This is a genomic window from Kribbella jejuensis (assembly GCF_006715085.1).
Classification (GTDB): domain Bacteria; phylum Actinomycetota; class Actinomycetes; order Propionibacteriales; family Kribbellaceae; genus Kribbella; species Kribbella jejuensis.
The window spans coordinates 732455-845917 of sequence record NZ_VFMM01000002.1; the positions used below are offsets into that span (position 1 = coordinate 732455).

Genomic DNA, 113463 nt, shown 5'->3' on the forward strand with positions numbered 1-113463 from the left:
CAGGACACGGTCGAGCGCTTCCTCGAGGAGACCGACAGCGCCTACGTGAACCTGTGCCTCGACACGGGGCACATCAGCTACTGCGGCGGCGACAACCTCGAGCTGATCCGGAAGTACCCGGACCGGATCGGTTACGTACACCTCAAGCAGGTCGATCCGAAGGTGCTCGGGGAGGTCGAGGCGGAGGGTCTGAGCGTCGACGAGGCTGTCCGGCGGGGCGTGTTCTGCGAGCCGCCGTACGGCGTACCCGAGCTGCCGCCGGTGCTGGAAGCGCTTGCCGGGTTGGATGCCGACGTGTTCGCGATCGTCGAGCAGGACATGTATCCGTGCGCTCCCGACGTACCGCTGCCGATCGCGGAGCGCACGCTCACGTATCTGAAGTCACAGCAGCTGATCACCGGCGGGGGTGGCGAATCGGATTAACGGCCACGGGAGCGTCGGCATATGTGACACTCTCGGGTCCCAAGCAACTCAGCGGAACACCCGAAAGGCTGGTAGCAAGTCATGGTTCGGTGGCAGAAGAAGGCGGTGGCCGCGGTCGCGGCTGTCGCACTTGCCGCGGCTCTGGCCGCGTGCAGCTCCTCCGGCGGCAAGCAGAAGGAGCAGAGCTCCAGCGGCAGCGGCGGTAACGTCGCCGACACGCCGCGGATGAAGGTTGCCCTGATCACCCATTCAGGGCCCGGCGACACCTTCTGGGACATCGTCCGGCGCGGCGCCGAGGCGGCCGCGAAGAAGGACAACATCGAGCTGCAGTACTCCGCCGACCCGGACGGCGCTGCCCAGGCGAACCTGGTGCAGACCGCGATCGACTCGAAGGTCGACGGTATCGCGGTCACGCTGAACAAGCCCGACGCGGTGATCCCGAACGTCAAGAAGGCGATCGCGGCCGGTATCCCGGTGACGATCCTGAACGGTGGCCTCGACCGGTGGAAGACCACCGGCGCCCTCGGGTACTTCGGCCAGGACGAGCGGATCGCCGGCCAGGCGACCGGTGAGAAGCTCAAGCAGCTCGGCGCGAAGAAGGTCATCTGCGTCATCCACGAGCAGGGCAACGTCAGTCTGGAGGCCCGCTGCCAGGGCATCAAGGACAAGTTCGGCAACGTCGAGAACGTCAACGTCAACGGCACCGACCAGCCCGGGACCCAGGCGACCTTGACCTCGAAGCTGCAGGCCGACAAGACCGCCGACTACGTCGTCGCGCTGAACGCCGGCATCGCGCTGACCGCGGTCCAGGCGGTCAAGGACGCGGGGTCGTCGGCGAAGGTCGCGAGTTTCGACATGAGCAAGGAAATGGTCAAGGCGGTCCAGGACGGCACGGTGCAGTTCGCCGTCGACCAGCAGCCGTACCTGCAGGGCTACCTGGCGATCGACGCGATCTGGCTGTACAAGACGAACGGCGACACCATCGGCGGTGGCGACGCGACACTGACCGGCCCGGCGTTCATCGACAAGTCGAACATCGCGGCGGTCCAGAAGTACGCCGAAGCCGGGACGCGCTGAGGTAGCGCCATGGCATCGACCATCACCTCACCCGCATCGGCGGACGACCGCGTCTCCGCTCGGTCCCTCGGCGCCCGGCTGCTCAGCCGGCCCGAGATCGGGTCGCTGGTCGGCGCGGCCGTGATCCTGGTGTTCTTCCTGATCGCGGCGCCGCCGTTCCGCAATATCGACAACACGGGCACGATCCTGTACCAGGCCGCGCTGATCGGGGTGATGGCGGTGCCGGTCTCGCTGCTGATGATCGGCGGCGAGTTCGACCTCTCGGCCGGCGTCGCGGTGACGACGTCCGGCCTGACCGCGGGCATCTTCTCGTACCAGTTCAGCATGAACGTCTGGGTCGGCGTTCTGGTCGCGCTGGTCTTCTCACTCGCGATCGGTGCCTTCAACGGCTGGTTGCTGATGCGGACCGGACTGCCCAGTTTCCTGGTGACGCTGGGTACGTTCTTCATCCTGCAGGGCCTGAACATCGCGGTCACCCGGATCACCTCCGGCGCCGTCGCGTCGAACTCGATCAGCGACATGGACGGGTTCGGCGCGGCGAAGGCGATCTTCGCGTCGGAGTTCAAACTCGGCGGTATCACGGTCAAGATCATCATCGTCTGGTGGATCGTGTTCGTGGCGATCGCCGCGTGGGTGCTGCTGAAGACCCAGATCGGCAACTGGATCTTCGCGGCCGGCGGTGACGCGGCGGCCGCGCGGGCGGTCGGCGTACCGGTGAAGAAGGTGAAGATCGGGCTGTTCATGGCGGTCGGGTTCTTCGCCTGGTTCACCGGCATGCAGTTGCTGTTCAACTCCAACGGCGTCGTGCAATCCGGTGAGGGCGTCGGCAAGGAGTTCCTGTACATCATCGCCGCGGTCGTCGGCGGCTGTCTGCTCACCGGCGGCTACGGTTCGGTCGTCGGTGCGGCGGTCGGTGCGCTGATCTTCGGCATGGTCCAGCTCGGCGTGGTGTACGCCGGCTGGAATCCGGACTGGTTCAAGGCGTTCCTGGGCGCCATGTTGCTGCTGGCAACCATCGTGAACCTGGTCGTGAAGAAGCGGGCGGAGGCACGATGACCACCACGGAGTCGTTCGCGGACGAGGCGGCTGCCAGCCCCAACTCGCCCATTGTGCTGCTCGAGGACGTCGGCAAGAGCTACGGCAACATCAACGCGCTGCGCGGGGTGTCGCTGGCCGTCCGGCAGGGCGAGATCACCTGCGTGCTGGGGGACAACGGCGCGGGCAAGTCGACGCTGATCAAGATCATCGCCGGCCTGCACGACTACACCTCCGGCCGGATGTCGGTGAACGGCGAGGAACGGCACTTCTCCTCGCCGCGCGAGTCGCTCGACAGCGGGATCGCGACCGTCTACCAGGACCTCGCGCTGGCGCCGCTGATGTCGGTCTGGCGGAACTTCTTCCTCGGCAACGAGATCACCAGGGGACCGTTCCGGCAGCTCGACGCGGCGAAGATGAAGCGGATCGCCGAGGAGGAGCTGACCAAGATGGGGATCTCGATCCCCGACCTCGAGCAGCCCGTCGGGAAGCTGTCCGGCGGCCAGCGGCAGTGCGTCGCGATCGCGCGCGCGATCCACTTCGGCGCCAAGGTGCTGATCCTGGACGAGCCCACCGCGGCGCTCGGGGTGAACCAGTCCGGTGTGGTGCTGAAGTACATCGTGAAGGCGCGGGACGCCGGGATCGGGGTCATCTTCATCACCCACAACCCGCACCACGCGTACCTCGTCGGCAACCACTTCGTCGTGCTGAAGCTCGGCCGGGTGGCGCTGGACACGCACCGGTCGCAGATCACGCTGGAGCAGTTGACCACCGAGATGGCGGGCGGTTCCGAGCTGGAGGCCTTGAGCCACGAGCTCCGGGAGATCGATCCTGGAAGGGTCGTGGACCAACCACAGGGGAGGGACGATGAGTGACCTGCGCGTCGGCGTCGTCGGCGTCGGGGTGATGGGCGCGGACCATGCCGAGCGTGTCGCGCGGAAGACGTCGGGCGCACGGCTGGTCGCGGTGTCCGACGCCGATCGCGGCCGGGCCGAGGCGCTCGCCGCTCGGTTGTCGGAGGGCCTGGGCGGCGAGTCCGAGAGCACGGCGCGGCACTCGGGCGGCACGGCGTACGTCGACAGCGTCCGGGTGGTCGAGGACCCGATGGAGCTGATCGCGGCCGATGATGTCGACGCGGTGATCCTGGCGTCACCGGGGTTCGCGCATGCGGATCAGCTGTTCGCCTGCCTCGAGCACGGGAAGCCCGTGCTGTGCGAGAAGCCACTGACGATGGACGCGGCGTCGGCTCTCCGTGTCGTCGAGGCCGAACACAAGCTCGGGCGGCAGCTGATCCAAGTCGGGTTCATGCGCCGCTTCGATCCGGAGTACGCCGCTCTGAAGCAGCTGCTCGATTCGGGCGAGCTCGGGCGGACACTGCTGCTGCACAACGTGCACCGGAACAAGTCGGTCGCATCGTCGTTCCGGAGCGAGATGATCGTCCGGGACTCGATGGTGCACGAGGTCGACGTCGCCCGCTGGCTGTTCGGCGAGGAGATCACCCGGATCACCGTGTACACGCCGAAGCCGACGAGCCTGGTGGCGGAGGGCGCGTTCGATCCGCAGCTGGCGGTGTTCGAGCTGGCGAGCGGAGCGATGGCCGACGTGGAGGTTTTCGTCAACTTCCAGGTCGGGTACGAGGTCCGCTGTGAGGCCGTTGCCGAACGAGGCAGTGCGACGGTCGGACTCGGGTCCGGTGTGTTCACCCGCGCGGGCGAACACTGGGGCGGCGCGATGCCGGCCGATTTCCGGATCCGGTTCGAGCAGGCGTACGACCTCGAAGTACAGCGTTGGGTCGACGCGACCAGACGCGGCGAGATCGACGGGCCGAGCGCCTGGGACGGGTACGCCGCGGCGGCCGTCTGTGAGGCCGGGCTCGAGTCGCTGAGCAGCGGCACGCCGGTCGACGTCGCACTGGCCGACCGCAGCAAGGTCCTCGGATAAGACACCCTGGTAGTGAGGAAACATCGTGAGTACTGACATCAAGCGCATCACCCACCTCGTCGGCGGCAGCTCGTGGACCGGGGTCGCCGAGCGGACCAGCAACGTCTACAACCCGGCGACCGGCCAGGTGACGGGCGAGCTGGACCTCGCGTCGGCGGCGACCGTCGACGAGGTCGTCAAGGTCGCTCACGACGCGTCGAAGGCCTGGGCACAGACGTCGCTCACCAAGCGCGCGCAGATCCTGTTCGCGTACCGCGAGCTGGTCAGCCGGAACAAGGACCGGATCGCGGCGCTGATCACCGCCGAACACGGCAAGGTGCTGTCCGACGCGGTCGGCGAGGTGACCCGCGGGCTCGAGGTGATCGAGTTCGCGTGCGGCATCCCGCACCTGCTCAAAGGCGGGTACAGCGAGGGCGTCTCGACCAAGGTCGATGTGTACTCGATCCGCCAGCCGCTCGGGGTCTGCGCGGTCATCTCGCCGTTCAACTTCCCGGCGATGGTGCCGATGTGGTTCGTCCCGATCGCGGTTGCCTGTGGCAACAGTGTGGTGATCAAGCCGTCCGAGAAGGATCCGTCCGCGGCGAACGCGATGGCCGAGCTGTGGAAGGAGGCCGGCCTGCCGGACGGTGTGGTGAACGTCGTGCACGGCGACAAGGAGGCGGTCGATCGGCTGCTCGAGCACCCGGACGTGAAGTCGATCTCGTTCGTCGGGTCGACGCCGATCGCCAAGTACGTCTACGAGAACGGTACGAAGAACGGCAAGCGCGTGCAGGCGCTCGGCGGCGCTAAGAACCACATGATCGTGCTGCCGGACGCGGATCTGGATCTCGCCGCCGACGCGGCGGTGAACGCCGGGTTCGGATCGGCCGGCGAGCGCTGCATGGCGATCTCCGCGCTGGTCGCGGTCGAGCCGATCGCGGACGAGCTGATCGGCAAGATCAAGGAGCGGATGGCGACCCTCAAGACCGGCGACGGGACGCGTGGGTGCGACATGGGTCCGCTCGTCACGGGTGCGCACCGGGACAAGGTCGCCGGGTACGTCGCGGCCGGGGTCGAGGCCGGCGCGGAGCTGGTGGTCGACGGACGTGAGGGTAACTTCGACGGCGCGGACGACGGGTTCTGGCTGGGTCCGACGCTGTTCGACAAGGTCACGCCGGAGATGTCGATCTACACCGACGAGATCTTCGGCCCGGTGCTGTCCGTGGTGCGGACGACGTCGTACGACGCGGCGCTCGACCTGGTGAACTCGAACCCGTACGGGAACGGGACGGCGATCTTCACCAACGACGGCGGCGCGGCCCGGCGGTTCCAGAACGAGGTTGAGGTCGGGATGGTCGGTATCAACGTCCCGATTCCGGTGCCGATGGCGTACTACTCGTTCGGCGGTTGGAAGAACTCCCTGTTCGGCGACACGCACGCGCACGGAACCGAAGGCGTCCACTTCTTCACCCGAGGCAAGGTCGTCACTTCCCGCTGGCTGGACCCGTCCCACGGCGGAATCAACCTGGGCTTCCCGACCCACGACTGAACCGCGCATTTTGGGTGTAGCGTCGAACGTGACCCCCGGGGCATGAGGAGTACCGCGGTGCATGCAGGGCCACCGGCCCGTCCGAAGTCCGCGATCAGCAAGCCCAGGAGTGCGTCATGGCCAAGAACAAGGGCGGACGCGAAGTCCGCAAACCCAAGCAACCCAAACAGCCCAAAGCCAGCCCGAGCGACAGCGCAATCATCCCGCCGACCAAACAGACGCGGAAGTAGCGCCCGCCGGACCACGAGTCCCGGCGAGACAGCTCGGAACACGATCGCTGTGGCCAACCAGTTTCCCGGGCGGCCGACGCCGTCCGGGACAGCGGCCGTTGACCGGCGACGGGAGGTTGGGTACCGTCGTCGGCGCGTGTGAGGGCGCGTCGAGACTCGCCGGAAGGCTTGAAGCCACCTCAACTCCTGAACCGAGCGCAGTTGATGACGCTCTCTTGAGACCCGTGCGAGTCCGGGTGCGAGAGGACGCGTTGTGAAACTGCTGCCGGATCGGCCCAGCATCGAGTACCTGCGCAAGGAAGCCAAGGATCTTCTGGCCGTACTGCGTGATTCCCGGCCGGACACGTCGCTCGCAGAAGCGCAGCGGGCACTGGCCGCGGAGTACGGCGTACGGGACTGGCCCGCGTTGAAGGCGGAAGTCGAGCGTCGGGTGGCGGATTCGCTCGCAGCACCTGCTGGGTTGGCTGAGGAGCTGGCGGAGGTGTTCGGGCTCGGGAAGGTGGCGGCGCCCGCCAAACCGGTCGTGTTCACGGCGATGGGGCGTTGCTGGGACATCTCCACGGATCGCGGACGGTGGCTCGCGGTCACGGTCTACCACTGGATCACCAACGAACAGGCCGAAATCGGTGCCCGGCTACGCGACGCGGCGACGAGCGCGGGCGTGGCGGCGCCGACACCTGCGCGAAGCCCGCACGGGAGGTTGGTGGAGAACGTTCGCGGTGATAACTGGCGTGTCCACGAATGGCTCGAGGTCGGGCCGTCGCCAGTGCTGCCGGTGTCGGCGGCGTTGGCGCAACGAGTGGGCGCGACGCTCGGGACGCTGCATGCGTTGGCGATGCCGAGCGATGCACCGATTCACGGCTACCTGGTCGATCGCCGCGCCGACACTGAGTGGGACCAACTGCTCGGTCGTGCGCGTGCTGCCGGGAAGCCGTGGGCCGAGCGGCTGGATGCACTGCTGCCGACATTCCGGGAGTTGGGTGCGATCGAGCTCGATGTGTCGCGGGAGCTGATGCTGTGCAATCGCAATCTGATCCCGACGCATGTCCGGCTGGGGCGTGACGGCGGGTTGATCGTGATGGAGTGGGACTTCGCCGGTTCGCTCACGCCTGAGCTCGAGGTGGGGTCCGCGCTGACCCAGTGGGTGTCGCGGCCGGAGCTGAATCTCAAGGGGGTGGAGGCTTTCCGAGACGGGTATCGGGAGGTTCGGGAGTGGCCGTCGCTCGGAATCGGGTCGTTCGCGGTGGCGATCAGCGGGTGGCTCAACTGGGCGTACAACGCGATCTGTGAGGCGATCGATCCGGGGGATGCGGACCGGGCGATCTTCGCGGAGCGGGAAGCGGTCGGCGTCCTCGATCGGCCGATGACTTGTCGGGGCCTTGAGCAACTACTGGTCGTTTGAGAGAGCGGCGGCCAGGGCTTTGGCTGCTGGGTCGGAGAGGTGGCCGTGGAGGAGCTCGATGCGGTGTACCAGGTGGGGGCTGGTGAGGGGGATCGCGGCGAGCTCCTGGGGGACTGCTGAGCGGGGGAGGACGGCGAGGCCGTGGCCGGCTGCAATCAGGGTGTGCAGCGTGCGGAGGTCGGTGCCGGTGTAGGTGAAGGCCGGGCGGATCGCGTCGGAGCCGGCGGCGGCGCGGAGGGCGGGCAGTGGGGCGGCGAGGGCAGGCGCGTCGATCCACCGCGCGTCAACCAGGTCCCCCAGGGACAGCCCACTCCGGGGGTCCGGCAGGGTGTTGGGCGGATGGGGGGTTGTCGGGCGGGCTAGGGGGTGGTGTTTGGGGAGGGCTACTACGAGGGCTTCGTGGGTGAGGGGGGTGGTGCGGAGGTGGATGGTGTCTGAGAGGCGGAGGGGGTCGCTGGGGGCGGCGATGCCGTCGGTGGTGGCGAGGGTGAAGGTGCCGGCGGCCACGCCTGCGACGACCTGGGCTCGGCTGCAGATGGTGAGCGAGATCTCCGTTCCCGGATAGGTACGGCGTAGTTCGGCCAGTAGGCCGACCAGGGAAGGTGCTGCCAGCGGGGAGGCTGCGAGGGCGAGCGTGGTGGGTGCGGCGGTGACGGTTCGGCGTACGTCGGCTCGGGCGGCGTCCAGGCGGAGCAGGAGCGGGCCGGCGTGTTCGAGGAGGCGTTCGCCGGCTGGGGTCGGGGTCACGGGACGGCGGTGGAGGAGTGGCGTGCCCAGGTCGGTTTCGAGGGCGGCGATATGGTGCGAGACAGCCGACTGGGTGTAGCCGAGTTGCGTGGCGGCGGCCGAGAACGAGCCGCACTCGGCGACCGCGACGAAGGTCCGCAGCAGATGGGGATCCACGAGTATCAGTATCTCTGATCGACCATGCAGACATCATCGTTGGCGCTGATGCGCAGCTCACGCTCAGGATGGACCCATGAACGCTTACTCCGGACGCCTCGCCTTGGTCGGTGACCGCTCGCCGCATGTTCGCTCCCATGCCCGGATCCCCGGTCTGCTCCGGGAGCTCAAGGAACGCGACCACCTCGACCTCGACGTCTATTGGGTACCGACCGGCGAGTCGGTCGAAGGCTTCGACGGGGTGTGGCTGCTCCCGGGCAGCCCGTACAACAGCGAAGCCGGAGCGATCCAAGCCGTCCGCACGGCCCGCGAGCAGGGCATCCCGTTCCTCGGTACCTGTGCCGGTTTCCAGCACGCGATGCTCGAGTTCGCGCGCAACGTCTGCGGTGCGACCGGCGTACAGCACGGTGAAACCACGCCGGACGCCGACGACCTGCTGATCGTCCCGCTGCAGTGTTCGCTCGCAGGTCACGAAGGCGCCGTACAGGTGACGCCGAACACCAAGGCAGCGCAGTTGCTCGGCGTCGAGCGGTCGATGGAGCGCTACCACTGCTCGTACGGTCTGGACAGCAGCAGGCTCGACCTGTTGCGGGAGCACGGCATGGTGTTCAGCGGGTACGACGACGAGGGCGAACCGAGGATTGCGGAGCTACCCGGTCACCCGTTCTTCCTGGCGACGCTGTTCCAGCCGGAGCTGGCCGGTGACGGCACGCGTCCACACCCGTTCGTGCAGGCGTTCGCGCATGCCGTTGCCGGCCGCAACGATCAGATCGTGGACGACGGCCGCGGCGCCATCCCGGCGGCGCCGTAGCACTCGTCGATGAGCTCCATCGTGGCCAGTGCGTCGTCGGCGTCGGTGAGCAGCGGGGCACCGTTGCGGATCGCGCCGGCGAACGCCTCCAGTTGGTACGTGTACGACGTACGCGTGCCGAGGTGCTCGACCCAGGTGTCTTCCTTCGTCGTCACGATCACGCGGTCGTCGTTCTGCGGCAGCACGTAGAACGGCGCGAACGCCTCGCCACGGCTGCCGACGACCTTGAGGCTGAACTCGACGTTCTCGGCAGCCATGCTGGTGCGCACGGTCCCCGTCGCACCACTTGGGAACTCCAGGTCGGCGTTGAGCCACTCGTCGACACCAGGCATGCGCTTGCGTTCACCTGCTCGCGCACTGAGCAGCTTGGGTGCACCACCGGCGTACTGCCCGAACATGCGCTGCGCATGGAGCGCGTAGCAACCCACATCCATCACCGCGCCACCAGCCAGCGGCAGCGACCAGCGCGGGTCGTCGTCAGCCGGCGGAGGCATCACCATGGTCGCCTCGACGTGCTGCAGGTCCCCCAGCTCGCCCTTGGCGACCAGTTCCTGCAGCCGCCGCATCACCGGGTGGTACGCGTAGTGGAAGGCCTCCATGAACACCAGCCCGGATGCGTGGACGGCCTCCCGCACTTGCAAAGCCTCGGCGGCGTTGCTGGCCGACGGCTTCTCCGTGAGTACGTGTTTGCCGGCCGCCAGCGCTCGCAGGTTCCACGGGCCGTGCAGCCCGTTGGCCAGCGGGTTGTAGATCGCTTCGATCTCGGGATCGTCGATCAGTGCCTGGTACGACGGATGGACCCGTTCGACCCCGTGCTCGGCGGCGAAGGCCTCGGCCCGGTCGGTGTCGCGCGCGGCCACCGCGACCAGCCGGGCGCCGGTCAGCTTGGCCGGCTCGACGATGGCCCGGCCGGCGATCCGGGCGGCACCGAGGATGCCGATCCGCAACGGTTCCATGCCTTCTCCTTCGAGGGTCGGCCGCACGGGTGAACCCCGCGGGGGCGTGTTCCGCCGGTAAGAGTAGCTCGCGGATCCGGCGGGGAACGCGCCATCCTGCCTGACGGGCGGCGCCGCCGGACACCGGTTGCCCGTGATCCGGACGCGATTCATCGAACGTTCACCGGTACGGCAGGTCTGATCAAATCCCGACGGCGGCTCGACGGATTCCGGTCCAGCCTTCAGGATGAGCCCATGAGTACCGTCCAGGTCCAGGTCGATCGGAACAGCCGTACGCCGTTGCACGTGCAGTTGGCGCAGCAGCTGGAGGCGGCCATCCAGGGCGGCGAACTGCCCGTCGGGTCCCGGCTGAGCAACGAGGTGGACCTGGCCGAGGCGTACGGGCTCAGCCGGCCGACCGTGCGGCAAGCGATCGCCAGACTGGTCGACCAGGGCCTGCTGGTGAGAAAGCGTGGCGTCGGCACCCAGGTGGTCGGGAGTTCTGGACAGGTACGTCGTTCGCTGGAGCTGACCAGCCTGTACGACGACCTCGCGGCAGCCCACCGCAAGCCCGAGACCGAAGTACTGCGCTTCGGTATCTCTCCTGCGACCGCAGAGGTTGCTACTGCACTGCAGCGCGAACAGGGCGACCGGGTGCTCAGGCTGGAACGCCTCCGGCGAGCTGACGGCGAGCCACTGGCCTTCATGCGCAATTGGCTGCCACCCGAGATACTGGAGACCGACCCCGCGACGCTGGCCGAGCGTGGGCTCTACCAACTGCTCCGCGCAGAAGGGGTCCGGCTGAAGGTCGCACACCAGACCATCTCCGCGACACCGGCAACCGTGGAGCAGGCGCGCCTCCTGGCGGAAGAGCCAGGCTCTCCGCTGCTGGCGACCACCCGGATCACGTACGACGACCACGGGCAGCCCGTTGAGTACGGGTCGCACCTGTACCGCGCGAGCCGGTACTCGTTCGAGCACACACTGGTCCACCGCTGAGCCTGCCGGATTGCAACAAGCTGCAGAATTCTGGACCTGGCCGTTAGCGGATCGATACGGTGAGTGAGCCATCCGCGTGTCACGGTTGTCCACAGGCACGGCGAACACGAGTGGCGCCCGGTGCGCGCGAGTTGAAAGGATGTCGCGCACGGTGACCGAGCGTGGGTCGCCACTGGGGACCTACACGGGGAGATCGATGACTGCGGACAGGCTCGACGCGCACCGTTCGAGTTGGAACGGCGCCATCGAGCTGATCGACGCCCAGGTCCGGGACGTGGTCCGGCGGGAGGGGATCGATCCGCTGCGCGATCCCGGTGCGGTCAACGCGATCGTCGCCACCGTCGTCCGGGAGTACGACGAGCGCAGCCTGACCGGCGTGGTGCCGCCGATCGCAGACCTGGAGGCGGTCAGCCGGGAGGTGCACGACCGGGTCGCGGGCTTCGGGCCGCTGCAGCGCTACCTGGACGATCCGACCGTCGAGGAGATCTGGATCAACGAGCCGAGCCGGGTGTTCATCGCCCGCGAGGGCCGGCACGAGTTGACCACGACCGTGCTGACCGAGGAGGAGGTCAGCGATCTGGTCGAGCGGATGCTGAAGACCACCGGCCGCCGGATCGACGTGTCGCAGCCGTTCACCGACGCGCGCCTGCCGGACGGCAGCCGGGTGCACATCGTCCTCGGCGGCATCACCCAGCGGTACGCCGCGATCAACATCCGCAAGTTCACCGTCCGGGCGACCCGGCTGAGTGACATGGTCCAGCTCGGTTCGCTGACGCCGCACGCGGCCGCCGTGCTCGAGGCATCCGTTGCCGTCGGCCTCAATGTGCTGGTCTCCGGTGGCACCCAGGCCGGCAAGACCACGATGCTCAACGCGCTGGCCGGTTCGATCCCGGGCAGTGAGCGGGTGATCAGCTGCGAGGAGGTCTTCGAGATCAAGCTGCCGATCCCCGACTGGGTGTCGATGCAGACCCGGCAGGCGGGGCTCGAGGGTACCGGTGAGGTGCGGCTGCGGGACCTGGTGAAGGAGTCGCTGCGGATGCGGCCGTCCCGGGTGATCGTCGGCGAGGTCCGCGGCGAGGAGTGCCTCGATCTCCTGCTCGCGCTGAACAGCGGCCTGCCCGGGATGTGCACGATCCATGCGAACTCTGCGCGCGAGGCGCTGACCAAGATGTGCACGCTGCCGCTTCTTGCGGGGGAGAACATCGGCTCGCGGTTCGTGCTGCCGACGGTGGCCGGTTGCGTCGACCTCGTCGTCCACCTCGGCGTTGCCGCGGACGGGCGCCGGCGGGTGCGGGAGATCGTCGCGGTCACCGGGCGCGTGGAGGAGCAGGCGATCGAGACGGAGACGCTGTTCTCGACGCACGACGGGTATCTGCGTCGCGCCGAGGGGCAGTTGCCGCATCCGGAGCGGTTCCAGCAGGCCGGGTACAACGTGGCCGGGCTGCTGACCGAGCTGCCGCGAGGGGCGCGCTGATGGGGCTGCTGATCGGGCTGTTCTTCGGGGTCGGGCTGCTGCTGATCATCGCGTCGTTCGTGGCCCCGGCCGAGGTCGTGCCCGGTTCGGACGGGCGGGTGCGCGGCAAGGCCCGGGACCTGCTCGCGAGCGCAGGTATCGAGGGGCTGACGCCGGGCGCGTTCATGGGCGCTTGCGTGATCCTGGCGCTGGTCTCGTTCCTGTTGATGTTCGCGGTGTCGAAAACGTTGCCGGTGGCATTGGTTTTCGCGGTGATGGCCGGCTGGGTGCCGATCGCGATCGTCCGGTCGCGGGCGCGGAAGCGGCTGGCCGAGTTCCGCGAGCTGTGGCCGGACGTGGTGGACAACATCGCGTCCGCGGTGCGGGCAGGCCTGTCGTTGTCGGAGGCGCTGGCTCAGGTGGGCGAGCGCGGACCGTTGCCGTTGCGCGATCCGTTCCGGCGGTTCGGTGCGGACTACGCGTCGACCGGCCGGTTCGCGGAGTCGCTCGACCGGTTGAAGGCGCGGCTCGCCGACCCGGTCGGTGACCGCGTGGTGGAGGCGTTGCGGATCGCGCGAGAAGTCGGTGGTGGTGACCTCGGACGGCTGCTGCGGTCGCTGTCGTCGTTCCTGCGCGACGACGCGCGGACCAGGTCCGAGCTCGAGTCCCGGCAATCGTGGTCGGTGAACGGGGCTCGGGTCGCGGTGGCGGCGCCGTGGCTGGTGCTGCTGTTGCTGTCGTTCCAGGGCGACGTCATCCAGCGGTACAACTCGCCCGTCGGCGCGGCGATCATCGCGGCCGGCGCGGTCGTCTGCGTGATCGCGTACCGGGTAATGCTGCGGATCGGCCGGCTGCCCGAGCCCGAGCGGGTGCTGCGATGAGCCCGATGCTGCTCGGTGGTTTCCTCGGCGCGGTGCTCGGCGCGGGGCTGTTGCTCGTCGTCGTCCGGTTGCCGTTCCTGCGCAAGCCGAGTGTCGACGAGCGGATCTCGCCGTACCTGCGTGATCTCGGGGCGCCGGACGTATTCGTCGGCGTGGTCGACTCGCGGTCGCCGTTCTACGCGATCCTGCGGTTGTTCGGCCCGTCGCTGCGGTCGGCGGCGCAGCGGCTGGAGCGGATCCTCGGTGGCGCGAACACGATCCGCCGAAGACTCCAGCGGGCCGGGCTGGACCGCACGGTCGAGGAGTTCCGGATCGAGCAGTTGCTCTGGGGTGCGATCGCGTTCGGCGCCGGGCTCGTGATCTCGATCATCGCGGTCGCGGTCGGTCTCGGGGATCCGGTTGCGCTGCTGGTGTTCTGCCTCGTGCTCGGCATCACCGCGGTGCTCGGGCGAGACACGTATCTGTCGACCCAGGTACGGCGACGCGAACGGCGATTGCTGGCGGAGCTGCCGACCGTTGCCGAACTGCTCGCGTTGTCGGTGGCTGCCGGTGAAGGTCCGGCCGCGGCCCTCGACCGGGTCGCGCGGACCTCCCGCGGCGAGCTGGCGAACGAACTGAAACGTGTCCTGGCGGAGACCAGGGCAGGAGAAACCCTGGTCCGCGCGCTCGACGCGCTCGCGGACCGGACCGGGTTGCTGGCGCTGTCGCGCTTCGCGGACGGGCTGGCGGTGGCGCTGGAGCGCGGCACCCCGCTGGCCGACGTACTGCGGGCGCAGGCCGGTGACATCCGGGAAGCCGGGCGCCGCGAGCTGATCGAGTCCGGTGCCCGCCGTGAGGTCGCCATGATGGTCCCGGTGATCTTCCTGGTCCTTCCGGTGACCATCGCGTTCGCCTTCTACCCGGGCGCTGTCGGAATCCGGCTGATCGCCGGATGAACTGAGGAGAGGTCATGTCCCTGTATTTGACGAGGCTGTTCGTGACGTTGCTGCTGAAGCCACGTCCGGCGCGGACCGAGCGCGGCGACGTACCCGGCTGGGTGCTGATCACCGTGATGACGGCCGGCCTGGTCGTCGCGATCTGGAAGCTAGCCGGCGACCAGCTCGCCAAGATGCTCAGCGACGCTCTGTCGTCGGTCACCAATAAATAATGCGGAAAGCCCGCGGTGAGCGGGGAGCGGCTGTTGTCGACTTCGTGCTGGTGTCGACGATCCTGGTGCCGTTGTTCCTCGGCATCCTCCAGGTCGGCCTGTTCTTGTACGTGCGCAACACCGTGACCGCCGCCGCCTCCGAGGGTGCGCACTACGCGGCCGTGCTGAACCGGGCACCGGCCGACGGTGCGGACCGGACCCGGCAATTGATCGGCGGTGTGGTCGCGGACAACCTGATCGACTCGGTGTCCGCGGACACGACCGATATCGACGGGCAGCCCGGCGTCGTGGTGTCGGTGCACGCGCACATGCCGCCGCTCGGGCTGTGGGGACCGGGGATCTCGTTCGCCGTCGAAGGTCACGCGGTGAAGGAGACCGGCGAGTGATGCCGCGGCGGGCGGCCCGGTGGGCCACGGCGTGGGTACGGCGACGGCGGGACGAGCGCGGCAGCGCCGTCGTGGAGTTCTCGTGGCTCGCGATCCTGTTGATGGTGCCGCTGGTGTACATGATGCTCGGCGTCTTCGACGTACAGCGGGCGTCGTACGGCGCGACGGCCGCGACGCGGGCCGCCGGGCGGGCGTTCGTGATCGTCCCGGACGGGGTGTCCGAGGACGAGGCGCGGGCGCGCGCGTTCTCGGCGGCGCGGCTTGCGATGAAGGACCAGGGTATGGAGCTCAATGACGACGAGCTTTCGATCACCTGCAATCCGGCCTGTCTGCAGCCGGGTTCGACCGTCACGGTCACGTTGGAGACGAAGGTGCGCTTGCCGTTGATCCCGGACGCGCTCGGCGGCGAACCGCCCGCGATCCGGATCAGCGCCTCACACACCGAAGCCTTCGGCGACTACCGCGAAGCCAGGGGCAACGGATGAGACGCCGGAAGCGTGGCGAGGACGGTCAGATGACTGTGCTGATCATCGGCTTCACCGTCGTGATCCTGATGATGGTCGTCGTGGTGACCGACATTTCCAAGGCGTTCCTGGTCCGCCGTGATCTGGACGCCACTGCGGACGGGGCCGTGCTCGCCGCCGCGAACGGTCTGGCCGCGGTCTATGCGCAGCCCGGTGCCGGCGGCAACGCGGCGATCGACCCGGACCAGGCTCGCCGGCTGACCGCGGACTACCTCGATGAGGTTGCCGCCAGCAACAGATTCGACAACCTGGACTGGTCGGTCGACGTCGAGGGTACGACGGTGACCGTCCGCCTCACGTCCACCACCGAGCTCCCGTTCCGCCCACCGGGCTTCCCCACCTCCGCCGACGTGGCCTCCGAGTCCGCCGCAATCGTCCCGATCCGCTGACCACCTCAAACAGCCCGCGCCGCGGCGCCAACCCGCTGACCAGCTCACGAGCGGCTCGCGCGATGGCGTCAGCCCGCTCACCGGACAGTCAGTCGAAGAGGCCCGGGTTGTCGGTGAGCCAGGTGGTGAAAGAGCGGGCGGTGTGGCCGGTGAGGAGTTCGACGCCGGGTTCGATGGGGGCGGGCGCGCCGACGCGGGATGCCCAGTAGGCGAGCAGGGTTTCGCGTTGGCCTTCGTCGCGCATGCGCATCTCGGCGCGGGCCTCGTCCGGGGTGAGGTCGACGGCCTCGATCGGTACGCCGGTCACCGCCGTGACCATCTCGATCTGGTGCCGGCGGGTCATCGACTCCGGACCGGTCATTGGGTATCCGCGGCCGTCATGGCCGCTGCCCGGACCGTCGAGCAGGACGCGGACCGCGGCCTCGGCGATGTCGCGCTCGTGGATCGGCGCCTCCTCGGCGTCGAGGTACGGCAGCCGGATCTGGCCGGTCGCGCGAACCTGATGCGCCCAGTACTTCGCGTTGCTCATGAACGCGCCGGGCTGCAAGAGGGTCGTCGCGTACGAACCCCTGGTGATCACCCGTTCGGTCTTCGCGTGTGGGTCCTCGGGGCCGTCGAGGGCGGACAGCGACGAGAGCAGGACGACCTGCTTCACGCCGGCCGCCTCGGCCGCGGCCACGAAGGCGGGTGCCGTCGACGCGTCGGAGTACAGGAAGACCTGGCTGATGCCCTGCAGGGCGGGTGCCGGGTCGGCGGCGTCATACGCGACGGCCGACGGGACGGCGGATGGCTCGCGGCTGGCGACGCGGACGTCCTGTCCGGCGTCGATCAGCGCGGCGGTGACGGCGCGGGCGATCGCGCCGCGACCGCCGGTGACGAGAATCGTCATTGGAGATGCTCCAAAGATGTATTGACTACAAGAATGGTGTCAGTAAAGCAGATCCAGTAGAGTCAGCGCAATGGAGCTAGGGCGGCGGGAGCGCAAGAAGCAGCAGACGCGGCAGGCCATCTCGGATGTGGCCACCGGTCTGTTCCTCGAGCGCGGGTTCGACGCAGTCACCGTCGCGGACGTGGCACGGGCCGCGGACGTCGCCGTACAGACCGTGTTCAACCACTTCCCGGCGAAGGAGGATCTGTTCTTCGACGAGGTGGGATGGTGGACGGGGCCGGCCCGCGCGATCCGCGAGGCGCCGGCGGATGCGGACCCGGTTGACGTGCTCGAAACGCAGTACCTGCAGGAGATTCGGGAGCGCTTGGCGGTCGGGCATCTGGCCACTTGGAAGCAGTTCGTGCGCACGATCGAGGGCAGTCCCGCGCTGCTCGCCCGCCGTCGGCTGACCGCCGAGGAGCTCGAGCGATCGCTGACCGAGGCGCTCGACGAGAGGTCGCCGGATCACCTGCGGAACCGCCTGACCGCGGCCCTGTACGCCGCCGCCCAGAAGGTGCTCGAGGAGAGGTTGATGACGCTGCTGCCCGACGACGCGTCACCCGAGGAGCTCGACGAGGCACAGCGCGAGCTGGAAGCCGCGGTCACCCAAGTCTTCGCCGTTCTTCGTCGCGGTCTTGGCTGAGCTAAGCTGCTTGGCTGTGGCTGGACTGGATTTTGACGCGGAGCTCAAGCAGCTCGACGCGACGTTGACCTCGATCGAGAAGGTGATGGATCTCCCTGCCCTGCGCAAGGAGATCGCGGAGCTCGGTGAGGCCGTCGCCGCGCCTGACCTGTGGGACGACCAGGCGAACGCGCAGAAGGTGACGTCGCGGCTGTCCAGCCTGCAGGCCGACGTCGAGCGGGTCAGCGGTCTGCGCGGCCGGCTCGACGACCTCGAAGCGCTGATCGAGCTGGGCCGCGAGGAGAACGACGCGGACAGCCTGGCCGAGGCGGAGAAGGAGATCGGCTCGGTCGCCAAGGCGATCCAGTCGCTCGAGGTCCGCACCCTGCTGTCCGGCGAGTACGACGAACGTGAGGCCCTCGTCACGATCCGCTCGGGTGCGGGCGGTGTGGATGCGGCCGACTTCGCCGAGATGCTGCAGCGGATGTACCTGCGCTGGGCCGAGCGGCACGGCTATCCCACCGAGGTCTACGACACGTCGTACGCCGAAGAGGCGGGAATCAAGTCGACCACCTTCGGGGTCAAGGCGCCGTACGCGTACGGGACGCTGAGTGTGGAGTCGGGCACCCACCGGCTGGTGCGGATCTCCCCGTTCGACAACCAGGGCCGCCGGCAGACGTCGTTCGCCGCGGTCGAGGTGGTTCCGGTGCTCGAGCAGACCGACGAGATCGACGTACCGGAAGAAGAGCTGCGGATCGACGTGTACCGCTCGTCCGGGCCGGGTGGGCAGAGCGTCAACACCACCGACTCCGCAGTACGGATCACGCACATCCCGACCGGCACCGTGGTCTCCTGCCAGAACGAGAAGTCCCAGCTGCAGAACAAGGCCAGCGCGATGGTCATTCTGAAGGCAAAGCTGCTCGCGCTGAAGAAGGCCGAGGAGCGCGCGCAGTTGGACGCGCTGCGTGGTGACGTGGCCGGTTCGTGGGGCGACCAGATGCGGTCGTACGTCCTGCACCCGTACCAGATGGTGAAGGACCTGCGCACGCAGTACGAGTCCGGGAACACCTCCGGGGTGTTCGACGGCGAGATCGACGACTTCATCGAGGCCGGCATCCGCTGGCGCCGGACCGGCCAGACGGTTGCCGACCAGAACTGACCCCCGCAGCAGGCTCAGCGCCGACTGCGGTAACTGCGTCGGCCTCTGCTGTGTCGTCCTGACGTTCGCGAAATCCGCCGACTTCGCGATCGACAAGCCGGCGGGTGAACCGTGCCCGAACCTGAGCGACGATCACCGCTGCACGATCCACAGTCAGCTGCGCAGCAAGGGCTTCCAAGGCTGCACGGTGTACGACTGCTTCGGCGCCGGGCAGGAGTTGACGAAACGCGGGCCGGAGATGTTCGCCGCGCTTCCGATCCTGCGCCAGCTGCACGAGCTGCTCTGGTACCTGACGGAAGCCCTTGAATACAACGCGAACGCGCAACCGGCGATCGACCGCGTCGAACGTGTCTGCCGTACGCCGAACCTCGCCGACGTCGACGTGGCCGCCGAACGCGCGGCCGTCAACGAGGTACTCCTGGAAACGAGCCGGTCGGTCCGCGGCCACCAACCGAAGAAGAAGGACCGCCGCGGCGCCGACCTGATCGGAGCCCGCCTCCACAAGGCGGACCTCTCCAAGGCCGACCTCCGCGGCGCCTACCTGATCGCCGCCGACCTCCGCGAAGCCAATCTCCGCCAGGCCGATCTGATCGGCGCCGACCTGCGCGACGCCGACCTCTGCGGCGCCGACCTGACGGGTGCCCTGTTCCTCACCCAGTCCCAGGTCAACGCCGCACGAGGCGACCGAACAACCAGACTTCCGAAGGTTCTTACGCGCCCTTCCCACTGGACCGCAACTGGTGCGTGACCGGCGCCATCAGCACCGAGATGGCGGTGATCGCGAGCGCTACGGTTGCGAGTGCGCCGCCCTGGCCCCAGTTGGAGCCGGCGATGGACAGGTACGCCGTACCGACCGTTGCTGCTCCTAGCGCCAGGCAGGTCTGCTGGCTAGTGAGCAGGATGCCGCTGCCGAGTCCTGCCTGCGCCGGCGGAACCTGGCTGAGGACCACGCCGATCAGCGGAACCATGACGAGACCGGAGCCGAAGCCCGCGACCAGCATCGGAACGGCGAGGCGCAACGGATCCACGTGCGGCCACAGGGTCAGCGCCACCACGGCGAGCAGCGCGTAGCCGACGGCCTGGATGAGCCAGCCGCGCAGGATGAGCCCTGCGCCGTAGCGGACCTGCAGGCGCGGCCCGTAGATCGAGGTGATCAGGAAGCCGACGGCCAGCGGGAGCAGGCTCAGACCGCCTTCCAGCGGCGACATGTGCGCCTCGCCCTGCGTCGCGAACGCGAAGACGAACATGAAGCCACCGAACGTCGTGAAGAACGCGACCGCCAGCAGCAGGCCGATCCGCATCGCACGCAGCCGCAGTACCGTCGGCGGGATCAGCGGAGCATGGCCGGAGCGCTCTGACCGGTGCTGGTGCAGACCGAGCACCGCGACAGCAGGAACGCTGGCGGCGAGGCAGATCCAGGTCCAGAGCGGCCAGCCGAGCGGACGGCCTTCGGTGAGCGGCAGGAGCAGCAGTACCAACGTCAGCGCGAGCAGGGCGGCCCCGATCAGGTCCACACGCTGTGCCCGGTCCGCCTTGGTCTCCGGTAGCACCCGGAACGCGGCGGCGATGGCCAGCAGACCGACCGGTACGTTGACCAGGAACACGGCCCGCCACCCGAGGTTGAAGACGTTCGCCTCGATCAGCACGCCGCCGAGGATCTGCCCGAGGGCGGCCGCGGCACCGCCCGCGACGCCGAACATCGCCATCGCCCGGGCCCGGTGCTCACCGGCGAGCAGCGCGGAGATCGACGCCAGGACCTGCGGCGTCATGGCTGCGGCCGCAGCGCCCTGGACGACCCGGGCGGCGAGCAGTACGCCGATCGTCGGCGCGATCGCGCAGATCAGGGACATCACGGTGAAGCCGGTCAGGCCGACCAGGAACAGCCGCTTGCGGCCGAACCCGTCGCCGAGGCGGCCGCCGACGACGAGCAGCGTGGCGTTCGCGATGCCGTAGCTGCCGACGACCAACTGCAGCTCGCCGGAGCCGGCGTGCAGGTCCGAACCGATCGCGGGCAGCGCGACGTTGATGATGAAGAAGGAGAGCATCGGCAGGAAGGCGCCGAAGAGCAAGGTGGTCAGCGCCACCGGGCCGAGCGGGGATGCGGCGGCCCGCGATCGGGTCGCCGCCGGGCCGGTGACGGCTTGGAGCTGATCTGTCATGCCCTCAGCTTGCGGGCGGTCGCATCCGGGTACTAAGAGTCTGTTTATCCTGGTATTCACACCACCTGGAACCAGTCTCCACCTCCGGTCATGATGGTGCCATGAACACTCTCCCAGCCACCACCGACAGAACTGCTGCCGACAAGAGGCAGCAGCGGCACGAGCTCGGGGTGTTCTTGCGCAGTCGCCGGGAACGCATCCGGCCGGACGAGGTCGGGTTCGCCCCGGGCGGCCGGCGTCGTACGCCGGGACTGCGCCGCGAGGAGGTCGCGCTGCTCGCCGGTGTGGGCGTCACCTGGTACACGTGGCTGGAGCAGGGCCGCGACATCAACGTCTCGGCGCAGGTGCTCGAAGCGGTCGCGGACACACTGCGCCTCGACCGGCAGGAGCGCAACCACCTCTTCACGCTCGCCGGGCTGCAGGTCGGCCCCGCCCGGGGCGAATGCGCGGTGCTGCCGCCGTCGGTTCAGAAGACGCTCGACGCGGTCACGCCGTACCCGGCGATCGTGCTGAACGCCCGGTACGACATCCTCGCGTTCAACGAGGCGTACTGCCGGGTGGTGCTCGACCTGCGCGAGATCCCGGTCGAGGAGCGGAACATGCTCTGGGTGACGTTCGTGTCGCGCGAGTGGCGCTGCAACTTCCTCGAGTCCGAGTCGATGAAGCTGCACATGGTCGCCGGATTCCGGGCGGCGATGGCCGACCACGTAGGAGAGGCGGCCTGGCAGGACCTGCTCGAGCGGTTGCTCGCCAGGTCACCGCTGTTCGCGGAGCTCTGGGAGCGGTACGAGGTGGCCGCTCCGAGTACGCGGATCAAGCTGCTCGAGAACGCGACCGCCGGCGTACTGCGGATCGAGCCGGTCAACCTGTGGCTGTCCCAACTCGGCCAACTCCGCGCGACCGTCTACACGGCGGCCGACGACGAGACCGAGGCGAAGCTGCGGGCGCTCGCTGGTGGAACGCTCAGCGCGGTTATGTGACGGTCAGTGGTTCACGCGGTGTCGCGGTTCGGCCAGGCGGCCTTCAGGGTGGCGAGCGTGACGGTGATCGCGGGGCGGCGGGACGTGGTCGTGCGCCAGACGGCGTAGAGGCGTCGGGTCGGGGCGGGTTGCAGCGGTACGACGACCACGCCCTCGGGTACCGGGCCGCGGCCGAGGCGGGGGAGCAGGCCGATGCCGAGGCCGCGGGCCAGCATCGCGAGCTGGGTCTGGTACTCCGCGACCGAGTATGCGACGTCGGGTTCGACGCCCGCGCGGCGCATGGTCCGGATCAGCCATTCGTGGCAGATCGACCCGACCGGCTGGCAGATCCACCGTTCGCCGACGAGATCCTCCGCGCGCACGAACTCCTTGCCTGCCAGGCGATGTGAGGCAGGCACTAGTACGTCGGCCGGGTCGACGCCGAGCTTGACCCGCGACAGTCCCTCCGGAAGGCCGAGTGGGGTGTTGTGCCAATCGTGGACGATCGCGATGTCGATCTCGCCCCGATTCACCGCGGCCACGGCTTCGAACGGATCCGTCTCCAGGACCCGGACGTCGAGATCAGCGTGGTCGTCGACCAGTCGCGCCAGCGCCGACGGCAGCAGTCCGCGCGCCGCGGTCGGGAACGCGGCGATGCTCAGCGTCCCGATCGCCTGTCCGCGCTGCTCCTCCAGGGTCAGTTCGGCGTCCTCGACCAACTCCAGGATCCGCCCCGCGGTCGTCGCCAACTGCCGGGCCGCGTCGGTCAGCACGATCCCACGACCCTGCCGCTCGACCAGCGTGGTCCGCGTCTCGCGCTCGAGTTTGGCCAGCTGCTGCGACACCGCGGAGGGCGTGTACCCGAGCACCTCGGCCGCGCGGTTGACCGATCCGTACTGCGCGACGGCATGCAGGGCGCGCAACCGGCCGAGATCGATCATGTAGCGCTCCTACATCGATAGCGGTAGCAACCAGTGCTGGTTCTTAAGTGTACTCCCGCCGACACTGGACCGTATGAAGCCTCGTGACCTCGCCCTCGCCCTTGCCGTCGTCGTTGTCTGGGGCATCAACTTCGTCGTCATCGAGGTCGGTCTGGAGGGCGTACCGCCGCTGCTGCTGTCCGCGCTGCGATTCTTCTTCGCCGCCGTACCGGCGATCTTCGTACTCGGCAAGCCGCGCGTTCCGTGGCGGTACGTCGTCGGCGTCGGGCTCGCGCTCGGCGTGGCGAAATTCGGCCTGCTGTTCATCGCGATGAACCACGGCGTACCGGCTGGCCTGGCGTCGCTCGTACTGCAGAGCCAGGTGATCTTCACGGTCCTGTTCGCGATCGCAGTACTGCGGGAACGCCCGCGGCCGGCGCAGCTCGCCGGCATCGTGATCGCCTGTCTCGGGATCGCGCTGATCGTCCTGGACCAGCAACTGTCGGCGCCGCTCGGGGCGCTCGCGCTGGTGATCGTCGCCGCCGGGTTCTGGGGCGTGTCGAACACGATCACCCGGTACGCCAAGCCGCCGGACACGCTGCGCTTCATGGTGTGGGTCAGCGCCGTGGCCGTCGTACCGCTCCTGCTGCTCTCGCTCCTCACCGAGGGACCGCGCGCCGACGCCGACGCGCTGCGCGACATTCGGTGGAGCGGGGTCGGAGCGATCGCCTACCTCGCTTTTGCGGCCACGCTGTTCGGGTTCGGTGTCTGGGGTTACCTGTTGCGGCAGTACGACGCCAGCACCGTCGCGCCGTTCTCGCTGCTGGTGCCGGTCGTCGGGATGTCGGCGGCCTGGGTACTGCGCGGCGAGGCGGTCGGGCCGCAGCAGGGGATCGCCGCGGTGCTCGTGATCGGCGGGATGGCGTGCACGATCGTCCGCCGCCGGACCCGGCGCACCGCGGCCGAGTCCGGCGAACTGGTCGACTCAGCTGCCTGATGCGGCGCTCGACATGGTGTTTGAGACGGCCATCGGCGGCATCTGCCAGCCGCGGGCGAGGGATGACGGGTAGGCCGGGGCGCCGCCGGCGAAGTATTCGGTGAACTTCATGATCAGCGGGTCCCAGCGCAGCGGGTCGATGTAGCGGTCGTTGCTCATCAGCAGGTCCTCGCGGACCTGGACCCGCTCGACCCGCATCTCCAGCGAGCACAGGTGCGAGTCGGGTCCACCGATCTCGTGGATCGCCTGGATCGTGCCCTCCAGGTTGATCGGGCTCTCGGCAACACCGTCCGGACCGTTCGACGAAGGCTCGCGGGTCAGCCCGCCGGCCGCGAACTTGTCGGGCTCGTAGCGGTACCCGCGAGCCCGCTTGGCGTCGGACATCTCCTCCGAGCCGGTGAGCAGCGCGATCCGGTCGAGCGCGGCGACCATGTCCGGATCGACCAGGTTCAGCACGATCTCCGGCCGTTCGATGAGGTTCTTCACGGTCTGGGCGCTGGTACCCATTCCGAGCATCGCGGTGTACCCGAGCCACCACGCGGACGACATCGGGGCGAGGTTCGTACTTCCGTCCGGGTTGAGCGAGCTGATCAGGACGACCGGTGTACCGAAGTACAGGACCTTGGGCTCGACTGTGCGCTTCATGTCGATGGAACGCGGATGCGCGAAGATGTGTGAGCGCGGCGCGATTGTGATGGATTGGGCGTCCGGGCGTGGCAGGGTGGAGGGTATGGATGCCGACGTGGTGCGTGCGGTCAGCGAACTCACCAGCCGCTGGGCGCGGACGCTGCCCGCGGAGAACACCGTCGTGGCCGGGCTCGGGGTGTGGCCGTTGCTCGCACTGCTCGCGACCGGGGCGGACGAGCCGGGACGCGCGGAGCTCGCCGAGGCCGCCGGGGTCGATCCGGCGAGCGCCGCGACCGATGCGGTCCGGCTGGTCGAGGCGATCGAGGCGTCCGACGATCTGCACGCCGCGCTGGGCGTGTGGGTGGACGAGCAGCTGAAGCTCGCCGAGACGTTCGACAGCGTGATGCCGGCGCCGCTGGTCGGAACGCTGACCGGGAACCCGAGCGTCGACAAGCCGAAGCTGGATGCCTGGGCCGCCGAACACACCGACGACCTGATCCGCTCGATGCCGGTCGACCTGGACGCCGGTGTCGAGCTGCTGCTCGCGTCGGCGATCCTGCTGCGGACGAAGTGGGTCCGCCCGTTCACCGAGCAGGTCCGCCGGGTGCCCGACGGCCCATGGGCCGGCTCGTGGCATTGGCTGGAGCGCTCCGACCCGGACCTCGAATCGGTACGGCGGTACGAGGACCTGACCGTGGTCACGGTACGTGGAGACGCGGACGTCGACGTACTGCTCGGGATCGGGCGGGGCGACGTACTCCCTGATCTGCTCGCTGCTCACCCCGATGGCGGACTGTCCGGGGCCGAGCTGATCGAGGCCGGGGAGGTCGGGGCGGAGGTAGCGCCCGGCGTGCGGATCGGGCAGACGACCTCGTCGCGGCCCGAGGTGAAACTGTCGGTGCCGTCGTTCAGTATCGACGTGGAGCACGACCTGCTGCAGCTGCGGGACTTGTTCGGGTTGACGACGGTGTCGTCGGATCCGGGTGCGCGTGGGCATTTCAGTGCGCTCAGCCCGACGCCGTTGCGGATCGATCAGGCCAAGCAGCGGGTGCTCGCACGGTTCTTCGCGACCGGGTTCGAGGCGGCGGCGGTGACCGCGATGGCGATGACGCGGGCCGCGATGATCACCCGGCAGGAGCGGCGGCTCGAGGTCACGTTCGACCGGCCGTTCGCGTTCGTCGCCGTACTGCGGGAATCGCGGCTGCCGATCGTGGCGGGCCGGGTCGAGCTGCCTACTGAGCCGGGAGAGTGAATAGGCGGTTGAGCAGCGCGGACGCCTCGTCGACGCCCGCGTGATCGCCGGTCAGCAACAGGTCGAACAGCAGGCCGCGGGACGCCGCCAGACCGAGCCGCGCGTACGCGGGTGCCTGGTCGGCGGGGAGGCCGGCCCGGATGCACAGCTCGATCAGCGGCGGCAGCCAGACGTTGATCAGGTCCGCCTTGAGCGACTCGGTGTACGGCAGGTCCTGCATCGCGTGCGCGCTCAGCTCGAAGAACAGCGGCCCGTACACGAGCGCGGCCTCGGTCACGCGGCGCCAGAACTGCTCGGCCTGCTCCTCGACGGGCAGGTCCGCCAAGGTGGCGAGCAGGTCGCGTTGTTGCTGTTCGACGGTACGGACCACTTCGGCGAGCAGGCCCTCCCGCGAGCCGAAGTGGTAGATCAGCATCCGATGGCTGGTACCGATGGAGGTCGCGATAGTGCGCAGGCTCGCGTCGCCGATCCCGTTCTTCGCGAAGTGCTCGACCGCGTCAGCCAGCAGACTGTCGCGACTCACAGATCTCCTTGAGCTTGGTCGTCTCGGTGGCGATGTAGTTCTTGGTGAGTTTGGCGTAGAGCCTTCCGAACAGCCAGCCGAGTAGGCCCTCCTGGATGATCGTCGCGGTCGCGACCGTGCCTTGCGGCGTACCGATCACGCGGTGGCCGCCGGTGGTCTTGATGCCGGGAGCCTTCGAGACCCATTCGAAGTACTCGCCTTCCTTGAGTTCGGTTACCTCCCAGACCGCCACCGGGAGCTTGGGCTGGCGGATCCGGGTCCGGGCGCCGACGTGGATCCGGCCCGCGTCCAGCCGCTCGACGGAATCGACGGTCGGGGTCCAGTCGGGCCACCGCTCGACATCGCTGAAGACCTCCCAGACCCGCTCGGGCGCGGCCTGGATCGTGGTGGAGTGATCGAAGCGCATGTACCAAATGGTACATCAGGTCTGTGTGAGGCTTCGGTGGGCCGTCTGCGGCTGTCCACCGGCGGCAGGTAGGGTCTTGGGCCATGGCTGACCAGAACGTCCCGCAGAACCTGCAGAACACGGAGAACGAGCAGGACCCGGGCGCGAGCACGCAGATGTTCCGCGCCTTCGTCAACGAGGGCCAGACCGAGGCCAGGACCGAGCCGAAGCTCAACGGCCGCATCCTCGCGGTCATCGGCGCCGTGGTGATCCTGATCGCCGTCATCGCCGCGATCGCCGTCCTCTAACTGACCGAATAGTTGACTGACCTGCACGTCGAGGTCGTCCGGGTCTTCACCGACCCCGACGGCCGGTTCGGCAACCCGCTCGGCATCGTCGACGGTGCCCTCGTCCCCGAGCCCGACCGCCAGGCGGTCGCCGCGGCCCTCGGCTACAGCGAAACCGTGTACGTCGACGACGCCGCCACCGGCACGCTGCGCATCTACTCCGCCACCGGAGAAATGCCCTTCGCTGGCCACCCCACCGTCGGCGCCGCCGCCTACCTCCACACCCACGGCCACCCGGTAGGCACCCTCCACGTCCCAGCCGGCCCCATCCAGGTCACCCGCACCGGAGACCTCTTCTCCGTCCGCGCCAACACCACCTGGGGCAGCACCTGGGACTGGCACGAACTCCCCACCCCCGAGGACGTCCTCACAGCCACCCCGTTCTCCTACACGGCCGGCCACACCTACCTCTGGTCCTGGCAAGACAAACCCGCCGCCATCATCCGAGCCCGAGCCTTCGCCCCCGCCATGAACGTAGAAGAAGACGAAGCCACCGGCTCCGCGGTCACCCAACTAACCGCCCACCTGAGGCGCGCCCTCCACGTCATCCAGGGCGCCGGCTCCCACCTCCAAACCACCTGGCACCCCCCAACCCACGCCACAGTCGGCGGCCGAGTGACCCCCGCCGAACCCCGCACCCTCAAGCTCTAGCGCCGCGATCTGCGCATAGCCAACTCGCGACAAGCACAATTCCGCGCCGAACGCCATCGCTCTCGGCGAGTTATGTCACTTCCTGCAATTTTGTTGACTCGCTGAGTGGTCATCAGTGATCCTCAGCATGCCCTCAGGTTCCTGAGAGGCGCACCTCGGGGGTGCTGGCAGTTCGGCTGTTGTCACTTCAGGGGTGGGGTTTCATGACGTCCAACAGGTGGTCCCTGCGCGCATTCACGCGGCAGGTGGGTCTGCTGTCGATCCTGGCGGTTCTCACTGCCGCTCTGGTCGCAACTCCGGCAAGCCAAGCGGCCAAGCCGACCAGTCCGCCGAAGTCCGCGAAGAGCATCGGCGAAGCGTCCCGGCTGGCGGCGCAGTACAACGCGCCGGTCGAGATCGAGGACAAAACCACGGAGTACTCACGGACGGTCGCGAATCCCGGCGGTACGTTGAGCGCCGAGCTCTCGAACCGCCCGGTGCGGGTCCACAAGGACTCGGGTTGGACTGCGATCGACACGACGCTCGCGGTGCGGCAGGACGGCATGCTCGCGCCGCGCGCCTCGACCACTGATGTGGCGTTCTCGAACGGCGGAACGGGCGTACTCGCGCGCTTTCACCGCGCCGACGGAGTGTTCGAGCTGAAGTCGCCGTGGTCGCTGCCGACTCCGACGGTCGACGGTTCGAAGGCCACGTACGACGACGTTCTCAACGGAGTCGACCTGGTCGTCGAGGCCACCGCGGAAGGCTTCAGCTACAACCTGGTCGTCAAGACCCGGTCGGCCGCCGAGAACCCGGCACTGCGGAGCGTGACGTTCCCGGTGGCGACACAGAATCTCGAACTACGAGCGACCCAGCCGGGCCGGCCGGCGTACGTCGATGCCTCCGGCAAGCAAGTGCTCAGCACCGGCGAGGCGATGATGTGGGACTCGACCGGTTCGGCGGCGAGCAAGTCCCGGTCGAGTGCCGCGACGGTCGCCGAAGGGCCGGGCGGGCAGGCCAAGCGGGCCCTGATGAGATTCGACGGCAGCCGCAACGGCCTCACCTTCGTCCCCGATCAAGAACTGCTGGCCGGGCCGGCGACAGTCTTCCCGGTGGTGCTGGATCCGATGATCAAGGCCGTCAACCGGAACGGCTGGACGGCCGCGTGGCAGCTCTACCCGACCACGTCGTTCTGGCAGACCAGTCACACCCTCGGGGTCGGGTACGAGGGTTTCGAGCAGAACAAGATCGTCCGCTCGTTCTTCCAGTTCGACGTTTCGCCCTACACCAACAAGAAGATTCTCTCGGCATCGCTGAAGACCTACGAGGTGCACTCCGCGAGCTGCTCTCCCCGCTCGGTGACTGTGTCCCGGACCGGCCCGATCTCGTCGGCCACAACCTGGAACCAGCAACCCGCGAGTCAGGCGGATGTCGCGTCGTTCAACGAGGCTCACGGTTACAACTCCAGCTGTCCGGACGCCGGCGTCGAGGTCGACGTGACGAACTCCGTGCAGTACACCTCGACCGCCAACGGCCGGACCGCGACCTTCAGGTTGCGCGCAACCGACGAGACGGACGAGATCGCGTGGAAGCAGTTCGACAGCACCGGCCTGCTCACGATCAAGTACGTCGCGTACCCGCTTCCCGCGTACGAGCTGGGTTCCGCGACACAGTCCGATGTACCGGGCCCGTGCGCGACGGCGACCAACCCGATGGTCGTAGGCTCGCTGCGGCCGCAGTTGTCCGGCAAGGGACGCGTCGGCACCGGTGACACCAGTGCCGCGATCGTCGTCCAGTTCCAGATCATCAGCCAGTCCCAGCAGATCTGGTACACGCAGAGCACGACCGTCTTGCCCGGCGTGCTGGTCAAGCCGCTTGCGCCGACCGGCCTCTCGACCGGGGCCCTTTACACCTACCGGGCCCGAACCCTTTATGCCATCGAAGGGGGCACCTTGGCGTCGGCCTGGTCGGGCACGTGTTACTTCAAGATCGACACCACACCACCGCCGAAACCAACCATCACGGCCAGCTACAACGGCACCTCGCTGACGGACTGTCTCGACCCCACACAGGCCGGCGTCTGCCCGGAGATTGTTCCGTTCGGTGCGAAGGTCACCTACACGATCTCCTCGACGAGCACCGATGTAGTTGCCCTCAGCTACGGATTCGACGGAGCGTCGTTGACAAAGGTCAACGGCCGGTCCGTCACGGTCTCTCTGGTTACACCGGCACAAGGGTGGGTGGCTTTCAACGCCAAGAGCCACGACGCTGTGGCCCACGAAAGTGGGTACCAGCTTTTCCGGATCAACGTCGGTCCTGGCCTGCCTCCGGTCGCGGCCTGGTCCCTCGACGAGGGCAGCGGGGGAACGGCCGCTGACTCCTCGAACAGCAATCATCCGCTGACCGTCACAGGTGCGCAGTTCGACGACGCCGGCCGCGTCGGTGGATCGTTGGTCTTCAACGGGCAGGATGGTGGTGACAACCGGGCGAGTGTCGCCGGACAGGTGGTCGACACGTCAGGAAGCTTCACCATCTCGGCATGGGTCCGCCCCACCGCGGCGAACGACTCCGGCATCGTGGCGATCACCGGCAGCGCTGCGTACGGCGGGGTCCTGAGGTACGCCGCATCCGCCGGTCGATGGACGTTCTACCAGAACGTCTCGGACTCCTGGACTGCTGCACAGGCGCGAGTCGATTCCATCGCTCCGCCGGTCATGTCTGCCTGGACACATCTGCTCGGTGTGGTCGACGCAGGCAACAAGACCGTCCAGCTCTACGTCAACGGCCGCCTGCAAGGTACGTCGACGTTCACCCACACACCGTGGAAAGCCGCCGGGACGGTCGAGGTCGGTTCCTACCGCGTCGGTACCGCTAAAGGCGTCTTCCCCGGAGGTATCGACGACGTGAAGATCTACCCACGCGTCCTGTCTGCCGCCGAGGCACGGGCTGCAGCCGACCCGCGCACCGGCCCGTCCGGCAACGACGAACCCGTCGCGGGGCTGACGGCGTACTACCCGTTCGACAACGTCTCGGCCGGTACCGACGGGGTCTGGCGGACCGGTGAGTCCGTCTACGGGTCGAACATGATCGTCAGCGGCTTCGGCGATACGACAGACCAGAGCTCGGCCGTCGTCCAGGATCTCGAACGCGGGCGGGTGCTGGCCACCACCGGCAAGAGCACGGAAGGCGTCTCGCTGCCCCGGCCTCTGGTCGACGCCTCGGCAAGCTTCACGGTGACGGCCTGGGTCAAGATCACGGACACCACCAAACCGCAGGTGATCGTCCGCCAGGCAGGATCGGTGAAGGATTCGTGGCGGCTGGAGTACCGGCCGACCGTCGACGACGCCGGCGTGTGGGTCTTCTCGCGCTCCTCCGCCGACTTGTCGACCGGAACGGTCACCGAGGTGACACAGCCGACGAACCAGTTCACCGCCGACGACTGGAACGCGCTGGTCGCGAAGTACGACGCTGCCAGCGGCCAGATCGTCCTCCAGGTCGCAGACCGATCCGGTGACGGCGGGATCGACAGCTTCACCACGCCGTTCACGACGGGCAAGACGGTTGTCGGAGGCCAGGCGGCCGGGCTCAGCCCTTACAACGGTCTCGTCGACGACCTGCGGATCTACGCGGGCGTCGTACCGCAACGCCAGCTCTGCACCGACCTCGGCAACGAATCGAGCTGCTCCTGATGAGGCCAACCATGCGCGTACTTCGTTCCCGTTTCCTACCGGTACTTCTCGGCTTGGCGCTCACCACCACGGTGGCGGTGTCCGGTCGGGTGTCGTGGGCCGAGGCACGGTCCTCCGGGAGTTCCGCCCTTCCGAAGCCCGTGGCGCCGCACGACGCGGACGTCGAACCGGTCAAACCGGTAGCTGCACCGAGTGAGTCCCCGGACCTGAAACGGGCGGTCGACAAGACGATCGCTGCGGCGAACAAGCCGGTCACCTGGCCGGCACCAGCGCACCGCAGCGTGGTCGTCCAACCGGCCGGAACCCGGGCCGACGGACCGGTTACCGCCCGAGCGCTCAAGGGCGGTACGACGGCCACGGTCGACGTCGAGTTCCTCGACCAGGCGGCGAGTGCCCGGGCCGGCGTCAGCGGTGTCCTGGTCAAGGCAACGGCGCCGACGTCGCGGTCCGACGTACAGCTGTCCTTCGACTACTCCGGCTTCGCGAATGCCTTCGGCGCGGACTGGGCCGCGCGGCTGACCGTCGTTGCGCTGCCGGCCTGCATTCTGACCACGCCGAACGTGCCCGCCTGTTCAACGAGCACCCCGCTGCAGGCACACAACGACACCAGCCGGGAAACGGTATCGGCGACGACGCCGGTGACCGCGCAACCGTCGGTGTTCGCGCTCACCGCGGCCTCGGACTCGAGCACCGGCGACTACGCGGCGACCCAGCTCTCGGCCGCGTCCAGTTGGTCCGGCGGCGGCGCGAGCGGAGACTTCACCTGGTCGTATCCGCTCCGCATGCCGCCGGCGGCGGCCGGACCGACGCCGAGCCTGGCCTTCCAGTACTCCGCTCAGTCAATCGACGGGCGGACCTCGGCGACGAACAACCAGGTCTCCTGGGTCGGTGAGGGTTTCGACCTGACCGAGTCCTACATCGAGCGCAAGTACACCAGCTGCGACGAAGACGGCAACGCGGGGAAGTACGACCAATGCTGGAAGTACGACAACGCGACGCTCACCCTGAACGGCAAGTCCAACGAACTGGTCCGGGCCACCGGCGATGTGACCGGAGCCAGCACCTGGAAACTGAAGAACGACGACGGCTCCCGGGTCGAGAAGCTCGTCGGAACGGTCGACAACGGTGACGCCCGCAAGGAGTACTGGCGCGTCACGACGACAGACGGCACGCAGTACTACTTCGGCAAGCACCAGCTGAACTCGTCGATGACGACGTACACGAACTCGGTCTACACCGTACCGGTCGCCGGTGACGACGCGGCCGAACCCTGCCACGCGTCGACGTTCGCGACGTCGTTCTGCAACTTGGGCTGGCGCTGGAACCTCGACTACGTCGTCGACCTGCACGGCAACGCGATGTCGTACTGGTACACCAAGGAGACCAACAACTACGCGAAGAACGGCGTCGCCTCTCCCGGTACGCCGTACGTCCGTGGCGGCTACCTGAACCGCATCGACTACGGCCTGCGCGACAGCACGCTCGCGACCGCGAAGGCTCCGCAACAGGTGGTCTTCACAACCGCGGAGCGTTGCCTCGCCAACTGCTCCGTCCTCAGCAGTACGACGAAGGCGAACTGGCCGGACGTGCCGTTCGACCAGGTGTGCGAGGGCTCGACCGCGTGCACCAACAAGGTTTCCCCGACGTTCTTCAGCCGCGAGCGGCTCTACCAGATCCAGACCCAGGTGCTGAACGGCACGACGTACCAGCCGGTCGACTTCTGGCAGACAAATCTGACCTTCCCGTCCACCAACGACGGCAGCACGGGCGCGCCGATGTGGCTGGCAGGCATCTCGCACAGCGGCAAGGCCGGTACGGCGCTGAGCGTGCCGAACGTGATCTTCAGCCCGATCGGCATGGCGAACCGGGTCGACTCCGGCACTGACGGTCTCAACGGACTGGTCCGTTACCGGATCCACGACATCACCACCGAGACCGGCGCAAAGGTGATGGTGAACTACGCAGGCCCGGAGTGCATGTCGGGGGAGCGGCCGGCGAAGGACTCCAACACCAAGCGCTGCTACCCGGTCAAGTGGACGCCGCCGCGTGAGGTCGAACGCGAGGACTGGTTCCACAAGTACGTCCTGGACAACGTCGTGACGTCGGATCCGACCGGCAACGGTGCCCTGATGATGACGCAGTACCTGTATTCCGGCGGTGCCGCCTGGCACTACCAGGAGTCGCCCATGCTCAAGGACAACGACAAAACGTGGTCCGACTGGCGTGGCTACGGCACGGTCACGACGTACACCGGCGATCCCACCGATCCCGCGCCCCGAAGCCGGTCGGTCACGAAGTACTTCCGAGGCATGGACGGCGACAAGCTCGAAGGTACGACGGCCGTGAAGAACGTCGACGTCGCCGACACGACCGGTACCCTCCGGGCGGATCTGGCTCCGTTGTCCGGCAGCCCACGCGAGCAGATCACCTACCAGAACGAGAACTCCAACACTGAGGTGTCCGGCGTCATCACCGATTACGTCGTCACGCAGAAGGCCGTGCAGGCCGTGCCTGGTGGAACGCTGCAGTCGAACTTCGTCGGTGCGTCGGCAACACAGAGCCGCGTGCACCGCGACGGCGGCCGGCCGGACCTGATCCGGAGCGTCGCCACGACGTACGACCCGGACAACGGCCTGGCGAACAAGGTCACCGACTACGGCGATGCCACCAAGGTCGACGAGACTTGCACGATCACGGCGTACGCGAAGAAGACGGTGCCCTGGCTGGTCGCGCTCCCGATGCGGATCGTCACCTCGACCGGAGCCTGCGACGCCGCCTCGGCGAACCCGCCCGAGAACCGGGTGCTCTCCGACGTGCGGACCTTCTACGACGGCTTGACATACGGTGACGCTTCGAAGGGTGACGCTACGACCGTCCAACGCGTTCACCACTACACCAACGGTCTGCCGATCTACCAGACCACCGGCACGAAGGCGTACGACGCGCTGGGCCGGGCCACGTCCACGGGAGATGCACTCGGCCGGATCACCACCACCGACTACACACCCGCCGCGACCGGTCCGCTCACGCAGACCGTGGTGAAGCAACCGACCGTCAACACCTACAGCGGAACTCCGGCGAACTTCGCCACCACGACTACCTACCGTCCCGAGTGGGGTCTGCCGTCCAAGACCGTCGACCCCAACGGCAAGGTCACCGAGATGGCGTACGACGCGCTGGGCCGGCTGACCGCGGTGTGGTTGCCGAGCCAGGCCCCGGCGTCGACGATGCTCGCGAACACGAAGTACACCTACACGCTGTCGCAGACCGCTGCCTCGACCGTCCGGACCGATCAGCTGAACGTGGAGGCGAACGGATACGTCACCTCGTACGCCCAGTTCGACTCGCTGCTGCGACCCCGGCAGACGCAGGCACCGGGAGCGAACGGGGGCCGGGTGATCACTGAATCCCGGTACGACTCGCGCGGCCAGGTGACCTACGCCAACCAGGACATCTGGGACTCCGGCGCGCCCGCGGCGGCCTTGGTGAACGTGGCCAACGCCTCGGTTCCGAACCAGACCTACAACGAGTACGACGGCACGGGCCGGGTCGTGAAGTCGACGTTCATGAGCATGCTGCAGCCGAAGTGGTCCACGACGACGGTGTACGGCGGTGACACCACCACTGTTCTGCCGCCGGCCGGAGGGAGCGCTACCTCGACCGTGACGGATGTCCGCGGTCAGGTGATCGAGCGGCGCGAGTACGACGGCAACGCTGCCACCGGTACGCCGGACGTCACGACGTACACGTTCGACCTGGACGGGCGGATGACCCGGATGCAGGGAGCCGGCGGCGTCTGGACGTACACCTACGACCTGCGCGGCCGGAAGATCCAGAGCACCGATCCGGACTCGGGTACCACGACCTCCACCTTCGACGAGGGCGACCGGCTGGTGTCGACCACGGACTCGACCAACAACACGCTGGTCACGACGTACGACGCGCTCGACCGCAAGACTGCGTTGTACAAGTCGAGCGTCGACCCGGCCAACCTGCTCGCCGACTGGATGTACGACAAGACCGGTCTGTTGGGGCAGTTGGCGATGTCCACCAGTTACACGGCCGGCAAGACCGGTCCGGCGTACCGGATGATCGTCAACAGCCGGAACGTGCTCTACAAACCGACCCAGATTACTCGGGACATCCCGTCCGTCGAGGGCGTGGAGATCGACGGCAGCTATTGGACCAACTACGCGTACAAGCCCGACGCGAAGACGCCGGCGCTGATCAGCTACTCCGGCGGCGGTGGGCTGGGCGCCGACGACGTCCAGTTCGACTACAGCCCGCTGGGTCTGCCGACCCGGATGTACAGCACCCGCGGCACGTACGTGAATGACGTCGACTACAACCAGTTCGGTGACGTCACGCTGTACGACCTCGGATCCAACGCCGACATGTTCATTGCGAACATCTACGAGGACGGGACCCGTCGGCTGAGCCGCAGTTCGGCGGGCGACGTACAGGTGGTTTCGGACCATCAGTACACCTATGACCCGGTCGGCAACGTCACCAAGGATCAGAACCTCGTCGACGGCGGCGACACGCAGTGCTTCGGCTACGACGGCCACACGCGGCTGACCTCGGCCTGGACACCTGGCGACAAAGACTGCACGAAGGCCCCGAGCACGACGGCACTCGGCGGCGTCGCGCCGTACTGGCAGTCGTGGACGTACACGCCGACCGGTCTGCGGCAGACGCAGACAGACCACTCGGCGAGCGGTGACGTCACCAGCACGTACACCTACAACACGGACCAGCCGCACACGCTGGCGAAGGTGACAGGTGCCGGCGCCGAGAAGGACTACCAGTACGACGCACGCGGCAACACGACCGTTCGGCCCGGGCAGACGCTGAACTGGGATGCGCAAGGCAAGCTGTCCAAGCTGACGAGCTCGGCGGGCGACACCAACTACGTGTACGACGCCGACGGCAACCTGCTCGTCCGCCGTGGCCCGACGGAGACGACGCTCTTCCTGGGCGAGCTCGAGCTGACCCTGAACAAGGCTACCCGGCAGGTGCTCGGCAAGCGCCAGTACGAGTTCAACGGGCAGACGATCGCGGTCCGCTCGGCGAACGGGACGGCGACCTCGGACTTCTCGTGGCTGGTGACCGACTACCACGAGACGTCGCAGGTCGCCGTGGACGCCGCGACGTTGACCGCGACGAAGCGCTATGCGAAGCCCTTTGGTGACCCACGCGGCGTCGCGCCGGGCGCCTGGCCGGACAACCACGGCTTCCTGGGCAAACCGGAGGACAAGGACACCGGCCTGACCACGGTCGGCGCCCGCGAGTACGACCCGACCATCGGCCGCTTCCTGAGCGTCGACCCGGTGCTCGACATCGCAGACCCGCAGCAGATGCTCGGCTACACCTACGCCAACGACAACCCGACATCAGGCTCCGACCCGACCGGCCTGAAGAACGCCGCCGACGGCGACGGCGGCGGAGGCTACACCGACGACGACGTCGACACGCTCTACCCAGTAGCCGGCGCCGTCAACGACAACCCCCACCCCCACCGCGCCGACGACGACGGCGGCACCAACAACGACGACGGCAACGGTGGCGGTGGCAACCACGACGGTGGAGGCCACCACAAGAAGAGCGGCATCGGCGGCTGGCTCAAGAAGCGCGTCAACGACGCGAAGGACAAGGTAGACGAGGCCCACGACTGGGCCAAAGCCCACGCCTCCGAAATCGGCGAGGCGGTCGCCATCGGGGTGGCGGTCGTCGGCGTCGCAGCCTTCTGCGGTGCGACAGCCGGCATCGGATGCCTGGTTGTCGCCGGAGCCGTCGCAGGCGCCGCGGGAGCAGGGCTCGGGTACGGCGCCCAAGTCGCTCTGGACGACAACCTGTCATTCAGCACAGCCAGTCTTGCCAAAGAAGTGGCCATAGGGGGCGTATCGGGTGCTGTGGGCGGCGCTGGGGGCAAGCTGGTCGGTGCGGTCGGCAAAACCCTCCTGGCGAAGGTCGCGTCCGGAGCGGGTGCGGAAGCCGGCGAGGCAGTCGCGAACACCGCGGCTCGTGCCTGTTCGTTCTCCGGGACCACCACGGTCCTCATGGCGGACGGCAGCCAGAAGCAGATTCAGGACGTCCGGATCGGGGACGAGGTCGTCGCTACGGACCCGGAAACGGGTGAGCAGCTCGCGGAGCCGGTCGAGCACGTGTTCGTCCATGGCGATGTCGTCACCGACCTGGTGGTCGAGGGCGACGTCGTCACCACCACCGAAGATCACCCGTTCTGGTCGGTCACCGACCAGGCGTTCGAACGCGCCGACCAGCTTGGAAGCGGCGAACAGGTACTCGGTGCCGATGGCCGCGTACTGACGGTGTCGGGACTGAAAAAGGGTACCGAGCGTCAGGCGCTGGCCTACAACCTCAGCGTTCGGGGGATTCACACCTACCATGTGGGCGACCGGGCCGTCTTGGTCCACAACACCTGCAACCGCGGGATATATATTGTCAACTCCAAGGCAGGTGTTTACGTCGGACAGTCCAAGAACATTTCGAAACGGCTTGCGCAGCACGTGCGGGACGGGAAGTTCACCCAGGCGGAGGCCGACAACGCCGCACGCCAGGGCGTTGTCGGGAACAAGACCAGCCGGGAGATCGCGGAGCAGATGATGATCGACAGATTGGGCGGGATCAACAACCTGCGGAACGTGGTCAACCCGATCGGGCCGAAGAGGTTCCCCTTGATGCCGAATCAGCCCTATTCGCGATGACAGGACAGACGTTCGCGGTCGGGCCGCGACCCAATGGGACCATCGAAATGGTGGTCACCGGGTCGTGGTCCGATCAGGCCGGCGCGGCGTTCGTCGAAGAGGGCGCCGACACCCTCGTGCTGAACTACGCCCTCGGATTCGACATGGCCGACCTGCGATTTCTCGACGGCCTACCGGTGCGGAACCTGGTGGTCATCGACCGGCGCCTGCAGTCGCTCGATCCGATCTACGGCCTTGCACCGACATTGAGAAACATCAGTCTCACCGTGGATCCCGCGTTGACTGTCGATCTCGAGCGACTGCCCGAGTTGACCGAGATCCAGGCGGACTGGGGCCAGATCAGGCAAACGTTCCGCTCTGCGGTTCACCTCGCGCGACTGTTCGCGGGACGATATACGGAGGATGATCTGTGGGCTCTTGCGCCGGCTGGCGACCTCGAGACGCTGGTGCTGAAGGACCGGCCGCGCTTGAAGTCGCTCGACGGGCTGGCAGCCCTCCCGGGTCTTCGGCATCTTGGCGTCCATCTCGCCGCGCGGCTCTCGGATACCGGAGCGGTCCGTGGGTCGATGCTGCGCGAACTGCATCTTGAAGCCTGCAAGAAGGTGACCACCCTCGACGACATTGCAACGTGTGGTGATCTCGAAGTGCTCGACCTGAGTGACGGCGCGAGCTTCTCGAGTGCTGAACCGCTGCGTGCGCTGACGAAACTGCGGGAGCTCCTGTTGTCCGGCTCTACGAGAATCTCGGATGGCGACCTGCGCCCGATCGCCGACCTTCCGCAGCTTCGAGAGCTGCGCATGCAGAGCCGGCGGAACTATCGTCCCAGCGTCGAAGAGGTCCAGAAGATCATCTCCGAGCGACAGTAGTCACCGCGGTGGTAGCCGACCAGCATGGCATGTCCTTGGTCGCGGCGGACGCCGCCACTCAGGTCGCCACCACGCGCCAGGCAACACTTCGGCGACCCGCGAGGTGCCGCACGTCCTGGCCCGACAACCACCGCTTTCCTGAGCAAACCCGAGGACAAGGACGTACCGGGATGGCGCTCTCGTTCCGGCTGGGCCGGAGGTTGAGATTCCGGACATGCGGATGGCGATCGCATATGCGGTTGAATCCCGCTGGGAAGACCTGTTCGTGACAACCGTTGGCCGGCCAATGAGGTACTTGGCGGCTCGGGGGGGACCTGATTGATGCCATGGATCCACAGGTCTGGCCCGGGGCTCAGATCGTCGGCCGTACGACCTTGAGGCCGGACGGAGCGGCTGTGCTCGGAACGGTGGCCCAGGAGAACGACGCCTGGCTGGAGCTGACCCCGGCGGAATACCAGCAGGTCGCAGACCAGATACCCCGGGCAGTCGTGCTGCAGCAGGCCTAGACTACTCCCGGGTGCCGCAGGGAACCGAGCTCATCCGCGAGTCGATGCCCTTCTAAGGTAGCAACGTGGATCTCTCTGCGCTGTCAGACGTAGACCTCAGCGTATTCATCAAGACCATTCATGAGGCGAGGTTCTCAGCGCTCGAGAACGATCCGCTGATTTGGGCCGCTCCGTTCGTGGTGCAGTTGCACGTCGATTTGATCGCGGAACATGAGCGAAGGCTGGCCGAGCAAGGATCCAGCGAGGTCGCCCGACTTCGATCGTGGTTGGTGTGGCGCGGCCGGGAGGAGCACGCGTTGGTGTTGCGGCGGCGGCTCCGGGAGGATCCTGCACTTAGGAGGCTGGTTCGAAGCAACCCAGCTGTGATGCGAGATCTTCTCCGGCCCTTCGTCGTCGACGACGATCTCCTCGTCGAGTTCGCGGATGCTGCCGAACCGGGACGACTGAGCTGGCGAGCTGCTCTTGCACCGGCTCCGCGGCAAGGAAGTCCTGGCCGGTGGAGCGGGATCCAGCGCAGACGGCGCTGGTGAAGTCGGGTGATGTCCTAGGAGAGGAACACTTTGTCGGGTGATCACCTATGACGAGCGGGATCTGGTTGGGCGGTTGAGTGGGCTTGGGCGGGAATCCAAGACCTTCTTTGCCGTGCTCTGCGCCGAGATGCCGTTGTACAGGCGCTATGTGGACGGGTCGGGCGACGGCGATCTGGAGGTGTTGCGCGGGATCGTCGAGCGGGTTGGGGGGTGCTCGAGGATCCGCGCGGTGATCTGACCGATGCACCGGCCGTCCTGGACCGGATGGTTCCTGATGAGGACGTGGTGGCCTGGGTGCCCGAGTTGGCGTACGGGCAGAACGGGGCGATCGCGGTCGCTTACGCCGTGGACGTCTGGTTGGGCGATGATTCGCAGCGTGCGGCGTGGGCGGCGCGACAGGTGTTTGAGGCCCGGCGGAGTACGCCGGGCGGCCGTCGACGGACGGTGTGACGGTCGAGGAGGCAGGCGGTGAGAATCCGTCGCTGTCCAGCCGGGAGGTACAGACCGCACTCGAGGCCATCGAAGCCGACCTCTCTGCGATCGAACAGACCGGCACGGCCCAGTTGGATGCACTCCGGCGACGTACCTAGCGCGAGGCGGCCGACCGGGCGACCGTCTTCCGGTAAGCAAGTTGGCGTGCGATATCTCCCGGAACCTGGCCGACAAAGCTGAGAGAACCTCAGCTGAACGGTTGCCGGGCGGATCGAGGACTCGGTGCCGGCGCCCCGGACGGCGGTCCGCATGGATCGCGGGCATCCGTTGACGGGTGGGGTGGGGTGGATGGAGCATGGGGGCTCGGCTACTTGGGGAGGTTCTTGTGGCGGAGGTTGTGCGGGCGGCGCTTGTGCAGACTTCTTGGACGGGTGACAAGGAGTCGATGATCAAGGCGCATGAGGAGTACGCGCGGCAGGCGGCTGCCCAAGGGGCGCGGGTGATTTGTTTTCAGGAGTTGTTCTACGGGCCGTACTTCTGTCAGAAGCAGGATGCGGAGTACTACGAGTACGCCGAGGCCGTGCCGGGGCCGACGACCGAGCGGTTCGCCGCCCTTGCCGAGGAGCTCGGGATGGTGATGGTGCTGCCGGTGTACGAGCAGGAGCAGCCGGGGGTGCTGTACAACACGGCTGCGGTTATCGATGCCGACGGCACCTATCTGGGGAAGTACCGGAAGAACCACATCCCGCAGGTGAAGGGGTTCTGGGAGAAGTTCTACTTCCGTCCCGGCAATCTCGGGTACCCGATCTTCGACACCGCGGTCGGGCGGATCGGCGTCTACATCTGCTACGACCGGCACTTCCCCGAGGGTTGGCGGGCGCTCGGGCTGGCCGGCGCGAAGATCGTGTTCAATCCGTCGGCGACCAGCCGCGGCCTCTCGGCGTACTTGTGGAAGCTCGAGCAGCCCGCGTCCGCGGTCGCGAACGAGTACTACATCGGCGCGATCAACCGGGTCGGCATCGAGTCCGAGTTCGGCGACAACGACTTCTACGGTACGTCGTACTTCGTCGACCCGGAGGGGAAGTTCGTCGGCGACGTCGGGCACGACCACGATCCGGAACTGATCGTCCGCGACCTGGACCTCGGCCTGCTGGACACGGTCCGGGACCGCTGGCAGTTCTACCGCGACCGCCGCCCGGACGCGTACGGAGACCTGACGAAACCGTAGAGGGGACCCCGAATGTCGTTGCTGGTCAAGGGTGGAACCGTCGTCGGATCGACCGGGACCCGCCGGGCGGACGTGCTCGTCGACGGCGAGAAGATCGTCGCGGTCCTGGACCCGTCGTTCACACCGACGATCACCGCGGACCAGGTGATCGATGCCGAGGGCAAGTACGTGATCCCGGGCGGGATCGACGCGCACACGCACATGGAGCTGCCGTTCGGCGGTACGGCGGCCAGCGACACGTTCGACACCGGCACCCGCGCCGCGGCGTACGGCGGGACCACGACGATCATCGACTTCGCCGTCCAGCGCACCGGCGAGGTGGTCCAGGACGGGCTCGCCGCCTGGCACGCGAAGGCCGACGGCAACTGTCACATCGACTACGCGTTCCACATGATCCTCGGCGGCGTCGACGCGGACGCGCTGAAGGCGATGGACCAGCTCGTCGCGGACGAGGGCATCACCAGCTTCAAGTTGTTCATGGCCTACCCGGGTGTCTTCTACTCCGACGACGGGCAGATCCTGCGCGCGATGCAGACCGCGCGCGAGAACGGCGCGATGATCATGATGCACGCCGAGAACGGGATCGCGATCGACGTCCTCGTCCAGCAGGCGATCGAACGCGGCGAGACCGACCCGATCTACCACGGCATCACCCGACCGGCCGCGCTCGAGGCGGAGGCCACGAACCGGGCGATCGCGCTCGCCGAGGTGGCCCGCGACTGCCCGCTGTACATCGTCCACCTGTCCGCGAGCGAGGCGCTCGAGAAGGTCGCGGCCGCGCGGCACGCGGGCCGGAACGTGTTCGCCGAGACGTGTCCGCAGTACCTCTATCTGACGCTGGAGGACCAGCTCGGGGCGCCCGGGTTCGAAGGCGCGAAGTGGGTCTGTTCGACGCCGCTGCGGAGCAAGCACGAGCACCACCAGCGCGACCTGTGGAAGGGCCTGCGGAACAACGAGCTCGCGGTCGTGTCGACCGACCACTGCCCGTTCTGCATGAAGGACCAGAAGGAGCTCGGCCTCGGCGACTTCTCCAAGATCCCGAACGGGATCGGCGGCGTCGAGCACCGGGTCGACCTGCTGTACCAAGGCGTCGTCGACGGCAAACTGAGCCTGGAGCGCTGGGTGGAGACGATCGCGACCACGCCGGCTCGGATGTTCGGGCTGTACCCGCGCAAGGGCGTCGTCGAGCCGGGGTCGGACGCGGACCTGGTGATCTACGACCCGAACGGCACCACCCGGATCGGGGTCGAGACGCACCACATGAACATGGACTACTCGGCGTACGAAGGGGTCGAGATCCAGGGCCGGGTCGGTACGGTGATCTCCCGCGGCGAGGTGATCGTGGCCGACGGCAACTACCACGGTCGCAAGGGGCGCGGGAAGTTCCTCAAGCGCGGTCTGTCGTCTTACCTGATGTAGGGGAGGCCCACAAGTGGACTTCGGTGTGGTGTTCCAGTGTGATCCGCCCGCGTCCACGGTCGTGGAGCTGGCGCGGAAGGCGGAGGACGCCGGGTTCTCCTACGTGTGGACGTTCGACTCGCACCTGCTCTGGCAGGAGCCGTTCGTGATCTACAGCCAGATCCTGGCGGCCACGCAGCGGGTGATCGTCGGGCCGATGGTGACGAACCCGGGCACCCGGGACTGGACCGTGATCGCGTCCCAGTTCGCCACGCTGAACGAGATGTTCGGCAACCGGACGATCTGCGGGATCGGCCGCGGCGACTCGGCATTGCGGACGCTCGGCGCCAAGCCCGGCACGATCGACGAGATGAAGCAGTGCGTCGAGGTGGTCCGCGGACTGGCCCGTGGTGAGACCGTCGAGTATCGCGGTCAGCAGCTGAAGTTCGCCTGGGTCGACAACGGGGCGCTGGACGTGTGGGTGGCGGCGTACGGTCCGCGCGCCCTGCAGGCAACCGGTGAGGTCGGCGACGGGTACATCCTCCAGCTCGCCGACCCGGACATCGCCGAGTGGATGATCGGTGCGGTACGCCGTTCCGCCGAGCAGGCGGGCCGCGATCCCGAGGCGATCAAGTTCTGCGTGGCGGCGCCGGCGTACGTCGGGGACGACCTGGAACACCAGCGCGAGCAGACCCGCTGGTTCGGCGGGATGGTCGGCAACCACGTGGCCGACATCGTCGCGCGGTACGGCGCGTCGGGCGCGGTGCCGAAGGCGCTCACCGACTACATCGAGGGGCGGAAAGGGTACGACTACGCCGAACACGGTCGCGCCGGCAATACCCACACCGCCTTCGTCCCCGACGAGGTCGTCGACCGCTTCTGCATCCTCGGCCCGCCCGAGAACCACCTCTCCCGCCTAGCCGCCCTGAAGTCCCTCGGCGTAGACCAGTTCGCCCTCTACCTCCAACACGACGCCAAAGAACAAACCCTCACGTCGTACGGCAAGGACATCATCCCGTCCTTCCACGTATGACAAATATGTTATATTCTGTGGATGGGTTGGCAGATTACCCTCCATCCGGAGGTCGAGAACTGGTTCTTGGCCCTGTGCGAGCGTGAGCCGGAGACCGGAGATCTCATCGAGGACGCGATCGACCAGTTGGTCGATGAGGGACCGACAGCCGGTCGGCCGCTGGTGGACCGTGTGAAAGGTAGCCGATTCCACAACATGAAAGAGCTGCGTCCTGCATCGTCGGGCCGGAGCGAGATCCGGATTCTCTTCGCCTTCGACCCGGCGCGCGAAGCTATCATCCTTGTGGCAGGGGACAAATCCGGGCAATGGGAAAGTTGGTATCGGACGGCGATTCCGTTGGCGGACGAGCGGTTCGCGGAACACTTGATCGCGCTGAAGGAGGAGGGATGACGATGAACGGATACTCGAAGTGGGAGGATGTCAAGGCCAAGGCGCAGGCTGCAGACTCCCGGTCGCCCGCCGAGCGCGCCGCCGGCAAGCAGGCAGCTCGTGAGCGGCGCGAGGCGTATGTCCGTGGACACCAGCTGGCGGAGATGCGCAAAGCGGCGGGCGTCACGCAGACCGCCCTTGCTGAGCTCCTGCAGGTCTCTCAAGCGCGGATCTCGAAGATCGAGAGTGGTGAGATCTCCGGTATTGACGTCATCCGTGCGTATGTCACAGCTCTGGGTGGCAGCGTGGACCTGGTCGCGACTCTTGGCGATCGGACGTGGAAGGTCGCCTGACCACACTGCCTGTCGCGCGTCAAGGGGTCCAGCGGTAGGGGCCTGGGAGGAGGGCTGGGGCGGGGACTGAGCCGGGGCCGGTGGGGGACGGGAGGATGACGCGGATTGTTGGGTGGTAGTCGACGAGGATCTGGCGGTCGCGGCCGCAGGGGCCGACGACGCCTCGGCCTTCGTTGCCTACGGCGACGATTGTGGTGAGTTCGCGGGCGCCGTCGGCGCGGGCGCGGCCGAGGGCGACCAGTTCGGCGCACGGGCCGCCGGTGAAGTGGTACAGGTTGATGCCGGCGTACATCCGGCCGTCCGCACCGCGGACCGCGGCGCCCATGGTGTGGACGCCGTCGGGTCCGTCGGTGTTCGCGTCGACGGTGCGGCGGGCCAGCTCGATCAGCTCGCGGTCGTCGTCGGTGAGCGGTTGCAGCGTGAACATACGGCTACCTTCGCACGAGCGGGCGCCGCGGATCACCCGGTTATGCCGGGCCGGCCCCCGCGGATCAGCCGGTGATCCGCTTGAGCTCGGCCTCGGTCACGGACTTGACGGTCTTGATCTCGGTGGCCGGGTCGGCGCCGCTGCGGATGATCCTGTTCAGCGCGTCGGAGTACGCCGAGCCCGCCTTCGGCGACCACAGGATCGGGGTCTGCGCGTGGCCGTTCTCGGTCGCCAGCTTGGCCGCGTCAGCCGCGGGGCCGGACTTCAGCTTGTCCGCCTTCTCGACCAGGCTCTTGCGGGCCGGGATGTGGAAGCCGTACGACTGCGCGAAGTCGAGCTGGTCGTCGGTCTGATCGACCCACAGCCACTTGACGTACTTCTTCGCCGCGTCGACGTTCTTCGACTTCGCGTTCACACACGACCCGTACGCGCCGATCGGGACGCTCGGCTTGCCCGTGGTGGCGTTCAGCTTCGGCCAGGGGAGTACGCCGTAGTCGCCCGGCAGCGCCTTCTCGATCGCGGGTAGCGTCCACAGGCCGGTGAACTGCATCGCGGTCAGACCCTGGGTGAAGGCCGACGGGTCGGACCAGTCGGTCGGTGCCCCGAGCAACAGCACCTTCGCGGTCCAGAACTCCCGCAGCTTGCGCAGCGATTCGACCGCGGCCGGATCGTCGAAGCCGAACTGGTTGTCGGCGGTCAGGTAGTCGAGCCCGGCCGACCACAACGCCGGCCCGCCGAGCACGCCGACGCCGCCGTCGTTGCCGACGAACAGACCCTTGACCTTGTTGGTGGTCAGCTTCTTCGCCGCGTCGAGCAGCTCGTCCACAGTCTGCGGGGGTTGTACGCCGGCCGCGCTCAGCAGGCTCTTGCGGTACACGAGCAGCTGCATGTCGACGACCTGTGGAATGCCGTACAGCTTGCCCTGGTACGTCATCCGCTCGACCAGGGCGGGGTTGAAGTCGGACTTCGCGTCGCCGAGCAGGTCGGTGAGTTCGACGACCTGGTTGCCCTTGATCATGTCGATCGTGGGACCGTTGCCGTACTCGAAGACGTCCGGTCCCTGATCGGTCAGCAGCGCGGTCGAGGCCTTCTTGTCGTAGTCGCCGGGCGACCACTGGATCGTGACGGTGGCGTCCGGGTAGGCCTTGGCGTACCGCTCCACCGCCTGCTGCGTGCCCGCTTCGCCGTACTGGTGGTACCACTGCTGCAGCGTCGGCTTGGAGCCGCTGCTCGTGGACGGCCGTCCGCTGTTGGACCCACAGCCTGCCACCGCCATCGCCGACAGGCCGGCGCCGATCCCCAGCAACCGCCGCCGCGTCATCCCACTCATGTGCCGCCTCCGTTCACCGCAGTCCCACAGCCTGCGTCCAGGACACGACCTTACGACCGCGGCGGCCTACGTCGACGGCATTTCCAGCTGCGGAGATCAGGCGGGGGCGGGGGTGGCGGAGTCGTTGTTGGGGTTGGGGTGGGCGTTGGCGATCCGGGCGACGCCCTCGTCGGGCTTGCGGCCGGCGCGGCGGGCGGCCTCGACGTGCAGGCGGGCCAGTTCGATCACCTGGCGGGAGACCTTGACGGTCCGCTTATCAGCCATGGGCACTGTCTCCCTCGACGACTTCGATGTCAGCTTCCGCGATATCAGCGTACGCGTCCGCGCCGACCCGGTCGATCGTCACGGCGGCGGTCAGCGCGGCGACCAGGTCGTAGTCCTCGGGCTGTAGCAGTTCGGACCGCATCAGTGAACGCAGCGTCACTACGCCGGCGTCGGTCCCGGCGTCCGCGCCCTCGAGGATCTGCTCGACCGCCCAGCGCACCATCCGCATCGTCTCCTCGCGGTGCCGCCAGGTGTCGAGTTCCCGGTCGGACTTGCGGGTCAGGTACGCGCCCAGCACCACACCACCCAGAGCGAGCAGCGGTGAGAGCACAGTCATCACCACGCCGACGACCGAGATCCAGGTCGGAATCATCGTCGCCTCCCGATTCCTTCCAAAGAAATGGTCTTGACCGGTCGATCATGTTACGAAGGAGCATCCCATCCAGTACCGACAGGCCAGGATGACAAGGAGCAGTGTCACCGTGACGGAGCAGCAGGGCGAATACGACGTGTTCGTACAAGGGACCGTGTTCTACGACATCGTCATGACCGGTCTCGAGTCCGCCCCGATCACCGGGACCGAGATCTTCGCCGAGGGCATGGGGTCCTGCCCCGGCGGCGTCGCGAACTTCGCGATCGCGGCCGCCCGGCTCGGCCTGAAGAGCGGCCTGGCCGCGGTCTTCGGCGACGACGTGTACGCCGACTTCTGCTGGCGGACGCTCGCTGACCAGGAGGGTGTCGACCTGTCGCACTCGCGCCGGATCGGCCACTGGCACTCCCCGGTCACGGTGTCGATGTCGATCGATCGCGACCGCGCGATGGTCACCCACGCCCACGAGGCGCCCGGCGACCCGAGCAAGCTGGTCGGTCCGGGCCTGAGCACCCGCTCCGCGATCGTGCCGGTCGCGGAGGAGTTGCCCGGCTGGACGGTCGAGGCTCGCGAGTCCGGCGCGCTGCTGTTCGGCGACGTCGGCTGGGACCCGACCGACGAGTGGTCACCCGCCGTACTCGAGGTACTGGACGGGTTCCACGCGTTCACCCCGAACGCGGGCGAGGCGATGGCCTACACCCGCACCGACACGCCGAAGGCCGCCCTGCACAAGCTCGCCGAGCGCGTCCCGCTCGCCGTGGTGACGAACGGCGCGGACGGTGTACTCGCGATCGACCAGACGACCGGCGAGGAGGAGCAGGTACCGGCGCTGCCCGTGCGCTCGTACGACCCGACCGGGGCCGGCGACGTGTTTCTCGCCTCGCTCGTGCTCGGAACGCTCCGCGGTTGGCCGCTGGCGCACCGGCTAGCGTTCGGCAACCTGTGCGCCGGGCTGTCCGTGCAGCATTTCGGCGGATCGCTCGCCGCGCCCGGCTGGGGCGACATCATCGACTGGGTCCGGGACCACAGCCGGCACCGTCCCGGCGGCGTCGACCCGGACATCCTGCGGCACTACGCGTTCATCGGCGACGTACTCCCGGCCGGCCCGGTGCCGATCGTCCGCCGCGCCTCCGCGACCATCGCCCGCCAGTCCGACGCCTAGTACGCCCGTTTGAAACGCACCGGGTATCGGACGGGCGCGTACGGACTGGCAGGTCCGGTCGGCGGCACGCCGTGGAAGCCCTAGACTGACTGCCGGCCGCTCCGGTGGCGTACGGTGCACTTCGTGGTTACCGTCGCGTCGCTCCCTGTTCCCGACCACGGCCGGATGAATCCGTGATCCGCTTCGAGAATGTTTCCAAGACGTACGAGGGCCAGACCAAGGCCGCTCTGCTGAACGTCAACGTCGAGATCGAGAAAGGCGAGTTCGTCTTCCTGGTCGGTACCTCCGGGTCCGGCAAGTCGACGTTCCTGCGTCTGGTCCTGCGCGAGCACCGCACGTCCAAGGGTCACATCATGGTGGCCGGCAAGGACCTGAACCGGCTCGCCAGCTGGCGGATCCCGCAGATGCGCCGCCAGATCGGCACCGTGTTCCAGGACTTCCGGCTGCTGCCGAACAAGACCGTCGCGGAGAACGTCGCGTTCGCGCTGCAGGTGATCGGCAAGCCCCGCTCGCACATCCGCAAGACGGTGCCCGAGGTGCTCGAGCTGGTCGGTCTGGACGGCAAGGAGGACCGGCTCCCGGACGAGCTGTCCGGCGGTGAGCAGCAGCGGGTCGCGATCGCGCGCGCGTTCGTGAACCGGCCGATGATCCTGATCGCCGACGAGCCGACCGGAAACCTCGACCCCGGTACGTCGGTGGGCATCATGAAGCTGCTGGACCGGATCAACCGGACCGGTACGACGGTCGTGATGGCCACCCACGACGTGTCGATCGTCGACCAGATGCGCAAACGAGTGATCGAGCTCGAGAACGGTCACGTCGTCCGCGACGAGTCGCGCGGCGTCTACGGCTACCAGCACTGACCGCCGAGCACAGTGACTCCTAGGGACTGACTGACTGACATGCGCCTGAACTACATCCTCTCCGACCTCGGCATCGGTCTGAAGCGGAACCTCTCGATGACGATCGCGGTCGTCGTCACGATCTGGGTCTCGCTGTCGCTGTTCGGCAGCGCGCTGCTCGCGCACGAGCAGGTGAACCTGATGAAGGGGAACTGGTACGACAAGATCCAGATCTCGGTCTTCCTCTGCACCAAGGACTCCGGCGGCCGCGGCTGCTCCGGCGCCGAGGTGACCCAGGAGCAGAAGAACCGGATCCAGCAGGTGATCGAGTCGAATCCGGACACCGCGCCGGACGGCGTGTACACCGAGTCGAAGGCGCAGGCGTTCGAGTCGTTCAAGAAGCTGTACAAGGACTCGCCGATCGTCAGCACGGTCACCCAGGACCAGATGCAGGAGTCGTTCCGGATCCGGCTCAAGGACCCGCAGCGCTACCAGAACCTGGTCAGCGCGGTGGCCGGCCTGCCGGGCGTGGACACGGTGCAGGACCTCAGGCAGTACCTCGATCCACTGTTCAAGGCGCTCAACTGGCTGCAGTGGGGCTCGTACGCCGGAGCCGGCCTGCTGCTCGTCGCCGCGCTGATGCAGATTGCGAACACGATCCGGCTGGCGGCGTACGCGCGCAGACGTGAGATCGGGATCATGCGCCTGGTCGGTGCCTCGAACTTCTACATCCAGCTGCCGTTCCTGCTGGAAGCGGTACTGGCCGCCATCATCGGCGCCGTACTGGCCTGCGGCACCCTGTGGATGATCGTGTACTTCATGATCATGCAGCGCGCGCAGGAGACGTTCCGGGTCTGGCAGTGGGTCGGCGCCACCGAAACCTTCCGGGCCACGCTGATCATGGTCGTGGTCGGCCTGGTGCTGGCGGTCGTCCCGACATTCCTGACGACGCGGAAATACCTCAAAGTCTGACCCGGGTGACTTATCGTGCAGTAACAGGAGTAACAACAGTCACTCCTGTACCGTACGAGAACCTCGTCCAGAGCAAAGGGTCGATCTGTGGTCCGGCAGACTGTGGTTACCGCTTGCTGCCTCGTCCTGTCCCTGTCCGCCGGCGTCCTGGCCGCGGTCCCGTCCGCTCCGTCCGCGCAGGCGCGGCCGCCGGACCCGGCCGCCAAGAAGAAGCAACTCGACTCGCAGATCAACCAGTCCAAGGCTGATCTCGACGACGCGTCCGACCAGCTCGGCAAGTCCGTTGCCGCGTACAACCAAGCCGTCACGAAGTACCAGGCCGTCCAGGTCCGCTACGCCGCCGCGCAGGGGCAGCTCGCCGCCGCGAAGGCCGCCGACGCGGTTGCCGCGGGCAAGCTTGTCGCGGCCGAGGCGGCGTTGCGTACGGCGGCCTCGGACGTCGCGGCCGGTGAGAAGCTGATCGCGGAGAAGCGGGCCGTCGCGGGGCGCGCCGTACGGTCGGCGTACCAGCAGCAGAACGGTCTGGTCGGGCTGTCGATCGCGCTGCGCGGTGCGGCGCCGGCCGACATCGCCACCGGCATGCAGGTGCAGCGCAACGTGTTCGGCATCCAGAGCAACGCGATCACCAACCTGAACAACGCGCAGGCGCAGCTCGCCAGCAAGCAGGTCAAGATGGCCGCCGCGGAGCAGGACGCCGAGACGGCTCGCGCCGAAGCCGCGGCCACGGTGCAGAAGGTCACCGAGCTGACCAAGCAGGTCGCGGCCGACCGAGCGGAGGCGGCAGCGGTCGCGGCGGTCAAGCTGACCGCGTTCAAGGCGGCCGAGAAGGAGAAGAACACCGAGCTCGCGCAGTACAACTCGCTGTTGCGGGAGCGGAACCGGGTCCAGCAGATGCTGATCGCCCAGGCGAAGGCCGAGAAGGCGGCCGCAGCGCGCCGGAAGGCGGCGGCCGAGGCGGCCGAGCGGGCTCGCGCGCGGAAGGAGCACCGGCAGCCGCGGGACATCCCGGATCCGCCGTCGACGGGTGACGGACGGCTCGGGTACCCGGTGAGCAGCTATATCACGTCGCCGTACGGGATGCGGTTCCACCCGGTGCTGCACATCTGGAAGCTGCACGACGGTACGGACTTCCGCGCTCCCTGCGGTACGCCGGTCCGCGCCGCCGCCGACGGGGTGGTGACGGACAAGTACTACAACGGTGGTTACGGGAACCGGCTGTTCATCTCACACGGGGTGATCGGCGGGCACTCGATCACGACGGTCTACAACCACTTGTCGAAGTACAAGGCCCACGTCGGTGAACGGGTCAAGCGCGGCGAGATCATCGCCTGGTCCGGTACGACGGGCTACTCGACCGGCTGCCACTTGCACTTCATGGTCTACAAGGACGGCAACGTGGTTAATCCCATGGGGTGGCTGTGAGCTACCTGCGATAATGGTCGGATGGTGAAACAGTCCGGCCGGGAGAAGCCGATCGCGCAGAACCGTAAGGCGCGACACGACTACCACATCGAGGACGTGGTGGAGGCCGGGCTGGTGCTGACCGGGACCGAGGTCAAGTCCCTGCGGCAGGGCCGGGCCTCCCTGGTCGACGCCTTCGCCGCCGTCCGTGGGAACGAGCTGTGGCTGCAGGGCATGCACATCCCGGAGTACAAGCACGGCACGTGGACCAACCACGAACCACGCCGTACCCGCAAGCTCCTCCTGCACAAGGACGAGGTCGCAAAACTCATCCGAGCCGTAGAACAACAGGGTGTCTCCCTCATCCCCCTGTCCCTGTACTTCAAGGACGGCTACGCGAAGGTCGAGCTGGCCACCGGCCGAGGCAAGAAGGACTACGACAAACGCCACGCCCTAGCCGAACGCCAAGCCAACCGGGAAGCCCAAAGAGCCCTCTCCGACCGCCACCGCGGCTGACCGACTGGGGTTCGGTCAGGGGTTGGTCCGGGCTGAACCCGATGGGGTGGATGGAGTCGGGCGCGCAGAGTGGGGGTATGTCCACTTCAGAGTTGCTGGTGACGTCGGCTCAGCGGGATCGGGCCGTCGAGATCCTCAAAGAGATGTACGCCGACGGCCGCCTCGACCACATGGAGTTCGACCTCCGGTTGGACAAGGCGCTCAACGCGCGGACCCGGGCCGAGTTGAACAGCACGTTCGACGGGCTCGTCTCCCGCCCGGTGCCGACGTTCGCGCCGGCCGCCTTCACCCGGCCCGCGCCGCTGCAGACCTACCACGGCGACGGCCGCGGGCTCGGTACGGTCGCGCACTGGCTCGGGTACCCGACCTCGTTCGTCGGCCCGGCGCTCGTCGTCGCGACCGCCGGCCAGCGGAACCCCGCCGTACGCCGCCACGCGGTCGAGGCGCTGAACTTCCAGCTGACCGCGGCCGGGGCGTTCGCGCTGCTCGGGATCATGACCGGGTTCACGCACGGGTTGCTCGGGTTCCTGTTCCCGATCCTCGGCATCCTCTGGTTCCTGCTCACGGGCATCGGCGGCCTCGCCACCGCGGCCGGCGGCAAGTTCCGCTACCCGTTCACCATCCGCCTGATCAAGTAGGCCCTACCCTGCTGCGGTGGGCGTACCCGTATCAACGCGGTGGGAGGTCGGTGCGTTCCTCGGGCTGACCGCGGCGACCGGGCTGATCGACGCGGTCAGCTACCTGAAGCTCGGACATACCTTCGTCGCGAACATGACCGGGAACGTGGTCTTCCTCGGGTTCGCGGTCGCGCCCGGGTCGGGATTCCGGCTCGGGCCGCCGGTGGTCGCCGTCGCCGGCTTCGTTCTCGGCTCGGTGCTCGGCGGCCGGGCGGCGCGCGTACTCGAGGCGCGGCCGCGGCGCTGGCTCGGCATCGTCTTCGCCACGCAGGCCGCGGTGCTGCTGTTGTGCGGTCTGCTGGTCGGGGTCGGCGTACTGCGGGAATCGGGCGGTACGTCGTACCTCCTGATCCTCGCGCTGGCGGCCTGTTTCGGACTGCAGAACGCGACCGTACGGCAGGTCGCCCCGAAGGACATGACCACGACCGTACTCACGCTGACGCTCACCGGCCTCGCCGCGGACAACGTGCTCGGCAACGGGCGAGCGGCCAGCCCGTACCGCCGCGTCGGCTCGATCCTCGCGATGCTCGCCGGCGCTGCGGCCGGCGCCCTGCTGCTGCGCGTCACGATCGGCTGGGTGATCGCCCTCGCGGGAGCCGTGGTCGCGGCCGCGGCCGCCGTCTTCGCGCTGGCTCCGGCGGACTGAGGGAATGTCGGGTGCGGGCGGTTGGTTGGACTTGATAGTGTGGAGCTTCCACCGAGCGGTACGGGTGGGAGTTTGACAACTCAACAGGGGGTGAACGGTTTCGACTTTGGACGTGTGTTCCAAGGGAAGCGGGCCGAGGATCCAGGGTTATCTCGTTAACGATCTCTGGAAACCAATAACTGCCAATTCCAAGCGCAGTAGCTTCGCTCTCGCCGCCTGACGGCCTGAGCACTTAAAGAAGCGGTCAGCCCGGGGATGCTCCCGCCCCGGCTCCTGGCCTCAGCTAGGGAGCTTGCTTTGTTAGTCCGGTCACGGGGCTAGCACGGGACATTTACAGTGACTGAGCCTGTCAGCGAGATGTCTGTACAAACGCTGGGGCTGAGAAAAGCGCCATTCAGACTGCGCCCGGAGAAGCCTTGAAGCAACGCCGAAGGACGCGGGTTCGATTCCCGCCACCTCCACCCCTAGAGAACGCCCTGACCGGACCCGTCCGGCCAGGGCGTTCTGCTGTCTGGGTCGGGTCAGTTGCGGGCGCCTGCCTCGGTCATGACGCGTGCGGCGCCGGGCGGGACGTTGCCGTCGGTGATCTGGGTGTTACCGATCAGCTGGTTGTTGTAGCCGGGGCCTTCGGGGTTGCGGGCCGAGCCGATGTCCCACCAGTTGCCGGTGATCAGGTTGTCCTTGGTGTTGAAGGTGTCCGGGTTGCCGGCGTCGGAGTTGACGTAGACCCAGCTGCTGCTGCCCAGGAAGACGTTGTCGCGCAGCACTACGTACCGCGTGCCCTGGTCGATCAGCGCGCCGAACGTGGTCTGACTGTCGTAGACGTAGTTGCGCTCGATCACGGTGCCCGGGCTCGCGGACAGCGTGTAGATGCTGCCGCCGTCGTGCATCGACTGCTTGGTGTCGTGGATCAGGTTGTACGCGACGTAGTTCTCGCGGAACGTCGTCGGCGTCCGGTAGATCGGCTGGTAGTTGTACAGCCCGGCCTTCAGGTAGTACTGGTTGCCGCCCGGGTCGTTGATACCCCATCCCCAGCCGATGTCGACGCCGTCGTACGGCAGATCGGTGAGCGTGTTGTGGGTGATCGTCGCGCGGGTGACGTACGTCGACAGGATGCCGGCGTTGTCCCGGTAGTTCTTCGAGACGCCGGCAATCGTGTTGCCGGCGATCCGCATGTCGTGGTTGGTCATCCGCGGGTCCCGCGGGTGGTGCGCGTCCGGCTGGACGCCGCCGACGACGATCGCCGACGCGGCGCTGTCGGTGAAGCTGTTGCCCAGGACATCGATCTCGGCGGCGCCGTACCCGATCCGGGAGGCGTGTGCGTTCGGGTCCATGCCGAGTCCGAGCCCGACCGACCCGAGCTGCTCGAAGCTGTTACCGGCGAAGCTCACGTGCTCGGCCGCGGAAACCTGCACCGCAGCGGGAATCTGGTGCCACTCGTTGCGCGTCTTCTCGAACTCGGGGCAGCCGTTCTGGCACTTGGTCAGGAAGTCGGCCGGCTTCGCGTACTCCCCGACGACATGCGCTCCGCTCTGCTGATCGACGTATCCTTGCGGCCCGCTCGGGAAGTTCCAGGTGGTGTGCGCGAACGTCAGGTTGCTGAAGGCAAGGTTCTCGACCGGTCGGTCGTAGCTCCCGCTGACCTGGATCAGCGATTCCAGCCGCGGCAGGCGTACGTCGGTGGACGCCATCGACTGCCCGTCGGCGGGACGGTAGAACAGCTTGCCCTTGGCAGAGTCGAGGTACCACTGGTTCGGACCGGAGATCAGTTCGTAGGCGTTGTTCAGGTAGATCGCACCGCGGGCGTAGGGCGACTTGAGCGTGTCGTAGCCGAAGTTGTTGTTGTCCCAGGCCGGCTGCTCCATCACCAGGGTGTTGCCGTCGACGGACTGGACCGGGGAGTACCGGTCGGTGAACGAGCCGAGCTCCTCGATCTCGAGCTCACCGGGGTTCGAGAGGCCGGCGATGCGCGCGGCCAGGGCCGGATCGTCGACGGTGAGACCGCGCTGGCTGAAGACCAGGTTGCCGCGGGTCTTCTTGGACTCGGCGAGCAGCATTTGCGTCCGCTGGGCGAGCTTGCCGTCGACGTAGAGCTGGCGTGATTGGGTGCCGGCCGGCACGTCTGCCGACCAGATGTTCTTGGCCGGATCCGTCAGCGTCCAGTTGGTGATCTTCGAGCCGCCGGAGAGTACGGCGTGTTGGCCGGGGACGCTCTGCCAGCTGACGGTGTGGCCGTTGCGGCCGCCGTCGCGGGCGCCGAACTGGAGCGGGGCGGTCAGCTCGTAGGTGCCGCCGGCCAGCAGGACGCGGACGTCGGTGGTCGCGGTGCGGGCGCGGACGAGGGCCTGGGCGGCGTCGAGGGTACGAACGACCTGGTCGGCGTCGAGATTCTTCGGCTTCTTGCCGTCCGGGACGACCAGGATGACGTCGGTCGACGGCGGGGCAGCGAAGCTCGGGGAGGACAGGGCGGCGGCGCCGAGGGCAAGCGCGCCTGCACCGGCGATCAAGCGGAGGGGACGAGGGCGGGTCATCGGAGACTCCTCTGTCGTCTGTTGTCTGACATCTGACAGCAGCAACGTAGAAGTCCATGACGTACGGCGTCAAGGTTTCGCGACCGGAACCCGCAACCCGTCAGGTCGGTGGTAGCGGGCGGCGGCGTTGCCAGGCGGAGCGGATGTGGTTGGTCATCGCTTCGGCGGCGCCGGCCGCGTCGCGGGCGAGGATGTAGTCCAGTACGACCCGGTGTTCGGAGTTCGTCGTACGGACGTCGTCCACGCTCGGGTGGCCCTGGTAGCGCATGCTGGTCCGGGCCTGGCTGTGTACGGTGCTGACGATCGAGCGGGCCAGCCGGTTGCCGGACGCGGCCATGATCCGGTCGTGGAACTCCACGTCGATCCCGATGAACACCTCGGGCCGGGACGTGTCCGCCTCGAGCCGGTGGAAGATCGCCTCGATCTCCGCGCGGTCCTCGTCGGTCGCGTGCTCGGCGGCGAGGCCGGCCAGGTTGGATTCCAGGGCGATCCGGACACCGACGAGTTCGTCCAGGATGCTCAGGTTCGCGTCGTTGCGGACCGCGGCGGCGAGCACGTCGGAATCCAGCAGGTTCCAGTGGGTGTCGTCCTTCACCACCGCGCCGACGCCGCGGCGGACCTCGACCAGTCCCTTGGCCTCGAGGAGCTTGACCGCCTCGCGCACGGTGATCCGGCTGACCTGGAACTGCTCGGACAGCGCCGATTCGGGTGGCAGCGCGGCGTGCGGCGGGATCGAGCCGGAGACCACCCCGTCGACGATCGACTCCACGACGAGGTCGGCCAAGCGCGCCGGCCGGCGTGCCGCCGCAGCCGGTGCCAACCGCACGGTTGCCTGTACGGGGTCCACGCTTGCCTCCCGAGTCGATGCGTACACGGATTGTCGCCCATCCGTCAGCAGTCAACAAACTCTTGACAACAGACAACAGACAACTAACATCATGCCACAGTGTGAAGCCACTACGAACTCGACAGAAGGAGGGCGCCATGATGCCGAGCGCCTCGAGCCCCACCATCCGGGGGATCAAGTCCCGGCGCGGCTGGATCGCCGCCGCCCTCGTTCCGGCGCTGGCACTCGTGTCCGCCGCCTGTGGTGCGGCCGCGCCGCAGACCCAGGCCGGTGGCGGCGCGAGTTCGGGCAGCAACAAGCTGGTCGTCTGGGACTGGCACTCCGGGGACGCGACCACCAAGGACTACTACGCGGAGGCGAGGTCCGACTTCGAGGCCAAGCATCCGGGCGTCCAGGTCGAGTTCGTCGCGCAGCCCTACGACCAGTACTACACACTGCTCGGTACGGCGATCCAGGCCGGCAAGGGCCCGGATATCTCGATGTTCAACGGCGGCGCCCAGTTGCGGGACCGGGTCTCGGCCCTGCTGCCGCTGGACGACAAGGTCGGCGATCTGAAGGACCGGCTGGTCGGCTGGGACGCTTTCAAGCAGGCAAGCACGACGTACGCCGTCCCCGTCACGCTGCAAGGCTTCCCGTTCTACTACAACAAGGCCGTCTACAAGAAGGCCGGCCTGGACCCGGAGAAGCCGCCGAAGACGCTCGCCGAGCTGCAGACCGACTGTGCCGCGATCAAGAAGTCCGGCAACGCCTGCTTCAACCTCGGCAACAAGGAGGGCCTCGGCATCGAGTTCTTCCTGTCCGGCTTCGCTCCCGGCGTCTTCAGCCCCGCGCAGTACGACGCGTGGCTGGCGGGCAAGCGCGACTGGAAGTCGCCCGAGGTCCGGCAGATCTTCCAGCTGTGGAAGCAGACCAACGACGACGGCTGGTACAACAAGGGCGTCAACTCGACCGCCATGTTCAACGACCAGTTCACGATGTTCTCCGGCGGCAAGGGCGGCAACGTGATCGGGCTGATCTCCGACACCGCGCACTGGAAGTCGTTCGACGAGTTCCTCGGCCCGGACCTCGGCGTCTACCAGGCACCGATCGCGAACCCGGGCACGGTGAAGTCGACGTTCCTGCCGGCCGAGGGTGGCATCGGGTACGGCGTGATGAAGTGGACGAAGGACCCGGATCTCGCGGTCGACCTGGTGAAGAGCCTGTCGAGTACGGATGCGGAGAAGCTGTTCTTCGAGAAGGCCGGCGCGATCGCGGCGGACAAGACGATCGACACCAAGTCCGTCGACGTACCGGCGGCCGGCCAGATCGTGTCCTGGCTGCCGGACAGCAAGCCGCTGCTGCACACCGCGCTGTCCGCGAAGACGCTCGACCTGATGCACCGGCTGTCGCAGCAGCTGATCAGCGGTGACGTGACCGTCGACCAGGTGCTCACCCAGTTGGCGGCGTCGGACAAGTGACCGCGTCCGGAGAACAGAGCGTGCCGATTCCGGCGGCCCGTCGTACGACGGCAACCCGCCGGTGGCGCTGGAACGAGCACAAGCTGGCGGCGCTGGTACTGGTGACGCCGGCGCTGCTGATCATCGTCGGGTTGCGGATCGTGCCGCTCGTCCTCGGTGCGCAGTACTCGCTCACCGGGGACGGCGACCGCAACGGCTTGTTTGTTGGACTCGCCAACTACCGGACGCTGGCTGCGGACCCGGTCTTCCGGACCGCGATCAAGAACGTCGGGCTGTTGTTCCTGGCGCTGCCGATCGCGGTCGCCGTACCTGGCCTGCTGGCAACCTTCTTGTTCCTGAAGGTGCCCGGTCATCGGTTCTACCGCAGCGTGTACTTCTTCCCCGTCGTGCTGTCGCCGGTGATCATCGGCGCGATCTTCAACATCCTGCTGTCCTTCGACGGACCGCTGAACCAGTTGCTCGGGAAGGCCGGGATCCCGCCGGTCGACTGGCTGGGGAACTCGCACATCGCGATCCTGTCGGTGATCGGCGTGCACATCTGGGCGACGTTCGGGATGGCGCTGGTGATCTTCATGGCCGGGTTCTCCACGCTCGACCAGTCGCTGCTCGACGCCGCTCGCTGCGACGGCGCGACACTCCCGCAGACCGTGCTGCACGTGGTGATCCCGGAGCTGAGCCGGACGATCCAGTTCGTCTTCGTCACCACGATGATCGGGATGCTGACCGGGATGTTCGGCCTGGTGTACGTGATGACCGCCGGCGGCCCGGGCGGTGCGACGTACCTGCCGGAGTTCTACATCTGGGTCACGCAGGGTCAGCTGAACAGTCCCGCGCTGGCGTCGGCAGCGTCGATGGTGCTGTTCGTGCTGATGCTGGTGGTCGGGTTCGCGCAGATCCGGCTGATCAAGCGCGCCACCAAGGAGGTCTGAGCGATGCGCGAGCGCGGAATCGGCCGCTGGATCGTCGCGATCCCGATGTGCCTCCTGGCACTGGCCACGATCTATCCGATGCTGTTCACGCTGAACGTCGCGATGAAGTCGCGGCGCGAGTACGTGCTGAACCGGTTCTCCCTGGCCGATCACCTGACCGCCGCGAACATCGCCGACGCCTGGAACACCACCGGGCTCGGCCGGTACACGTTCAACTCGGTCCTGGTGACCGCAGGATCGGTCGCGCTGTTGCTGCTGCTCGGCTCGATGGCGGGGTACGCGTTCAGCCAATTGACGTTCCGCGGCCGCAAGTGGCTCTTCCTGGTCTGTCTGGGCGCGTTGATGATCCCGTTCCAGGTGATCATGGTGCCGTTCTTCCGGGTGCTCGGCCAGATCCACCTGCTCGACACGTACCTCGGGTTGATCCTCGCCTACACCGGCCAGTTCCTGCCGTTCACGATCTTCCTGATGACGAGCTTCTACTCCCGGATCCCCGCGGAGATCGTCGAGGCCGCACGGGTCGACGGCAGTACGACGCTCGGCGTGTACCGGCGGATCATGCTGCCGCTCGGGCGGCCGGCGCTGCTCTCGGTCGGCATTCTGAACGCCCTGTTCTGCTGGAACGATGTGCTGATCTCGCTGCTCGTCATGCAGTCCGAGCAGCACCGCACGCTGATGGTCGGCGTCACCGCGTTGCGCGGCCAGTATTCCGACAACATCCCGCTGTTCGCCGGTGGAGTGCTCGTCGCGGCGCTGCCCGTGATCGCAATCTACCTGTTCTTCCAGCGCCAGATCACCGACGGCGTCACCGCCGGCTCGACCAAGGGATAGCCAGCCATGCGCATCACGGGATACCGCACGCTGACCACGGTGCACGACTGGGGCAGACCTATTGGTGATGCCAACGGTGCGGTCGGATCCGGCCGGACCTCGGTACCGATCGTCGTGCTCAGCACCGATACCGGCCTGGAAGGGATCGGACTCGGATCGCACGAGGGCGTGGACACGCTGTTCCCCGCCCTGGACGGACAGGATCCGCGCGCGGTCGTCGCGCTGTACGACCGGATGCTCGCGTGGGTGTTCAAGCGCGGTCATGCCGGCGCCGTTTTCGGTGCGATCGGCGCGCTCGACATGGCGTTGTGGGACCTCAAGGCGAAGGCGGCCGAACAGCCGTTGTGGCGGCTGCTCGGCGCCCGCGATCACGTCCTGCCGGCGTACGCGTCGGGCCTGGACGGACCACTGACCGATGCGGAACTGATTGCTCTGCACAAGCAGTTCGCGGGACGCGGTCTGCAGGCCGCCAAGCTCAAGGGTGGGCTCGACGTCGCGGCGGATCTGCGCCGGCTCGATCTGCTCGGCGAGCTCTACCGGAACGAGACCGGGGACACGCCCGCGCTGATGCTCGACGCGAACGAGTCGTGGTCGCGCAAGGAGGCGGTCCGGCACATCCGCCGGATCGAGGAGCACGTCGACCTGGCCTGGGTCGAGGAGCCGGTCCGGCGCTGGGACGTCGATGGGCTCGGGATGGTCACCCGATCGGTGAAGGCCGCGGTCGCGACCGGTGAGAACCTCACCGGGCTCGAACAGTTCCGCCCGTTGCTGACCGCCAATGCGGTGGACGTCGTACAGACCGGCAGCGTTTGGGGGATCACGCACTTCCTGCGGGTGTCCGCGCTGGCGCACGCGTTCGACCTGCCGGTCAGCCCGGTCGGCTACGACGCCAACCCGCTCGCGCACGCCGCTGCCGTCGTACCGAACCATCTGTCGATCGAGATCCAGGACCTCGCGACGCCGGTCGGGATCACCGCGGACCAAGAGCTCGCCGACGGCCACCTCGTGCTCGGGGAGTCGGCCGGTCTCGGGTACACACTCGACGAGGACGCGATCGCGCGGCTCGGCGCGTCCGCCGGCTGGGGCGAGGACGCCGGACCGCACGTCCGGCCGGACCGGGCCGGCCGTCGCCTGGTCGGCAAGCCGGCGATCCGATCGGAGACGCGATGACCTCGGCGGTGGTGACCGGGGCCGGGGGCTCGCTCGGCCGGGCGATCGCGCTCCGGCTGGCCGCCGACGGGTTCGGCGTCGCGCTGCTCGATCTGCCCGGCGACGGGCTGGACGAGTCCGCGGCCGCGCTGAAGTCACAGGGCGGGCGGTACGCCGTACTCGCGATCGACCTGCGCGACGCATCGGCGATCGTCCGGACCATCGCGGAGGCCGAGTCGCTGGGGCCGCTCGAGGTACTGGTGAACAACGCCGCGATCTACCCGGCGACGGCGTTCCTCGACATCGCGCTCGCGGAGTACGACGACGTCGTCGCGGTGAACCAGCGCGCGTACTTCGTCGCGGCCCAGGCTGCCGCCCGCTCGATGCGCGCGCGAGGCGCCGGTTCGATCGTCAACGTCGCGTCGATCACCTGGCACGGCGGCTGGGACAAGCTGGCGAGCTACGTCAGCACGAAGGGCGCGGCCGTCTCGTTGACCCGTGCGCTCGCCCGGGAGCTAGGGCCACACGGTATCCGCGTGAACGCGGTCTCGCCGGGCGCGTTCCCCACAAAGGCGGAGACGATCCACGAGGATCCGGCGGCGTACAACGCGTTTGTCCTCGAGCACCAGTCGCTGAAGCGCCGCGGTGCGCCGTCCGAGATCGCCTCGGTGGTCTCGTTCCTGGTAGGCCCCGACGCGTCGTTCGTCACGGGTCAGACCATCAACGTCGACGGAGGGTGGGTGATGGAGTGAACGTCTTCGGGGACGAGCTGTCCATGGCGGCGTTGCGGGAACGGACCGGAGACCTGGCGAGTGTCGCCGGCGTCCGTGAAGTTGTCTTGGGCAACGGTGTCGAGCGGGGTGTGCGGGCAGTGCAACTGCGGACGGCGGCAGGGCTCGAGGTCGAGGTGCTGGTGGACCGGGCGCTGGATCTGGGTGTCGCGCGGTATCGCGGAGTACCGTTCGGGTGGCGCTCGGGGAACGGTTTCCGGCATCCCGGGCTGCACGAGCACAATGACGAGGGCGGTCTGTCCTGGCTGCGGGCGCTCGACGGGTTGCTCGTGTCCGGCGGACTCGATCACACGTTGTTCGGCGGCGAGGTCGCTGCCGAACAGTACGGTTATCCGCCGAAGCAGACCGTGTCGCACGGTCTGCACGGACGGCTCACGGCGATCCCTGGCCGGCTTCTTGAGGCGGGCGAGGTCTGGGACGGCGACCGGTGCACGTTGCGGGTGCGTGGCGAGGTTGTCCAGGCGGCGTCTTTCGGTGAGCATCTGCGGCTGACGCGGACGATCGAGCTCGACGTCGACGGTCGCGAGCTCCGGCTGTACGACGTCGTCGACAACCTCGGATTCGAGCGTACGCCGCACATGTTCCTGTACCACCTGAACTTCGGCTGGCCGGTGGTTGACGCGGGCACCGAGTTCGTCGCCCCGATCGCGGAAACCGTCTGGCGGAGCGATTCCGTGGCCGAACAGGGCGTCTCGTACCGCGTCCAGCCCGACCCGAAGCCCGGGTTCGTGGAGCAGGTGCACGAGCACCGCCTGGTCGCCGACGCGGAGGGGCGGCACCGGGTCGCGTTGATCCGCGGTGACAGCACGTTCGGGGTCGAGGTGACATGGGACGCGGCCACGATGCCATGCTTCTTCGAGTGGCAGAACCTTCGCAGCGGCCAGTACGCCGTTGGTCTCGAACCGTCGACGCACCACGTCAGCGGTGACGCAGCCGCTCGCTCGGACGGGACGATGACGTGGCTCGAGCACGGCGAGTCCCGTGCGTACCGCACGACTATCCGGATCCTCGACGGAGCCGAGACCACGACCGCGACCCGGGATGCCATCCGCCGGGTCGCCGGCCAGCCCGAAGGGAACGACGCATGAGGATCCTGGACGGTTACCGGGTGCTGGACTGCTCGATCGCGATGGCCGGACCGTTCGCCGCACAACGGCTGGGCGATCTCGGCGCCGATGTCGTCAAGGTCGAGCCGGTGACCGGCGAGTGGCAGCGCCACGCCGCCGCCGGTGGTGCGCAGGGCAACGCGATCAACGTGTCGTTCCTCTCGCTGAACCGCAACAAGCGCTCGCTCGCTGTCGATCTCAAGGCGGCCGACGGCAAGCGGGTGCTGATGCGCCTGGTCGAGACCGCGGACGTGTTCCTGCAGAACTACCGCCCCGGCGTCGCGGAACGGCTCGGTGTCGACTACGCGACGCTGTCCGCGATCAACCCGCACCTGGTCTACGTCTCGATGTCCGGGTACGGCGAGGACGGGCCGCACCGGAATCTGCCCGGTCAGGATTTGTTGCTGCAGGCAAGATCCGGGGCGATGCTGTCGACCGGGCGGCACGGTGAACCGCCGCAGCCCGCGGGGCAGTACCTGGTCGACGCTGTGACCGCGTCGACGGCGTTCGAAGCGGTGCTCGCGGCGCTGCTGCATCGCGAGCGGACCGGCCAGGGACAGCTGGTGAAGGTGAACATGCTGGATGCGATCACCACCCTGCAGATGCAAGAGCTGTCGGTGTTCACGGCGGGTGGGGTGCCGCAGCAGCGCGGTTCGGAGCCACACGCCCACGTCTACATCAGAGCGCCGTACGGGACGTTCAAGACCGCGGACGGGTTCCTGGCGCTGGCGATGCCGGATCTTCCGACGCTCGGGAAGGTGATCGGCGAGGAGACGTTCCTGAGCATGGATTCCGAGGTTGACGGCTGGACCCATCGCGACAGGATCTTCCGGCGGACCGCGGAGCGGTTGCTGTCGCGGACGACGGACGAGTGGCTGACGGCGTTGACCGACGCCGGGATCTGGTGCGGGCCGGTGTACGACTACCAGCAGCTCGTCGACGATCCGCAGATCCGGCACAACGGGACGTTCGTCGAGTACGACCATCCGACTGAGGGCCGGGTGAAGACGCCGGGCTTCCCGTACAGCTTCGAGAAGACACCCGCGACGATCGAACGCGGCGCGCCGCTCGTGGGAGAGCACACCCGCGAGGTGATGTCCGAGGCCGGCTTCACCGCCGACGAGGTCGCAAGTCTGCTCGCCGACGGAGTCGTCACGGAAACCCGCCGGCCGCCCGGCGACGCCGCCGCGGACGCTAGTACTGATGCGCATCCCGGGGACGATCTGACCGGCGCGGTGTGGTGATGGCGTCGTACCTGGGGCTCACCTGGGATCATCCGCGCGGGCGGGATCCGTTGATCGCCGCGGCCAAGGCCGGTGGGATCGACCTCAGTTGGGACGTGCAGCCGTTGAGTGGTTTCGAGTCCACGCCGATCGCGGCGCTCGCCGAACAGTACGACCTGATCGTGATCGACCACCCGCACCTCGGTGACGCGATGCCGTACCTGCGACCGGTCGACGAGCTGCTGTCCGGCGAGTTCGTCGGACCGAGCGTCGCGTCGTACCGGATGGACGGCCGACTGTGGGCGCTACCGCTCGACGCCGCCACGCAGGTCGCCGCCACCCGTGTAGACCTGGCCGGTCGGCCACCACAACTGTGGTCCGAGGTGATCGCACTGTCGCATGTCGCGCCGGTGACGCTGTCGCTGGCGGGGCCGCACGCGCTGCTCACGTACCTGTCGATCTGCGTCGCGCTGGGCGAGGAGCCGGATGTGTTCACGCCGACGGCGACCGGTCGCCGAGCCCTCGACGTGATGACGGATCTGACCTCCCGCGCCCCGCGTCATTGCGTGGAGCTCGATCCGATCGGGCTGCTCGACGAGATGGTCTCGGACGACACCGTGGCGCATTGCCCGCTCGTCTACGGCTACGTGAACTATGCGTCCGTAACCCTGGACCGCCGCGTGACGTTCACCGATGCGCCGTCGGAATGGCTGGGCTCCCGGCCGGGTTCGACGATCGGTGGCACCGGCCTGGCGATCACTAACCGCTGCGACGTCACGCCGGACCTCCGGGCCCATCTCCAGTGGTTGCTGTCAGCAACTGCACAGGAATCCTTCATCCCTTCGCACTCCGGACAGCCTGCGGGGTTGAGTGCTTGGAGGTCGGACCAGGTCAACCGTCCGGTCGCGGACTTCTACCGGAACACGCTGGCGACGATCAGCTCGGCGTGGGTTCGGCCGCGCCGCCCCGGGTACATCGGTTTCCAATCCGCGGCGAGCGCAGTCATCCGGGACGTCGTCCACGGGGTCGTCTCGGCGAGCGCCGGTCTCGATCGGGTCGCGGCCTTGTGGAAGGGGATCGCCTCATGAGTGACGAAGTACTGTTCGAGCGGCGGGAACACGTCGCGATCATCACCCTCAACCGGCCGGCCAAGCTCAATGCGGTGACGGCCGAGATGTCCGACACGCTCGTGGAGCTGGCTCGCGAGTGCAACGAGTCCGACGACGTACGAGCCGTCGTCCTCACCGGCACCGGGCGGGCGTTCAGCGCCGGGTCGGACATTCGGGAGCTCGACAAGTACCCGACTCCGTGGGCGTTTCGCAACCGGGCCGATTACTGCGATTCGCTGAAGGTGCTGCGGAAACCGGTGGTTGCCGCGGTCAACGGCTTCGCGCTCGGTGGCGGACTCGAGACCGCACTGATCTGCGACATCCGGATCGCCTCCACGGCAGCGAGTTTCGCGGCCGCGGAGGTGAAACTCGGCTGGATCGGCGGCGGTGGGATGTCCGCGCTGCTGACCCACAACATCGGTCCGGGCAACGCCGCGCTGATGCTGATGACCGGCGACCCGATCGACGCGCAGCGCGCCTTGAGCTGGGGTCTGGTCAGCGAAGTGGTGGAGCCGGAGGCCTTGTTGCCGTCTGCGCTCAAGCTCGCCACCACGATCGCCTCCCGCGCGCCGATCGGCGTCGAGACCGCGAAGGCGAACGTGGCGGCGGCCCTGAACATGCCGCTCGAGCAGGCAGTGGCCTACGAACGCGACGTCCAGACGATCTGCTTCGCGACCCAGGACGCAACCGAAGGACGAGCGGCGTTCGCCGAGAAACGCGAGCCCCGGTTCAGCCGCGCCTAGGGCACGAGGTTGCGGCGGATCCAGTTTTCGACGCCGGCGACGTGGGACAGGGAGAGCGCGGCGGCGATGCTGGGCTGGCGGTCGCGGATCGCGAGGGCGATCGCGCGGTGTTCGCGCTGCGTCTGGTCGAAGGCGTTCTCCTGGGTGACGGCGCGCCAGCTCCGAGCCTGGTGGGTGCGGCCGGCGACGCTGTCGACGAAGGAGCAGAGCACCTTGTTGTTCGCCGCCGCCGCGATCCGGTGGTGGAACTCGAGGTCGTTGGCCACCAGTTCGGCGATCGAGCTGTCCGGGCCGACGGTTTCGAGCAGTTCCAGAAGCTCTGCCGCGTCCTCCGAGCTCATCAGCAGGGCGGCCTTCTCGGCGGCCATCGGTTCGAGTGCACGGCGTACCTCGAACAGGTCGAGGATGCTGGAGTCCTGGTGGAAGTCGATGATGAAGCTCATCGTCTCCAGCAGCAGATCGGGCGTCAGGCTGGTCACGTACGTACCGTCACCGCGCCGTACGTCGAGGATGCGCAGCATGGACAAGACGCTGACCGCCTCCCGCAGCGGGCTGCGGGAGATGCCGAGCTGCTCCGCGAGGTCCGCCTCGCGGGGCAGTTTGTCGCCCGGCTTGAGGCGGCCGTCGAGGATCATCGACTTGATCTTCTCGATCGCCACATCGGTCAGCGCCATCCAGCACCTCGCAGTCGTTGTGGACGAAGCCGTCAGTCTTTGGGACGAAGCCGTAGCGTAGCCATCCCGCCGTCGACGGCGAGCGCCGTACCCGCGGTGGAGCCCGACGACGGCCCGGCCAGGTAGACGATGGCGAGCGCGACCTCTTCCGCGGAGACCAGCCGGCCGTGCGGCTGGCGCGCGTCGAGCGCGGCCCGCTCCGCCTCCGGGTCCGGAGCGGCGTCGAGCAGGCGCTGTACCCACGGCGTCGCGGCCGTACCGGGGTTGACGCAGTTGACCCGGATGCCCTCGCGGAGGTGGTCCGCGGCCATCGCGAGCGTCAGCGACTGCACCGCGCCCTTGGTGGTCGAGTACAACGCCCGCTGCGGGATGCCGGTGGTCGCGGCGACCGACGCGACGTTCACGATCGCGGCGGCCGGCGACTCACGCAGGTACGGAAGCGTGGCGCGGCTGACGCGGACCGCGCCCATCACGTTGACGTCGAACACCTTGTGCCACTGGTCGTCCGGGTTGTCCTCGACCGTTCCCTGTGCGCCGATGCCGGCGTTGTTGACTACCACGTCGATCCGTCCGAAGGCCTCCACAACCTGGCCAACCGCCGTACGGACGCTCTCGTCGTCGGTCACGTCGGCCTTGATCCCGAGCGTGCCCTCCGGGGCGCCGGACGGGTCGAGGTCGAACGCCGCCACCCGCGCACCGCGGGTCGTCAGTTCGCGGGCGGTGGCCGCTCCGATGCCGGAGCCGCCGCCGGTGACGATCGCGACCAGACCACTGAATTCGCTCATCGGCCCGCCTCGTAAGCCTGGTACTCCTGGCGCTGGCGGCCGAGGCCGTCGATCTCGACCTCGACGACATCACCGGGCCGCAGGTACGGGAAGCGGCCGGACAGCGCGACGCCTTCCGGCGTACCGGTCATGATCAGGTCGCCCGGGTCGAGCACCATGTACTGGCTCAGGTGGTGGATCACCGTCGCCACGTCGAAGATCTGGTCGGCGGTGTTCGAGTTCTGCCGCGGCTCGCCGTTCACGAAGCTGCGCAGACCGAGCTTCTGGTGCTCCACCTCGTCCGGCGTCACCAGCCACGGCCCGACCGGGCTGAAGCCGGCAGCGATCTTGCCCTTGCTCCACTGGCCACCGGACTGCTCGATCTGGAACGCGCGCTCGGACAGGTCATTGGCCACCACGAACCCGGCCACGTGATCGAGGCTTTCCGCCGGCGAGTCGAGGTACGACGCGCGCTTGCCGATCACCACGCCGAGCTCGACTTCCCAGTCGGTCTTCACGCTGCCGCGCGGGATCGTGACCGGGTCGTTCGGACCGGCCAGCGTGTTCGGGGCCTTGAAGAAGACCACGGGCGTCGACGGTGGCTCGGCGCCGGACTCGGCCGCGTGCGCGGCGTAGTTCATGCCGATGCAGACGATCGCGCCCGGCCGGGCGAGCGGTGGACCGATCCGCAGGCCGTCGGCGTCCTCGACGAGCGGCAGCTCACCCGCGGCGAGCGCGGCCGCCACGCGGGCCGGGCCGTCGGACTCCCAGAACCGGGCGTCGAGGTCGGCGGTGATGCCGGTGAGACTGCGGGCTCCTTCATCGGTCAGGACGACCGGCACCTCCGCGCCGGCGGGACCCAGGCGGGCGAACTTCATCAATGCTCCTAGATCTGATCTTTGGTCGAGGATCTCGCGGAATTCTTCCGAGTCTGACCAGCTTGACAGGCCAAACATATGATGTCTAGCGTCCTGCTGTGATCGACATTCCGCGATTCGGTCTGGGCTGCGCGCCGCTCGGCAACCTGTTCCGGCAGTTCTCCGACACCGAGGCCGACGCGATTCTCGAGGCCGCGTGGGCGGGCGGCGTCAGGTACTTCGACACCGCGCCGCACTACGGCCTTGGGCTCTCGGAGCGGCGGCTGGGCCGTTTCCTCGCGACCAAGCCTCGCGACGAGTACGTCGTCTCGACGAAGGTCGGCCGCTTGATCCGGGAGAACCCGTCGTGGGACGGAGCCGCGATGGACGACGACGGCTTCGTGGTGCCTGCGCGGGTCCGGCGACAGCTCGACTACTCGGCAACCGGTGTCCGCGCGTCGGTCGAGGAATCGCTGCAGCGAACCGGCCTGGATCGGATCGACATCCTGTACGTCCATGACCCGGAGCGGTCGGGAGTGCCCGGCGCGACCGAGTCCGCGATGGCAGCACTCGCGGAGCTCCGCGACGAAGGGGCCGTCTCGGCGATCGGTACCGGTTCGCTGGGCGTCGACGCGCTGCTGGCCAGCGCTCGGACCGGGCTGGCCGACGTACTGATGGTTGCCAACCGCTACACGTTGCTCGACCAGAGCGTCGTACCGGAACTGCTGCAGGCCTGCGACGAGTACGGCGTACGCATCGTCGCCGCGGCCGTCTTCAACAGCGGCCTGCTCGCGTCGTCACCACGCCGCGATGCGAAGTACGACTACGAGACCGTGCCCGAGGACGTCTTCACCCGAGCAGTCGAGATCGACAAGATCTGCGCTGCGCACGGGGTCGCGCTTCCGGCCGCCGCCCTCCAGTACCCGCTGCGCGACCCCCGCGTGATCTCGGTCGTCGCGGGTGCCGCCGATCCCGGCCAGATTCGCGAGAACCTGGCCCACCTCGGGTCGGCTGTCCCACCAGCGCTTTGGGTCGAACTCACCGAGCGCGGCTTGGTCCCGCCGCTGGTTCGCTAGGCGTGCCGGATTGCGGCGTGGGTGATGAACGCGTCGAAGTAGGTGTCGTCGAAGACTCGGGCGACGACGGCCGCGCGGGTGCGTACGCCGAGTTTGGTGCGGATCGACCGGACGTGGTCGTGGACGGTGTGCGGGGAGACGAAGAGTTCGGCGGCGATCTCGGCGTCGGACAGGCCGCGGCACAGCAAGCGGGTCACCTCGATCTCGCGGGCACTGAGGCCGGCGCCGACGACCCGCGGGCCGAGCAGTTCGGCCGGAGTGGCCGACGTCAGGACGACCGCCGTACGGCCTTCGGGAAGCTCCATCCCGTGGGCGCTGAGCCAGCGGCCGTCGGCTGTGCGCAGCACCGTCGAGAAGCGCGGATCGGCAGTGGCCAGCGCTACCAGATGGTCGATGTGGCGGTACTGGTCGAATCGCCTGGTTTCCAGCTCGGTGCGCAACGCCGCGTCGTCGAGAGTGAACTCGACAAGCTTGCCGTCGGCAATGACCAGCATGCCGCGGGCGCCGTGGCCGGCGGTGCCGGTCCGAAGATCGGCCAGCACAGCACGACGCAGTACTGCGCCCGCTGTGTCGGCGACCGCGTCGAGCAGCGTCTCGTCGTCGGCGGTGAACGCGCCGCTGCGCCGCCAGAGCGACACTCCACCCCAGGCGACCGCGCCGTCGGGCAGCACCGCCCGCAGTTCGTCGGTGAAATCGAACGCCTCGACGACCGTGGCCAGCATCTCGGGATTGCTCTCCCGCAGCCGTAACGCCCGCGCGCCGGACCGGGCGGCGGCCATCCGGCGGAAACTGTCGTCCGCGGCGGCATGCTCGATGCCGAAGAACGGGTGGCAACTCTCGGGCGGCAGGTCCGTCACCGCGCCGGTCCAGAACAGCCCGGTCTGGGGATGCATCAACACGAGCGCGCCGGCGGCGGCTCCGGGTACGGCGGCCAGCAACTCGTCGAGCACCCGCTGGGCGGTCCGCGCCGGGTCGGCGCCGGGGAGGATGCCGGAGTCGGTGCCGGAGTCGGTGCGGGTGTCGGTGCCGGAGTCGATCGCCGACATGGCGCGTGCCAGCCGGTCGGCAAGCCCCGTTGCCCGGATCGCGGTCACAGCTCCCAGCGTAGGGCCTGAATCCCCCGATCCGGGGATGGCCGGTACGGCGAACCCGCCGCCACCCTGGACGGTATGACTCAGCTCGGATCACCGGTGCTCGCACCGCAGGAAGCACCCGTCTACAACCATGTCGACATGTTGTGCCGGATCGTGCTCGACGGGCGTGACACCGACGGCGCGTTCGCCCTCGTGGAGGAACGCGCCGCGCTCGGCGCGATGACCCCGCGCCACGTCCACACCCGCGAGGCCGAGACCTTCATCGTCCTCGACGGCGCTCTGGAGGCTTGGAGCGAGGGCCGCAGCACGCTGGTGGAGGCCGGTTCGCTGATCTACCTACCGCCCGGCCGGGCGCACGCCTTTCGCGTCGCGTCGGCGTCCGCGCGCTACTACACCCTGATCACCCCGTCGGGCTTCGAGAGCTTCTTCCGCGATTCGGGCGTACTCGTCACCGAGCCGTTCACGGGCGACCTGCCGATCCCCGGGCCGGTACCACCCGACGGCGTCGCCAAGCTTCAGCAAATCCTGGATCCGCTGGGCTGCACGATCACCGGGCCGCCACCCTTCACTGGCTGATCGTGACTCCGGCCAGTTTGTCCGGGTCGAGGACCAGGTCGATCTCGGTGATTCGGTGGGCGACGACGGTGAGGCCGACCACCGCGACCACGGCCGAGCCGGAGCGGGCGATGATGCCCGCGGCGCCGTTGACGAGTGCCGGTTCGCAGAGAGTGGCGAAGCGGGGGCCGACTCCGGCGGTGTGCTCGGCGACGTCGGCAGCGCCGGTGAGCAGGGCCGGAGCCAGACCTGGGCGGGAGCCGGCGTCGACCCGGAAGACGACATCCGGGTCGAGTACCTGCAGGAGACCGTCGAAATCGCCCGCCCGGGCTGCGGTCAGGAACGCGTCGACGACCCGGCGCTGCGTCGGTACGTCGACATCCGGCATCGTCGACGTACCGCGCAGCCGGCGCCGCGCCCGGCTGGCGAGCTGACGGGCGGCCACCGGTGAACGGTCCACGATCGGTGCGATCTCGTCGAACGGGACGCCGAACATGTCGTGCAGGACGAACGCGAGGCGCTCCGCCGGATCCAGGCTCTCCATCACCACGAGCAGCGCGAGCCCGACGGAATCCGCCACCAGCGTGGCGTGCTCCGGGTCGAGGCTCCCGTCGACGCTGACGACCGGCTCGGGCAGCCACGTACCGGTCGGCTGCTCCGGCCGCGCCCGCCGCGCGCGCAACATGTCGATGCATACCCGGCCGACCAGCGTGACCAGCCAGCCGTCGATGCTTTCGATCGCGGCGCCGTCGGAGCGGGTCGTCCGGATCCAGGCCTCCTGGAGCGCGTCGTCGGCGTCGCTGAGCGAACCGAGCATCCGGTACGCGACCGCTCGTAACCGCGGCCGGCGCGCCTCGAACTGCTCGGCGAACCACAGTTCGTCGCCCATCTCAGCCCCTTTCGGCCACCAGGTCGGGTCGGGCGGTGGTGTTCGCGAGTACGACGAGATTGACGATCAGCGCGGGTACCAGAACCATCAGCAACCCTACGAGCGCATCGCGGGAAATCGACGGACCGCCGCTGAAGCGACTCCAACGGGCGGCCGCGATCGTGCCTCCCAGCGCAGCCCACAGCGCCGTCTCGAGCGCCGGAAGCCACTCCCGATTGCGAATGTGGAAACCGGTCGCCATCAACGAGATGACCGCGATCCCCAGCCCGGCGAGCGGTGTTGCCCATTCCGCCGTACCGACGAGCAGCGGTACGACCAGCCCGACGGCCGCCGCGACCTCACTGACCCCGATCCCGATCGTCATCACCCGCGGCACCTGATCGAACCCGACCCACCGCTCGATCCCCCGCCCGGCAATCTTCGGCACCCCCGCCCCCAAGAAGAACAACGCAAGAAACCACTCAGCCACCCAGACCGTCACGTCGAACATGCCCACTCCTCACTCTGCACCCCTACACCCCCAGGTCGTATCCCGAACCCCCGATGTGACCGCAGCAGAAAATGGATTGCCGTTGCAGCGGGTCGTCGCGTTGGGTGGGCGGGCCCCGGTGGCGCGGTTCCAGGCCGAGTTCGGACAGCGAGGCTTCGGCTGGTGGGCGGTCGAGGTACGCGCAACCGGTGAGTTCGTCGGCTTCGCCGGCCTGGATCCGGTAGACGAGGAGATGCCGTTCACCGGGGTGGAGATCGGCTGGCGGCACGGCCCCACCGCGCCCGAAGGCCCGCATCGCCCGTAGCTAGCGGAGATCCTCCAGGTCGAGGCTGATCGGGAACGGGTCGGTGCCGGTGAAGGTGCCGCCGACGACTTCGGCGTCGAGGTAGCCGAACTTGTCGGTGAGGTGACATGCCAGCAGGGAGACCGGCTCGTCGATGTCGACGATCCAGTAGTGCGGGATGCCTGCGTCGGCGTACTCGGCCCGTTTCACCACGTTGTCCGTACGACGTGAACCCGGAGAAACGATCTCGACGACGAGGGCGACCTCCGATGCGCGAATCAGCCCGCCTTCGCTCCGGACTCGCGGCCTGGCGGTGCGACGCACCACGATGACGTCGGGTCGCCGGGAGAACCCGGGCTGGTCGGGCGGCGCGAGCTCCAGGTCGATGTCCACATCGGTGATGACCTCGAGATCCTGCGGCAGTTGCGGCATCAACTGCAGGGCGATCCGCAGCCGAGCCGTGTTGTGATCCGGGCTGAGACTCGGGGACATCACAAGGTTGCCCTCCATGAGCTCCGACCTGCCGGTCTCGTCCTCGCCGAGTGTTGCGTACTCGCGCACGGTCAGCAGATGGGCGGGCGGCGGTGGGATCGCTGTCATCGTCTCCTCCTCATCTCCGGCAACCATCGTTCCATGCGCCTGCGAGAACTCACGTCGACCGCTGAATGGCGTAGGGGTTTTCGTGCGGGTGGGGGATGCCGGGGGGTGTGGGGGTCGGGAGGCTGGGGGTATGGGTGAGGGGACCGTCACGGGGCTGGGGCATGCCGGGTTGCGGGTGGATGCGGGTGGGGTGCGGATTCTGGCGGATCCGTGGTTGTCCGCCGGTGGCGCGTTCCTGGGGGCGTGGTTTCCGTTTCCGGACAACTCGCATCTGGTGACGCCGGAGTTGCTCGACGTGGATCTGGTGGTGGTGTCGCACGAGCATCTCGATCACCTGGACCTGGACCTGCTCGCCGGGCTGCCGGAGAGCGTGCCGGTGGTGATCCCGCGGTATCCGTCGACGATCATGCAGCGCCGGTTGCGCGCGATCGGGCGGACCCGGGTCGTCGTACTCGACGCATGGCAGCGGTATCCGCTGAACGGCGACGACTGGCTGACGGTGATCCCCGAGCAGTGCCCGATGAGCCACGACGCCGCCGTCCTGTTCAAGCTCGGCGAGCGGAGCGTGCTGCACACCAACGACGCCCGGATCTCGCTGTCCCAGGCACGCCGGGCGATGGCCGAGGTCGGCGGGCCGCTGGACGTGATGGGCGTGCAGATGTCCGGTGCCAGTTGGCACCCGGTCCGGTACGAGTACGACGAGGTCGAGCGCGAGCGGATCGCGACGATCAAGCGGGTCGGCAAGTTCAAGGCCGTCACCCGGCTGGTCCGCCAGGTCCGGCCGCGGCTGGTGATGCCGTACGCCGGTCCGCCGTGCTTCCTCGACGACGACCTGTTCGAGCTGAACAGCGGCCTGCGCCCGGGCGGCATCTTCCCCGACCAGGGCGAGGCGCTGGCGTGGCTCGCGGACCGGATCCCCGACCAGCCGGGCGTCTGCCTGCTGCCGGGCGACCAGATCCGGTTGGACGACCTCAGCACCACCAGGGATCCGCACTGGAAGGACTTCCGGCTCGACGCCGGACCGGAGGAGCGGAGGCGGTACCTGACCGAGTACGCCGCCCGCCGGCGGCCGGCCATCGACGCCGCCTGGGCCGCGAACCCCGTGTCGCGGCCCGGGTTGGCCCAACGCTTCAAGACCCACCTGGAATCGCTCGGCACGCTCTCGGAGTACTTCCTCGCCAGGATCGGGATGACGCTGCGCTTCGACGTCTCCGGACCGCACGGCGGCGTCTGGGACGCGCACATCGGACCGGACCGGGTGGTCGTCGATCTCGACGGCGGCGCGGGTCATGCCGACTACCGGCTGACCATGGACGGCCGCTGGCTCGACGGTGTCGTGTCCGGCCGGACCCGCTGGGAGGAACTCCTGCTGTCGATGCGGTTCACCGCGCGCCGGCAACCGGACCGGTACAACGACTACCTGGTCGGCCTGCTCAAGCACGCCGACCGGGCGGCGCTCCGGGCGGTCGAGCGCTTCGAGGCCGCCCGCGACCCGGAGGAAACCACCACGATCGTTGTCGGCGGCAAGCAGTTGCGGGTGAGCCGGTACTGCCCGCACGCCGGTGAGGACCTGGCCGAGACAGGCGTGGTGGTGAACGGCGTACTGCGCTGTCTCGGCCACAACTTCGAGTTCGACCTGACCGACGGGACCTGCCTCAACGCCCGCTGTGACCCGGTGCTGGTGAAGCCGGCGGACTACGCGGAAGAGGCGGTCTGACCCGGTACCGGTTGCTGCAGGTCCGCCAGCCCGGCGACGAACAGCCCGGTCACCAGTACGTAGTACAACGTCCGGCGGATCGTCGGCCGGTCCAGGTACTCCCGGTCGGCCGCCACCCGCAGCGGCACGAGTACCTCGAGGTACCAGCGCTCCACGTCCGTCCACCCCTCCAGCGGTACGGCGGAACGCTCGCGGTACCGCAGCTGCGCCGGACCGGTCAACCCGGGCCGCGCCAGCAGGACCGGCCGGCACTCGTCCGGGTAGCGCGCAGCCAGCGCCGCGCTCTCCGGACGCGGACCGACCAGCGTCATCTGCCCGCGCACCACATGCCACAGCTGCGGTAGTTCGTCGATCGCGGTCCGGCGCAGGATCGCGCCGATCGGGGTGATCCGGGCATCCGTTGCCGCGGTCACCTCGGGGCCGGAGGCAACGGTCCGCATCGTGCGGAACTTGTACAGGTTGAAGAGCCGGCCGTTCTCTCCCACCCTGACCTGCCGGAAGAACACCGGCCGGCCGCTGGTGACGAGCACGAGCACGGCGACGACCAGCAGCAGCGGCAACGCGACGATCAGCAACAGCCCGCCGATCTCCAGGTCCAGCAGCCGCCTGCCAGGTCCGACCCGCATAGCCATCCTTGTCTCCTAACCGGTGCCGGCGGCAACGAAAACCGCGGTGAACGCCTGCGCCGCGAGGTCGCACTCGTGCGCGAACGCGGCGGGGTCGGTGGGCATCATCGACGGCGTCATGTGGGTGATCAGCCGCACGCCCAGCCGCCGTTGCCGGACCAGCGAGGCCCAGAGTGGGTTGCTGCCGAGATCGGGCGGGAGCAGGCTGAACACCTTGCCCTGGTAGTGCTGCCGCCAGGTCCAGATGTCGACGGCCTGTGCCCCGGCCGAAACCGGAGTGGTGATGTACGTCGCCGTGTCCGTCGCGGCCTGGGCCGCGGATCCCTGGTAGCCGTCGGCGGCCGCGAGCGCCTTGCGGGACTGCAGGATGGTCATCCCCTCCCACCCCTGCGCACGTACCCGGTTCCAGATCTCGGTCTGTGCGGTCTGCTGGTCCAGACCCCAGCCGGCGTAGGTACCAGGGCTGAGCAGCCCGGTACTGAGATCCAGGCGGTCGATCAAGTGCGCCCGCAGGTAGCCCTCGACGGCCGCCGCGCTCGCCGCCGGGTACTTCAGCCGGACCCGTTGGGCGCAGCCTTCCTGGTTGCCGCCGCGCCACGGCAGGCAGCCGAGCTCCGGGACCACCGCGTCGACCAGAATCTGCTTGCCCGGGGCAACTTTGGCCAGACTGCTGCGCGCCTGCCGGAGGAAATCGGTGGCCTGTCCCGGGGAGGTCAGGCCGTCGCCGTACCCGATCTCGTCGGAGATCTTGAACCCGGCGGTCCCCGGTACCGAGGCCAGCTGCCCGAGCCGGGCGATCGCTCCGTCGAACGCGGCCGGACCGTCCAGCCAGCGCTTCACCAGGTCGGTTTCCCACCAGATAGTCACGCCGTGCTGGTGCAGCGCGGTGGCGAGAGCGACGTATCGGTCACCGGGTAGCTGTGCCGGTGCGGTGCCGGGACTCGGACTGCTGGGCGGTGGCTCGGTCGGGTCCGACGGCGTACTGATCGGCGGGCCGTGGTCCGGGGAGGTCGTCGGCGGACCGGCCGCGGAGCCGTTGGAGCATCCGGCCAGCAGCATCACCAGTCCGGCGCCGATCGCGATCGCTTTCACGGTGTTCCCTCCCCAACAGCAGCAACGGTCGCCCGGTGCCGCGCTGCCGGTGCGCTGAGCCGCAACAACAGGCCGATCAGCAAGGCATCGGTCGTCAGGTACGCCGCGGTGGACGCGATCGCCGCGCCCATCGCTCCGTGCCGCGGAATCAGCGTGACGTCGAGCACGACCGTGACGACCAGTCCGGCGCCGAACGCGATCGAGTTGAGCCCCGGCGTACCGCGTCCGTACAGATACGCACTCGCGACGCCGGATGCGCCGGCCAGCACCATGCCCGCGACCAGCACTCGCGCCGGCGTGACGGCGGACCCGAACGACGCGCCGTACAGCAGCCGCATCACCGGACCTGCCAGGACCGCGACCGGAATCGCGGCGACCGCGACGCCCAAGAGCGTCGGCCGGATCAGCCGGCGGGCGAGCCCAGCCGCACGCTGCTGGTCGAGTTTCGCCAGCCGGGGGTAGAAGACCCAGGTCAGCGCGGTACCGGGCAGCCGGAGCAGTTCGGCGTACTTCGACGCGACCGCGTAGCCACCCAGGATCGCCGGACCGGCGAGCGCGCCGAGGATCGCGACGTCGAGGCGCAGGTTCAGCAACGTGATCAGGCCACCCACCTGACCGCGCAGACCGTACGACGCCACCTGGCGCGCGAGGTCCTTGTCCGGGCGTCCCCACCAGCTCGACAGACCGAGCCGGCGCCACCCGAGCCGCCGGCCGACCCGCCGCCAGGCGTCGACCGCGACGGCCAGGTCGGCGAGTCCGAGCCCGATGATGATCGCCCCGATGCCGTGGATGCCGACGAACAGCGGCAGCACGAAGCAGGGCAGGAACGCGAGTTCCTCGGCCGCGATCACCACGTCACCGCCGCGCCGGTCCTCGAGTCCTTGCAGCGCGGTCTTGCCGATCGTCAGCAGCAGCTGGCTCGCGACGGTCGCACCCGCGGCCGCGATCATCCAGGGCGGCTCGTGCGGGAAGAAAACCTTGGCGAGCAGCGGCGACGCGGCGACCCACAGCGCCGTACCGGCGATCGCTCCGGCGGCACCGATCGCCATCAGCGTCGGCCAGAGCCGGGGCAGGTCGCGGCGCGGTACAGCGAGGAAGTACGCGAGCGCCCCGGGCAGCCCGAGGACGCACAGCACGCCGACCAGGCCGGGCAGCATCCGGAGCAGTGCGTATTCGCCGACCGCCGAGGGTCCGCCGGTCCGGGCGACGAGCACGGTGGCGAGGGTCAGTCCGAGGATGGCGAGCAGCCGCGCGGAGGTGTTGGACAGGACGGAGCGGATCATGACGTCTCCTCGTGCCGGTGGTCCTGCATCGCCAGGACGAGCGCCGCGACCAGGCCGAGCCAGGTCCACAGATGCCGGAAGTGCAGAACCTCGTAGAACCCGGCGGCGGTCGCCATCACCGGTCCGATGACTGCCAGCAGCCACGGTCGGGGTACGAGTTCGGCGTATCCCTTCGGCAGGTTCCCGAAGACCAGCCGCACGCAGCGCGCGAACAGGGCGACGCCGAACACCAGCAACCCGATCCCGCCGATCACGCCGCGCTCCAGCAGCGTCGCGAGGTAGTCGTTGTGGGCTTCCTTGACGTACGGCGCCTGCGTGGCCTCCAGGGTCGCCTTGGTCCGGGCCGGTCCGTAGCCGGCGGCGTCCCCCTCGAGGAACAGGTTCGCGCCCTCGCGGACGATCGTGGCCCGCTCGCCGCTGGAGTTCGCGCTGCGGCCGAACGAGTCGCGCAGCAGCGGGATGCTGCCGGCCGCCGCTTCACGGAGCTGGGTCAGGTCGATGCGCGGCATGACGAAACCTGCGATCAGGCCGCCCGCCAGCGCGGCGGTCGCGAGCACGGCCACACCGGCGACGGCGCCCCGGCGACGGTACGTGGTCACCGCGACGGCCAGCAGTAGGCCGACCATCAGTGTGAGCATCGCGCCGTTGGAGCCGGTGAACCCGATCGCGAGCAGCACCAGCAGATAAGCGATCCGGCGGACGCCGGGGGAGCGCGGGTGTTTGCACGCGGCAATGACGAACAGCGAGACGACCAGGTAGTTGCCGGCCAGATTGGGATCGCCGAACGTGTACGGCGCGCGCACACCGTCCTTGGCCGACACTCCGGTCAGCGCGTTGAAGCCGACCAGGTACGCGGCCGCCATGACGCCGGAGTAGATCGTGGCCGTACGGCACCAGGACACGGTGACGGCGCGGACGATCGCCGGGTTGTGCCGGCCGAGGGCGAGCGCCGCAGCCCACATCAGCAGCAGCAGGTCCTGGATCAGCACCAGCCCGGTACCGACCGGTGCGACGGCGAGGTACGCGGCGAAGGCGCCGCCGAGCATGAGCCCGGCCACGCCCGCGGAGTACGGGAGTCTGATCGGCAGGTGTTCACGGCCCGCCCACAGCAGGCCCAGGACGATGCACAGCAGCATGCCCGCATCCGCCGGTGCGGTGTTGCCCGGGCCGGCCGGGGTCAGGAACGGGAGCAAACAGGTCGTCAGGCCCATTACCGCCACCAGCGCGTCACCGCGTGGCATGCCTTGCAGCCCGTGCAGGCCGGGTTGCCGCTCGATGGGCGTAGTGGTCGTCATCGCGGTTTGGTCCCGTCGGTGAGCGGCCAGTACGGGAGACCGGCCAGCAGTTCGAGGTGCTGGGCGGCGAAATCGTCGTCATTGGCGGTCGCCGCGATCTCTCCCAGCCCGGCGAGCGCGGCGCCGTACCAGAGGATCGTCGGTAGCCCGAGCGTTTCGAGCCCGGTACGCAGGTACAGCCGGACGAGATCCGGCAGCCAACCCGCCTCGAGCAGGCCGTACCTGATCCCCGCGCCGAACCCGATGCGCCGCAGGCCGCGGTGTCCACGGACCTCCCGGCCGGGCCGGGTGTGGCGGTCGAGGTAGAGGCAGTAGCTGAGCGCGAACCGGACCAGGTCCCGCAGCGGCCAGCCGGAGCGGGTACCGCTCTCCCAGTCGACGACGCCGGAGATCCGGCCGTCGTCGACCAGCAGGTTCCCGAACCAGTAGTCGCCGTGCACGACGGTGGCAGCGGCGCGGTAACCGCGCAGCTGCCGGTCCGCGGCGGCGAGCCGGACCTGTGCCGCCTCGAACTTCGGGTGCCCCGACCAGCGCGTCCGTACGTCGCCGGCGACCTCGTGCGCCCAGGTGATTCTGGTCCGCGCACCGGCGGTCGCGAGCTGCAGGTGCCGGAGCCATCCGCCGGCCAGGGCGAAGTCCTCGGCCACGGCCCGCGGCCGCGAGGTGTGCAGCCAGCGGTGGTACGCGACGCTCATCGGCACGCCACGCAGGACGGTCGTGACCACCGCCGGCAGGCCGTCGCTGTCGAGCGTCTCCAGGTAGCGCGGCACGGTCCGGCCGAACTCGCCGAGGTCGAGCTTGCCGATCGCGATCAGCATCCGGGTCTCGCGCGTGATCGCAGCCGCGGCGGCGACGGTGACCGGGATCTTGATCGCGACCGGCCCGGCCGGGCCGTCGACGTAGGTGCCGGCCGGCGGCGTGACGACGAACGTCCGCTTGGCGTCGGGGTCCTTCGAGGTCGCGATCAGTACGCCGCGGCTGCCCGGCGCGAACAACAGGTCGTGTACCGACCGCGGGCGCGGCTGGAAGGCCTTGGGAGCTTCGGTCATCGCCGCCTCCCGACCAGGACGCGGGCCGGTGCGACAGCGCCGGTCCAGCGCCACGGCGCGAGCCGTGCCAGCGCGAGTGCCGCGGACGCCGGTACGGCGAACGCGAGTCCGGGCGGCACCGTGGCCACCGCGGTCCAGAAGTGCCGGACCGCTTCCTCGACGTCGTCGACGACCACCATCGGCCGGTCGAGCGTCGGGAGTACGACGAACTCGCGCTCCGGGACCACGCCGAGCTCCCGCGCCGCCCGCTGCAGCCGCCGGCGGCTGCGCGGATGCTGGTCGATCAGCACGACCGGGCCGTCCGCGGACACCTCGCCGGGCCGGACCGGCCCGCGGCGCAGATCGTGCTCGATCGTGCCGGGCGGGCACAGCTGCAGCCACGGCGAGATCAGGCGTGCGCGATCGCCCGGGGCGAGGACGGGATTCGTCATGACGTCACCAGCGCCCCGGACCGTCCGGCGGAGTACACCTGATCGAGCACCTCGGCCAGGCTCTCCGCGTCGTACGTGCTGCCGGCTGCTGCCTGCCCGCGCCGGGCCATTCGTTGGGCCTTCCCACGATCGGCGAGCAGTTCGTCAATGGCTTCGGCCAGCAGCGGCGGACGCCCTGGCGGAACGAGGATCCCGCTCTCGCCGGGGACGACCAGGTCGGGCACCGAGTTGACCGCGGTCGCCACCACCGGCAGACCGCAGCGCATTGCCTCCACCACCGCGCAGGGCAGACCCTCGTACCGGCTCGCCATCGCGAACACGTCGAAGGCCGGCAGCAGCTGCGGTACGTCGGACCGCTCGCCGGCGAACAGGAACCGCTCCTCGAGCCCCATCCGGCGGACCAGGGCGCGAGCCTCGTTCTCACCTGGCCCCGAGCCGATCCAGACCGCGACGGCGTCGGTGTGCCGCAGTGCGGCGATCGCGGCGATCAGGTGTTCCGGAGCCTTCTGGTAGTCGATCCGGCCGACGGTGCCGACCAGGGGGACGGCCGGGCCGATTCCGAGCTCGGCCCGGGCCGCCTTCCGGGAGGCCTCCGTCTGCGGTACGGTCACCGACTCCACGACGGGCGTGACGGTGCGCAGTGTGCTTGGTGTCGCGAGTCCGAGCCGCAGGGCCTCGGTCGCGACCCCGGTACCGATGGCGAGTACGTCGTCGGTGATCCGCGCGAGCCGCCGTTCGATCGCGATGTACGCCGTACGCCGCAACGGGTTCTGGAACTGGTGGAACGGGAAGCCGTGGTAGGTGTGCACGATCCGCGGCACGCCGGCGCGATGTGCGGCGAGCCGGCCGAGCGCGCCGGCCTTCGCGCTGTGCGTGTGGACGACGTCGTACCGGCCGGCCGCGCACAACGCGGTCAGTTGCCGCAGCGCCCGGCGGTCGTCGTTCGGGGACAGCGGTGAGACCAGCGATGGTTCGATCAGGACCCGCATCCCGGCCGCGGCCGCGCGGTCGGTGAGCGGGCCGCCCTGCCCGGTGATGATCGTGACCCGGTAGCGGGCCGGGTCGAGCGGCAGGACACCGCGCAACGCGACCCCACCGGCCCCGGCGATGAACCGGGTCACGATCTGCGCGACCTCGATCTGCCCCTTGGTCTGTGCCGTGTCCTGGGCACCCATCAGCTCGCCCTTCCGGTCCGGACGGCGGCCAGTGGACGCCGCAGCAGTTCGGTCAGCCCGGCGCCGGGCTCTTTGCCGAGCAGCAGCTCGACCGCGGGCAGCCGGGTGGTGAGCCGGCCGGCGATCTCCTCGATCGGCGGATGCACCGGCCCGCAGCCGGTTGCCGTCGCGACCAGCGCCGCGATCGACCAGAACCGGCGCAGCTCGCCGGCCGCATAGGTGCCGGCCACGATCCGCCGGGCCGCCGCCGCGGGGGTGAGTTCACGCAGTTCGGGCGACTCCTGGTTCCCGCGGCGCAGTACGACGATCAGTTCCGGAGGCAACGACCTGACCCGATGCGTCCACGCCTGCTCGCGGCGGCCGTGGAGCGCCCGCTGCCCGGTACCGTCGAGCAGCCGCAGCGGTTCGGCCACGCCGTACGCCGTCGTACCGTCGCAGACCGCGAGGTTGTCGCAGGTCGCCCGGGAACCGTCGGCCAGGGCCCGCGCGACGAGCGTCGACTTGCCGACACCACCCGGTCCGGCCAGTAGGACCGCGACCCCGCCGACCTCGACGATCGAGACGTGCAGCGGTGCGAACCCCTGTTGCATCGCGAACCAGAGCGCCGGGTAGTGCAGCAGGACCTGGCTGTTCAACGCATGCTGCCGCGCAGGAAGCAGTTTGGCGACGGCGGACTCCCGGTACGACGGGCGCCACCGGCTCGCGACCCGCAGACCGTCGACGTCGATCGCCCATCGCTGGTCGTACCCGGAACCGCCGACGTTCGTGAGCACCACCTCGCCACCCGGCGTCGCCCAGACGCCTCGCGTGATCAACTCCGCGCCGCTCCTGCTGAACGGCTCTCGAGTGTTCTCGACCGCGAGCACGACGTTCGGCGGATCCGTTGCCACCAGCCCCGGTCGCTCCGGCCCACCCGCGGCGTTCACCAGGTCTCGGACGGCGTTGACGGAACCGTGCATCGCCACACGCTGTCCCGCCGTGTGGAGTAGCGCGCTGCTCATCCTTGTGGTCACCGCAGCCTGCCGAAGCGCCGCTGCGCCGGGCCGTGGACGAGCCCGAGCACCGGCCAGCGGACGGCCTTCAGGACGTCGTCGAGGTCGTCCAGCCGGCGCAGCAGCACGGTGCCGGTGGAAACCACGACCACGCCGGCCGTCATCTCGTCCTCAGGCGTGACGGCCGACAATCCGGTGAAGCGGACGTTGGTGAAGCCATCGATTTCGAAGACAGGCCCGGTATCGTCCGGACCGGCCGGTTGCTTCGCCTGTTTCGGCGCATGGGTCCGTCCGGACAACGAGAACAGCAGCTTGCTGACGGTGTCCGCGTCGTCGGCGTCGGCACCCATCAGCACCACCGAGTCGACACCCTGCCGCCGGGCTGCCAGTGCCATCGTGTTGCGGAGCGACTCGATGTCCTCGGTCGACTTGCCGAGTACCGGCGCCTGGAGCATCCGGGCCAGCGCGCGGATGCCGTTGACGCGCGGACGGAAGGTCTCCAGGACGGTCGCCGCGGTGAGGCCGAGCACCAGACCGAGCAGCAGCGCCAGCGCGAGCTGCGGCAGGATCGAGCTCGGTTCGCGCCGGATGTCCGGCTGGTCGCTGACCAGTACGACCTGGTCCCGGGTCGCGTTCTTCGCGACCAGTTGCGCCCGCTGGCCGCTGAGTTCGCTCAGCAGCTGGTTGGCGGACTGGATCTGGACCCCCAGATCGGCGCGGGCGGTGACGTCGGCGATCCCGCGCAGCTGGGCGACCAGCTTGTCCCGGCGCGCGGTCGCGTCGTCGATCTGGCTGGTCAGGTCGGCCAGGGTGCCGCGGAACGTTGCCTGGTCACCCTGGTTCATGAACAGCGCCACCCGGTTGGCGAGCTGGACCACGACCCGGCCGGCCGCGAGCGGGTCGTCGTCACTGACGCTCAGCTCGACGACCGAGGACCCGCCGATACGCTGCGCCGCCACGTTCGTGGTCGCGTACTTGTCGACGTCGCGCTGTACGTTCGCGGCCTGCAACGCGGTACCGAGCAGGCTCGGGGTGGTCGCGACGGCGAGCACCCGGCTGTTCATGCCTTCGGCCTCGGTCGCCGAGCTCGGCGAGCCGGCCACGACCTGCATCCGGATCGAGGCGATGGTCGGGTCCTGCCGCTTCGCGACCAGGATCGCCGCACCCGCGATCGGGACCAGCACGCACACCAGGATCAGCGCCAGGTGTGCGCGGACGATCCGGCGGAACATCTCCTCCAGCGTCATGACTGCGCCCTTCCTCGGTTCGTGTGCATCACAGCAGGACCAGTACGGTCTTGCTCGCGGACGAGGACTTGCCGATGGAGTCGGTCACGGTCACCGTCACGGTGTAGAGCCCCAGTGAGTTGTAGGTGCAGCTCGTGGTTGCACTCGTCTGCGGCGGCAGCGTCGTGCCGTTGCCGCAGTTGAAGGTGTAGGTCGCGATCGGCGTCTTGTCCGGGTCGGTCGACTTCGAGGCGTCCGCCTGGACGGCCTGCTTGGACTTGACCGTCGTCTTGTTCAGCGACAGCACTGCGGTCGGCGGCACGTCGGCGAGGATCTTCACCTGGGTGGTGGCCCGGCTGGTCAGACCGCCCGTGTCGGTCACCGTCACCGCCGCGGTGTAGGTGCCGGCGGTCGGGTAGGTGCAGTTCGCCGTCGACGTCGTCAGTGCGCCGGTCGTCGTGCCGTTGCCGCAGTCGAAGGTGTAGCCGGCCAGCGGACGGCCGTCGGCGTCGGACGACTTGGAGGCGTCCATCAGCACGGTTTGCGGTACGTACGCCTGTGCCGGCGTGGCGGTCAGCCGTGCCGTCGGTACGCCGTTCGGCTGGACCACGATCGGAGCGCTGGTCCAGGTGTCGGTCCGGCCCGCGGTGTCGGTCACGGTCAGCGTCGGGGCGTACGTCGCGGCAGTGGTGTAGTTGCAGGTGCCGGTCGCCTGCGCGATCGTCGTACCGTTTCCGCAGGCAATGAGGTACGTCGCGAGCGGAGCGGACTGCCCGACGCTCGTGGAGCCGTCCACCGTGACTGCCACCGGCGCGAAGCCGGAGGTCGGCGAGACCGTCGCCCGCGCGACCGGACCGACGTACTCGTAGGCACCCAGGTCGGCGTAGCTGACCGATCCGGTACCGGTGTTCGCGACCGCGGGGTCGTCGATCGGCGCGATGCCGTCCTTGTCGGTGCCGCTCCAGCCGGCCGGGGTGGTGTCGGCCGCATCGATCGCGGGAGATGCCGAGGTCAGGTGCAGGTCCCGCCCGGTCAAGTTGACGAACTTCGGGTTCGCCGACTTGCCCGTCGGCTCCTCCCCGCTCACGGCCTGGTACGAGCTGAGCGTGGTGTAGGGCTGCGACGCCCACTCGAACAGCGGTCCGCCGTTGCTCTGGAACACCAGGTCGCGGTCCAGCACGGTGCCCTGGCCGGAGGTCTCGTCGACGCGGATCTCGCCGATCGTCCGGGTGCTGCCGACGGCGTTGTCCATCGTCACGTTGTTCCGGGTGAGGGCACCGCTCGAGCCGCCTTCGAAGTTGATCCCGGCGGTGGCGTTACTGACGACGGTGTTGCTGATCACCTGTGAGCCCGTCGCCTGGAAGTTGTCGATGCCGTGGTCGCCGTTGTCGTAGACCACGTTCCGGCGCACCAGGGTTCCGGTCGCACCGGTATAGGACTCGATGCCGGAGTCGTCGTTGCTGTACGACAGGTTGCCGTCGACAACGGTGTTCTGTGCGGACGACGACACGTCGATGCCGGCAGCGATCCGGGCCGAGAGCCGCTTGTTCCGGTACGCCGTCACGCCGGTCACGGTGTCGCGCGCACCGCCCTGGATGCTGACGCCGTGGAAGTTGTTCTCGTGCGTGACCGAGGCCTTGACGGTGCTGTCGGTGGTGTTGAACAAGCGGATCCCGATCGACAGGTTGGCCGACGCCTGGACGCCGCTCAGAGTGACGTTGGCGGAGTTGTCCGCCGTGACGCCTTGCGCACCCGACTGTGCCGTGTCGATGGTGTCGAGCGACACGCGCTGCACAGTGTCGAGGTACACGCCGCTCAGGTTGGTCTGCCGGACCGCGAAGCCGCTGATGTTCACGTCGGTGACCTGGCGGAGCAGGATGCCGAAGCTGCGCGCGCCCGCGGCGACGGTGTGGCCGGTCGCCGGGTTCGCCCCGCCGATGTCGACGTACAGCGTCGCGGTCGGGGTGTCGTAGAACCAGCTGCCGCTGGTGGTCGTTGTACTGCTCGTTGCCTTGGCCAATGGTTGCCCGTCCAGGAAGACCTGCGACGGTGCCGGGGTGAAGGCGTGCTTCCACGCGTTCGTCGACGTGGCGGACCAGCCGGCCGCATCGGACACGTCATTCGTGCCGAGGACGACGGCCGACGGCGAGGTCGCGCGCAGCGTGATCGGAGCGCCCGGTTCCCCACTCGCGGTGAGCTGGACCTGCTCGCGGTACTGGCCCGCACCGACCAGGATCGTGTCGCCGGCCAACGCCTTCTTGGTGGCCGCGCCGATCGAGCAGAACGGCGTCGTCACGGTGCCCGGGCCGGTGTCACTGCAGGACGGGTTCGTCTGCTCGACGGAGTAGGTCTGCAGTTGCCGCAGGCTGACGACCTCCTGGGCGGTCGCGGTGTCGGTCAGCCCGGCGGTGTCGGTGACCGTCGTGGTCACGGTGAACGTACCGGCCGCCGCGTACTTGTGCGTCGCGGTCGCCGGCGCCTGCGGACCGACCACTGTGCCGTCACCGAAGTCGAAGGTGTAGGACGCGATGCCGTTCACGTCGGCGTCGCTCGAACCGCTCGCGTCCGCGGTCACCGGCGTCGACGGCGGCATGTTCACGGCAGCCGGGTTGAGGACAGCGGCCGCGTGCGGCGGGTAGTCGGTCGCACCCGCGATCGGCTGGTACTCCAAGGCCCCGCGGTCGGCGTACGTCGGCGTACCCGCGCCGGTGTCCGGCACAATCGCGTCGTCGGCCGGCGCGTTGCCGCCCTGGTCGGCGGCGACGAAGTTCGCCACCGACGAGTCGGCCGAGTCGACCGCCGCCGAACCGGCCACCAGCCGGAAGTCCGCGCCGGCCGGGTTGACGAAGTCGGGGTCGAGGGACAGGCCGTGCGCCTCCTGACCGGTCGCGGTCGCGAACGCGGTCAGGGTCTTGTAGATCACGCCGTTGACCTTCGTGCTCGGTGCGACGACGTGGTTGTAGGCCATGTCACGATCGGCGGTGAGGCCGGAGTACGAACCGGCGTCGACGTACAGGTCGTACTCGGTCGCCGTGGTGCCGTTGTCGACCAGGAGGTTGTCGGCAACGGTGGCACCGGTCGAGGTGCCCTCGATCGAGATGCCGTCCCGGCGGTTCCCGTACGCCGTGTTGTTGAGGTACTGCACCCCGGTCGACGTCAGCGTGTCGAAGCCGTGGTCGCCGTTGCCGTAGGAGATGTTGCGCGCGACGAGCGCGCGGTGGCTGCTGCTGTAGATCTGGATCCCGCTGTCCTGGTTCTGGTAGGTGATGTTGCCGATCACCCGGTTGTCCGGCGAGCTGGTGTCGACGTCGATGCCGTTCGCGGTGGCGTTCGGGTTCAGCGAGATGTTCGCGTAGGCCGTGTTGCCGGTAAGCAGGTTGTTCGGCGAGGTGCCCAGTCCGATCCCGTGCAGCCCGTTGTTGTGAGTGGTGGACGCGGTGACCGTCACCCCGCTGGACGCGTTCAGCTTGATCCCGGTGGACAGCGCGTTGTCCACGGCCGTGGAGCGGACGGTGATCGAGCTGTTCGAGCAGGTGTCGACGAGTACGCCGTTTCCGGCCGACTGCGAGGTGGTGACGTGGTCGACGGTGATCGCGGAGGACGACAGCAACCGCACGCCGGCCAAGTTCGCGCGGTCGAACTCGAGGTTGCTGATGACAACGTTCTGCTTGCTGCTGGTGGTGACGCCGAACGACTGCGCGCCCGCCTCGACCTGGTGCCCGTCACCCGGGTTCGGGCCGCCGAGGTCGACGTACAGGACCTTGGCGGTCGCGTCGTAGAACCAGCTGTTCGGCGTTGTCGTGGTGGCGGAGGTGGCGGTCGCCAGGCGCTGGTTGTCGACGAAGACCTGCTTGGGCGCGGACGGCGGGGTGTACGGAGCCGACCAGGCGGTCGTGCTGGTTGCGGTCCAGAGCGCAGCGCCGGCCAGCGACTTGGTGCCGAGTACGACGACGCCCGGTGCGTCACCGGTGACCGTGATCGGGTCGGTGGCGGTGCCGGACGCGTTGACCGTGACCTGCTCGCGGTAGATGCCCGGGGCAACGTGCACGGTGTCGCCCGGGAGTACGGCCTTCTTGGTGCCCTGGGAGATCGTGCAGAACGGCGCCGCCTGGGTGCCGGCACCGGTGTCGCTGCACGCGACAGTGTTGTTCACCCAGTAGCCGGTACCGACGGCGTTCGCCGGGCTGCTCGTCACGACCAGCACCAGTGCCGCGGTCGTGCTGATGACCGTGGCCGCTGCCAGACTCCGTAGCCGCTTGTTCATGGTGTCTCCCCAGTCGTCAGTGCAGAACTGCGATAGGTCGCATCCGGGCTACTGGCTTGACCAGGCCGTTGCGGACGAGGACGTCGAGGGCCGCGTTCACGCCACGGTCGTCGAAGTGGTGGGCATCGGTGGGCGCGCCGTCGTCGTACCGGTAGCGGCGCGTCTTGCGCTTCAGCGGGTCGTCGCCGGACACACCCCGGGCAACCAGGTCGGAAACAACGGTGCCGGCGCCGTGGCAGGCGGAGTACAGGCTGGTCGCCGCTCGATCGCCGGCGACCGCCAGGTAGCTGGAGGTGCGGTGCGTACCGGGCAGCAGCACGGCCTGTCCGGTCTCGGCGAACGTCGTACCCGGCGTCATCATCGACGCCGGGAAGGCACGGCAGGAGTTGTGCCGGTGGACGACGCCGGTGCGGTCCCCGACCGGCTCCTCGTAGATGCTGTTGTGCGGCGAGTCGACGACGAGCCGGCCGGTGGCGCCGCCGAACGAGTCGGCCGCGAGCCGGCGGAGCGCGGCGTACGTGGCGGTCCGGAAGGCGAAGCCGTAGTTCATCGCGGCCGCGGTCGCTAGCATCAACCGCTGGCCTTCGTCACTGGCCAGCGGGAGCGGCGTGCAGCCGGCGGTGAAGTACAGACCGAGCCGGGCGCGCAGCTGCTTGAAGGACCGCGCGGAGCGCAGGTGGAACCACGGCTTGAGCGCCGCGTTCACGGCCTTGATCTGGGCGGGGTAGTCCTTGCGCCGGAAGAACAGCCGCCCGATCTCGCCGGTGAAGACGCCGCCGCCGCCGTGGTACTGGATGGTCAGCTGGCCTTCGCTGACCCCCAGCTTGGCGGCCCGCTCCGGGTCGAGGATCTCCTCGACCCGCTGGAGTTCGACGAAATGGTTGGACGGGCCAATGGTTCCGAACCGGTACCGGGCCAGCTGGAAGGCGACCCCCGGAAGTTCCGTCCGGAGCCGGTCGAGGCCGCCGTACCTTTCCAGGTCGATCCGGCCGCCCTCCTCGATCCGCTCGAGATCCTCGGCCGGCGCACCCCAGCGGTCCACGCTGAACTCGGAGCCGGCGCCGACGGCCTTGACGACCTCCTGCCGGCTGAGCTCGGCGGTTCCGCGGGTCGGGTACGGATAGCGCTCGCGGACCGCCCGCATGAACGTGTCGACGGCCTTGTCGTCCGGTACTTCGGAGTCGACGGCGATCAGCGCCATCCCGCAGTTCACCGACGAACTGGTCAGCTCGGTACGGATCGTGCCGTGGGTCGCGACCGCGACGCTCGACGGCAGCTCCATCTTCGACTTGTGGTGGAAGTCCGGCAGGACCACCGGTGGAGCGGCCAGGTCCGCGCCCTCGACCCGATGTCCGAGCGCCGAGATCGTCGCCCGGCCCGCGGGGAGCAGGGTGGGGTCATCGAAGACCGTCGGGGGGACCGAGACGGTACCGTCGAGGACGCGGACGTCCAGTGGTGGCAGTTCTGGCAGTTCTGGAGTGGCCTCAGTGGTCATGCTCTACTCGCAGTCTGTTCGTCGGTCGGGTCAGAAGCCGTCGGGGTACGGGGCGCCGGCCGAGACCAGGCCGGGAGTCGGGCTGTACTCCGGAACCAGCCGGCGCAGGTGCCGGGAGACCTCGTCGGGCCGGTTGTGCGCGGCGGCGTCGTACAGCTCCCGCAGCCCGGCCCGGAAGCCGGCCGGCGGCGGCGGCGCCACGGTCATCGAGATCCGCGGATGGTCGGTCGGCGTGGCTTCCTCGCCGGCGCCGAACAGTTCCTCGGTGAGCTTCTCGCCCGGCCGCAGCCCGGTGTACTTGACGTCGACGTCGCGGACGTTGAGCAGCCCGGCGAAGTTGTGGACCAGGTCCACGATCCGCACCGGCTCACCCATGTCCAGCACGTACGTCGCCGAGCCGTGCGACATCCGGGCCGCCTCCAGCACCAGCCCGACCGCTTCCTCGATCGTCATGAAGAACCGGCTGACGTCGGGATGCGTGATCGTCACCGGCCCGCCGCTGGCGAGCTGGTCGCGGACCACGTGCAGCAGCGAGCCGCGGCTGCCGAGCACGTTGCCGAACCGGACGGCGGTCAGCACCGTGGTGGCCGGCTGCTGCGACTCCAGTACGAGTTCGGCCAGCCGTTTGGTTGCCCCGAGCACCGAAGTCGGGTTCGCGGCCTTGTCGGTGGAGATCAGCACGAACCGCTCGACGTCGTGCGCGACCGCGGCCTCGACCAGGTTCTGGGTACCGCGAACGTTCGACTTCACGCCCTCGCACGGGTGCCGCTCGAGCACCGGCAGGTGTTTCAGCGCGGCCGCGTGGAAGACGATCTGCGGACGGTAGTCGCGGAACAGCTGGTACAGCCGCTCGCTGTCGCGGATGTCGGCGACGACGGTGTTCTCGGTGTCCAGCAGCGCCTCGCCCCACAGCTCGAGCTGGGTGCGGTGCAGGTTGGACTCGTCGTGGTCGAGCATGATCAGCTGCTCGGGACCGAACCCGTACACCTGCCGGCACAACTCGCTGCCGATCGAGCCGCCGGCGCCGGTGACCAGGACCCGCTTGCCGGCGATCGCCTCCCGGGCGTGCCGGCTGACGACGTGCATCTCCGGCCGGCCGATCAGCGGTCCGACCTGGAGTTCCCGCATGTCGGTACCGGCGATCTGCCGCTGCAGCGCGGACAGGAACGGCGGCAGGTGCAGTACGGTCGCGCCCAGGGCGGCGGCGCGCCGGCCGAGCTGGCGTACCTCGTTCGGCGGCATCGACGGGATGGCTACCACCACCACGTCGGCCCGGCTGTGCTCGAGCACCTCCTCCAGGTCGGCCAAGGTGCCGAGGACCCGGCGTCCGCCGTACCGGCGGCCGCGCTTGGCGGGGTCGTCGTCCAGGAAACCGACCGGCTCCAGCCCGAACGAGCTGACCCGGCGCAGGTCGCGGGCCAGCGCGACCCCGGCCTCCCCGGCCCCGACCACGATGGTCCGCAGCAGGTTCTTCTCGCTGTGCTGTAGCAGCAGAGGCTCACTCATTCCGTTCCCTTTCCGGAGATTCCCTGATGCGCGATGCCGGTGATCGCCGCACACACCGCGTCGACCTGTGCGCCGCTCAGCCGCGGATACATCGGCAGCGACAGCAGTTGGCCGAACAGTGCGTCGGCACCGGTCAGTCCGGCCGACGGGATCAGGGCTGCCTGGCTGAAGTACGCGAGCCGGTGGACCGGGATGAAGTGCACCGAGGTGCCGATGGCGCGTTCGGAGAGCGCGGCGATGACCTCGTCCCGGTCGATCCCGCCGTTCAACCGCAGCCGGATCGGGTAGAGGTGCCACGCGTGGGTGCCCTGCCCGGGAGCCGGCCGGTGCGGCAGGCCGACACCGGGCAGTCCCGCGAGCTGTTCGTCGTACTGGGCCGCGATCTGGGCGCGGCGGCGCTGCCAGGACGGGAAGTGGGTGAGCTGGGCTCGCCCCATTGCCGCCTGGATGTCGGTCATGTTCGCCTTCAGGCCGGCGTCGGCGACGTTGTAGCGCCAGCTCCCGCCGGGCAGGTACCGCCGCCAGGCGTCGGCCGTCATCCCGTGCAGCCGGGCCTTGCGGAGCCAGTCGGCGCGGGCGGCGTCGTCGGTGGTGATCATCCCGCCCTCGCCGAGCGGCAGGTTCTTGGTGGCGTAGAAGCTGAAGCAGGTCGCCCCGGGACCGGAGCCGACCGGGGCGTCACCGGCGTACGTTCCGAGGGCGTGCGCGGCGTCCACCACCACGTGGTCGAGTGGTACGCCGGCCGCCTCGGCCAGTGCCGGTACGTCGGCCACGTCGCCGGCCCAGTGCACCACGGTCAGCGCGGCCGGCCGGCCGAACGCCTGGACCGCGGTGCGCACCGTCGCCGGCGTCGGCAGCCCGGTCGCCGGGTCGACGTCGACCAGCACCGGCTGGTGCCCGGCGTGCATGATCGCCTGGACGGCGCCGCAGAACGTCATCGTCGAGCTCAGCACCAGCGACCCGGGCGGCAGCCCGAGCGAACGCAGCGCGAGCTCGATTCCTTGCGTGCACGACGACACCGCGACCGCGTACTCGGCGCCGACCGCGGCCGCGAACTCGGTCTCGAACGCCGCGACCTCCCTGCCCGTCGTCACCCAGCCCGACTGCAGCACCCGCAGTACGGCGGCCTGCGCGTCGGAGGTGATGTGGCAGTCCGCGAACGGTACGGCGAGATCCACGGCCGGCGCAGGACGTGGCACAGCACTGATTCGGGTAGTCATCCCGATGCCCCCCTCGAGGCCCCCCACGGGCCCTGATGTCCCTTGACGCTACGAGCTGTGATCGCGGGCCGCGCCCGACGACGAGACGAGAACGCCTACGTCAAGAGGATGATCCGGGCCGCGCGGCAATTACGGACCCGTTGTTCTCGTCGACGCCCGTCACACCGTGTGAGCGGGCAAAGGCGACCAGTGCGAGTGTCGAGTGCTGTCCCGAGCGCCGCAGCAGGCTCTGGATGTGCGTCCGTACGGTGTTCGTGGACACGAACAGCTGCTCGGCGGTCTCGTTCCGGGTCATCCCGGCGACCAGGCAGCGCAGTACGTCGAGCTCGCGGGGCGTCAGCCGGTCCACGAAACCGTCGGCCACTCGTTGCCGTCGCAGGTCGCCCAAGAGATGGCCCAGTACCGGTTCCAAGGTCGCCGGAGCTAGGTACAGATGTCCGTCCAGCACCTGCCAGATCGCGGCGACCAGGGCCGGTAGCCGGGTGGTCTTCGCCAGCCAGCCGCGGGCGCCCGCGTCGAGGGCCTGCACGATCAGTCGGGGATCGGTGCTGCCGGACAGCATGATCACCGCCGGTGGGTCGGGTTCGGCGATCAGCTCGGCCAGCAGGTCCGAACCCGACTCCTCGGCCAGCGACAGATCGAGCAGCACCAGATCGGGGCGGCCGGCAGCGATCAGCGTCCGGGCACCGGCCAGGTTCGACGCGGTACCGACCGGACCGATGCCCGGCTCGGCCGCGAGCAGGTTCGCCAGGGCCTCGGCGAACACGCGGTGGTCGTCGACGAGCAGCACCGCCACCCCGTCGGTGCCTGTCGTGCCGTCCATGCCATCGGCGCCGTTCGGGCCGTTCGGGCCGTTCAGGCTGTGGTGGGCGGTCACCGGTGCCCGTCCGCGGCGAGTTCCCGGACGTCGACCAGGCCGGCGTCGGCGGCCGCGCGGGCCAGCTTGCCGCGTCCGTGCACCCTGAGCTTGCGGAGCACCTGCTGGACGTGGGTACGGATGGTGTGCCGGCTGACGCCGAGGATGCCGGCCATCTGCTCGGTGTTGTAGCCCTGCACCACGAGCCGCAGTACCTGCAGTTCCCTGGTGGTCAGCGCGTCGACGACCGGTCGCGGTCGGCGTCGGTCGGCGGACGGTCTGCCCTCGGCCACATGATTGCCCCGGGCCACCAATTCGGCGACCTCGATCACTGCGCGCAGACTGCAGGCCTTACTGACCACGCCCTCGACGACCCCACCGTCGAATGCCTGCCAGGCCCGGTCGTCCTGCGGGTCCGCGAGCAGTACGACGTACGGTGTCCGGTCCCGGTGCCGCAGCAGATCGGTCGCGGCCGGCACGTCGAGCAGGTACAGGTCCGGTGAACGACCGGCGACCTCGAACAACTGTTGCAGATCGTCGCCGGTGGCAACGATCTCGTGGCCGTGCCGCTCGAAGGCGGCGGCCAGCACCGAGGCGAAGAGCCAGTACTCCTCGCAGATCGCCAGCCTCATACCGACCTCACCCTCGGGTGGCCGGCGGGCAGGCTGAGCCGGACGGTGGTTCCGGAGCCGGGGACGCTGGCGATCTCGAGCCGGCCGCCGTACGCGCGGGCTGCCGCGGCGACCACCTGCAGACCGTGACCGGTTCCGGCGGCGACGTCTCCGAAGCCTGGGCCGTCGTCGGACACCTCGATGTAGGCCTCGCCATCGGCGACGTCCACGCGAAGCTGGACGTGACCGGCGCCGCCGGCCGCGCGGCAGGCGTTGTCGAGCAGGTTGCCGATCGCGCGGCGCAGCAGTGCCTGATCGCCCGCGACCATGACGCGGGTGGCGCGTTCGAAGATCACCGGTGCGCGGTAGGTCAGGCGAACGACGTCGGCGCACTCACCGGCCAGCTGGGTCAGGTTGACACCACCGATCCGCCGCGTGGTTGCCTGCTCGACCTCCAGGATCTCGGCGATCGCTTCGAACTGCTGGCGGATCAGGGCCAGCCTGGCCGGCCCGCCCAGTTCAGCGGTGTCCTCGGACAGGTGCAGACCCGCGGCGACGTACTGCCGCAGATCGTGGAACAGCCGCAGCAGGTGCTCCGGCTCGTCGGCTTTTCCGCCTCTCGCCGGCGATACGTCGGCAGCGCTCATCGGTGACCCCCCTCAGGTCCCGACCGAACCGGCCGCCCACCGCGGCCGCACGTCGCCAAAGCCTTCGACAACCACGGACGGTAACCGATCCGTCCCGGTTTCCCCGCTCGAGCCCCCCAAGGCACGCGTCTCGGTCTTCACCGACCAGTACAGACCGTCACCACCGCGAGGGGCAGGGGCAGCGGGCAGACGTCATTGTTCGGTCATCTTCACGTCATCTTGGGGCGTTGCGGGCCCGTTCGTTCGGGGGCTGGTAGCTCACGGCTGGTATTCGTACGCACCGAGGTCGTCGTAGCGCCGTGGTCCTTCCGCGAACGTGTTCCCGGTGGCCGGATCGTCCACTCGGGTCCGGCCCGTGACGTCGGTGGACTGCTCGCCGGAGACGCCCGAGTTGCCGCGGTCGATCGCGGCGGACCCGGTCGCGAGGCGCAGGTTCCAGGAACCTGCGGATACGAACCGCGGATCGGCCTGTACGCCGTGTGCCTCCTGCCCGGTCGCCGCGTGCATCGCGGCCAGCGACGTGTACGTCGTACCGAAGGCGTACATCTTTCCGCTCTTCGTCAGCCAGACCAGGTTGTGGTCCACCGTCGTGGAGGACGGCGCCGAGTCCCAGATGCCGATGTTCCCGGCCCGCCGCGTGCAGGCGATGCCGTGGTAGGCCGGGTACACACCGTTGTCGACGGCAACATTGTTGACGACCAGGTAGTTGCCGGACGTCCCTTCGACGTTGATACCGGTCGTGCAGTTGCGGTAGACGGTGTTGCCGATCAGCCGGCCGCCGGTGACGTTCAGGTCGTCGATGCCGTGGTCACCGTTGTTGTACGTGACGTTCAGTGCGGCCAGGTTGTCGTCGGCGCCGGTGTAGAACTGGATGCCGGAGTCCTCGTTGTCGTGGGTGACGTTGCGCAGCAGGGTGTTTCCCTCGCTGACCACGTTGATCCCGTTGGCGTTCCGTCGGAATCCGTCGGCGTTGAAACTGGCCGCGTTGCCGCTGACCAGGATCCCGGTCGAGCCCGAGGTGATCAGGATGCCGGTGCCGTGGTTGTCGTGCACGTTGTTGCCACTGACAACCGATGCGGAGGAGGACCGGATGCTGATCCCGTACGCCGTCTCGCCCGACACCGGGTGTCCGGCTCCCGTGACCGTGTTGCCGCTGATCGTGATGTCATGGCTGCCGGAAACGTACACGCCGTCGTACTTCGTTCCGCTGAAGGTGAACCCGGACAGCGTCAGGTAGGCCCGCGACGAGATGTTCGCGCCGAAGCTCGCCGGATCGAGCACCGGATGCCGGCCCGGCCAGGCGCTGATCGTGATTCGCGCGGTCGCCGTCCCGGAGACCGCCGGTTTGATCGTCTCGGTGTACGTCCCGTTGCCGACGTAGAGCGTGAAACCGGCTGCGAGCTTCGCGACTCCCTTGCCGATCGTGCAGTACGGCGTGATCGCCGTGCCAGGGCCGGCGTCGGAGCAGCCGGCTGTCGTACGGTCGACGTACAGGACCGTCGTCGTGCCGCGAGCGACGAGCGGACAGACCAGTGCGGCTCCTGACACCAGGAGTACGCCCCCCAGCCGCACCGCAAGCCTCATGACCACAGAGTGCGGCGGTTCGGTGCCGCTCCGCATCGCTCGTCCGACGTAGAAGATCGTGCCGGTCGACTGAGAAACAGCTGGGAGAAACAGCTGGGAGAACGGCTGCGTACGCCCCCAGGCCGGGCCGGCCGGGACATTCCGGTCACGACGAGGGGGTGTCGTTTCCCGGGGCCGGAACGGCGCCCGGAGCATGTGGGGTGCGTCGGGTTCGGGCGACGTACGCAGCAGGTTCCCCACTGCAGGGTGGCCCGGGGGCCGGGGTGTGGCAACAAAGATGACATGGCCGTCATCGACTGGTCAGTCGGCCGGCAACTCCAGCTCGAACAGTGCGCCGCCGTTCGGGCCGTTCCGGGCGGACAGCCGGCCACCGTGCGCGACCGCGGCGGACCGCGCCATCGCGAGCCCGAGACCGGTACCCATCCGGCCGTTCGGCGGCATCCGGTGCCAGAACCGGTCGAACACGTGCGGCAGGTCCTCCGGCTCGATCCCGGGTCCGGAGTCGGCCACCTCGACGACACAGTGGTCGGCCGATCTCCAGCAGTGCAGGCTGATCGTGCCGCCGACCGGGGTGAAGTTGAGCGCGTTCTCGACCAGGGCGTCCAGGGCCAGCTCGATCCACTCCGGGTCCGCCGCGATCCAGCCGGTCGGCTCGCAGTCGACCCGCCAGGTCCGGTCCGATCGCGCCGACCAGTTGGCGGCCAGTTCGCGGACCAGATTGCCCAGGTTCGTCGGCTGCTCGGAGAGCGCGCCGCCCGAGTCGAGCCGGGCGACCGCGAGCAGCCGATTGGACAGGGCGGTCATCCGCTCGAGTTGCTGCAGCGCGACGGACAGGTCGGAGCGAACCTCCTCGTCCAGGTCCTCGACGGCCACCAGTTCCAGGTGACCACGGGCGATCGTCACCGGGGTCCGGATCGCGTGCGACGCGTCCCGGACGAACTCGTGCTCGCGCTGCACCGCCTGGAGTTGGCGGTCGGTCATCTGTTCCATCTTCTCGACCGCCACGACCCGGCGCCGGACGTGCCAGATCATCACCAGCAACACCATCGGCATCAACGGGACCTCGGCCAGCTCGGCCCACGGCAACCGGCCCTCGGCGGCCTGGTCGACCATCAACCAGCCGCCCAGGACCGTGAACGCGACGGTCGCGGTCACGGTCGGCCCCACCGGCCAGATCCGATACCCGTAGGCGATCGCCACAGCCAGGAACATCAGGTGGAACGGACCCGCCTCAAGACCGGGAAAGACGATCATCAGCGCGAGCATGCCGACGACCACGGCAGCCACCGCGATGTCGATCAGCAGACCGATCCGCGCCGGCGGCCGGAGCCGGCCGACCCGCGGCGCGGCCAGTTCAGGCGCTCTGGAGCTGATAGCCGACATTGCGCACCGTCACGATCAGGTCGGGCCGGATCTTCGACCGCAGCCGGCCGACGCAGACGTCCACCACGTTGGTCGACGGGTCGAAGTCGTACCCCCAGACCTCCGACAGCAGTTCCTGCCGGGAGCAGACGACATCCGGATTGCGCATCAGGTGCCGCAGCAGCAGGAACTCGCGCTTCGGCAGTGCCGTCGGCCGGCCGTCGATGAGCAGTTGCCGGGCCTCGAGGTCGAGCACCATGTCGCCGACCCGGAGCCGGTTCTTGCGCCGGTTGCTCACGTCCTCACCGAGCCGGCCGCGGACCCGCGCGATCAGCTCCCGGATCGCGAACGGTTTCGCGAGGAAGTCCACCGCGCCCTGCTCGAGGCAGCTGATCCGCAGCTGGATGTCCGCCGTGGCCGACAGCACGAGGACCCGGAACCCCGGATCCTGCGCGAGCAGGGCGGACAGGACGGCCTCGCCGTGCATACCGGGCATCACCAGGTCGAGCACGATCAGCGCCGGTGCCTGCTCGAGCGCGAGCCGGAGTCCTCCCAGCCCGTCGGTCGATCCCAGCACCTGATAGCCCTCGGCCTCGAGCGCCCGGCGAACGAAGCGGATCAGGTCCGGCTCGTCATCGATCACCAGAATCTTGGTCATCCGTGCCCCCCTCAGGATGATGACCGTCTGTACGCCATTCTGAGATCCTGCCGCCTGCTACGGAAGTCCTTGCGGCGCTTTTGTGCCACTCTCCGTTAATCATCCGTTTACCTTGCTCCGCCGTGCGTGCCTTGACCGTCACTCAGTGTGGCGAGTCCGCGGACGAATCTCGTGCCAGTGGGAAGACAGGGCCGTGTCAGCGACGTTGGCAACCATGGGGCTGTGGACGAGGGAGGCGCCGTGGGCGAGCTTGAACTGGTGGGTGGGGTTGCGGTCGAGACGTACGGCTCCGGGCCAGGGGTGGTCGTGGTGCCGGGTACGAATCGGCGGGCGCATCACTATCAGGAGTTGGCGTCGGCGCTGGCCGGCGCTCATACGGTGCACGTGGTGGAGCGACGCGGGCGTGGCGCCAGCGCTGCGCGCGGTACGCCGTACAGCGTCGAGGTCGAGGTCGACGACGTACTCGGAGTGCTGGAGCAGACCGGGTCGCGAGTGCTGTTCGGGCACAGCTACGGCGGGTTGATCGCGCTGCACGCCGGGTTGCGGCAGGAGCTGGAAGCGCTGATCGTGTACGAGCCGGGCGTCAGCCTCGACGGGTCGTTCGACCTCAGCTGGCTCGAGGCGTTCAACCGGAAGGTGGCCGACGGGCGGTTCGTCTCCGCGATGGCCACGTTCCTGAAAGGCGCGCAGTTGTTGCCGTTCAAGGCGACTCCGGTGCTCTGGGCAATCTCTCTGCTGCTGATGTTCGGCCGTGAGGAGCGCGACCTGATGCCGCTGACCCCGGCCGAACTCGCCGAGGTCGCCCGCCTCGACTCCGACGGCGCCCGGTACGCCGGCATCACCGCACCGACGCTGTTCCTCGGCGGCGAGAAGACACCGTCGTACCTGACCGGCGTCCTGCCGCGACTCGCGAAGATCGTCCCGCAGGCCGACTACGCGATTCTGCCCGGCCTCGACCACAACGCCCCGGACGAGAGCGCCCCGGACGAGATCGCCCGCCAGCTCCGCCAGTACCTGGTTCGCCTCGGCCGTTAGACCGGTACTCGTTGCCGTCGGGCCAGTACTTGCCTGGAGGGAAAGTGATGTTGTACTTTCCTCTTGGGAAAGCTGTTTTCGGCAAGGCAAGGAGACTGCTGTGACCGAACAACCCTCCGCCGACGAGGCCGCACGCGCCCTGCAGGACGTCGACCGCCGCAGGGATCAGGCAATGGATTCCCTGCAGGGCGGGAAGTGGGTGGACGTCGTCTTCGCCGTCGTGATCTTCCTGTACCTCGCCTCGGCGGACTTCCTGCCCAGCGTCGCCGAGTGGAAGGGATTGGCGCTGGCCGTGCTCGTCGTGGCCTACGTGCTACTGCTGCGCACCCGCCGAGGCGCCGCGTGGCTGGGGCACAGCGTGCGAGTGGACAAGTCGGCGATCCGGCCCAAGTTCGTGGTCGGCGTCTGGCTGGTTCTCGTCCTGCTGGTCGCGGCGACGGTCGCGCTGTCGCTGCTGCACGTGCACATCCCGTACGGAAACACGATCCTGGGTGCGGTGCTGGCGATCGTGCTGATCGTGTTGGGCCGGCAGCTGCGGCGAGGCTTGGCCGCGCTGAGCCGGCGCAGCCGCTCGGGAGGTGCGGCAGATGGCGACGGCTGACCTGGACCCACTCCTGCTCGATCCCACTCGGCTGTCGATCGTGGCGCTGTTGGCCGGCACCGAGTGGGCCGAGTTCAGTTGGGTCCGCGACTCGGCCGGGTTGTCGGACTCCGCACTGTCCAAGCAGATCACCAATCTGGCCGGTCGGGGCTACATCGAAATCAAGAAGGGGTATGTGGGCAAGCGCCCGCGAACATGGCTCACCCTCAGCGCTACAGGGCACCAGGTGCTGCGTGCCCACGTCGCGGCCCTGCGCCAAATCGTCGAGCAGTCGCAACAGGCGGGCAAGGCACACCACGCGTCCGAGCCAAGCGTCTAGCCACCCCCACGACGCAGCCGCCGACTATTTCTGTCGTAGCTGACGGAACGTGCGTTGCAGGTCGGCGGTCCATTCCGTTGGGAGCTCCCACGGTATGAAGTGGCCGCCGTTGGGGTGCGCGGTGATGTTGGTGTGGTTGTACCAGGAGGCGCGGTCGCTGGACAGGAAGTTCTGGACGCGTTCCTCGGGGGTGTGGACACCAGGTGGGTTCTCGTAGCCGACGAACGTGATGCCGGTCGGGGCCTCGACGACCGGTGTGCGGTCGTGGGACGGCGTCCACGGGTAGCGGTTGTTGTTCGCGTACGTGCGGATCGAGGTGTCGATCGCGTTGCCGGCCCAGTAGATCGTCGCGTGCGTGAGCAGGTCGTCGTCGCTGAACGGCTCGTTCTCCGACCAGCTCAGCCAGCGCTCCATGATCCACGCGAGCATGCCGGCGGGTGAGTCCGCGAGCCCGTAGCCGAGCGTCGTCGGGTGCAGGGTGTGCGCGGCGAGATGTGCGGCGAACCGGCGTTCGAACTGGACGATCCCGTTGTGGATCTCGGGTGGCAGGCCCTCCGGGATCGGCCGGCCGCCGCTCAGATCCCAGCCGCGGTCGCCGTTGAAGAAGTCGAGTTTCAGCGCTGAGCCGATGTGAATCCCGTACAGCTCGTCGGCGTACTTGTGGCCGAGCTGCCCGGTCACCAGCGCGCCGACGTCGCAACCGGCCGCGGCGTACTTCTCGAACCCGAGGATGCCGGTCATCAGCTCATGCCAGACCTCGGCGATCTTCCAGAAGTTCATGTCCGGGCGGGTTGGTGTGGAGAACCCGAAGCCGGGCAGCGACGGCACGATCACGTCGAACGCGTCGGCCGGATCGCCGCCGTACGACGCCGGGTCCGCGAGCCGGTCGATCACCTTCGACCAGTGCCAGAACGTCCACGGCCAGCCGTGGCTCAGGATCAACGGGACCGGCGCCGGCCCGACGCCCGGGCGGCGGAGGAAGTGCACGGGTACGTCGCCGACGTCGACGCGGTAGTGGTCGTACGTGTTGATGGCCTGTTCCGCGGCGCGCCAGTCGTAGCCGTCGGCCCAGTACTCGACGAGCGGTTGCAGACGGGTACGACGTACGCCGTAGAAACCGTCGTCGTTGCCGGCGTCGCGCGGCCACTTCGTCGCGCGCAGCCGGGTGCGGAGATCGTCGAGAACTTCATCGGGTACGGCGATGGGAGTGGGGATCATGGTTGGTCCTCCGCGAGTTCGGTCAGGCGATGGAGTACGTCGATCGAGCCCGCGAGTACGGCGCGCTCGTCGGGGGTGAGGCGGTCCACGAGTGCCGCGAGTTTCGCGACGCGGTTCGCGTGCCGGGAGTGCACGATCTCCTGACCGGCCGGGCTCAGGGAGAGCAGGCTGGCGCGGCCGTCGGTCGGGTCGGGGCGGCGCTCGAGCAGGCCGTCGTCCTCGAGTTTGGCGACCAGGCTGGTGAGGGCCGGTTGTTTGAGCTGCTCGGTCGGCAGCAGCGCGGTGAGCCGGAGCGGGCCGTTGCGGTCGAGGGTGTGCAGCACCGACAGCGCGGAGAAGTTCAGCCGGCGGATCGAGGGCAGCCGGATGAAGATCGTGTTGAAGTCCTCGATGACCGTGGTCAGGCGGTCGACGTCCAGGTCACTCACGGACGCGACTATACATCGATTTTCGATATTTCTATCGGGTGAGCAGGATTCCCGAGACGGTGAAGGTGGTGTTGCCGGACTTGAACGTCAGTACGGCCTGGTCGGCGCTGTCGGGGAGGTGGCCCTTGAACGTGATCGTCCCGTGCTTGCTGCCGCCCGCCGGGATCCGATTCGGCCAGGAACTCTTGCCGGTGTCGGCGCGCAGCGCGGTACCGTCCGCGGCGGTGAACGTCGTACCGTCGATCGGGATCGTGAACGCCTGCTTGCTGTTGTTCGCGACCAGCACCTCGATGCGGGTGAAGTGGCTGGTGTAGGTGACGTTCTCGACCGTGATCGTGGCGGCGGAGCCGGGTTTCGCGACCGGCTTGACCAGGCGGTCGGCGCCGGACTCGTTGCCGGTCAGATAGCCGGCGACGTACTCCGTCCCCGCAGTCAGCGCAAACCCACCGACGCCGATGCCGCCGAGCACGGCCGCGATCGCGATGACCACCGATACGTCGAACCGCCCCGGCCGCCGATACTTGGGCGCCGCCGCGTCGAGCAACGCGACCACCATCCCCACCACCAGCGCAATCCCCGGCGGCACCAACCACCGCAACACCCCACCGGGCCCGTCACTGAAGAACGTGGCCACGAGGTTGACGACCAGCCCAACCCCAACCACCCCACCCCCCGCCACCAACACCCGCCCCAACCGAACCAACCCCACCGCATCCCCACCGGCCGCCGCCCGCTCCGCGCTAGGCCCCGCCGCCGCCCGTCCCCCGCTCGCACCCACCGCCGCCCGGCCCGCCCCGCCACCCGAGGGCCGGTCCACGCCGCCATCCGCCGCCTGCTCCGCGCCGAGCGGACGCGCGCTCGCGCCTGACCCCGGCTGGTCCCCGCCGGAGCCGCGCAGAAGCCGGAATCCACGGCGCTCCCTACCTGGCGCACCGCCGTCCCCAGCGGATCCGACGCCGTCCCCGCCGCGGGCGGACCGTTCGGTGCTGCGACGACTCCGGTCGCGACCGAACGTACGACGGTCTGTGCCGGGGGACCGGCGATCCGTCCCGTCGCGGCGCTCAGCACCCGCGGGCCAGCCATCGGACTCGTTCCAATTCAACTGGGACTGATCGATCCGAGCCGAAATCTCCGAAGGCGACCGCACCGGCTCCGGACTGTCCGCCGACGGATAGGCAGCCCACCCCCGATCCACCCCGGGCGCCATCCCACCGATGCCAGCCCCATCAGTACCATCCGCGGCATCCGCAGGTACGCCGTACTCACCCGCCGCGAACGGGCTCACACCAACCGGTTCCTCCGCGTCCCCGCCGGTCCCCGCAGATCCACCAGCGCCCGCAGATACGCCGTACCCATCAGCGGCATGTCCCGACCCGCCAAGCCCGTCAGCACCACCCGCAGGTACGCCGTACTCATCAGTTGCACGTCCCGATGCGCCGTGTCCGTCAGCAGCACCCTTAGGTACGCCGTACTCACCCGCCGCGAACGGGCTCGCGCCAACGGGTTCCGCGACGTCTCCGCCGGTCCCCGCAGATCCACCAGCGCTCGCAGGTACGCCGTACCCGTCAGCTGCATGTCCCGATGCGCCGTGTCCGTCAGCAGCACCCCCAGGTACGCCGTACCTATCAGCTGCATCTCCCGGCGCGCCGTACGCGTCCGACGCGAACGGGTTTCTCTCATGGGGTTCCCGGGCGTCGTCGACGGCCTCGTCCGGCCGACCGGGGTCCGCGGAAACGCCGTATCCACCCGGTGCGTCGCCCGCGGGCCGGTACGGGTCTTCCGTCGACGGGGGCGCCTGCTCGGGTGACGGATCGACGTACCCGACGTACGGCTCCTCCGCCACGGCGTACGGCGAGCCCGATGGCCGCGGCTCGTCCGTGGGTGCGGGTGGGTACGACGCCGCAGGTGGTGGAGGTGGGAAGTCGGCCGGGGTGGCGTGGCCGCTCGCGTGGAGCGCGTCGGCTGGTTGTCCCGGGTCGGCAGAGGAGGGGAAAGGCGTGGAGGAGGGGGAGGGTGTGGCGGGGGTGGGGGAAGGCGCGGAGGAGGGGGAGGGTGTGGCGGGGGTGCGGGATTGGTGGAAGGTGAGGATTGAGCGGCCGATGTGGATTCGGTCGCCGGGGGTCAGGGGCGTGGGGGCCGTGATGCGGTGGCCGTTGAGGCCGGTGCCGTTGCGGGACTCGTCGTGCAGGGTCCAGGTGCCGGCGGTGTGGGTGAGGCGGGCGTGGATGCGGGAGATCTGGTCGTCGGCCTGCAGGCGGATGTCGGCGTTCGAGGCGCGGCCGATCGTGACGGTGACGGTGGCCGCGTTGCTGTGGGTGCCTGTACCCGTGCCAGTGCCCGTACCGGTGCCGGTGCCAGTGCCAGTGCCAGTGCCCGTACCGGTGCCGGTGCCAGTGCCGGTGCCAGTGCCGGTGCCCGTGTCAGTGTCTGTGTCGGTGGCGGGCGGCAGCGTCCAGCGCTGGTTGCCGAGCGACAGCACGCATTCGGTTTCCACTCACACCCCAGCCCGCGTCGTCCTGTTCGCGATCCCTCACACCACCCGAGGCGCACCCCGCAGCAGCCAACCCTCCCCAGGCCACCCGCCACGTCCGCAGTAGCCGGCCCGTTCGCGTGATTCTGCCAGGTGGGGGTGGGGTGGGCCACTGGTGGTTCGTTGACTGTGCAGCATTGGGACTCTGTGCGTTGGTGTGCTCACGAGGTCGTGATGATTCTCAGCTAGTACAAAGCTTTGTCAGCGCTTGGTAGTGATGACAACGCGGTCAGTTGTCATCGGGGTGCCAACGGCACGACAGCGCCTTGCTCGGCGGGGGTGCCGGACATAGTGTCACGCCGCGCGATTCATCGGGGTTGGATGGAAAGGGGGGCTTGTCCGAGGCGGACCCCGGATGAAGAGGCCGGAGGTTCCAGGCGGAGGTGGTGCACCGCCTGCAGTCCGGTCCAGCGCGCAACCCGCCCAGCACCATTCATGTGAAGGGACCACTACCAATGGTCTTGTTCCAGCGTTCCCGCAAGCCTGCTGTGGTGATCGGGGTTACCAGCCTCGCCGCGGCAGCACTCGCCGGACTCGGTACGTCGGCCGCCGGTGCGGCCACGGCGGCCCAGAGTGCGGCACCGCCCCGGCCCACAGCCGCGCAGTCGAAGGCGTTCGCCGCCGACTCCGCGTCGTCACTGGTGGCCGGCCGGCCGAGCGCCCTGCACGCGTCGAAGAACGACAAGTTCATCGCGAAGCCGGTGATCTCGGACCAGTCCGGTCTGCAGTACGTCCCGTACGAGCGCTCGTACAAGGGCCTCCCGGTCGTCGGTGGCGACTTCGTCGTCGTGACCGACAACAAGGGCGCCGTGCAGGCGACCTCGGTCGCGCAGACGACCGCCGTACCGGACCTGGCCACGACCGCGAAGGTGACCGCCGCGGCCGCGCAGAAGACCGCGAACAAGCAGCTGAAGCGGGTCGACTCCTCGACCACGCCGACGCTCGCGGTCTACGCACTGAACGGCACACCGAAGCTGGCCTGGCAGTCCCGTGTCAGCGGCAGCAGCGGCAAGGAGCCGTCGAGCCTGTCGGTGTACGTCGACGCGCAGACCGGCAAGGTACTCGGTACCCAGGAACACGTGATGGCAGGTGACGGTCAGGCGGCGTACAGCGGCCCGAACCCGGTCCACCTGGACACCACGCTGTCCGGCAGCACCTACTCGATGAAGGACCCGAACACCACCAACCTGTCCTGCCAGGACGCGGCGAACAACACCACGTTCTCCGGCCCGGACGACCTGTGGGGCAACGGCAACGCGACCAGCAGGGAGACCGGCTGCGTCGACGCGCTGTACACCGCGCAGACCGAGCGGCACATGCTGACCGACTGGCTCGGCCGCAACGGGTTCGACGGTAACGGCGGGGGCTGGCCGATCCGGGTCGGCCTGGCCGACGTGAACGCGTACTACGACGGTACGCAGGTGCAGGTCGGTCACAACAACGCCAACCAGTGGATCGGTTCGCTGGACGTCGTGGGCCACGAGCTCGGTCACGGCATCGACGACCACACCCCGGGTGGCATCTCCGGCAGCGGCACCCAGGAGTTCGTCGCCGACACGTTCGGCGCGGCCACGGAGTGGTACAGCAACCAGCCGGCGGCCTATGACCCGCCGGACTTCTACGTCGGTGAAGAGGTCAACCTGGTCGGCCAGGGCCCGATCCGCAACATGTACGACCCGTCGCAGGTCGGCGACCCGAACTGCTACTCGAGCTCGATCCCGGGCTCCGAGGTGCACGCCGCGGCCGGTCCGGGCGACCACTGGTTCGTACTGCTCTCACTGGGCAGCGGTGGCAACCCGAACGTACCGACCTGCAACAGCTCGACGGTGACCGGTCTGGGCATCCAGAAGGCCATCAAGATCATGTACAACGCGATGCTGATGAAGACCAGCAGCAGCTCGTACCTGAAGTACCGGACCTGGACGCTGACCGCTGCGAAGAACCTGTACCCGGGCAGCTGCACCGAGTTCAACACCGTCAAGGCGGCGTGGGACGCGGTGAGCGTACCGGCGCAGTCGGGTGACCCGACGTGCTCGGTCTCCGGTGGCGTCAGCGTCACCAACCCGGGCAACAAGACCGCGACGGTCGGCACCGCGATCGCGCCGTTCACGTTGTCGGCCAGCGGCGGCACCGCGCCGTACACCTGGTCGGCCACCGGTCTCCCGGCCGGCATCACCATCGGTTCCTCCACGGGCACCGTTTCCGGTACGCCGACCACCGCCGGTACGTACAACGTGACCGCCACGGCCACCGCGAGCGCGGGTGGATCCGGCAGCACGTCGTTCACGATCACCGTCAGCCCGGTGGGTGGCGGCTGCTCGTCGCCCGGCCAGAAGCTCGGTAACCCGGGCTTCGAGACCGGTTCGGCGGCACCGTGGACCGCAACGGCCGGCGTGATCGACAACAGCACCTCCCAGCCCGCGCACAGCGGCTCCTGGAAGGCGTGGCTGGACGGTTACGGCACGACCCACACCGACACGCTGAGCCAGTCGGTGACGATCCCGGCCGGCTGCTCGGCCACCCTCACCTTCTACCTGCACATCGACACTGCGGAGACCACCACGACGACGCAGTTCGACAAGCTCACGGTGAAGGCGGGCACGACCACGCTGGCGACGTACTCGAACCTGAACAAGGCGAGCGGCTACTCGCTCAAGACGTTCAACCTGTCGTCGTTCGCGGGCCAGACGGTGTCGATCAGCTTCAGCGGCACCGAAGACAGCTCCCTGCAGACCTCGTTCGTCGTCGACGACACAGGCCTCAACCTGAGCTGACCTAACCAACGCACCGGCCGCCGTATCCCCTCCGAGGGGTACGGCGGCCGACGCACGTCAGCCCAGTGTCATCCGGGGTTCGCCGTTCACCAGGCCGGTGCCGGTGATGGTGCAGGTGCCGCCCCGGTTTTGGGTGTAGGTCTGGCGTACGCAGTTGCGGAGGGCGAGTTGGGCCCAGTAGTTCGGGTGCAGGGATTCCTGGATGTAGTAGTCGGAGCCGACGGTGGTGACGGTGCGGATCTGGTTGATCCACTCGGTCCTGTCGACGGCGGTCGACTGCTTCCAGGAGCTCAGACCGACCTCTTCGTACAGGCCGACGCCCTTCTCGCACAGGCGCCGTCCGTTGAACGCGGACTGGAGTTCGAGGAGCCGGGTATTCGTCAGCCCGGACTGGCCGATCGCGTCGCGGACCGTGTTGTTGATCGTGACGAGCGCCGTGCTGTTCGCCCAGTCGGCGTCGGCGTTCCAGAAGCCGCAGCCGCCGGTGCTCTGCCGGGTGTAGCCGCTCTGGCTGTACCGGAACCCGGTGGCAGTCGGGATCGGCGACGGATACGTCTGTACGACGAGGTTCCACGCGGTGTCGCCGTACCCGGCGTTGCGCATCGCGGTGCGCAGGTTCTGGAACGCGGTGACGATCTTGGCCCGGACTGCGGCGATGTTCGTCGACGTGAAGTTGGCGACGACCGACGAGTCGTCCTTGCAGTAGTCCGGGTTCCACGACGGCGACAGCAGGAAGTCCTGTACGCACTGGGTGACGATCGACGCGAAGTTGAAGTCGTTGCCGCCGATCGAGACCACCACCTGCTTGACGTTGTGGCCGGCTGCGAACTGCTGCAGCATCTTCGCCTGCCCGAGATGCCCGGCGCCGTCGTCGTAGAAGTCGATGCCGGGCTTGAAGTAGTCGCCGGTGCTGGTCGTGGTGCGGGCCCCGGAGCAAGCCAGGTTGAGCCCGCCGACTCCGCCGCCGATGTACGCCTCGGCCGCCTGACTGCGATGGCAGCGCGGGATCACCTCCGCAGTGTGGCTTGCGTTGTCGTAGTACGCCGTCGCACCGAGCGCGTCGGCCGGCGCCTCGGACTCGTTCGAACTACCGGCCCACCGGCCGGCCTCACCCGAAATGTAGGAGTCCCCAACGGTCACCACGTACGGCGTCCCGGAACCGGGACCGTCGGCGTGCGCCGGGGGAGCGACCAGGCCGAGCCCGGTCAAGGAGAGTAGAAGGACTGCTGCGGACACTCGACGACTTCTGGGAACTGGCACCGGAAGACCTCTCTCGCCGGAGTTCGGTGAGCCATTTGATCACCCGACGGGATACTTCCCGGTAACAACACTCCGTAGACGCAGAGTACTGACACCTTTGCGCCCTGTCACCGCCGTGTCAGCGCCCGTGTGGGAGCCGTGTCAGGTGCCGGGGAGGTCGACCTGCTCCGGATAGTGCTCGGTCCACCACGCCCGCCAGCGGGCCTCCAGTTCGTCGCGATCGGTGTCGCCGTAGATCGACAGGATCGCCATCGACGCCCCGCCGGGCTTCTGATCACTCGGCGGCAGATGACTCAGCACGAGCAGACCGTTGCCCCAGGCATCGACCACTACCCCGAGCTGGTGCTCCGAGCGGTACCAGATCTCGCTGTCCGCAGGGATCAGCTCCAGCGCACCGTCCTCGATCGGGGAGACGGGGCCGGCGCCGGCGAAGAACAGTGTGTGCCGTACGTCGTCGGGATGGCGTTCGACCGCGAAGCGGAGTTGGTGGAGGAAGGTGATCCAGCCCTCGGTGACGTCCTCGTAGTACGCGTCCCAGTCGGGGTCCGCGCCCAGGGGCGCGCGGGTCAGCGTGACGCGCGACCCGCCCTCGACCGCCTCGACGGCGAAGACGTCACCGTTGCCGAGGCGGAGCGTCGTACCGTCCTCGACCGCTCGGGTGAAGTAGATCTGCTCGATCTCCTCGTCCAGGCCGCCTTCGTACTCCCAGCCGTGCCAGTGCCGGATCTTCTCGCGATCTCGCAACGCGTTCCAGACCGTCTCGACCGGAGCGGCGATCGTCACCTCGATCTTCATGACTCTCCTTCGCTACTTCGAGATCCGGTACTTCGAGATCCGGTACGTCGGGGCGCCGGGTGGCCGCCCGCGATCACGCGGTACGGCCGTCCGCCGGCGCTGTCGAACTCGTCGATCACCTGCTGCATCGCCGCCGTCAGCGCGTCGGTGAACCGGTGGACGTCGCCCGGCTCCGCGAACCGCACCTCGGCCTCGACCGTGAACGTCAGCAGCCGCTTCCCGTCCGCGTCGGCGGCGGTCTGCATCCGCGCCACGTCCCGCACGGTCCCGGCGGCGACCTCGACCAGATGCTCGGCGGCGTACTGGTCCTGGATCTGCGTGAATGCGCGCCCCATCACTCCCGGATCGACCACGAGGCAGGCCGACGCGCGCAGGATCCGCTCGGTGAAACCGCGTCGTTGCCGTTCCTCGACGAGTTCCACCAGGCCGGCCTTCTCCAGTTCGCGGAGGTGGTAGTTGACCCGCTGCCGCGGCAGTTCGAGCGCGGCCGCGAGCTGGGTCGCCGACGACGGCTCCCGGAGCAGTTCGAGCAACCGCCGCCGGATCGGCGACAACGCCAACCGCACCTTGTCGGGCTCCTCGACGTACCGCAGCATGCGCCCAGCGTCCAATTGACAGAAAAATTTGTCAATGACCGATCGGCCCTCCAGATCGTCCCCCAGACCTAGGCTACTTACTTAACTTCGTGAAGCATTGACAACGGGCCCGTCGGGGTAAATAGTTCCGTCCTGAAATCAATCAGAAAGCAGAGTGAATCAACAGTGGCGAACATCGAGATTCTGCAGCTCCGGGCCGCGGGCGTCAGCCTGGTGCTCGACTGTTCCGGTCCAGGCCTTCCGTCTGTCCTGCACTGGGGTGCGGACCTGGGAGAGCTGACCGAAACCGCTCTGCTGGAACTGCGCCGCGGCGCCGGAGCAGTGCAGAGCGGCAGCGGCCTGAACGAGGACCTCCCGGTCGCGATCGTGCCGGAGTACTCGGCCGGCTGGTTCGGGCTACCCGGACTGAACGGGCACCGCGACGGCCAGGACTTCTCCCCGAGCTTCCGGCTGATGAGCACTGCCCAGACCGGAAACACCGTGCAGGTGAAGGCCGCCGACGCCGGGCTCGAGCTGAACCTGACGATCGAGCTCACCGACTCCGGCCTGGTGAAGGCGAAGGCCGACCTGACCAACACCGGTCCGACGACCTACACCGTCGACGGGCTGTACCTCGCGCTGCCGGTGCCCACCGAGGCGACCGAGCTGCTCGACATGACCGGCCGGCACATCGGCGAACGGCACCCGCAGCGGCACGCGTTCACCCAGGGCGCGCACGTCCGCGACAACCGCCGCGGCCGCACCGGCGCCGACGCCACCCTCTTGCTGCTGGCCGGCACCGAGGGCTTCGGCTTCCGCACCGGCGAGGTCTGGGGCGTGCACACCGCCTGGAGCGGCAACCACCGTTCGTACGCCGAGCGCGGCATGACCGGGTACGGCGTGATCGGCGGCGGCGAACTGCTGCTCCCGGGCGAGGGCCGCGTCCAGCCGGGTGGCACCTACAGCACCCCGTGGATCTACGGCTCGTACGGCGTCGGCCTCGACCAGCTCTCGCAGCGCTTCCACGAGTACCTGCGGGCGCGCCCGAACCACCCGAGCAACGCGCGTCCGGTCGTACTGAACACCTGGGAAGCGGTGTACTTCGACCTCGACCTGGACAAGCTGAAGGCGCTCGCGAACGCGGCCGCCGAGGTCGGCGCCGAGCGGTTCGTGCTCGACGACGGGTGGTTCCGCGGGCGTCGCGACGACCACGCGGGCCTTGGTGACTGGTACGTCGACGAGGGTATCTGGCCGAAGGGCCTGCACCCGCTCGTCGACCACGTGAAGAGTCTCGGCCTGCAGTTCGGGCTGTGGGTCGAGCCGGAGATGGTGAACCCGGACTCCGACCTGGCCCGCGAGCACCCGGACTGGATCCTCGCGGCCGGCGACCGGATGCCACCGACCGCCCGCAACCAGCAGGGCCTGAACCTCGGGATCCCGGCGGCCTACGACTACATCCTCGAGCGCCTCGACAGCATTCTGAACGAGTACGACATCGCGTACCTGAAGTGGGACCACAACCGCGACTTCGTTGACGGCGGCAACCAGCACACCGGAACCGCGGGCATCCACGAGCAGACCGCGGCCGTCTACCGGCTGATCGACGAGCTGAAGCGCCGGCACCCGGGCCTGGAGATCGAGTCCTGCTCGTCCGGCGGCGCCCGCGTCGACCTCGGCATCCTGGAGCGCACCGACCGGATCTGGGGCAGCGACAGCAACGACGCGCTCGAGCGGCAGACGATCCAGCGGTACACGCAGCTGCTGCTGCCACCGGAACTGATCGGCTGCCACGTCGGCCCGCCGCGGGCGCACACCACCGGCCGGACGCAGACGCTGTCGTTCCGCGCGATCACTGCGCTGTTCGGCCACTTCGGCATCGAATGGGACATCGCCTCGGCCGGCGCCGAGGAGCGCGAGGAGCTGAAGGGTTGGGTGGCCCTGCACAAGGAGCTGCGGCCGTTGCTGCACACCGGCCGGGTGGTCCGCGCCGACCGCGGTCCCGCCGACGTGCTCGTCCACGGCGTCGTGGCGCAGGACGGGTCGCGCGGTGTGTTCAGCGTCGTCCAGGTTGCCCAGTCGGTCACGTCGGCCGTCGGCCGGGTACGGCTGCCCGGGCTCGACCCGCAGACGACGTACCGCGTCGGCTTGGTCACGACACCCGGGCCCGAGTCGCGGACCGCGGGCTGGGCGGCCGACGGTGGAAGCGTGCAGCTGACCGGCGCCGCACTCGCCTCGGTCGGAGTACTGATGCCCGCGCAATGGCCTGAGAGCGCGATCTTGCTGGACGTCACCGCAGTCGGGTAAGCCCACCCGGCCGCAGCACAGAGAAGGAGATCCCCCGTGACCGCCACCACCAACGCACCACCGACCAGCGAACGAAGTCACGGGGGACGGGCGGCACCGCCGGGGAAGCGGCGCGGCCTGGGCGACCTCAAGGTCGCGATGATCTTCCTCGCGCCGGCCACGCTCGGCTTCGTCGTGTTCTACATCTGGCCGACGCTGCGCGGCGCGTACCTGAGCTTCACCGAGTACAGCCTGCTGCAGCCGCCGAAGTTCAACGGGCTGGCCAACTACGACCGGATGATCCACGACAGCTTCTTCTGGAACGCGCTCGGCGTCACGGTCGAGTACGTCGTGATCAACATCGGCCTGCAGACCGTGCTGGCGGTCGGGATCGCGATGCTGATGTACCGGCTGACCAAGTCGATCACGGTCCGGGCGATCATCCTGGCGCCGTATCTGGTCGCGAACGTGGTCGTCGCGCTGGTCTGGTACTGGATGCTCGACGTGCAGGTCGGCGTCGTGAACACCTTCCTCAGTTGGTTCGGGATCGACCCGATCGCGTTCTTCGGCGACTCGCACTGGGCGATCCCGACCGTTGCCGGCATCAACGTCTGGCGGCACATGGGCTACACGGCACTCCTGGTCTTCGCCGGACTCCAGACGATTCCGTCGTACGTCTACGAGGCGGCCGAGGTGGACGGATCGACCGAGTGGAAGACGTTCTGGCGGATCACGCTGCCGCTGCTGCGGCCGGTCCTGGTGATGGTCCTGGTGGTCACCATGATCGGGTCGTTCCAGATCTTCGACACGGTCGCGGTCACCACCCAAGGTGGTCCGATCAACGCGACCCGGGTCATCTACTACTACATCTACGAGCGCGCGTTCACCCGGTTCGACTTCGGGTACGCGTCCGCGATGGCGCTGGTGCTGTTCGCCATCCTCGCGGTCGTCTCGCTCGTCCAGCTGCGGTTGCTGCGGGCGCGGGAGAGTGATCTCGCATGAGCGCGACGTCCACTTCAGTACGGCAGGTGAGCGTCGGGCGCACCGTCGCCTGGGTCCTGTTGTTCATCCTGCTGATCGTCACGCTGTTCCCCTTCTACTGGATGTTGCGGACGGCGTTCTCGGACAACACGCAGCTCCCGGGACACCCGCATTCGCTGTTGCCGGTGGAGACCACGCTCGGCGCGTTCAAGCGGGTCCTCGGTTTGTCGTCGATCGAGGAGGCGCAGGCGCAGGGCGGTTCCGGCGCG

The 113463-nt window shown here is 68.5% G+C and carries 110 protein-coding genes, 1 other RNA gene and 1 pseudogene (2 of these 112 only partly in view); 64 read left to right on the top strand and 48 right to left on the bottom strand.

What is annotated here, in order from left to right; genetic code table 11:
• From FB475_RS23430 to FB475_RS23460, 7 genes are all read left to right on the top strand, one after another.
• Window positions 1-423: the end of a TIM barrel protein gene (locus FB475_RS23430; protein ID WP_141858712.1), read on the top strand. Its footprint begins 486 nt before the window's first position; only the last 423 of its 909 coding nucleotides appear in the window; the start codon falls outside the window, past its left edge; it ends in the stop codon at window positions 421-423.
• Window positions 424-504: 81 nt separating this feature from the next.
• Window positions 505-1500 carry a sugar ABC transporter substrate-binding protein gene (locus FB475_RS23435; RefSeq protein ID WP_141858713.1) on the top strand — a complete coding sequence of 332 codons (996 nt, stop codon included), beginning with the start codon at window positions 505-507 and terminating at the stop codon, window positions 1498-1500.
• Between the two features lie 9 nt (window positions 1501-1509).
• Entirely contained in the window at window positions 1510-2556 is a 1047-nt protein-coding gene (locus tag FB475_RS23440) for an ABC transporter permease (protein WP_141858714.1), read from the top strand.
• A complete protein-coding gene (locus FB475_RS23445; protein WP_141858715.1) occupies window positions 2553-3410 on the top strand; it encodes an ATP-binding cassette domain-containing protein in 858 nt (285 codons plus the stop codon). The genes FB475_RS23440 and FB475_RS23445 overlap by 4 nt, the downstream gene beginning before the upstream one ends.
• Entirely contained in the window at window positions 3403-4476 is a 1074-nt protein-coding gene (locus FB475_RS23450) for a Gfo/Idh/MocA family protein (protein ID WP_141858716.1), read from the top strand. The genes FB475_RS23445 and FB475_RS23450 overlap by 8 nt, the downstream gene beginning before the upstream one ends.
• A 25-nt stretch (window positions 4477-4501) precedes the next feature.
• Window positions 4502-6004, top strand: coding sequence for a CoA-acylating methylmalonate-semialdehyde dehydrogenase (locus FB475_RS23455; RefSeq protein WP_141858717.1), 1503 nt, complete (start codon window positions 4502-4504; stop codon window positions 6002-6004).
• A gap of 483 nt (window positions 6005-6487) precedes the next feature.
• Window positions 6488-7636, top strand: coding sequence for an aminoglycoside phosphotransferase/kinase family protein (locus tag FB475_RS23460; protein ID WP_141858718.1), 1149 nt, complete (start codon window positions 6488-6490; stop codon window positions 7634-7636).
• Here the strand turns inward: FB475_RS23460 and FB475_RS23465 are convergent.
• Complete coding sequence (locus tag FB475_RS23465) at window positions 7622-8539, bottom strand: LysR family transcriptional regulator (RefSeq protein WP_141858719.1); 918 nt, start codon at window positions 8537-8539, stop codon at window positions 7622-7624. The two genes, FB475_RS23460 and FB475_RS23465, sit on opposite strands and share 15 nt — an antisense overlap.
• A 76-nt stretch (window positions 8540-8615) precedes the next feature.
• Between FB475_RS23465 and FB475_RS23470 the strand changes: the two genes are divergently transcribed.
• Window positions 8616-9350 (top strand): CTP synthase C-terminal region-related (seleno)protein, encoded by a 735-nt coding sequence (locus FB475_RS23470; protein ID WP_141858720.1) that lies wholly within the window; start codon window positions 8616-8618, stop codon window positions 9348-9350.
• On the opposite strand, the gene FB475_RS23475 is transcribed toward FB475_RS23470, so the two are convergent.
• Window positions 9305-10306 carry a Gfo/Idh/MocA family protein gene (locus tag FB475_RS23475; RefSeq protein WP_141858721.1) on the bottom strand — a complete coding sequence of 334 codons (1002 nt, stop codon included), beginning with the start codon at window positions 10304-10306 and terminating at the stop codon, window positions 9305-9307. The two genes, FB475_RS23470 and FB475_RS23475, sit on opposite strands and share 46 nt — an antisense overlap.
• Before the next feature lie 234 nt (window positions 10307-10540).
• Here FB475_RS23475 and FB475_RS23480 point away from each other — a divergent pair, with 234 nt between their 5' ends.
• The 8 genes from FB475_RS23480 (at window position 10541) to FB475_RS23515 (ending at window position 16064) form a co-directional block, all read left to right on the top strand.
• Window positions 10541-11284 carry a GntR family transcriptional regulator gene (locus FB475_RS23480; RefSeq protein ID WP_141858722.1) on the top strand — a complete coding sequence of 248 codons (744 nt, stop codon included), beginning with the start codon at window positions 10541-10543 and terminating at the stop codon, window positions 11282-11284.
• Window positions 11285-11480: 196 nt separating this feature from the next.
• Window positions 11481-12758, top strand: coding sequence for a TadA family conjugal transfer-associated ATPase (locus FB475_RS23485; RefSeq protein ID WP_141858723.1), 1278 nt, complete (start codon window positions 11481-11483; stop codon window positions 12756-12758).
• Window positions 12758-13618 (top strand): type II secretion system F family protein, encoded by an 861-nt coding sequence (locus tag FB475_RS23490; protein WP_141858724.1) that lies wholly within the window; start codon window positions 12758-12760, stop codon window positions 13616-13618. Before FB475_RS23485 ends, FB475_RS23490 begins: the two co-directional genes overlap by 1 nt.
• On the top strand, window positions 13615-14553 hold the full coding sequence (locus FB475_RS23495) for a type II secretion system F family protein (protein ID WP_141858725.1): 939 nt from the start codon (window positions 13615-13617) through the stop codon (window positions 14551-14553). Before FB475_RS23490 ends, FB475_RS23495 begins: the two co-directional genes overlap by 4 nt.
• Before the next feature lie 14 nt (window positions 14554-14567).
• Window positions 14568-14765, top strand: a complete 198-nt coding sequence (locus tag FB475_RS23500; protein ID WP_141858726.1) for a hypothetical protein — start codon at window positions 14568-14570, stop codon at window positions 14763-14765.
• The gene (locus tag FB475_RS23505; RefSeq protein WP_141858727.1) at window positions 14765-15151 is read left to right on the top strand and encodes a TadE/TadG family type IV pilus assembly protein; all 387 of its coding nucleotides are present in this window, start codon (window positions 14765-14767) and stop codon (window positions 15149-15151) included. The genes FB475_RS23500 and FB475_RS23505 overlap by 1 nt, the downstream gene beginning before the upstream one ends.
• Complete coding sequence (locus tag FB475_RS23510; RefSeq protein WP_141858728.1) at window positions 15151-15636, top strand: TadE/TadG family type IV pilus assembly protein; 486 nt, start codon at window positions 15151-15153, stop codon at window positions 15634-15636. Before FB475_RS23505 ends, FB475_RS23510 begins: the two co-directional genes overlap by 1 nt.
• Window positions 15637-15665: 29 nt before the next feature.
• Window positions 15666-16064, top strand: coding sequence for a pilus assembly protein TadG-related protein (locus FB475_RS23515; RefSeq protein WP_141858729.1), 399 nt, complete (start codon window positions 15666-15668; stop codon window positions 16062-16064).
• An 88-nt stretch (window positions 16065-16152) separates the two neighbouring features.
• Here the strand turns inward: FB475_RS23515 and FB475_RS23520 are convergent, their stop codons facing one another.
• Complete coding sequence (locus FB475_RS23520) at window positions 16153-16953, bottom strand: NAD(P)H-binding protein (protein WP_141858730.1); 801 nt, start codon at window positions 16951-16953, stop codon at window positions 16153-16155.
• A 70-nt stretch (window positions 16954-17023) separates the two neighbouring features.
• Between FB475_RS23520 and FB475_RS23525 the strand changes: the two genes are divergently transcribed.
• From FB475_RS23525 to FB475_RS23535, 3 genes are read left to right on the top strand one after another with little or no spacing between them, the layout of a single operon-like run.
• A complete protein-coding gene (locus FB475_RS23525; protein WP_141858731.1) occupies window positions 17024-17635 on the top strand; it encodes a TetR/AcrR family transcriptional regulator in 612 nt (203 codons plus the stop codon).
• A gap of 16 nt (window positions 17636-17651) precedes the next feature.
• The gene (prfB, locus tag FB475_RS23530) at window positions 17652-18773 is read left to right on the top strand and encodes a peptide chain release factor 2 (protein WP_141858732.1); all 1122 of its coding nucleotides are present in this window, start codon (window positions 17652-17654) and stop codon (window positions 18771-18773) included.
• A complete protein-coding gene (locus tag FB475_RS23535) occupies window positions 18757-19521 on the top strand; it encodes a pentapeptide repeat-containing protein (protein ID WP_141858733.1) in 765 nt (254 codons plus the stop codon). The genes prfB and FB475_RS23535 overlap by 17 nt, the downstream gene beginning before the upstream one ends.
• Here the strand turns inward: FB475_RS23535 and FB475_RS23540 are convergent.
• Window positions 19484-20932, bottom strand: coding sequence for an MFS transporter (locus FB475_RS23540; RefSeq protein WP_141858734.1), 1449 nt, complete (start codon window positions 20930-20932; stop codon window positions 19484-19486). The genes FB475_RS23535 and FB475_RS23540 overlap by 38 nt on opposite strands.
• Before the next feature lie 101 nt (window positions 20933-21033).
• Here FB475_RS23540 and FB475_RS23545 point away from each other — a divergent pair, with 101 nt between their 5' ends.
• Window positions 21034-21912: a helix-turn-helix transcriptional regulator gene (locus tag FB475_RS23545; protein ID WP_141858735.1), complete on the top strand. Its 879-nt coding sequence runs from the start codon at window positions 21034-21036 to the stop codon at window positions 21910-21912.
• Window positions 21913-21923: 11 nt separating this feature from the next.
• Here the strand turns inward: FB475_RS23545 and FB475_RS23550 are convergent, their stop codons facing one another.
• Window positions 21924-22832, bottom strand: a complete 909-nt coding sequence (locus tag FB475_RS23550) for a LysR family transcriptional regulator (RefSeq protein WP_141858736.1) — start codon at window positions 22830-22832, stop codon at window positions 21924-21926.
• A 73-nt stretch (window positions 22833-22905) separates the two neighbouring features.
• Here FB475_RS23550 and FB475_RS23555 point away from each other — a divergent pair, with 73 nt between their 5' ends.
• Complete coding sequence (locus tag FB475_RS23555; RefSeq protein ID WP_141858737.1) at window positions 22906-23808, top strand: EamA family transporter; 903 nt, start codon at window positions 22906-22908, stop codon at window positions 23806-23808.
• On the opposite strand, the gene FB475_RS23560 is transcribed toward FB475_RS23555, so the two are convergent.
• Window positions 23797-24453: a flavin reductase family protein gene (locus FB475_RS23560; protein ID WP_141858738.1), complete on the bottom strand. Its 657-nt coding sequence runs from the start codon at window positions 24451-24453 to the stop codon at window positions 23797-23799. The genes FB475_RS23555 and FB475_RS23560 overlap by 12 nt on opposite strands.
• 85 nt (window positions 24454-24538) lie before the next feature.
• Here FB475_RS23560 and FB475_RS23565 point away from each other — a divergent pair, with 85 nt between their 5' ends.
• Window positions 24539-25687, top strand: coding sequence for a serpin family protein (locus FB475_RS23565; protein ID WP_141858739.1), 1149 nt, complete (start codon window positions 24539-24541; stop codon window positions 25685-25687).
• Here the strand turns inward: FB475_RS23565 and FB475_RS23570 are convergent.
• Both FB475_RS23570 and FB475_RS23575 read right to left on the bottom strand, forming a co-directional pair.
• On the bottom strand, window positions 25668-26210 hold the full coding sequence (locus FB475_RS23570; protein ID WP_141858740.1) for a TetR/AcrR family transcriptional regulator: 543 nt from the start codon (window positions 26208-26210) through the stop codon (window positions 25668-25670). The genes FB475_RS23565 and FB475_RS23570 overlap by 20 nt on opposite strands.
• Window positions 26185-26616: an SRPBCC family protein gene (locus FB475_RS23575; RefSeq protein WP_141858741.1), complete on the bottom strand. Its 432-nt coding sequence runs from the start codon at window positions 26614-26616 to the stop codon at window positions 26185-26187. Before FB475_RS23575 ends, FB475_RS23570 begins: the two co-directional genes overlap by 26 nt.
• 83 nt (window positions 26617-26699) lie before the next feature.
• Between FB475_RS23575 and FB475_RS23580 the strand changes: the two genes are divergently transcribed.
• The 14 genes from FB475_RS23580 to FB475_RS23645 all read left to right on the top strand — a co-directional run bounded on the left by FB475_RS23580 (window position 26700) and on the right by FB475_RS23645 (window position 44701).
• Window positions 26700-26903: a hypothetical protein gene (locus FB475_RS23580; RefSeq protein WP_141858742.1), complete on the top strand. Its 204-nt coding sequence runs from the start codon at window positions 26700-26702 to the stop codon at window positions 26901-26903.
• Window positions 26904-26915: 12 nt separating this feature from the next.
• Window positions 26916-27593 carry a PhzF family phenazine biosynthesis protein gene (locus FB475_RS23585; protein ID WP_141858743.1) on the top strand — a complete coding sequence of 226 codons (678 nt, stop codon included), beginning with the start codon at window positions 26916-26918 and terminating at the stop codon, window positions 27591-27593.
• 203 nt (window positions 27594-27796) lie between these two features.
• Window positions 27797-31261, top strand: a complete 3465-nt coding sequence (locus FB475_RS23590) for a LamG-like jellyroll fold domain-containing protein (RefSeq protein ID WP_141858744.1) — start codon at window positions 27797-27799, stop codon at window positions 31259-31261.
• A gap of 11 nt (window positions 31262-31272) precedes the next feature.
• Window positions 31273-37986, top strand: a complete 6714-nt coding sequence (locus tag FB475_RS23595) for an RHS repeat-associated core domain-containing protein (RefSeq protein WP_185759403.1) — start codon at window positions 31273-31275, stop codon at window positions 37984-37986.
• Window positions 37983-38852 (top strand): leucine-rich repeat domain-containing protein, encoded by an 870-nt coding sequence (locus FB475_RS23600; RefSeq protein WP_141858746.1) that lies wholly within the window; start codon window positions 37983-37985, stop codon window positions 38850-38852. The genes FB475_RS23595 and FB475_RS23600 overlap by 4 nt, the downstream gene beginning before the upstream one ends.
• Before the next feature lie 326 nt (window positions 38853-39178).
• Window positions 39179-39358: a hypothetical protein gene (locus FB475_RS23605; RefSeq protein WP_141858747.1), complete on the top strand. Its 180-nt coding sequence runs from the start codon at window positions 39179-39181 to the stop codon at window positions 39356-39358.
• Window positions 39359-39423: 65 nt separating this feature from the next.
• Entirely contained in the window at window positions 39424-39888 is a 465-nt protein-coding gene (locus FB475_RS23610) for a hypothetical protein (RefSeq protein WP_141858748.1), read from the top strand.
• Between the two features lie 37 nt (window positions 39889-39925).
• Window positions 39926-40126, top strand: a complete 201-nt coding sequence (locus FB475_RS23615; protein ID WP_141858749.1) for a hypothetical protein — start codon at window positions 39926-39928, stop codon at window positions 40124-40126.
• On the top strand, window positions 40099-40338 hold the full coding sequence (locus FB475_RS23620) for a hypothetical protein (protein WP_141858750.1): 240 nt from the start codon (window positions 40099-40101) through the stop codon (window positions 40336-40338). Before FB475_RS23615 ends, FB475_RS23620 begins: the two co-directional genes overlap by 28 nt.
• Window positions 40339-40705: 367 nt before the next feature.
• On the top strand, window positions 40706-41548 hold the full coding sequence (locus tag FB475_RS23625) for a nitrilase-related carbon-nitrogen hydrolase (RefSeq protein ID WP_202878476.1): 843 nt from the start codon (window positions 40706-40708) through the stop codon (window positions 41546-41548).
• 12 nt (window positions 41549-41560) lie between these two features.
• On the top strand, window positions 41561-42967 hold the full coding sequence (gene hydA, locus FB475_RS23630) for a dihydropyrimidinase (protein ID WP_141858752.1): 1407 nt from the start codon (window positions 41561-41563) through the stop codon (window positions 42965-42967).
• Between the two features lie 13 nt (window positions 42968-42980).
• Window positions 42981-43979, top strand: coding sequence for a TIGR03842 family LLM class F420-dependent oxidoreductase (locus FB475_RS23635; protein ID WP_141858753.1), 999 nt, complete (start codon window positions 42981-42983; stop codon window positions 43977-43979).
• Between the two features lie 21 nt (window positions 43980-44000).
• Window positions 44001-44369: a type II toxin-antitoxin system RelE/ParE family toxin gene (locus FB475_RS23640; RefSeq protein WP_141858754.1), complete on the top strand. Its 369-nt coding sequence runs from the start codon at window positions 44001-44003 to the stop codon at window positions 44367-44369.
• On the top strand, window positions 44366-44701 hold the full coding sequence (locus FB475_RS23645) for a helix-turn-helix domain-containing protein (RefSeq protein WP_202878477.1): 336 nt from the start codon (window positions 44366-44368) through the stop codon (window positions 44699-44701). The genes FB475_RS23640 and FB475_RS23645 overlap by 4 nt, the downstream gene beginning before the upstream one ends.
• 19 nt (window positions 44702-44720) lie before the next feature.
• Here the strand turns inward: FB475_RS23645 and FB475_RS23650 are convergent, their stop codons facing one another.
• The 4 genes from FB475_RS23650 to FB475_RS23660 all read right to left on the bottom strand — a co-directional run bounded on the left by FB475_RS23650 (window position 44721) and on the right by FB475_RS23660 (window position 47095).
• A complete protein-coding gene (locus FB475_RS23650) occupies window positions 44721-45128 on the bottom strand; it encodes a cytidine/deoxycytidylate deaminase family protein (protein ID WP_141858755.1) in 408 nt (135 codons plus the stop codon).
• Window positions 45129-45192: 64 nt separating this feature from the next.
• Window positions 45193-46458, bottom strand: a complete 1266-nt coding sequence (locus tag FB475_RS23655) for an ABC transporter substrate-binding protein (protein WP_141858756.1) — start codon at window positions 46456-46458, stop codon at window positions 45193-45195.
• Between the two features lie 96 nt (window positions 46459-46554).
• On the bottom strand, window positions 46555-46722 hold the full coding sequence (locus FB475_RS36895; protein ID WP_185759404.1) for a hypothetical protein: 168 nt from the start codon (window positions 46720-46722) through the stop codon (window positions 46555-46557).
• Window positions 46715-47095 carry a hypothetical protein gene (locus FB475_RS23660; protein ID WP_141858757.1) on the bottom strand — a complete coding sequence of 127 codons (381 nt, stop codon included), beginning with the start codon at window positions 47093-47095 and terminating at the stop codon, window positions 46715-46717. Before FB475_RS23660 ends, FB475_RS36895 begins: the two co-directional genes overlap by 8 nt.
• Window positions 47096-47204: 109 nt before the next feature.
• Here FB475_RS23660 and FB475_RS23665 point away from each other — a divergent pair, with 109 nt between their 5' ends.
• The 8 genes from FB475_RS23665 to ssrA all read left to right on the top strand — a co-directional run bounded on the left by FB475_RS23665 (window position 47205) and on the right by ssrA (window position 53772).
• Window positions 47205-48254: a carbohydrate kinase family protein gene (locus FB475_RS23665; RefSeq protein WP_238332368.1), complete on the top strand. Its 1050-nt coding sequence runs from the start codon at window positions 47205-47207 to the stop codon at window positions 48252-48254.
• A 173-nt stretch (window positions 48255-48427) separates the two neighbouring features.
• Window positions 48428-49117, top strand: coding sequence for a cell division ATP-binding protein FtsE (ftsE, locus tag FB475_RS23670; RefSeq protein ID WP_141858759.1), 690 nt, complete (start codon window positions 48428-48430; stop codon window positions 49115-49117).
• Between the two features lie 39 nt (window positions 49118-49156).
• Window positions 49157-50068: a permease-like cell division protein FtsX gene (gene ftsX, locus FB475_RS23675; protein WP_141858760.1), complete on the top strand. Its 912-nt coding sequence runs from the start codon at window positions 49157-49159 to the stop codon at window positions 50066-50068.
• 87 nt (window positions 50069-50155) lie between these two features.
• Window positions 50156-51490, top strand: a complete 1335-nt coding sequence (locus tag FB475_RS23680; protein WP_238332369.1) for a M23 family metallopeptidase — start codon at window positions 50156-50158, stop codon at window positions 51488-51490.
• 21 nt (window positions 51491-51511) lie between these two features.
• Window positions 51512-51985 (top strand): SsrA-binding protein SmpB, encoded by a 474-nt coding sequence (smpB, locus tag FB475_RS23685; protein ID WP_141858762.1) that lies wholly within the window; start codon window positions 51512-51514, stop codon window positions 51983-51985.
• Between the two features lie 77 nt (window positions 51986-52062).
• Window positions 52063-52623, top strand: a complete 561-nt coding sequence (locus FB475_RS23690; RefSeq protein WP_238332370.1) for a DUF1707 and DUF4870 domain-containing protein — start codon at window positions 52063-52065, stop codon at window positions 52621-52623.
• 16 nt (window positions 52624-52639) lie between these two features.
• Window positions 52640-53308 (top strand): YoaK family protein, encoded by a 669-nt coding sequence (locus tag FB475_RS23695; protein WP_141858764.1) that lies wholly within the window; start codon window positions 52640-52642, stop codon window positions 53306-53308.
• 86 nt (window positions 53309-53394) lie between these two features.
• Window positions 53395-53772: a transfer-messenger RNA gene (gene ssrA, locus FB475_RS23700) on the top strand.
• 57 nt (window positions 53773-53829) lie between these two features.
• Here ssrA and FB475_RS23705 read toward each other — a convergent pair.
• Both FB475_RS23705 and FB475_RS23710 read right to left on the bottom strand, forming a co-directional pair.
• The gene (locus FB475_RS23705; protein ID WP_141858765.1) at window positions 53830-55839 is read right to left on the bottom strand and encodes a right-handed parallel beta-helix repeat-containing protein; all 2010 of its coding nucleotides are present in this window, start codon (window positions 55837-55839) and stop codon (window positions 53830-53832) included.
• 100 nt (window positions 55840-55939) lie between these two features.
• Complete coding sequence (locus FB475_RS23710; RefSeq protein WP_202878478.1) at window positions 55940-56686, bottom strand: FadR/GntR family transcriptional regulator; 747 nt, start codon at window positions 56684-56686, stop codon at window positions 55940-55942.
• A 137-nt stretch (window positions 56687-56823) separates the two neighbouring features.
• On the opposite strand from FB475_RS23710, the gene FB475_RS23715 reads away from it, so the two are divergent.
• From FB475_RS23715 to FB475_RS23755, 9 genes are read left to right on the top strand one after another with little or no spacing between them, the layout of a single operon-like run.
• Window positions 56824-58143, top strand: coding sequence for an ABC transporter substrate-binding protein (locus tag FB475_RS23715; protein WP_202878479.1), 1320 nt, complete (start codon window positions 56824-56826; stop codon window positions 58141-58143).
• A 20-nt stretch (window positions 58144-58163) separates the two neighbouring features.
• Window positions 58164-59072, top strand: coding sequence for a carbohydrate ABC transporter permease (locus tag FB475_RS23720; RefSeq protein ID WP_141858766.1), 909 nt, complete (start codon window positions 58164-58166; stop codon window positions 59070-59072).
• A gap of 3 nt (window positions 59073-59075) precedes the next feature.
• Window positions 59076-59903 (top strand): carbohydrate ABC transporter permease, encoded by an 828-nt coding sequence (locus tag FB475_RS23725; protein WP_141858767.1) that lies wholly within the window; start codon window positions 59076-59078, stop codon window positions 59901-59903.
• Window positions 59904-59909: 6 nt separating this feature from the next.
• The gene (locus tag FB475_RS23730) at window positions 59910-61073 is read left to right on the top strand and encodes a mandelate racemase/muconate lactonizing enzyme family protein (RefSeq protein ID WP_141858768.1); all 1164 of its coding nucleotides are present in this window, start codon (window positions 59910-59912) and stop codon (window positions 61071-61073) included.
• Window positions 61070-61804, top strand: coding sequence for an SDR family NAD(P)-dependent oxidoreductase (locus tag FB475_RS23735; protein ID WP_141858769.1), 735 nt, complete (start codon window positions 61070-61072; stop codon window positions 61802-61804). Before FB475_RS23730 ends, FB475_RS23735 begins: the two co-directional genes overlap by 4 nt.
• Window positions 61801-62931, top strand: a complete 1131-nt coding sequence (locus tag FB475_RS23740; protein WP_202878480.1) for an aldose 1-epimerase family protein — start codon at window positions 61801-61803, stop codon at window positions 62929-62931. Before FB475_RS23735 ends, FB475_RS23740 begins: the two co-directional genes overlap by 4 nt.
• On the top strand, window positions 62928-64193 hold the full coding sequence (locus tag FB475_RS23745; RefSeq protein ID WP_141858770.1) for a CaiB/BaiF CoA transferase family protein: 1266 nt from the start codon (window positions 62928-62930) through the stop codon (window positions 64191-64193). The genes FB475_RS23740 and FB475_RS23745 overlap by 4 nt, the downstream gene beginning before the upstream one ends.
• A complete protein-coding gene (locus tag FB475_RS23750) occupies window positions 64193-65260 on the top strand; it encodes a carbohydrate ABC transporter substrate-binding protein (protein WP_141858771.1) in 1068 nt (355 codons plus the stop codon). Before FB475_RS23745 ends, FB475_RS23750 begins: the two co-directional genes overlap by 1 nt.
• Window positions 65257-66024, top strand: a complete 768-nt coding sequence (locus tag FB475_RS23755) for an enoyl-CoA hydratase/isomerase family protein (protein WP_141858772.1) — start codon at window positions 65257-65259, stop codon at window positions 66022-66024. The genes FB475_RS23750 and FB475_RS23755 overlap by 4 nt, the downstream gene beginning before the upstream one ends.
• Here FB475_RS23755 and FB475_RS23760 read toward each other — a convergent pair.
• The 3 genes from FB475_RS23760 to FB475_RS23770 are packed head-to-tail and all read right to left on the bottom strand — an operon-like array spanning window position 66021 to window position 68340.
• Window positions 66021-66698, bottom strand: a complete 678-nt coding sequence (locus FB475_RS23760) for a FadR/GntR family transcriptional regulator (protein ID WP_141858773.1) — start codon at window positions 66696-66698, stop codon at window positions 66021-66023. The genes FB475_RS23755 and FB475_RS23760 overlap by 4 nt on opposite strands.
• Window positions 66699-66730: 32 nt before the next feature.
• Window positions 66731-67483: an SDR family NAD(P)-dependent oxidoreductase gene (locus FB475_RS23765; protein ID WP_141858774.1), complete on the bottom strand. Its 753-nt coding sequence runs from the start codon at window positions 67481-67483 to the stop codon at window positions 66731-66733.
• The gene (locus tag FB475_RS23770; RefSeq protein WP_141858775.1) at window positions 67480-68340 is read right to left on the bottom strand and encodes a fumarylacetoacetate hydrolase family protein; all 861 of its coding nucleotides are present in this window, start codon (window positions 68338-68340) and stop codon (window positions 67480-67482) included. The genes FB475_RS23765 and FB475_RS23770 overlap by 4 nt, the downstream gene beginning before the upstream one ends.
• A gap of 98 nt (window positions 68341-68438) precedes the next feature.
• Between FB475_RS23770 and FB475_RS23775 the strand changes: the two genes are divergently transcribed.
• On the top strand, window positions 68439-69395 hold the full coding sequence (locus tag FB475_RS23775; RefSeq protein WP_141858776.1) for an aldo/keto reductase: 957 nt from the start codon (window positions 68439-68441) through the stop codon (window positions 69393-69395).
• On the opposite strand, the gene FB475_RS37755 is transcribed toward FB475_RS23775, so the two are convergent.
• A complete protein-coding gene (locus tag FB475_RS37755; RefSeq protein ID WP_141858777.1) occupies window positions 69392-70489 on the bottom strand; it encodes a response regulator transcription factor in 1098 nt (365 codons plus the stop codon). The genes FB475_RS23775 and FB475_RS37755 overlap by 4 nt on opposite strands.
• Before the next feature lie 75 nt (window positions 70490-70564).
• Between FB475_RS37755 and FB475_RS23785 the strand changes: the two genes are divergently transcribed.
• Window positions 70565-71065, top strand: a complete 501-nt coding sequence (locus FB475_RS23785; protein WP_141858778.1) for a cupin domain-containing protein — start codon at window positions 70565-70567, stop codon at window positions 71063-71065.
• Here FB475_RS23785 and sigJ read toward each other — a convergent pair.
• Window positions 71055-71933: an RNA polymerase sigma factor SigJ gene (sigJ, locus tag FB475_RS23790; RefSeq protein ID WP_141858779.1), complete on the bottom strand. Its 879-nt coding sequence runs from the start codon at window positions 71931-71933 to the stop codon at window positions 71055-71057. The genes FB475_RS23785 and sigJ overlap by 11 nt on opposite strands.
• A 1-nt stretch (window position 71934) precedes the next feature.
• On the bottom strand, window positions 71935-72423 hold the full coding sequence (locus tag FB475_RS23795; protein ID WP_141858780.1) for a DoxX family protein: 489 nt from the start codon (window positions 72421-72423) through the stop codon (window positions 71935-71937).
• 82 nt (window positions 72424-72505) lie between these two features.
• Here FB475_RS23795 and FB475_RS23800 point away from each other — a divergent pair, with 82 nt between their 5' ends.
• A complete protein-coding gene (locus tag FB475_RS23800; RefSeq protein ID WP_202878481.1) occupies window positions 72506-72727 on the top strand; it encodes a GNAT family N-acetyltransferase in 222 nt (73 codons plus the stop codon).
• Here the strand turns inward: FB475_RS23800 and FB475_RS23805 are convergent, their stop codons facing one another.
• Window positions 72728-73306 (bottom strand): Uma2 family endonuclease, encoded by a 579-nt coding sequence (locus tag FB475_RS23805; RefSeq protein WP_141858781.1) that lies wholly within the window; start codon window positions 73304-73306, stop codon window positions 72728-72730.
• A 130-nt stretch (window positions 73307-73436) separates the two neighbouring features.
• Here FB475_RS23805 and FB475_RS23810 point away from each other — a divergent pair, with 130 nt between their 5' ends.
• The gene (locus tag FB475_RS23810) at window positions 73437-75023 is read left to right on the top strand and encodes an MBL fold metallo-hydrolase (RefSeq protein WP_141858782.1); all 1587 of its coding nucleotides are present in this window, start codon (window positions 73437-73439) and stop codon (window positions 75021-75023) included.
• Here the strand turns inward: FB475_RS23810 and FB475_RS23815 are convergent.
• From FB475_RS23815 to FB475_RS23905, 19 genes are all read right to left on the bottom strand, one after another.
• Entirely contained in the window at window positions 75002-75655 is a 654-nt protein-coding gene (locus FB475_RS23815; protein WP_141858783.1) for a sugar transferase, read from the bottom strand. The two genes, FB475_RS23810 and FB475_RS23815, sit on opposite strands and share 22 nt — an antisense overlap.
• Before the next feature lie 9 nt (window positions 75656-75664).
• Window positions 75665-76741, bottom strand: coding sequence for a hypothetical protein (locus tag FB475_RS23820; RefSeq protein WP_141858784.1), 1077 nt, complete (start codon window positions 76739-76741; stop codon window positions 75665-75667).
• Window positions 76738-78024: a lipopolysaccharide biosynthesis protein gene (locus tag FB475_RS23825; RefSeq protein ID WP_141858785.1), complete on the bottom strand. Its 1287-nt coding sequence runs from the start codon at window positions 78022-78024 to the stop codon at window positions 76738-76740. Before FB475_RS23825 ends, FB475_RS23820 begins: the two co-directional genes overlap by 4 nt.
• Complete coding sequence (locus FB475_RS23830; RefSeq protein WP_141858786.1) at window positions 78021-79319, bottom strand: O-antigen ligase family protein; 1299 nt, start codon at window positions 79317-79319, stop codon at window positions 78021-78023. The genes FB475_RS23825 and FB475_RS23830 overlap by 4 nt, the downstream gene beginning before the upstream one ends.
• Window positions 79316-80368, bottom strand: coding sequence for an aminoglycoside phosphotransferase family protein (locus FB475_RS23835; protein ID WP_141858787.1), 1053 nt, complete (start codon window positions 80366-80368; stop codon window positions 79316-79318). The genes FB475_RS23830 and FB475_RS23835 overlap by 4 nt, the downstream gene beginning before the upstream one ends.
• Window positions 80365-80799, bottom strand: coding sequence for a hypothetical protein (locus FB475_RS23840; RefSeq protein WP_141858788.1), 435 nt, complete (start codon window positions 80797-80799; stop codon window positions 80365-80367). Before FB475_RS23840 ends, FB475_RS23835 begins: the two co-directional genes overlap by 4 nt.
• Entirely contained in the window at window positions 80796-81974 is a 1179-nt protein-coding gene (locus tag FB475_RS23845) for a glycosyltransferase family 4 protein (protein ID WP_141858789.1), read from the bottom strand. The genes FB475_RS23840 and FB475_RS23845 overlap by 4 nt, the downstream gene beginning before the upstream one ends.
• Window positions 81974-82933 (bottom strand): hypothetical protein, encoded by a 960-nt coding sequence (locus tag FB475_RS23850; RefSeq protein WP_141858790.1) that lies wholly within the window; start codon window positions 82931-82933, stop codon window positions 81974-81976. Before FB475_RS23850 ends, FB475_RS23845 begins: the two co-directional genes overlap by 1 nt.
• Window positions 82934-82983: 50 nt before the next feature.
• Window positions 82984-84213, bottom strand: a complete 1230-nt coding sequence (locus tag FB475_RS23855) for a GumC domain-containing protein (RefSeq protein WP_141858791.1) — start codon at window positions 84211-84213, stop codon at window positions 82984-82986.
• 28 nt (window positions 84214-84241) lie between these two features.
• Window positions 84242-88456, bottom strand: coding sequence for a PKD domain-containing protein (locus FB475_RS23860; RefSeq protein WP_141858792.1), 4215 nt, complete (start codon window positions 88454-88456; stop codon window positions 84242-84244).
• A 16-nt stretch (window positions 88457-88472) separates the two neighbouring features.
• Window positions 88473-89951 carry an RtcB family protein gene (locus FB475_RS23865; protein WP_141858793.1) on the bottom strand — a complete coding sequence of 493 codons (1479 nt, stop codon included), beginning with the start codon at window positions 89949-89951 and terminating at the stop codon, window positions 88473-88475.
• Window positions 89952-89981: 30 nt separating this feature from the next.
• Window positions 89982-91457, bottom strand: a complete 1476-nt coding sequence (locus FB475_RS23870) for a polysaccharide biosynthesis protein (protein WP_141858794.1) — start codon at window positions 91455-91457, stop codon at window positions 89982-89984.
• Window positions 91454-92677: a DegT/DnrJ/EryC1/StrS family aminotransferase gene (locus FB475_RS23875; protein WP_141858795.1), complete on the bottom strand. Its 1224-nt coding sequence runs from the start codon at window positions 92675-92677 to the stop codon at window positions 91454-91456. The genes FB475_RS23870 and FB475_RS23875 overlap by 4 nt, the downstream gene beginning before the upstream one ends.
• 100 nt (window positions 92678-92777) lie before the next feature.
• Complete coding sequence (locus tag FB475_RS23880) at window positions 92778-93554, bottom strand: response regulator (RefSeq protein ID WP_141858796.1); 777 nt, start codon at window positions 93552-93554, stop codon at window positions 92778-92780.
• Window positions 93551-94165 carry a helix-turn-helix transcriptional regulator gene (locus tag FB475_RS23885; RefSeq protein WP_141858797.1) on the bottom strand — a complete coding sequence of 205 codons (615 nt, stop codon included), beginning with the start codon at window positions 94163-94165 and terminating at the stop codon, window positions 93551-93553. Before FB475_RS23885 ends, FB475_RS23880 begins: the two co-directional genes overlap by 4 nt.
• The gene (locus tag FB475_RS23890) at window positions 94162-94791 is read right to left on the bottom strand and encodes a sensor histidine kinase (protein WP_141858798.1); all 630 of its coding nucleotides are present in this window, start codon (window positions 94789-94791) and stop codon (window positions 94162-94164) included. The genes FB475_RS23885 and FB475_RS23890 overlap by 4 nt, the downstream gene beginning before the upstream one ends.
• Window positions 94792-95049: 258 nt before the next feature.
• Window positions 95050-96375 carry a right-handed parallel beta-helix repeat-containing protein gene (locus FB475_RS23895; RefSeq protein WP_185759405.1) on the bottom strand — a complete coding sequence of 442 codons (1326 nt, stop codon included), beginning with the start codon at window positions 96373-96375 and terminating at the stop codon, window positions 95050-95052.
• Between the two features lie 300 nt (window positions 96376-96675).
• On the bottom strand, window positions 96676-97758 hold the full coding sequence (locus FB475_RS23900) for a sensor histidine kinase (protein ID WP_141858800.1): 1083 nt from the start codon (window positions 97756-97758) through the stop codon (window positions 96676-96678).
• Window positions 97730-98395, bottom strand: a complete 666-nt coding sequence (locus FB475_RS23905) for a response regulator transcription factor (protein WP_141858801.1) — start codon at window positions 98393-98395, stop codon at window positions 97730-97732. The genes FB475_RS23900 and FB475_RS23905 overlap by 29 nt, the downstream gene beginning before the upstream one ends.
• 240 nt (window positions 98396-98635) lie before the next feature.
• On the opposite strand from FB475_RS23905, the gene FB475_RS23910 reads away from it, so the two are divergent.
• From FB475_RS23910 to FB475_RS23920, 3 genes are all read left to right on the top strand, one after another.
• A complete protein-coding gene (locus tag FB475_RS23910; RefSeq protein ID WP_185759406.1) occupies window positions 98636-99430 on the top strand; it encodes an alpha/beta fold hydrolase in 795 nt (264 codons plus the stop codon).
• Window positions 99431-99530: 100 nt separating this feature from the next.
• On the top strand, window positions 99531-100031 hold the full coding sequence (locus tag FB475_RS23915; RefSeq protein WP_141858803.1) for a hypothetical protein: 501 nt from the start codon (window positions 99531-99533) through the stop codon (window positions 100029-100031).
• Window positions 100018-100350 carry a winged helix-turn-helix domain-containing protein gene (locus FB475_RS23920; protein ID WP_141858804.1) on the top strand — a complete coding sequence of 111 codons (333 nt, stop codon included), beginning with the start codon at window positions 100018-100020 and terminating at the stop codon, window positions 100348-100350. The genes FB475_RS23915 and FB475_RS23920 overlap by 14 nt, the downstream gene beginning before the upstream one ends.
• A 24-nt stretch (window positions 100351-100374) precedes the next feature.
• On the opposite strand, the gene FB475_RS23925 is transcribed toward FB475_RS23920, so the two are convergent.
• From FB475_RS23925 to FB475_RS38415, 5 genes and pseudogenes are all read right to left on the bottom strand, one after another.
• On the bottom strand, window positions 100375-101568 hold the full coding sequence (locus tag FB475_RS23925) for an epoxide hydrolase family protein (protein ID WP_141858805.1): 1194 nt from the start codon (window positions 101566-101568) through the stop codon (window positions 100375-100377).
• The gene (locus tag FB475_RS23930) at window positions 101565-101996 is read right to left on the bottom strand and encodes a MarR family winged helix-turn-helix transcriptional regulator (protein ID WP_141858806.1); all 432 of its coding nucleotides are present in this window, start codon (window positions 101994-101996) and stop codon (window positions 101565-101567) included. The genes FB475_RS23925 and FB475_RS23930 overlap by 4 nt, the downstream gene beginning before the upstream one ends.
• Window positions 101997-102027: 31 nt before the next feature.
• A complete protein-coding gene (locus FB475_RS37760; RefSeq protein WP_238332371.1) occupies window positions 102028-102660 on the bottom strand; it encodes a hypothetical protein in 633 nt (210 codons plus the stop codon).
• A gap of 617 nt (window positions 102661-103277) precedes the next feature.
• Complete coding sequence (locus FB475_RS37765) at window positions 103278-103676, bottom strand: hypothetical protein (protein WP_238332372.1); 399 nt, start codon at window positions 103674-103676, stop codon at window positions 103278-103280.
• Window positions 103677-104079: 403 nt separating this feature from the next.
• Window positions 104080-104490 (bottom strand): annotated as a pseudogene (locus FB475_RS38415) (FHA domain-containing protein); the annotation flags it as partial.
• Window positions 104491-104981: 491 nt separating this feature from the next.
• On the opposite strand from FB475_RS38415, the gene FB475_RS23940 reads away from it, so the two are divergent.
• Entirely contained in the window at window positions 104982-107300 is a 2319-nt protein-coding gene (locus FB475_RS23940) for a M4 family metallopeptidase (protein WP_141858808.1), read from the top strand.
• Window positions 107301-107357: 57 nt separating this feature from the next.
• Here the strand turns inward: FB475_RS23940 and FB475_RS23945 are convergent, their stop codons facing one another.
• From FB475_RS23945 to FB475_RS23955, 3 genes are all read right to left on the bottom strand, one after another.
• Window positions 107358-108536, bottom strand: a complete 1179-nt coding sequence (locus FB475_RS23945) for an SGNH/GDSL hydrolase family protein (protein WP_141858809.1) — start codon at window positions 108534-108536, stop codon at window positions 107358-107360.
• Between the two features lie 165 nt (window positions 108537-108701).
• Entirely contained in the window at window positions 108702-109355 is a 654-nt protein-coding gene (locus FB475_RS23950; RefSeq protein ID WP_141858810.1) for an SRPBCC family protein, read from the bottom strand.
• A complete protein-coding gene (locus FB475_RS23955; protein WP_238332373.1) occupies window positions 109352-109951 on the bottom strand; it encodes a winged helix-turn-helix domain-containing protein in 600 nt (199 codons plus the stop codon). Before FB475_RS23955 ends, FB475_RS23950 begins: the two co-directional genes overlap by 4 nt.
• A 165-nt stretch (window positions 109952-110116) precedes the next feature.
• Between FB475_RS23955 and FB475_RS23960 the strand changes: the two genes are divergently transcribed.
• The 3 genes in view from FB475_RS23960 to FB475_RS23970 are tightly spaced (at most 36 nt apart) and all read left to right on the top strand, a layout consistent with a single transcriptional unit that may run on beyond the window.
• Window positions 110117-112234 carry an alpha-galactosidase gene (locus FB475_RS23960; protein WP_141858812.1) on the top strand — a complete coding sequence of 706 codons (2118 nt, stop codon included), beginning with the start codon at window positions 110117-110119 and terminating at the stop codon, window positions 112232-112234.
• Between the two features lie 36 nt (window positions 112235-112270).
• A complete protein-coding gene (locus tag FB475_RS23965) occupies window positions 112271-113215 on the top strand; it encodes a carbohydrate ABC transporter permease (RefSeq protein WP_141858813.1) in 945 nt (314 codons plus the stop codon).
• Window positions 113212-113463: the 5' portion of a carbohydrate ABC transporter permease gene (locus FB475_RS23970; protein WP_141858814.1), read on the top strand. It continues 648 nt past the right edge of the window; the window shows 252 of its 900 coding nt (coding positions 1-252); its start codon is at window positions 113212-113214; its stop codon lies off the right edge, out of view. Before FB475_RS23965 ends, FB475_RS23970 begins: the two co-directional genes overlap by 4 nt.

Bases quoted from the DNA above. Each gene is read 5' to 3' on its own strand.
- FB475_RS23435 (WP_141858713.1), top strand. From the start codon at position 505: ATGGTTCGGTGGCAGAAGAAGGCGGTGGCCGCGGTCGCGGCTGTCGCA.
- FB475_RS23440 (WP_141858714.1), top strand. From the start codon at position 1,510: ATGGCATCGACCATCACCTCACCCGCATCGGCGGACGACCGCGTCTCC.
- FB475_RS23445 (WP_141858715.1), top strand. From the start codon at position 2,553: ATGACCACCACGGAGTCGTTCGCGGACGAGGCGGCTGCCAGCCCCAAC.
- FB475_RS23450 (WP_141858716.1), top strand. From the start codon at position 3,403: ATGAGTGACCTGCGCGTCGGCGTCGTCGGCGTCGGGGTGATGGGCGCG.
- FB475_RS23470 (WP_141858720.1), top strand. From the start codon at position 8,616: ATGAACGCTTACTCCGGACGCCTCGCCTTGGTCGGTGACCGCTCGCCG.
- FB475_RS23475 (WP_141858721.1), bottom strand. From the start codon at position 10,306: ATGGAACCGTTGCGGATCGGCATCCTCGGTGCCGCCCGGATCGCCGGC.
- FB475_RS23480 (WP_141858722.1), top strand. From the start codon at position 10,541: ATGAGTACCGTCCAGGTCCAGGTCGATCGGAACAGCCGTACGCCGTTG.
- FB475_RS23485 (WP_141858723.1), top strand. From the start codon at position 11,481: ATGACTGCGGACAGGCTCGACGCGCACCGTTCGAGTTGGAACGGCGCC.
- FB475_RS23490 (WP_141858724.1), top strand. From the start codon at position 12,758: ATGGGGCTGCTGATCGGGCTGTTCTTCGGGGTCGGGCTGCTGCTGATC.
- FB475_RS23495 (WP_141858725.1), top strand. From the start codon at position 13,615: ATGAGCCCGATGCTGCTCGGTGGTTTCCTCGGCGCGGTGCTCGGCGCG.
- FB475_RS23500 (WP_141858726.1), top strand. From the start codon at position 14,568: ATGTCCCTGTATTTGACGAGGCTGTTCGTGACGTTGCTGCTGAAGCCA.
- FB475_RS23505 (WP_141858727.1), top strand. From the start codon at position 14,765: ATGCGGAAAGCCCGCGGTGAGCGGGGAGCGGCTGTTGTCGACTTCGTG.
- FB475_RS23510 (WP_141858728.1), top strand. From the start codon at position 15,151: ATGCCGCGGCGGGCGGCCCGGTGGGCCACGGCGTGGGTACGGCGACGG.
- FB475_RS23515 (WP_141858729.1), top strand. From the start codon at position 15,666: ATGACTGTGCTGATCATCGGCTTCACCGTCGTGATCCTGATGATGGTC.
- FB475_RS23520 (WP_141858730.1), bottom strand. From the start codon at position 16,953: ATGACGATTCTCGTCACCGGCGGTCGCGGCGCGATCGCCCGCGCCGTC.
- FB475_RS23525 (WP_141858731.1), top strand. From the start codon at position 17,024: ATGGAGCTAGGGCGGCGGGAGCGCAAGAAGCAGCAGACGCGGCAGGCC.
- FB475_RS23540 (WP_141858734.1), bottom strand. From the start codon at position 20,932: ATGACAGATCAGCTCCAAGCCGTCACCGGCCCGGCGGCGACCCGATCG.
- FB475_RS23545 (WP_141858735.1), top strand. From the start codon at position 21,034: ATGAACACTCTCCCAGCCACCACCGACAGAACTGCTGCCGACAAGAGG.
- FB475_RS23550 (WP_141858736.1), bottom strand. From the start codon at position 22,832: ATGATCGATCTCGGCCGGTTGCGCGCCCTGCATGCCGTCGCGCAGTAC.
- FB475_RS23555 (WP_141858737.1), top strand. From the start codon at position 22,906: ATGAAGCCTCGTGACCTCGCCCTCGCCCTTGCCGTCGTCGTTGTCTGG.
- FB475_RS23560 (WP_141858738.1), bottom strand. From the start codon at position 24,453: ATGAAGCGCACAGTCGAGCCCAAGGTCCTGTACTTCGGTACACCGGTC.
- FB475_RS23565 (WP_141858739.1), top strand. From the start codon at position 24,539: ATGGATGCCGACGTGGTGCGTGCGGTCAGCGAACTCACCAGCCGCTGG.
- FB475_RS23575 (WP_141858741.1), bottom strand. From the start codon at position 26,616: ATGCGCTTCGATCACTCCACCACGATCCAGGCCGCGCCCGAGCGGGTC.
- FB475_RS23580 (WP_141858742.1), top strand. From the start codon at position 26,700: ATGGCTGACCAGAACGTCCCGCAGAACCTGCAGAACACGGAGAACGAG.
- FB475_RS23590 (WP_141858744.1), top strand. From the start codon at position 27,797: ATGACGTCCAACAGGTGGTCCCTGCGCGCATTCACGCGGCAGGTGGGT.
- FB475_RS23595 (WP_185759403.1), top strand. From the start codon at position 31,273: ATGCGCGTACTTCGTTCCCGTTTCCTACCGGTACTTCTCGGCTTGGCG.
- FB475_RS23600 (WP_141858746.1), top strand. From the start codon at position 37,983: ATGACAGGACAGACGTTCGCGGTCGGGCCGCGACCCAATGGGACCATC.
- FB475_RS23605 (WP_141858747.1), top strand. From the start codon at position 39,179: ATGGATCCACAGGTCTGGCCCGGGGCTCAGATCGTCGGCCGTACGACC.
- hydA (WP_141858752.1), top strand. From the start codon at position 41,561: ATGTCGTTGCTGGTCAAGGGTGGAACCGTCGTCGGATCGACCGGGACC.
- FB475_RS23640 (WP_141858754.1), top strand. From the start codon at position 44,001: ATGGGTTGGCAGATTACCCTCCATCCGGAGGTCGAGAACTGGTTCTTG.
- FB475_RS23645 (WP_202878477.1), top strand. From the start codon at position 44,366: ATGACGATGAACGGATACTCGAAGTGGGAGGATGTCAAGGCCAAGGCG.
- FB475_RS23650 (WP_141858755.1), bottom strand. From the start codon at position 45,128: ATGTTCACGCTGCAACCGCTCACCGACGACGACCGCGAGCTGATCGAG.
- FB475_RS23655 (WP_141858756.1), bottom strand. From the start codon at position 46,458: ATGAGTGGGATGACGCGGCGGCGGTTGCTGGGGATCGGCGCCGGCCTG.
- FB475_RS36895 (WP_185759404.1), bottom strand. From the start codon at position 46,722: ATGGCTGATAAGCGGACCGTCAAGGTCTCCCGCCAGGTGATCGAACTG.
- FB475_RS23660 (WP_141858757.1), bottom strand. From the start codon at position 47,095: ATGATTCCGACCTGGATCTCGGTCGTCGGCGTGGTGATGACTGTGCTC.
- ftsX (WP_141858760.1), top strand. From the start codon at position 49,157: ATGCGCCTGAACTACATCCTCTCCGACCTCGGCATCGGTCTGAAGCGG.
- smpB (WP_141858762.1), top strand. From the start codon at position 51,512: ATGGTGAAACAGTCCGGCCGGGAGAAGCCGATCGCGCAGAACCGTAAG.
- FB475_RS23690 (WP_238332370.1), top strand. From the start codon at position 52,063: ATGTCCACTTCAGAGTTGCTGGTGACGTCGGCTCAGCGGGATCGGGCC.
- FB475_RS23705 (WP_141858765.1), bottom strand. From the start codon at position 55,839: ATGACCCGCCCTCGTCCCCTCCGCTTGATCGCCGGTGCAGGCGCGCTT.
- FB475_RS23715 (WP_202878479.1), top strand. From the start codon at position 56,824: ATGATGCCGAGCGCCTCGAGCCCCACCATCCGGGGGATCAAGTCCCGG.
- FB475_RS23725 (WP_141858767.1), top strand. From the start codon at position 59,076: ATGCGCGAGCGCGGAATCGGCCGCTGGATCGTCGCGATCCCGATGTGC.
- FB475_RS23730 (WP_141858768.1), top strand. From the start codon at position 59,910: ATGCGCATCACGGGATACCGCACGCTGACCACGGTGCACGACTGGGGC.
- FB475_RS23735 (WP_141858769.1), top strand. From the start codon at position 61,070: ATGACCTCGGCGGTGGTGACCGGGGCCGGGGGCTCGCTCGGCCGGGCG.
- FB475_RS23745 (WP_141858770.1), top strand. From the start codon at position 62,928: ATGAGGATCCTGGACGGTTACCGGGTGCTGGACTGCTCGATCGCGATG.
- FB475_RS23750 (WP_141858771.1), top strand. From the start codon at position 64,193: ATGGCGTCGTACCTGGGGCTCACCTGGGATCATCCGCGCGGGCGGGAT.
- FB475_RS23755 (WP_141858772.1), top strand. From the start codon at position 65,257: ATGAGTGACGAAGTACTGTTCGAGCGGCGGGAACACGTCGCGATCATC.
- FB475_RS23760 (WP_141858773.1), bottom strand. From the start codon at position 66,698: ATGGCGCTGACCGATGTGGCGATCGAGAAGATCAAGTCGATGATCCTC.
- FB475_RS23765 (WP_141858774.1), bottom strand. From the start codon at position 67,483: ATGAGCGAATTCAGTGGTCTGGTCGCGATCGTCACCGGCGGCGGCTCC.
- FB475_RS23770 (WP_141858775.1), bottom strand. From the start codon at position 68,340: ATGAAGTTCGCCCGCCTGGGTCCCGCCGGCGCGGAGGTGCCGGTCGTC.
- FB475_RS23785 (WP_141858778.1), top strand. From the start codon at position 70,565: ATGACTCAGCTCGGATCACCGGTGCTCGCACCGCAGGAAGCACCCGTC.
- sigJ (WP_141858779.1), bottom strand. From the start codon at position 71,933: ATGGGCGACGAACTGTGGTTCGCCGAGCAGTTCGAGGCGCGCCGGCCG.
- FB475_RS23795 (WP_141858780.1), bottom strand. From the start codon at position 72,423: ATGTTCGACGTGACGGTCTGGGTGGCTGAGTGGTTTCTTGCGTTGTTC.
- FB475_RS23805 (WP_141858781.1), bottom strand. From the start codon at position 73,306: ATGACAGCGATCCCACCGCCGCCCGCCCATCTGCTGACCGTGCGCGAG.
- FB475_RS23810 (WP_141858782.1), top strand. From the start codon at position 73,437: ATGGGTGAGGGGACCGTCACGGGGCTGGGGCATGCCGGGTTGCGGGTG.
- FB475_RS23815 (WP_141858783.1), bottom strand. From the start codon at position 75,655: ATGGCTATGCGGGTCGGACCTGGCAGGCGGCTGCTGGACCTGGAGATC.
- FB475_RS23825 (WP_141858785.1), bottom strand. From the start codon at position 78,024: ATGATCCGCTCCGTCCTGTCCAACACCTCCGCGCGGCTGCTCGCCATC.
- FB475_RS23830 (WP_141858786.1), bottom strand. From the start codon at position 79,319: ATGACGACCACTACGCCCATCGAGCGGCAACCCGGCCTGCACGGGCTG.
- FB475_RS23835 (WP_141858787.1), bottom strand. From the start codon at position 80,368: ATGACCGAAGCTCCCAAGGCCTTCCAGCCGCGCCCGCGGTCGGTACAC.
- FB475_RS23840 (WP_141858788.1), bottom strand. From the start codon at position 80,799: ATGACGAATCCCGTCCTCGCCCCGGGCGATCGCGCACGCCTGATCTCG.
- FB475_RS23845 (WP_141858789.1), bottom strand. From the start codon at position 81,974: ATGGGTGCCCAGGACACGGCACAGACCAAGGGGCAGATCGAGGTCGCG.
- FB475_RS23850 (WP_141858790.1), bottom strand. From the start codon at position 82,933: ATGCACGGTTCCGTCAACGCCGTCCGAGACCTGGTGAACGCCGCGGGT.
- FB475_RS23855 (WP_141858791.1), bottom strand. From the start codon at position 84,213: ATGACGCTGGAGGAGATGTTCCGCCGGATCGTCCGCGCACACCTGGCG.
- FB475_RS23860 (WP_141858792.1), bottom strand. From the start codon at position 88,456: ATGAACAAGCGGCTACGGAGTCTGGCAGCGGCCACGGTCATCAGCACG.
- FB475_RS23865 (WP_141858793.1), bottom strand. From the start codon at position 89,951: ATGACCACTGAGGCCACTCCAGAACTGCCAGAACTGCCACCACTGGAC.
- FB475_RS23870 (WP_141858794.1), bottom strand. From the start codon at position 91,457: ATGAGTGAGCCTCTGCTGCTACAGCACAGCGAGAAGAACCTGCTGCGG.
- FB475_RS23875 (WP_141858795.1), bottom strand. From the start codon at position 92,677: ATGACTACCCGAATCAGTGCTGTGCCACGTCCTGCGCCGGCCGTGGAT.
- FB475_RS23885 (WP_141858797.1), bottom strand. From the start codon at position 94,165: ATGAGGCTGGCGATCTGCGAGGAGTACTGGCTCTTCGCCTCGGTGCTG.
- FB475_RS23890 (WP_141858798.1), bottom strand. From the start codon at position 94,791: ATGAGCGCTGCCGACGTATCGCCGGCGAGAGGCGGAAAAGCCGACGAG.
- FB475_RS23895 (WP_185759405.1), bottom strand. From the start codon at position 96,375: ATGAGGCTTGCGGTGCGGCTGGGGGGCGTACTCCTGGTGTCAGGAGCC.
- FB475_RS23900 (WP_141858800.1), bottom strand. From the start codon at position 97,758: ATGTCGGCTATCAGCTCCAGAGCGCCTGAACTGGCCGCGCCGCGGGTC.
- FB475_RS23905 (WP_141858801.1), bottom strand. From the start codon at position 98,395: ATGACCAAGATTCTGGTGATCGATGACGAGCCGGACCTGATCCGCTTC.
- FB475_RS23920 (WP_141858804.1), top strand. From the start codon at position 100,018: ATGGCGACGGCTGACCTGGACCCACTCCTGCTCGATCCCACTCGGCTG.
- FB475_RS23925 (WP_141858805.1), bottom strand. From the start codon at position 101,568: ATGATCCCCACTCCCATCGCCGTACCCGATGAAGTTCTCGACGATCTC.
- FB475_RS37765 (WP_238332372.1), bottom strand. From the start codon at position 103,676: ATGAGAGAAACCCGTTCGCGTCGGACGCGTACGGCGCGCCGGGAGATG.
- FB475_RS23940 (WP_141858808.1), top strand. From the start codon at position 104,982: ATGGTCTTGTTCCAGCGTTCCCGCAAGCCTGCTGTGGTGATCGGGGTT.
- FB475_RS23950 (WP_141858810.1), bottom strand. From the start codon at position 109,355: ATGAAGATCGAGGTGACGATCGCCGCTCCGGTCGAGACGGTCTGGAAC.
- FB475_RS23955 (WP_238332373.1), bottom strand. From the start codon at position 109,951: ATGCTGCGGTACGTCGAGGAGCCCGACAAGGTGCGGTTGGCGTTGTCG.